This window comes from Streptomyces sp. NPDC107654 (genome assembly GCF_055639035.1).
In genome coordinates, this window is the sequence record NZ_JBVKBI010000024.1 from 1 (window position 1) to 111,214 (window position 111,214).

The following is a 111,214-nucleotide window of genomic DNA, read 5'->3' on the forward strand; positions in this document are numbered from 1 at the left end:
CGCCCGGTTACATTCCGAACCCGGAAGCTAAGCCTCACAGCGCCGATGGTACTGCAGGGGGGACCCTGTGGGAGAGTAGGACGCCGCCGAACAATCTTTGGAGGACCCCTGGTCACCAGCGTTCAGCTGGGACCAGGGGTCCTTTTGTTTTTACAATGCTTGTGTACCGAAGACAGGAGTCACCATGTCCACCAACTCTCCCGACGACCGACCGGAGCGCGACCAGCGGCGACGGGACAGTGGTGACCGGGGTGACCGTGGCGGCTTCCGCCGCGACAACGACCGCCGCGACAGCGATCGCCGCGACAGCGATCGGCGCGGTGGGGACCGTGGCGGCTACGGCCGCCGCGACGACCGGCGTGACGACCGGCGTGACGACCGCCGTGATGACCGCCGTGGTGGCGGCTTCCGTCGCGAGGGCGACCGGGGGGCGCGTCCCGGGTTCCAGCGGGATGACCGGGACCGTGGTGACCGGGGCGGGTTCCGTCGTGACCACGACCGCCGTGACGACCGGCGTGACGACCGCCGCGATGACCGTGGGGACCGTGGGTTCCGGCGCGACGACCGCGGTGACCGTGGCGGGGACCGTCCTTCCTACCGTCGGGACGACGACCGCGCCGGCTACGGCCGCCGTGACGACAACCGTGGCGGCTTCGGGCGTCGTGACGACCGGCGTGACGACCGGGACCGCGGTGACCGCGGCGGTTTCCGCCGGGACTTCGACCGGCGTGACGATCGCCGCGACGACCGGCGTGACGAGCGTCGCGACGACCGGGGCGGTTTCCGGCGGGACGACAGCCGTGGTGACCGCGGTGGCTTCCGTCGTGAGGGCGACCGCGGTGCGCGCCCGGCGTTCCGTCGGGACGACCGGCGTGACGATCGCCGCGATGACCGACGTGACGACCGTGGGGACCGTGGGGACCGTGGGTTCCGGCGCGACGACCGCGGTGACCGTGGCGGGGACCGTCCTTCCTACCGTCGGGACGACGACCGCGCCGGCTACGGCCGCCGTGACGACAACCGTGGCGGCTTCGGGCGTCGTGACGACCGGCGTGACGACGACCGCGGTAGCTTCCGTCGCGACGACCGCAGGGACGACCGCCGTGACGACCGTCGCGATGACCGCCGTGACGACCGCGGCGGTTTCCGGCGGGACGACAGCCGTGGTGACCGCGGTGGCTTCCGGGGACGGGACGACCGCGGGGGCCGTGGGCCGCGCAGGGACGACCGGCGGGACGACCGGGGTGACCGCGGTGGGCGGCCCGGTGGGTTCCGGGGCCGCGACGGGCGGGACGACCGCCGTGGCGCCGGCCGGTTCCGCGACGAGCGCGACGGCCGGGACCGGGACCGGGAGCCGATCAAGCGGCTGCCGATCCCGGAGGACGTCACCGGCGAGGAGATCGACAGGGACGTCCGGCAGGAACTGCAGAGCCTGCCCAAGACGCTCGCGGAAGACGTCGCCAAGAACCTGGTGATGGTCGCCCGGCTGATCGACGAGGACCCCGAGGGCGCCTACGGCTACTCCAAGGTGGCCCTGCGCCTGGCGTCCCGTGTGGCCGCCGTGCGCGAGGCCGGCGGGTTCGCGGCGTACGCGAACCAGAAGTACAGCGAGGCCCTCGCCGAGTTCCGGGCCGCCCGGCGGATGACCGGCTCCGTGGAACTGTGGCCGGTGATGGCCGACTGCGAGCGCGGGCTCGGCCGGCCGGAGAAGGCGCTGGACATGGCCGGCGCCCCCGAGGTGCACAAGCTGGACAAGGCCGGTCAGGTCGAGATGCGCCTCGTCGCCGCCGGTGCCCGGCGTGACATGGGCCAGCTGGACGCGGCCATCGTGACCCTGCAGAGCCCGGAGCTGGCTTCCAACTCGGTGCAGCCGTGGACCGCCCGCCTGCGCTACGCCTACGCCGACGCCCTGCTGGCGGCCGGCCGGGAGGGCGAGGCGCGGGAGTGGTTCGCGAAGGCCGTCGAGGCCGACCGGGACGGCAGCACGGACGCCTCCGACCGGCTCGCCGAGCTGGACGGCGTGGAGTTCGTCGACGCCCTGTCCGAGGACGACGCCGACGAATCCGGCGCGCCCGGCGTGTCCGCTCAGTCCCCTGAGCCGGCCAAGCAGGCCGACACCTCCTCGGAGGACGCCGAGGACGCCGAGGGCGGCGTCGACGGCGACCACGGCGTGGACGGCGACAAGGACTGACGCCCGTCACCGGGAAGAGGGCAGACCCCCACGGGGTCTGCCCTCTTTCGTGTGGTGCCGGCGCCGGTTCAGATCTCCACCGCCCGCAGCACCAGCCCCGAGGCCGGCTTCGGGCCGAACGACGTCGACTTCCGGGGCATCCGTACGCCCTGCCGGGCCAGGTCGCGGACGACCTCCTCGCGGACCGGGTGCATCAGGACGGCCGTACTGCCGTCGCGTTCCGCCTTCTCCACCGTCGCGGCCGCGTCGTGGATGTAGGCGATGTGGGCCGGGGAGTCCTCCGGGATGCGCCAGACGTGGTCCAGCAGCGTGGCGTGCAGGACCGTGGCGTCCAGGGAGCGCCAGGCGGCCGGGCGGTCCGCCGGGATCGTCCGGGCCAGCAGGTCCGGGTCGGGGCGGTCGAGCAGGTGGAAGGCGCCGTCTCCGGCCAGCAGGAAGGAGTTGCCCGCGCAGGAGGCGTCCGCGAGCACCTCCAGCGCCTCCGGCAGGGGTACGTCGAGGTGGCGTACCCGGAACAGGCCCTCCACCGCCGCCAGCGCGCCGGTGACCGGCAGGCCGTGCAGCAGCCGGTGGATGGCGCGGACGCGCAGCGGGTAGCGCACGGTGTCGACCAGCAGGACCAGGCCGTAGTCCCAGGGGCTGGGGGAGGGGTGTTCGGTGCGCAGGCGCCGGTAGGTGGCCCAGCGGTGGTGGCCGTCGGCGATCAGGGCCTGGCGGCGGGCGAGGTCGGTCCGGATGCGGGCCAGCTCCTCGCGGTCGGTCACGGACCACAGACGGTGGTGGAAGCCGTCCTCGGTGGTCGTGGCCAGCAGGGGCGGGCGGTCCGCCGTACGCTCGACGACCTCGGCCGCGTCTCCGTCGCCCCGGTAGGTCAGCAGCAGCGGCTCAAGGTTCGCGCGGGTCGCGCGCATCAGGGCCGCGCGGTCGGCCACCACGGGCGGCATGACGTCCTCGTGGGGCAGCACCACGCCCTCCGCGGGCTCCGTCACCCGCAGGGCGCCGATGATGCCACGCTGGAGCATGCCGTCGCCGTCCCGCTGCTCGTACACGTACAGGCCCGGCTCCGGGTCGGCGGTGAGGATGCCTTCGTCCAGCCAGCGGCGCAGTGTGTCGGCGGCCTGGTCGGTGCGGGCGCTGGGCGTGCCGGCCTCCGGGAGGATCAGCCGGACGATGTTGTGCGGGTCGGCCGACTGGAGATGGTGCAGGCCGTCGGGGCGTACGACGACGTCGTAGGGCGGGGAGGTGACGGAGGCGAGGCTGCCGACCCGGTCGGGGTCGTACCGAAGTCCTCGGAACGGGGTGAGTTCCAGACCGCGACGCGCCGTTGCCTCCGAGTGACCTGCTGTGTCCATCCCGGCATCGTACGTGTGTCGGTGGCGTGCGGGATGATCGGGGGAAAGCGAGTGAACGAGGAGCGAGGCGGACATGAGCCAGGACGTCAGGACGGGCCCCGAGGGCAGTGGGCAGCCCCTGAGCGAGGCGTACGACACGGCGCTGCTCGATCTGGACGGGGTGGTGTACGCGGGCGGGAACGCGATCGCGCACGCGGTCGACTCGCTGGCGGCGGCCCGGACGGGCGGGATGCGTCTGGCGTACGTCACCAACAACGCGCTGCGCACGCCGGACGCGGTGGCCGGGCATCTGACGGAGCTGGGCATACCGACGGGGGCGGACGACGTCATCACCTCGGCGCAGGCCGTCGCGCGGTTGATCAGCGAGCAGGTGCCGGCCGGGGCGCGGGTGCTGGTGATCGGCGGCGAGGGGCTGCGGGTGGCGCTGCGCGAGCGGGGTCTTGTGCCGGTGGAGTCGGCGGACGACGATCCGGCGGCGGTCGTGCAGGGCTACGGCGGGCCGGAGCTGCCCTGGGGGCGGTTCGCGGAGGCGTCGTACGCGATCCGGCGCGGGGTGCCGTGGTTCGCGTCCAACACCGATCTGACGATCCCGAGCGGGCGGGGCATCGCGCCGGGCAACGGGGCTGCGGTGGAGGTCGTCCGGATCGCGACGGGTGCCGAGCCGCAGGTCGCGGGCAAGCCGCTGCCCCCGATGCACCGGGAGACGATCATCCGGACCGGTGCCGAGCGGCCGCTGGTGGTCGGGGACCGGCTGGACACGGACATCGAGGGAGCCTTCAACGGCGGGGTGGACTCGCTGCTGGTGCTGACCGGGGTCACCGACGGCGCGCAGCTGCTCGCCGCGCCGCCGCGGCACCGGCCGACGTACGTGGACGCCGATCTGCGCGGGCTGCTCACCGGCCAGCCGGAGATCGCCCGGGAGGGTGACGGTTTCCGGTGCGGCGGGTGGACGGCGACGGCCGGGACCGACCGGCTGGAGCTGACCGGCGACGGCGAGGCGCTGGACGGGCTGCGGGCGCTGTGTGCGGCGGCCTGGACGGCGGCGGGGGAGGACTCCTGCACGCTGGACGCGGAGAAGGCGCTGGCCAGGCTGGGACTCTGACGGCTCCTCAGGTCGAGCACGTCATGCACCGTCACCTACGTCAGCCGGGTCCGGCAGGGCTCCGGCGCGGTGCTCGGCGACCGCGGATCGAGATCTGATGCGAGGGTAGGCTAACCTAACCTCGTGTTGGTCGACAGTCCTCCGGTACAGCGCGCGGAGACCGCCCCCGCGCCCCCAACCCGCCGGGCGGCGCGGGCCCTTGGGCTCCTGCTCTCGGTCCTGCTCCTGGTGCTCGTCGCTCTGGCGAGCATCGCGATCGGGGCCAAGGCGCTGTCGCCGGACCAGGTCTGGCACGGCCTGTTCCACGACACGGGGACGTACGGCGACGTGGTCGTGGACGAGCGGCTGTCGCGGACGGTCCTCGGTCTGCTGGTGGGCGCCGCGCTCGGCCTGTCCGGCGCGGTCCTCCAGGCGCTGACCCGCAACCCGCTCGCCGACCCCGGACTGCTCGGCATCAACGCCGGTGCCTCCGCCGCCGTCGTCACGGCCATCACCTACGCCGGCGTCACCAGCCTGACCGGCTACGTGTGGTTCGCGTTCCTGGGCGCCTCGGCGGTCGGCGCGCTGGTGTGGTTCCTCGGCGGCAGCCGGGGCGCCACCCCGGTGCGCCTCGCGCTCGCCGGTACGGCGATCAGCGCGGCCCTGTACGGCTACCTCCAGGCCGTGATGATCATGGACGGTGCGGCCCTGGCCAAGATGCGCTTCTGGACGGTGGGTTCCCTCGCGTCGGCCGGCTCCTCGACCATCACGCAGGTGCTGCCGTTCCTCGCGGTGGGCACGGTCCTCGCGCTCGCCCTGGCCCGTCCGCTGAACGCCGTGGAGATGGGCGACGACACCGCCCGTGCCCTCGGCGCCGATCTGAACCGCACCCGGGCGCTGGCCATGCTGGCCGCCGTGCTGCTGTGCGGCGCCGCGACCGCCGCCTGCGGCCCGATCGTCTTCGTCGGCCTGATGGTCCCGCACGTCGTGCGCTCCTTCACCGGCCCGGACCTGCGCTGGATCCTGCCGTACGCCACGGTCCTGGCACCGGTGCTGCTGCTCGGCGCCGATGTCCTCGGCCGGGTCGTGGCCCGCCCCGCCGAGCTCCAGGTCGGCATCGTCACCGCCGTCATCGGCGGCCCGGTCTTCATCTTTCTCGTACGACGGCGGAGGACGGCCCAGCTGTGAAGACACATCCCAGGAGCCGTGCCGTGCGCACGCCCGGCGGGCTCTCCCTGCGTCTGGAACCGCGGGCCCTGATCGTCGTCGTCCTGCTGCTGGCCGCCGCGTGCGCCGCGGGTGTCGCCCTGATCGGCACCGGCGACGCGAAGATACCGGCGGCCGACGTGCTGCGGACGCTCGCCGGGAACGGCACCGCCTACCAGGACTTCATCGTCAACGAACTGCGGCTGCCGCGGGTCCTCGTCGGCCTGCTGGTCGGAGCCTCGCTCGGGCTCGGCGGCGCGCTCTTCCAGTCCGTCTCCCGCAACCCGCTCGGCAGCCCGGACCTGCTCGGCCTCTCGCAGGCCTCGACGGCCGGCGCGCTGGTCGTGATCGTGCTGCTGTCCGGCAGCGCCACCCAGGTCACCCTGGGCGCGCTGGCCGGCGGCCTGGTGACCGGCTTCGCCCTCTACGCCCTCGCGTGGAAACAGGGCGTGCACGGCTACCGGCTCGTGCTGGTCGGCATCGGCGTCAACGCCGTCATGACGGCGGTCAACGGCTATCTGCTCACCAAGGCCGACCTGGTCGACGCGACCCGCGCGGTGGTGTGGATGACCGGCTCGCTGAGCGGCCGCGACTGGGAGCAGGTCTGGCCGCTGCTCGGGCTGTGCGCCGTCCTCTTCCCGCTGGTCCTCGCCCACGCGCGCGGTCTGGGGATGATGGAGATGGGCGACGACATCTCGAACGCGCTCGGTGTGCGTGTGCAGCGCGTACGGCTGCTGCTGATGGCCTGCGCCGTCCTGCTCACCGCCGCCGCCACGGCCGCCGCCGGCCCCGTCAGCTTCGTCGCGCTGACCGCGCCGCAGCTCGCCCGCCGCCTCACCCGCTCGCCGGGACCCAACCTGGTGCCCTCCCTCTGCATGGGGGCGGCCCTGCTGGTCGCCGCCGACTGGGCCTCCCAGCGTGCCTTCGGCGCCGACCAGCTGCCGGTCGGCGTGGTCACCGGCGTCCTCGGCGGCGCCTACCTGCTGTGGCTGCTGGTCGCCGAGCGCCGGGCGGGCCGGATATGACCGCCACCGCTACGACCCCGGGCGCGACGAACCATCCCGCGACGAACCGTCCAAGGAGCACAAGGAGCGCTGTGAACCGCCTGTCCGCCGAGAACGTCACCCTCGCCTACGACCAGCGTGTCATCGCCGAGCAGCTCTCGGTGGAGATCCCCGACAACTCCTTCACGGTGATCGTCGGCCCGAACGCGTGCGGCAAGTCGACGCTGCTGCGGGCGCTGTCGCGGATGCTCAGGCCCAGCCAGGGGCGGGTGCTGCTGGACGGGCAGGCCATCCAGTCGATGCCCGCGAAGAAGGTCGCGCGGACCCTCGGCCTGCTGCCGCAGTCGTCCGTCGCGCCCGACGGCATCACGGTCGCCGACCTCGTCGGCCGGGGCCGCTACCCGCACCAGGGCCTGCTGCGCCAGTGGTCGGCCGAGGACGAGCGGGTCGTGTCGGAGTCGATGCGGCAGACCGGGGTCGCCGAGCTGGCCGAGCGGTACGTGGACGAGCTGTCCGGCGGGCAGCGGCAGCGGGTGTGGATCGCCATGGCGCTCGCCCAGCAGACCCCGCTGCTGCTCCTCGACGAGCCCACCACCTACCTGGACATCCAGCACCAGATCGACGTCCTCGACCTGTGCGCCGAGCTGCACGAGGAACAGGGCCGGACGCTGGTGGCGGTCCTGCACGACCTCAACCACGCAGCCCGCTACGCCACCCACCTCATCGCCCTGCGCGGCGGCACGGTGATCGCCGAGGGCGCCCCCAACGACATCGTCACTGCCGAACTGGTCGAGGAGGTCTTCGGGCTGCGCTGCCAGGTCATCGAGGACCCGGAGACGGGGACCCCGCTGGTGGTGCCGGCGGCCCGCAAGACACGCGCCGAGCGGGTCACCGCGGCTTCGTGAGCCGGGCGGGGCGTCCGGAGGGGCTTCGTGCGCCTGGCGCGGCGTCTGGAGCGGCCTCCTGCGCTGGGCGGGTCGTCCGAAGCAGTTCCGCAAGCCGACGGGGGCTTGGAGCGGCTTCGTGAGTCTGGCGGGGCGCCCGGGACGGTTTCCCCGAGCCTGGCGTGGCTCTGGGCAGTTTCCGCGAGCCGGGCGGCCGTCCGGAGCCGTCTCCCGAGCCAGGCGGGGCGTCTGGGGGCAGTTTGCCCGAGCCTGGCGGGGCTTCCGGAGCGGCTTCCTGCGCCTGGCGGGTCGTCTGGGGCAGTTTCCGCAAGCCGGCGGGGCGCTTGGAGCGGCTTCGTGAGTCTTTCGAGGCGGCCAGGACAGGTTCCCCGAGCCTGGCAGGGCGTCTGGCTCGGTTTCCCCGAGCCTGGCGCGGCTCTGGGCAGTTTCCCCGAGTCTGGGGGACGCTGGAGCGGCTTCCCGTGCCGGGCGGGTCAGCGTGGCTTCGGGGCGGGAGCCCCGAACGCGGATTCCTCGGCCGGACAGGGGCCCTGGAGCGGCTGCCCGGGGCTCGCGTACCGCTACAGCAGCTTCCGCAGCCGGAACAGGTCCAGCAGGCTCGCCTCCAGCCGCACCCGGCCCGAGCCCCAGGCGGTCGCGAAGTTCAGCCCGCCGCCCACCAGGGCCACCAGGTCGTCGCCGGCCATGGCGAGCCTGATCTGCGCCCGCTCGCGAGGCGGACCGGGGTGCGTCTCGTCCACCTCGATCCGGCCGCCGGTCAGCCGGCCCGCGAAGGTGACGTCCAGGTCCGTGATGTGGCAGCTCACCGAGCGGTCCAGGGCGGCGGCCGCCCGGACCTCTCCCTCGGCGCCCTGCATGTTGTCCGAGAGTTTCCCCAGTGCGGCGCGGCACTCCTCGATCGTGGCCATCGCCCACGACGGTACCCCAGTGCTTCGAGGTAGCGTCTGGGCATGAGCGAGTCCGTGTCCGAGACCGACATCGACACCCAGGCGGCGCCCGCGTACGACCCCGCGGCGCCCGCCCCCCTGAACGTCCCCCGCACCCCCACCGGCAACGCCGAGGTCGACGCCCGGCTCGACCGGCTGGCCGACGCCGACCACCTCGCCACCGACGGCCATGTCGAGGTGTACGAGGATGTACACCGGGGTCTGCGCGACGCGCTCACCGCGCTCGACGCCCGCCCCGGCCCTGCGGGCCCCGCACCGTCGTACCAACACAGGAGCTGAACCGAACGTGGCAGGAGTCGCACGCCGCCGTCTCGACGCGGAGCTGGTCCGCCGGAAGCTCGCCCGCTCGCGCGAGCACGCCAGCCAGCTGATCACCGCCGGCCGGGTCACCGTCGGCAGGACCGTGGCGACCAAGCCGGCCACCCAGGTGGAGACCGCCGCCGCGATCGTGGTCCAGTCCGACGACAGCGACCCGGACTACGTCTCCCGGGGCGGCCACAAGCTCGCCGGCGCGCTGGAGGCCTTCGTGCCGCGGGGGCTCGTGGTCGAGGGCCGGCGCGCGCTGGACGCCGGGGCGTCCACCGGTGGCTTCACCGACGTCCTGCTGCGCGCGGGCGCCGCCCACGTCGTCGCGGTGGACGTCGGCTACGGACAGCTCGCCTGGTCCCTGCAGAACGATGAACGCGTCACCGTCAAGGACCGTACGAACGTACGCGAGTTGACGCTTGAGGCGATCGATGGGGAACCTGTGGATCTTGTCGTGGGCGATCTGTCCTTCATCCCGCTGGGGCTGGTGCTGCCCGCCCTGAAGCGGTGTGCGGCGCCGGACGCCGACCTGGTGATGATGGTCAAGCCGCAGTTCGAGGTCGGGAAGGAGCGGCTCGGCAGCGGGGGTGTCGTACGGAGTCCGCAGCTGCGGGCGGAGGCCGTGCGGGGAGTGGCCGAGAAGGCCTGGGAGCTGGGGCTCGGGGTGCAGGGTGTCACCGCGAGTCCGCTGCCCGGCCCCTCGGGGAACGTCGAGTACTTTCTCTGGCTGCGGGCGGGCGCACCCCAGGTGGACCCGGCCGACGTCGACCGTGCAGTGGCGGAGGGGCCGCGTTGACACAGAACCTGGCGCGTACTGTTTTCCTGCTCGCCCACACCGGGCGGCCCGCGGCGATCCGCAGTGCGGAACTCGTCGTCAAGGGCCTGCTGCGGCATGGCATCGGGGTGCGGGTGCTGGAGGAGGAGGCGCGCGACCTGCCGCTGCCGGACGAGGTGGCCCTCGTCAAGGAGGCGACGCCGCAGTGCCTGGACGGGTGCGAGCTGCTGATCGTGCTCGGCGGCGACGGCACGCTGCTGCGCGGCGCCGAGTTCGCGCGGGCCTCCGGGGTGCCGATGCTCGGCGTCAACCTGGGGCGCGTCGGGTTCCTCGCCGAGGCCGAGCGCGACGACCTCGACCGGGTGGTGGACCGGGTGGTGGCGCGGTCGTACGAGGTCGAGGAGCGGATGACCGTCGACGTCGTCGTGCACCGCAACGGGGACATCGTGCACACCGACTGGGCGCTGAACGAGGCGGCCGTGCAGAAGGCCGGCGCGGAGAAGCTGCTGGAGGTCGTGCTGGAGATCGACGGGCGGCCGGTGACCGGGTTCGGCTGCGACGGGGTCGTCCTGTCGACGCCCACCGGTTCCACCGCGTACGCCTTCTCCGCCGGCGGACCGGTGGTGTGGCCGGAGGTGGAGGCGCTGCTGATGGTGCCGATCAGCGCGCACGCGCTGTTCGCGAAGCCGCTGGTGACCTCGCCGGACTCGGTGCTGGCGGTGGAGGTGCTGCCGCACATCCCGCCGGGTGTGCTGTGGTGCGACGGCCGGCGGACCGTGGAGCTGCCGCCCGGGGCGCGGGTGGAGGTGCGGCGCGGTGCCGTGCCGGTGCGGCTGGCCCGGCTGCACCACTCGTCCTTCACGGACCGGCTGGTGGCGAAGTTCGCGTTGCCGACCACCGGCTGGCGCGGGGCGCCTCACTAGAAAGAGCGGCCTGTGTGCACTCCCCGCCCCGGACCTCGTATGGTCTGTTCCGTGTTGGAGGAGATGCGGATACGGTCACTCGGGGTCATCGACGACGCTGTCGTCGAGCTGTCGCCCGGGTTCACCGCGGTCACCGGTGAGACCGGCGCGGGCAAGACCATGGTGGTCACCAGCCTGGGGCTGCTGCTCGGGGGCCGGGCGGACCCGGCGCTCGTGCGGATCGGGGCCGACAAGGCGGTCGTGGAGGGGCGGGTCGCCGTGCCCGCCGGCGCCGCCGCCGTCGTACGCGCCGAGGAGGCCGGGGCCGAGCTGGACGACGGTGCCCTGCTGATCAGCCGGACCGTGTCCGCCGAGGGCCGCTCCCGGGCGCATCTGGGCGGGCGCAGCGTGCCCGTCGGGCTGCTCGCCGAGCTGGCCGACGACCTGGTGGCCGTGCACGGGCAGACCGACCAGCAGGGGCTGCTGAAGCTGTCCCGGCAGCGGCAGGCGCTCGACCGGTACGCGGGGGACGCCGTCGCCGTGCCGCTCGCCAAGTACGCCGAGGCCCACAAGCGGCTGCGGGCCGTCTCCGCCGAGCTGGAGGAGATCACCACGCGCGCGCGTGAGCGGGCGCAGGAAGCCGACATGCTGCGGTACGGGCTGGACGAGATCGCCGCCGTGGAGCCCCGGCCCGGTGAGGACGTGGAGCTGGCCGAGGAGGCCGAGCGGCTGGGGCACGCCGAGGCGCTGGCGTCCGCCGCGACGGCCGCGCACGCCGCTCTCGCGGGAAATCCGGAGGACCCCGAGGGCATCGACGCCTCGACGCTCGTCGCGGGCGCCCACCGGGCGCTGGAGGCCGTGCGCGCCCACGACCCGGCGTTGGCGGCGCTCGCCGACCGGATCGGGGAGATCGGCATCCTGCTCGGCGACGTGGCCGGCGAGCTGGCCGGGTACGCCGACGATCTCGACGCCGATCCGCTGCGGCTGGCCGCGGTGGAGGAGCGCCGGGCCGCCCTGAACGCCCTCACCCGCAAGTACGGCGACGACGTCGCCGCCGTCCTGGCCTGGGCGGAGCGGAGCGCGGCCCGGCTCACCGAGCTGGACGGCGACGACGAGCGGATCGAGGAGCTGACCGCCGAGCGGGACGCGCTGCGCACCGAACTGGGCGGCCTCGCGCAGGCCCTGTCGGACGCGCGGACGGAGGCCGCCGAGCGGTTCGCCGCCGCGGTGACCGCCGAGCTGGCCTCGCTGGCGATGCCCCACGCGCGCGTGTCCTTCGACATCCGGCAGACCGAGGACCCCGAGGGCGTCGAGGTCGGCGGCCGGACGGTCGCCTACGGCCCCTCGGGCGTGGACGAGGTCGAGCTGCTCCTCGCCCCGCACCCGGGCGCCCCGCCGCGGCCCATCGCCAAGGGCGCGTCCGGCGGTGAGCTGTCCCGCGTGATGCTGGCCGTGGAGGTGGTCTTCGCGGGCACCGACCCCGTGCCGACGTACCTCTTCGACGAGGTCGACGCCGGTGTCGGCGGCAAGGCGGCCGTCGAGATCGGCCGGCGCCTGGCGAAGCTCGCCAGGACCGCGCAGGTCGTCGTGGTCACCCACCTGCCCCAGGTCGCCGCGTTCGCCGACCGCCAGCTGCTGGTGGAGAAGACCGACGACGGCTCCGTCACCCGCTCCGGCGTGAAGGTCCTGGAGGGCGAGGAGCGCGTCCGCGAGCTGTCCCGCATGCTCGCCGGCCAGGAGGACTCCGAGACGGCCCGCGCGCACGCGGAGGAACTGCTGGCCACGGCCAGGGCGGACCTGTAGCAGCCGCTCCCCGGCCGGTGTCCCCGGCGTACGCCCCCGGTGCCGCGCCGGGGGCGCTCGTCGTGGTGGGGAACCGGCGCGCGGGGCCTGCTCGCGTACGCCGTGGCTCGGGTCGCCGCGGCCGGTACGGAGATCGGGTGAGTGCGTGGGCCCGTGCGCTGTGAGCGGCTGACCTCGCCGTATGCCCGGACGCCCCGCTCGGCCGCGGCGGGGACCCCATCACCCGTGTGGGTGATGTGCTCCGGCGCATTGCCCCGGCCCGCCGCACAGTGCGCCCTCACGGATGTCCCTGAACGGCCGTACGGCCTGGCATGCTTGGAGGGGACGCGGGGCGGGCAGCGGGTCCGGACGGTCCGTGCGGGAGGCGCGCGGGGTGCGTCCGTCCGCCCCTCGGAGCCCGCTACCTTCTGTACGTTCGCTCGTGACCGCCCCCGTGAACCAGGAGCCCCGGCCCCGTGAGCCCCCTGAGCAGCAACGCACCGCACGGCCAGCCGCCGCTGCGCACCGTGCAGGTGCTCGGCGGAGGCAACGCCGGCAGCAGCGCGCACGTGCGCTCCCTGGCCGAGGGGCTCGTGGCGAGGGGCGTGCGCGTCACGGTGTGCGCCCCCTTCGAGGCCGACCACGCCTACGACTTCACCGGGGCCGGCGCCGAACACGTGCACGTGCCCCGCAGCAGCGACCCCGTCTCCGTGGCCGCGCTCCGCACCGCCTGCGCGCACGCCGACCTGGTGCACGCGCACGGGCTGCACGCCTCCTTCCGGGCCGTGCTCGCGCTCGGCGGACGCACCACCCCGCTGGTGGTCACCTGGCACAACCGGGCCCACGCCGAGGGCCCGCGGGCGCATCTGCTGCGGCTGCTGGAGCGGCGGGTGGTGAAGACCGCGGCCGTGGTCCTCGGCACCAGCCCCGACCTGGTCGACCTGGCCCGGCGCAGCGGTGCGCGGGACGCCCGGCTGGCCGCCGTCGCCCTGCCGGGCCGGCGCCGGCCCGACGACCTCGTGGACCCGGACGACCCCGACCGGATGCGGCCCAAGCTCCGGGCCGAACTCGGCGCCACCGGCCGCCCGCTGCTCATCGCGGTCGGCTCCCTGGACCGGCAGCGCGGCTACGACGTCCTGCTCGACGCCGCCCGCGCCTGGCGCGACCTGGACCCGGTACCGCTGGTGGTCGTCGCGGGGGAGGGGCCGCTGCGGCCGGTGCTGCAGCGGCGCATCGAGGACGAGGAGCTGCCGGTGCGGCTCATCGGGCACCGCGAGGACGTGTCCGAACTGCTCTCCGCCGCCGATGTGGCGCTGCTGACCAGCAGGTGGGAGTCACGCTCCGTCCTCGCCCAGGAGGCCCTGCACGCGCGCGTACCGCTCGTCGCCACCCGGGTCGGCGGGATTCCCGACCTCGTCGGCGACGCGGCCGAACTCGTCCCGTACGGCGACCCGGGAGCCCTCGCCGAGACCGTCGTACGGCTGCTCGCCGACCCCGACCGCCGGGAGCTGCTGCGCGAGCGCGGCGCCCGGCAGGCCGCCAGCTGGCCGAGCGAGGACGAAACCGTCGCCCAAGTGCTCAGCGTGTACGACGAGTTGACCCAGCCGAGACCGCTGTCCTGACGGCCTCAGGGCACGTGCCGGCGCGCCCGCAGGGCCAGGCTCAACGCCAGGACCGTCTGCGGGTCGTCGAGGTCGGTGCCCAGCAACTCCCCGATCCGGGCCAGCCGGTTGTACAGCGTCTGCCGGTTCAGATGCAGCTCGCGGGCCGTCTCCGCCTTGCGCCCGGCGTGCGCCAGATAGGTCTCCAGGGTCGGCAGCAGCGGCGGCTTGGAGCGGTGGTCGTGGTCGCGGAGCGGACCGATCGCACGGTCCACGAAGGCCGCCAGGTCCGGGTGGTCGCGCAGCCGCCACAGCAACAGGTCGATGTCCAGGCGCCGGGCGTCGTACCAGGGCCGGTCGGTCAGCCCCTGGGCCGCCGTCGCCGTCTCCGCCGCGTGCCGCAGCCCCGCCGAGGCCGCCGCCCAGCCGCCCGCCACCCCGACGACCACCACCGGCGGCGGCGAGCTCGGCCGGCGCATCCCGGCCCGCTCCACCCCCGCTCGCAGCGCCGCCGCCACGCGGTCCGCGACCGCCGCCCGCTCCGACTCCGAGCGCAGCCCCACCAGCACCGGCACCCGGCCCTCCACCGGCCGCACCCCCAGCAGCACCGGCACCCCCACCGCGGCCAGCTCCTCGGAGACCGCCCGGGCGAGCACCGCCCAGCCACCGCCGGGGGAGAGGGTGTCCCCGAGCCGCATCACGACGGGCAGCAGCGGGCTGCCGCCGGGCTTGAAGCCGAGCACCCGGGCCTGTGCCGGGGCGTCGTCCGCCGCGATCCGGCCCTCGGCGAGATCGGTGAGGAAGTCACCGCGTCCGCGCGCCGCCAGCTCCTCCTCCTGCCGGGCCTGCATCAGCACCACGGCCAGGATGCCCGCGGCCCGCTCGGCGGCGATCCGGTGCACCGGGGCCAACGGGGACCGCACCGGCAGCAGCACCAGCCGGGCACGCACGGAACCGGCCGGCCCGGGCCCGCCGCCGGGCACGTCCACCAGCACCGAACCGGCCGGCGGAGGAGCCTCCTTGTGCGGGCCGCGCAGCCCCTCCCACACCTGCAGGGGGTCCGCGCCCTCCGGCCCCGCTCCGGCGGCGTACAGCAGCTGCGCGTCGGCGGTCTCCAGGAACACCGGGTTGTCGCTGAAGTCGGCCAGGATGCCCAGCACCTGCGGCACCCCGCCGCCGCCCAGCAGCGCCTCGGTGCAGCGCCGGTGCACCTCCTCCGCGCGCTGGAGCAGCGCGTAGTGGCCGTTGACGATCTCGGTGTGGACCTCCTCGGTCACCGTCACGAACGGCACCTCGCGGTGCAGCTGGACCAGCGGCAGACCGGCGGCCCGGGCCGTGTCCACCAGGGCCGCCGGCAGCCGGGCGAAACGCGGGCCCAGCTCGACCACCAGGGCGGCGATCCCGCGCTCGGCGAGCGTCCGGACGAACGCCCGCTGCTCGGCGGGCCGGGTTCCGAGACCGTAGCCGGTGGTGAGCAGCAGCTCGCCGCCCTTGAGCAGCGAGGCGATGTTCGGGACCTCGCCGGCGTGCACCCAGCGCACGGTGCGGCCGAGCCGGTCGGCGCCCGCCAGGACCTCCGGCAGCCCGCTGCGCAGGCCGGGCAGTTCCAGCGCCCGCTGCACGGTGATGCCGGCGCCCTGGGTGTCGAGTCGGTGGTCCGTACGGCTGTCCATGCAGCGGACGCTACCTGCGGGAACGCCCTCAGGACAGCTCCCGCCTACAGCGGCCGGATGTTGTGGTTGAAGCGGAACACGTTGTCGGGGTCGTACCGCCGCTTCACCTTCTCCAGGCGCAGCAGGTTCCCCTCGCCCAGGCCCGCCCGGACCCGCTCGGGGCCCTCGTCGCCGATGAGGGTGAGGGGGGCGGCGTCCGTGCTCCAGGGGCGTACGCCGGCGCAGGCGTCCCGCACCCGGGCGAGGGCCCGCTCGTCGTCGGCCGGGTCCGCCCAGCAGGCGAAGGGGTGCACGATCCAGGCCGCCCGCTGGTAGGGCAGCGGATGACCGCCGGCTCCGTCGGCTCCGGTGGCGACCGCCGCGCCGAGGGGCAGGAGCATGAGCCGGGAAAGCGGCGCCGGAAGGTCCGCCGCCAGGGCGCAGACGGTGTCCACGGCCGCGTCGGGGAGGCCGGTCAGGCACCGGGCCGACCAGTGGGCGCGCATCCCGCCGGGCGGGTACGGCAGCCCCGGCACCCGGACACCCCACACCTCCGCCTCGTGCGGGAGCGCCGTCAGCGGCCCGGCCAGCGCGCGCAGCCCGTCCTCGCCGCCCGCGTACGTCACCAGCGCGGCGCACCTCGGCGCGGGCCGCCCGGACAGGTACAGCGCCGTCCCGCCCGCCTCGCCCGGACCGGCGCCGACGGCCTCGCGGAACGCCCGTACCGCGGCCGGGCCGGACTCCGGCGGGTACAGCACCGTGAGGGCGGAGAGCAGGGGCACCTCGTGCAGCGCCAGGGTCAGCGCGGTCGCGATGCCGAAGTTGCCGCCCCCGCCGTGCAGCGCCCAAAACAGCTCCGGGTTCTCGTCGGCGTCGGCGTGCACCCGCTCGGCGTCGGCGTTCACCAGCTCGACTCCGACGAGATGGTCCGCGGCGGGTCCGACGGCGCGGTCCAGCGGACCGGTGCCGCCGCCCAGGACACAGCCGGCGACCCCGACGCCCGGGTCCCGGCCGACGGTCGCCGCGAGGCCGTACGGCTGCGTGGCCCGGTCGAGGTGCCCCACCGTGGCCCCGCCGCCCACCCGGGCCGCCTCGGCCGCCGGGTCGACGGCCACCGCGTGCATCCGGCGCAGGTCCACCTCCAGCGCCCCGTCCAGCAGGGTGCCCGCCAGGCCCAGTCCGCCGCCGCGCACCGCGACGCGCAGGTCCAGCTCCCGCGCGAAGCGGACCGTCCGCACCACGTCCGTGACGTGCGCGCACCGGGCGATCACGGCCGGACGCCGGTCGGTCCTGGCGTTGGGGACGGCCCGCGCGTCGTCGTATCCGGGATCCCCCGGTGCGAACACGTCGCCGGCCAGGTCCGCACGGAGCGCCGCGAGGGCGGTGTGCGCCTTGGAAGCCATGGCCGCCCCCTTGCCGGGCCGTGGAGCGGAGGTCCGGCTTCCAGCGTAGGCCGGGGCGGCCGGGCTAGCCGCCGTACGCCCCCGAGGCCGTCAGGCGCAGGGCCGTGTCGATCAGCGGCACGTGGCTGAAGGCCTGCGGGAAGTTGCCCACCTGGCGCTTCAGGCGCGGGTCCCACTCCTCGGCGAGCAGACCGAGGTCGTTGCGCAGCGCGAGGAGCTTCTCGAACAGCCTGCGGGCCTCGTCGACCCGGCCGATCATCGCCAGGTCGTCGGCCATCCAGAACGAGCAGGCGAGGAAGGCGCCCTCGTCGCCCGGCAGACCGTCGACGCCCGCGCTGTCGCCCTCCGTCGGGTAGCGCAGGATGAACCCGTCCGGGGTGGACAGCTCGCGCTGGATCGCCTCGATCGTGCCGATCACCCGCTTGTCGTCCGGCGGCAGGAAGCCCATCTGCGGGATGAGCAGCAGGGAGGCGTCCAGCTCCTGCGAGCCGTAGGACTGGGTGAAGGTGTTGCGCTCCTTGTCGTAGCCCTTCTCGCACACGTCCCGGTGGATGTCGTCGCGCAGCTCGCGCCAGCGCTCCAGCGGGCCGTCCGCGTCCCCGGACTCGATGAGCTTGATCGTGCGGTCCACCGCGACCCAGGCCATCACCTTGGAGTGCACGAAGTGCCGGCGCGGCCCGCGCACCTCCCAGATGCCCTCGTCCGGCTCCTGCCAGTGGTCCTCCAGGTAGCGGATCAGCTTCAGCTGGAGGAGCGAGGCGTAGTCGTTGCGGGCCAGGCCGGTCATGTGGCCCAGGTGCAGGGCCTCGGTGACCTCGCCGTACACGTCCAGCTGGAGCTGGTGCGCGGCGCCGTTGCCGACCCGGACCGGGGCCGAGTTCTCGTAGCCGGGCAGCCAGTCCAGCTCGGCCTCGCCCAGCTCGCGCTCGCCGGCGATGCCGTACATGATCTGCAGGTTCTCCGGGTCGCCCGCGACGGCGCGCAGCAGCCACTCGCGCCAGGCGCGGGCCTCCTCGCGGTAGCCCGTGCGCAGCAGCGAGGACAGGGTGATCGCCGCGTCCCGCAGCCAGGTGTAGCGGTAGTCCCAGTTGCGCACGCCCCCGATGTCCTCCGGCAGGGAGGTGGTGGGAGCGGCGACGATGCCGCCGGTCGGGGCGTACGTCAGCGCCTTCAGGGTGATCAGCGAGCGGACCACCGCCTCGCGGTACGGCCCGTGGTACGTACAGTGCTCGACCCACTCGCGCCAGAAGTCCTCCGTGGCCTCCAGCGAGACCTCCGGCTCCGGCAGCGGCGGCGGCTGCTTGTGCGAGGGCTGCCAGGAGATCGTGAAGGCGATCCGGTCACCCGGGGCGACCGTGAAGTCGGCGTACGTGGTGAGCGCCTTGCCGTAGGTCTCGGCCTCCGTGTCGAACCACACCGAGTCCGGCCCGGCCACCGCGACCGTGCGGCCCTCGTGCCTGTGCACCCAGGGCACCACCCGGCCGTAGGAGAACCGCATCCTGAGGGCCGAGCGCATCGGCACCCGTCCGGTGACGCCCTCCACGATCCGGATCAGCTGCGGGGCGCCGTCACGCGGGGGCATGAAATCGGTCACACGGACCGTGCCCCGCGGGGTGTCCCACTCCGATTCCAGGATCAGCGAGTCACCGCGGTAGCTGCGCCGGGCGGCCGTGGGCGGCTTGGCGTCGGCGGCGTGCGCCGGGCCGAGCCGCCAGAAGCCGTGTTCCTCGGTGCCCAGCAGGCCGGCGAAGATGGCATGCGAGTCGAAGCGGGGCAGGCACAGCCAGTCCACCGTGCCGTCCCGGCAGACCAGCGCCGCGGTCTGCATGTCTCCGATGAGTGCGTAGTCTTCGATGCGCCCGGCCACGTGCAACTCCAGTCGAACGGCCACGTCACACCCCCGCGCAGGGGGCTGTCGCTAGTGCGGTCAAGGGGTCGTTGTTGTGCGTCGTTGAGCGGTGAAGCAAAGCAGCCCGCCGAGCCCTGAGGCAACACGACAGTCTTTGCTCAACGAACTGCCGCGCTCTCGTTGTTCCGGGTGATGTTGGCGGGGGTGTGCCGTCGTTCCGGCCGGGCTCGGCAGCGAATGTCCGAGCAGGATACGACGCACGTAGATGATCTGCGTGCCGCTCCGGGCAACGCATGTGGGCCGAACGAGTGACCATCCGGTGAGAACGGTGTGTCAGGAGGAGGCCCGTGGCGACACTGGTGACGGGAGTGACCGCGGCCCGCGTCCGCACGGGCACGGAGCGTGCTCGGAAGCCATCCCGGCCAGGCGCTGATACGCTGGTAGCCCGTGGACCGGTGGGAGAAAAACCCCCGAACCGCAGCGACGGCACCCCCCGGAAACGCCCGGGGAGGACGCCGTACCGCACCCCCCCCAGACGCGACCACGGGAGCCCCCTCTTGGCCATGCCGCCCAAAACCACGACGACCAAGCACATCTTCGTCACCGGGGGTGTCGCCTCCTCGCTCGGCAAGGGCCTGACCGCCTCCAGCCTGGGCATGCTGCTCAAGGCGCGGGGCCTGCGTGTCGTGATGCAGAAGCTGGACCCGTACCTGAACGTCGACCCGGGCACGATGAACCCCTTCCAGCACGGTGAGGTGTTCGTCACCAACGACGGCGCCGAGACCGACCTGGACATCGGCCACTACGAGCGGTTCCTCGACCGCGACCTGGACGGCTCCGCCAACGTGACCACCGGCCAGGTCTACTCCACCGTGATCGCCAAGGAGCGGCGCGGCGAGTACCTGGGCGACACGGTGCAGGTCATCCCGCACATCACCAACGAGATCAAGCACCGCATCCGGCGCATGGCCACCGATGAGGTCGACGTGGTCATCACCGAGGTGGGCGGCACGGTCGGCGACATCGAGTCGCTGCCGTTCCTGGAGACCGTCCGCCAGGTCCGCCACGAGGTCGGCCGGGACAACGTCTTCGTGGTGCACATCTCCCTGCTGCCCTACATCGGCCCGTCGGGTGAGCTGAAGACGAAGCCGACCCAGCACTCGGTGGCCGCGCTGCGGAACATCGGTATCCAGCCCGACGCGATCGTGCTGCGCTGCGACCGCGAGGTCCCGACCGCGATCAAGCGGAAGATCTCCCTGATGTGCGACGTGGACGAGGCCGCGGTGGTGGCCTGCCCCGACGCCCGCTCGATCTACGACATCCCCAAGGTCGTGCACGCCGAGGGCCTGGACGCCTACGTGGTGCGCAAGCTCGACCTGCCCTTCCGGGACGTGGACTGGACGACCTGGGACGACCTGCTGGACCGCGTCCACAACCCCGACCACGAGGTCACCCTGGCGCTGGTCGGCAAGTACATCGACCTGCCCGACGCCTACCTGTCGGTCACCGAGGCCCTGCGCGCCGGCGGGTTCGCCAACCGCGCCCGCGTGAAGATCAAGTGGGTGACCTCCGACGACTGCAAGACCCCGGCCGGTGCCAAGGCCCAGCTCGCGGACGTGGACGGGATCTGCATCCCCGGCGGCTTCGGCGAGCGCGGTGTCAACGGCAAGGTCGGCGCCATCAGGTACGCCCGCGAGAACAAGATCCCGCTGCTCGGCCTCTGCCTGGGCCTGCAGTGCATCGTCGTCGAGGCCGCGCGGAACCTGGCCGACATCCCGGACGCCAACTCCACCGAGTTCGACCCCGCCACCGCCCACCCGGTGATCTCCACCATGGCCGAGCAGATGGACATCGTCGCCGGCGAGGGCGACCTGGGCGGCACCATGCGCCTGGGCATGTACCCGGCCAAGCTCGCCGAGGGCTCCATCGTCCGCGAGGTCTACGACGGCAAGGAGTACGTCGAGGAGCGGCACCGCCACCGCTACGAGGTCAACAACGCCTACCGCGCGGAACTGGAGAAGAAGGCCGGCATCGTCTTCTCCGGCACCTCCCCCGACGGCAAGCTCGTGGAGTACGTGGAGTACCCGCGTGACGTCCACCCCTACCTGGTCGCCACGCAGGCGCACCCGGAGCTGCGCTCCCGGCCGACCCGTGCGAACCCGCTCTTCGCCGGGCTGGTGAAGGCCGCGGTCGAGCGGAAGAACTCGAACTGACACACCGGTTGTACGGTGGCCGGGGTGCACACCTTCGAAGGTGGGCACCCCGGCTTCGTTCTCCCGGTGCGCCGTCCGGCCCGCCGGGAACCGGTTTGTTGTGAACGTGCGTGTGGAGGGACAGGGCATGACGATCAAGGACACCCCCGAGGAGTGGGAGATCCGGGCCACGGACACCCCCTTCACGGGCAACAAGACCGCCGTCCGCACGGACGACGTGGTCATGCCCGACGGCTCGGTGGCCCGCCGCGACTACCAGGTCCACCCCGGATCCGTGGCCGTCCTCGCCCTCGACGAGGAGGACCGGGTGCTGCTGATCAACCAGTACCGGCACCCGGTGCGGCACAAGCTGTGGGAGATCCCGGCCGGACTGCTGGACGTGCCCGGCGAGAACCCGCTGCACGCCGCCCAGCGCGAGCTGTACGAGGAGGCGCACGTCAAGGCCGAGGACTGGCGGGTGCTGACCGACGTGTACACCACCCCCGGCGGCTGCGACGAGGCCGTACGGATCTTCCTGGCCCGCGGCCTGTCCGACGTGGAGGGCGAGCGCTTCGCCGCGGAGCACGAGGAGACCGACATGCAGCACGCGCGCGTGCCGGTCGAGGAGCTGGTGCGCCGCGTCCTGGCCGGTGACGTGCACAACAACTGCCTCGTCGTCGGCGTGCTCTCCCTGGTCGCCGCGCGCGGCGGGGACGGACTGGACGCGCTGCGCCCGGCGGACGCCCCCTGGCCCGCGCGCCCCTTCCAGTCCTGAGCACGGCGTGGGCCCGGTCCGTCCGGGCTACTGGTGTGACGATCGCCTGATCCGATCGGGCGATCCGTCCGCCGCGCTCCTCCGGGAACGTCGCAGAGCGTGAACTAGGCTCTTCAACGCCCGTACCGGAAGACACCGGCGGGCTTGCGCGTGCGGTGGGACGGGAGTGTGGCCCGTGACGGATCAGGCGGTGGACCCAGACGGTGCGGGACTGTCCGCGCACCCGGCCGCGGAGGACCGATTCCTGGGCCGTACCCGGGAGTTGAAGGAGCTGCGCGCCGACATCGAGCGCGCGGGCCTGGACACCCTCTCCGGCCGCAAGGCCCCCCGCGCGCGCGTGCTCCTCATCGCCGGCCGCCCCGGTTCCGGCCGTACCCGTCTCGCCGAGGAACTCGTCCGGCAGGTCGCCGAGCGTTACCCCGACGGGGTGCTGCGGGCCCGGCTCAGCGAGCCCGGCGGAACCCCGGTGCCCGTCGAGCAGGCCGCCCGTGACCTGCTGGCCGCGCTGGGGCTGCCGGCCCCCGCCGGAGCCGCCGAGGACGACCTGGCCGCGGCCCTGCGCGCGGCCCTCGCCGGCAAGCGGACGCTGCTCCTGCTGGACGACGCGGCCGGTGCCGAGCAGGTCGACGCGCTGCTCCCGGACGCCCCCGACTGCCTGGTGGTCGCCGTCTCCCAGGGCCCGCTCACCGGTATCGCGGACGTCCGCCCCTGCACGCTCGGCGGCCTCGACACCAAGTCCGCGCTGCAGCTGCTCACCGGGTACACCGGCTCGGTCCGCATCACCGTCGACCCGCGCTCCGCGGAGAGCCTGGTGGAGGCCTGCCAGGGCCACCCGGCCGCGCTGGTGCTGGCCGGGGGCTGGCTCGCCGCCCGGCCCCAGTCCGCCGTCTCCGACCTCGCCAAGCGGATGCACACGTACACCGAGGGAGGCGCGGACGGCACCGACGGCAGCCCGCTGGCCCGTGTCTTCCGGCTCGTGTACGAGCAGCTGCCCGCACCGGCCGCCCGGACGCTGCGACTGCTCTGCCTGGCCCCGGCCGGCCTCGCCGACCCGCACACCGCCTCGGCGCTGGCCGGCTGCTCGGTCGACGCCGCCCGCGCCACCCTGGACGACCTCGTCGCCCTCGGCCTGCTCCGCGCGGCGGACACCCCGCTGCCCCAGTACGAGGTCCCCGGCTGTCTGCACCCCCTGCTGCGCGCCCTCGCCGAGAGCCAGGAGCGGCCGGCCGAGCTGCAGCTGGCCCGGGCCCGGATGCTGGAGCGGACGGTACGGCTGCTCCAGTCCTGCCGGGCGATCACCGAGACGGACAGCCCGCAGGCCCGGGAGAAGCTGAACGGCATGCCGCCCGCGCTGCGCTTCCCCAGCCCCCGGGCCGCCGCCGACTGGCTGCGCATCCGGCGCCCCGCCCTGCTGGCGTCCGCGCGCCTCGCGGTGGCCGACGGCGAGCTGGACACCCTCGCCCGCCGGCTGATGTCCCAGCTGGTCAGGGCCCTGGCGGCGCATGTCGGCACGCAGGCCGCCGCCCCTGATCTGTACGGCGTCCACGGCCTCGTCCTGGACGTCGCCGAGCGGCGCGGACTGCCCCGCGAGAAGGCCGCGGCCCTGCTGAACCTGGGTGATCTGGACGCGCAGACCGGCCGCACCCGGGAGGCGCTGGCCCGCTTCCGCGCCGCCCTGGAGGCCGGACGCGAGGCGAACGACCCGTACGCGACCGGCCGCGCGATGGAATCCGTAGGCGGCGCCTACCAGGAGCTGGGCGATCACGACCGGGCCGCCGACTGGTTCGGCCGGGCGCTGGCCGAGCGGCTGGCCCGCGGGGAGCACCCGGAGGCCGCCCGGCTGTACGGCCGTATCGGCACCGCGTACACCTACGCGGGGCGCTACGGCGAGGCGCTCAGGAACTGGCGGGCCGCCCTGGCCGGCTACCGCAGGAGCGGCGATGTCGCCGCCAGCGCACGGGCGTTGAGCGAGATCGCCCGGGTGCAGGAGTACGCGGGCCGGCCCGGGGAGTCGCTGCGCACCTGCCAGGAGGCCGTCGAGTGGGCGCGGCGTGCCGAGGACCGCCGGTTGCAGGCCGCGCTCCAGCTGCGGCTCGCCGACACCCTCGACCGGCTCGGGGACCCGGCGGCGGCCCGCCTGCACCGCGCGGCGGCGGAGCGCATGCTGGGTGAGGAGCCCCTGGAGCAGGAAGTAAGGCCGGAACAAGCCGCCAACGCCTGCGAAATCCGTACTGCATCCAGTGAAGATTGATGCAATGGAAGGCTAGACAGCAGGAACACCTTCATTAGACTGGCTCTGCCGCTCGTTCTCCTGCGGTGTCTCCCGGTATGCCCCCGCATGTCTGGGTACGTCTGTATTGCACCCCCATACCCTCTGAGCCAAGGACCGTGATCGACGTGAAGGTCGGCATCCCCCGCGAGGTCAAGAACAACGAGTTCCGGGTGGCCATCACCCCCGCCGGTGTGCACGAGCTGGTGCGCAACGGCCACCAGGTCGTCATCGAGCGGGGCGCCGGCCTCGGCTCCTCGATCACGGACGAGGAGTACGTCTCCGCCGGTGCCGCCATCCTCGACACCGCGGACGAGGTCTGGGCCGCCGCCGACCTGCTGCTGAAGGTCAAGGAGCCGATCGCCGAGGAGTACCACCGCCTCCGCAAGGACCAGACCCTCTTCACCTACCTGCACCTGGCCGCCTCCAAGGAGTGCACGGACGCGCTGCTGGAGTCCGGCACCACGGCCATCGCCTACGAGACCGTCGAGCTGCCGAACCGCGCCCTGCCGCTGCTCGCCCCGATGTCCGAGGTCGCGGGCCGGCTGGCCCCGCAGGTCGGCGCCTACCACCTGATGCGCGCGGCCGGCGGCCGAGGCGTGCTGCCGGGCGGTGTCCCGGGCGTGACCCCGGCCAAGTGCGTCGTCATCGGCGGCGGTGTCTCCGGCTGGAACGCCACCCAGATCGCCGTCGGCATGGGCTTCGACGTCACCCTGCTCGACCGCGACATCAACAAGCTGCGCGAGGCCGACCGGATCTTCGGCACCAAGGTCAAGGCGATCATGTCCAACTCCTTCGAGCTGGAGAAGGCCGTCCTCGACGCCGACCTCGTCATCGGCGCGGTCCTCATCCCGGGCGCCAAGGCCCCGAAGCTGGTCACCAACGAGCTGGTGTCCCGCATGAAGCCGGGAAGTGTTCTTGTCGACATCGCGATCGACCAGGGCGGCTGCTTCGAGGACTCCCGCCCCACCACGCACGCCGAGCCGACCTTCCGGGTCCACAACTCGGTCTTCTACTGCGTCGCCAACATGCCGGGCGCGGTGCCCAACACCTCCACCAACGCCCTCACCAACGCCACGCTGCCGTACATCGTCTCGCTGGCCAACAACGGCTGGGCGGAGGCGCTGCGCCGCGACGCCGCGCTCGCCAAGGGTCTCAACACCCATGACGGCAAGGTCGTTTACAAGGAGGTCGCCGAGGCCCACGGCCTGGACCACGTCGAGCTGGACTCCCTGCTCGGCTGACCCCTGACCTGGTGAGTCGTTAAGTCGCCCACCGGCAAAAGGCGATTCGTCAACACGTCTCGTCAACCCCGTGCATCCGGCCGGACCTTGCCCGACAAGGTCCGGCCGGATGTGTGTATGGTCACTTTGCGAGGCTCGGTCAACTCGCCTCGAACGTAACCCTTCGACCGATTCGCACACCGGTGAAACCTGCTGTGCGACGGCCGTACGCCCTTGACAGAGGGATGTTTCATTGCCGACACATCCTGCCGGGTCCGGCGGATTGTGTTGCTGCGGACCGCCGACACGCCATAGAGTCGCCAACCGTCGGCATGGTGCCACGCTGACCTTGTCTAGAAGTTTCCTGGTCACCAAGGAGGTAAGACGACTTGTGAATGAGTCGACATTTTCTCCCGGGGGTGGTCAACCAGGAATGCCTGCACGGGGCCAGGGCCCCGCGGGATTCGAGGCTGTCGGCTCCGTAGCTGTGCGCACCTTCGCAGCCCACCAGAGTTCCGGTCCGCAGGCGGCCGGGACAGCACACCAGAGCATGGATGGCCATCACGTGAACGCCATGGCCGGCGACGGAAGTGGCGCGCCCCACAACCAATTCGCCGACTACGACGAACTGCCCGAGGGGCACTTCTACGACCCCGACGCCGAGTACGAGCCCGATCCGGAGTACGCGGCCACGCTCGCGCCCGACGCGGCCCGCCAGCGCCGTGAGCGCATCGGTCCGACCGGACGCCCGCTGCCGTACTTCCCGATCCCGGGCCCGCTGACCGACCACGGCCCCGCGACGATCATCGCGATGTGCAACCAGAAGGGCGGCGTCGGCAAGACGACGTCGACCATCAACCTGGGTGCCGCGCTCGCGGAGTACGGCCGGCGCGTGCTGCTCGTGGACTTCGACCCGCAGGGCGCGCTGTCGGTCGGTCTCGGCGTCAATCCCATGGAGCTGGACCTCACCGTCTACAACCTGCTCATGGAGCGGGGCATGTCCGCGGACGAGGTCCTGCTGAAGACGGCGGTCCCCAACATGGACCTGCTGCCCTCCAACATCGACCTGTCGGCCGCCGAGGTCCAGCTGGTCTCCGAGGTCGCGCGCGAGTCGACGCTCCAGCGGGCGCTCAAGCCCCTGCTGTCCGACTACGACTACATCGTGATCGACTGCCAGCCCTCGCTCGGCCTGCTCACGGTCAACGCCCTGACGGCCGCTCACAAGGTGATCGTGCCGCTGGAGTGCGAGTTCTTCGCCCTGCGCGGTGTGGCCCTGCTGACCGAGACCATCGAGAAGGTCCAGGAGCGGCTCAACCCCGAGCTGGAGCTGGACGGCATCCTCGCCACGATGTACGACTCGCGCACGGTGCACAGCCGCGAGGTGCTGGCCCGCGTGGTGGAGGCGTTCGACGACCACGTCTACCACACGGTCATCGGCCGTACGGTCCGCTTCCCGGAGACCACGGTCGCCGGTGAGCCGATCACCACGTACGCCTCCAACTCCGTCGGTGCCGCCGCCTACCGCCAGCTCGCCAGGGAGGTGCTCGCCCGGTGTCACGCCGAGTGAGTCTGCCCGGGGCCGACGAACTGTTCCGCACGACCGGGGGGACGGCGCTCCAGCCGTCCACGCCCCGCCGCGCGGCCAACGGTGAGGCCCGGGTGCCGGCTCCCGCGGGGGAGAGCGACGAGGTGGCCGCCGCCGAGGACGCACCGCAGTCGGTGCCCGTCCGGAGCGGGGACGGAGAGGGCGCGGAGCACGCGGCCGCGGAGGCCGATCCGGCCGAGGCCGGCGAGTCCCGCACCCGGCCGGCCCGGCGGCAGGCGGCGCAGGAAGGTTCTGCCTCCGCGCAGCCGCGCAAGCGCGGCCGGGCGGCGGCGCGGCGGCCCAGCGGGCGCGAGCGGCACGACGAGAAGATCACCGTCTACGTCTCCGCCGAGGAGCTGATGGACCTGGAGCACGCGCGCCTGGTGCTCCGCGGCGAGCACGGGCTCGCGGTGGACCGCGGGCGGATCGTCCGCGAGGCGGTGGCCGTGGTCCTGGCCGACCTGGAGTCCCGCGGGGACGCGAGCATCCTCGTACGACGGCTGCGCGGGCGGTAACGGTAGCCTGCGGGGGCTATGACCTCGAACGGAGCCCCTGCCCCCGGCGCATCCGCCGGCCGTCGGCGTGCGCTGGGGCGAGGGCCGGGCGCCGCGCCGGACGAGCCGGCCGCCGTACCCGCCGAGGCCCCCGCACCGGAGCTGCCGGAGCCGGAGCCGGCCCCCACCGGGCCGGAGCCCGCCGAGCCCGAGCCCATTGGGCCGGAGCCGGCCGGGCCGGAGCCGACCGGGCCCGAGCCCACTGAGCCGGAGCCGATCGAGCCGGAGCCGACCGAACCGGAGCCCGCCGAGCCCGAGCCCATTTCGCCGGTGCCCGCCGAGCCCGGGCCCGCCGAACCCGGGCCGAAGCAGCCGGAGCCCGTTTCCGACGGTGTCTTCAAGGTGCGTCTCTCGAACTTCGAGGGCCCCTTCGACCTGCTCCTCCAGCTGATCTCCAAGCACAAGCTGGACGTCACCGAGGTCGCCCTGTCGAAGGTCACCGACGAGTTCATGGCGCACATCCGGGCCATGGGGCCCGACTGGGACCTGGACCAGACGACGGAGTTCCTCGTCGTGGCCGCCACGCTGCTCGACCTCAAGGCCGCCCGGCTGCTGCCCGCCGCCGAGGTGGAGGACGAGGCCGACCTGGCGCTGCTGGAGGCCCGGGACCTGCTGTTCGCGCGGCTGCTCCAGTACCGCGCGTACAAACAGATCGCCGACATCTTCAACGAGCGGCTCGACGAGGAGGCCCGGCGGTACCCCCGTACCGTCGGCCTCGAACCCGAGCACGCCGAGCTGCTGCCCGAGGTCGTCATCAGCATCGGCCCCGAGGGATTCGCCCAGCTCGCGGTCAAGGCGATGCAGCCGCGGCCCGAGCCGCAGGTCTACGTCGAGCACATCCACGCCCCGCTGGTCAGCGTGCAGGAGCAGGCCGGCATCGTGGTCGCGCGGCTGCGACGGCTGGGCGAGGCCAGCTTCCGGGCGCTGGTGGAGGACACCGACGACACCCTCACCGTCGTGGCGAGGTTCCTCGCGCTGCTGGAGCTGTACCGGGAGAAGGCCGTCGCCCTGGACCAGGAGACCGCCCTCGGCGAGCTGCTGGTGCGCTGGACCGGTGGGGACGGGGACGGGACGCCGAGGGTCACGGACGAGTTCGACCGGCCGCCCCAGGCGCCCGAGGAGGAGAAGGCCAAGGAGGGAAAGAAGGCATGAGCGAGACCGCCGGCCTCGACCTCAAGCCCGCCCTGGAGGCGATGCTCATGGTCGTGGACGAGCCCGCGACCGAGGAGCACCTGGCGAGGATCCTGGAACGGCCCGAGCGGCAGATCGCGGACGCGCTGCGCGAGCTGGCCGACGAGTACACCGTGCAGGGCCGCGGCTTCGAGCTGCGGTTCGTCGCCGGCGGCTGGCGCTTCTACACCCGCGCCGCCTACGCGCCGGCCGTCGAGCGGCTGGTCCTGGACGGCCAGACCGCCCGGCTCACCCAGGCCGCGCTGGAGACCCTCGCGGTCGTCGCCTACCGCCAGCCGGTCAGCCGCAGCCGCGTCTCCGCCGTGCGCGGGGTGAACTGTGACGGGGTCATGCGCACCCTCCTGCAGCGCGGTCTGGTCCAGGAGGCGGGCACGGAACCCGAAACAGGTGCGATCCTGTACAGGACGACGAACCACTTCCTGGAGCGGATGGGCCTGCGCGGCCTGGACGAGCTTCCGGAACTCGCGCCCTTCCTCCCCGAGGCGGAGGCGATCGAGGCCGAGACCCAGGAGGGGGTCCCGTCGTTCGACCCGGACGCGCCCGACGCGCCCGGCGGTCAGGACGCAGACGACTAAGACGGAAACCTTGATGCGAAGCAGCGGCAGCGGCAAGAGCGGCGGGCGCGGTAACTACCGCGGTGCCGGCAACGACAGGGACCAGAAGCAGGGGCAGGGCCGGCCCCGCAAGCCCCGCCCCGAGGAGCGCCGCTACGACGTGGGCCCCGGGGCCACCAAGGACGGCCCCAAGGCCGGACGCGGCGGGGCGGCCCGCGGCGGCGCCAAGGGCGGCCCGAAGCGGCCCCAGCAGGACGGTCGTACGGCCCCGGCGCGCTCCCGGGAGTACGAGACCCGGGTCGAGGAGCGCAACCGGGAGCGGTACGCGGGCAAGAAGGACGTCAGGCTGCCCAAGACCTTCCCCGGCGCCGAGCAGGAGGGCGAGCGGCTGCAGAAGGTCCTCGCGCGCGCGGGCTACGGCTCCCGGCGGGCCTGCGAGGAGCTGATCGACCAGGCCCGGGTCGAGGTGAACGGCGAGATCGTCACCGAGCAGGGCAAGCGGGTCGACCCGGAGAGTGACGAGGTCAAGGTCGACGGCCTGACGGTCGCGACCCAGTCGTACCAGTTCTTCTCGCTGAACAAGCCCGCCGGTGTCGTCTCCACCATGGAGGACCCGGAGGGCCGGCAGTGCCTCGGTGACTACGTCACCAACCGCGAGACCCGGCTCTTCCACGTCGGGCGGCTGGACACCGAGACCGAGGGCGTCATCCTGCTCACCAACCACGGCGAGCTGGCGCACCGCCTCACCCACCCGAAGTACGGCGTGAAGAAGACCTATCTCGCCGCGATCGTCGGGCCGATCCCGCGCGACCTGGGCAAGCGTCTGAAGGACGGCATCCAGCTGGAGGACGGCTACGCGCGCGCGGACCACTTCCGGGTGGTCGAGCAGACCGGCAAGAACTACCTGGTCGAGGTGACCCTGCACGAGGGCCGCAAGCACATCGTGCGCCGCATGCTGGCGGAGGCGGGCTTCCCGGTCGAGAAGCTGGTGCGCACCTCCTTCGGCCCGATCACGCTGGGCGACCAGAAGTCGGGCTGGCTGCGCCGCCTGTCGAACACCGAGGTCGGCATGCTGATGAAGGAAGTCGACCTCTAAAGCGCCTTGCCGTGATCACCGTCCCCCTTTATTGTCATGGTGACGATAAAGGGGGATGTGCATATGCCCAAGCAGCCGGCGACCGGAGCCCTTCTCGGCCTCGCCCTGGGGGACGCCCTCGGTTACCCGACCGAGTTCAAGACCGTGCCGTTGATCGAGTCGATGTTCGGGCCCTGGCGGAAGCTGGAGCTGTCGGAGCGCGCGCGTGTCTCCGACGACACCCAGATGACCCTCGCCCTCGGCCGGGCCCTGCGCACGGCCATGGAACGCGGAGATCTCGCTCCGAAGTGGCTGGAGGGGCCCCTGCGCGAGGAGTTCGTGGACTGGTACCGGTCACCGGAGAACAACCGCGCCCCGGGCAACACGTGTCTGCGGGCCTGCGAGCTGCTCACGGCGGAGGGCCGCGCGTGGCAGGACGCCAGCCAGATCGGCTCCAAGGGCTGCGGTGCCAACATGCGGGTCGCCCCGATCGGACTCGCGCCGGGCCTGAGCGGGGAACAGCGGGCCGGCGCCGCCCAGTTCCAGTCCGCGCTCACCCACGGCCACCCCACCGCGCTGGCCGCCTCCGACCTCACCGCCCACGCCGTCCACCTGCTCGCCCGGGGCACCGACCCCGCCGGACTGATCGGGCAGCTGCGCTCGTACGCCCTGGACAACCGCACCCGCTACCACCACACCTGGCTCGGCGACCTGTGGACCCGGTCCCAGGACCCCGGCCCCGAGCAGTTCATCGCGCGCGGCTGGGACGAGTGCCTGGAGATCCTCGGCCGGCTCCAGGAGGCCGTACGGACCGCCTCCCCGGAGACCGACCCGTGCCTGGCCACCGGCGAGGGCTGGATCGCCGAGGAGGCCCTCGCCACCGGGCTGCTGTGCTTCCTGCTCTTCCCCGGCGAGCCCGTGACCGCCCTGCGCCGGGCCGCCTGCACCGCCGGCGACTCCGACTCCATCGCCTGCCTCACCGGCGCCTTCGCGGGCGCCTGGCTGGGCGCGGACGCCTGGCCCACCGACTGGACCGGCCGGATCGAGTACCGGGGGGACCTGTCGGCCCTCGGAGCGCTCTGGGACGCTTAGTCCATGATCGACGACCTCGACATCGACCTGACCCCGGTGGTCGCGGAACAGCCCGACCCGCTGCTGTTCGCCACCGTCTCCGGCGCCCACCTGTACGGCTTCCCCTCGCAGGACTCCGACGTGGACCTGCGCGGCGTCCACCTGCTCCCCGCCGCCGACCTCCTCGGACTGGGCGAGCCGGAGGAGACCCGCTCGCGGACCTGGGTCCGGTACGGCGTCGAGCTGGACCTCGTCACCCACGACCTGCGCAAGTTCGTACGGCTGATGCTCCGCCGCAACGGCTATGTGCTGGAACAGCTCCTCTCGCCGCTGGTCGTGCACACCACCGACGCCCACCGGGAGCTGGCAGCCCTGGCCCCCGGCGTCCTCACCACCCACCACGCCCACCACTACCGCGGGTTCGCGGTGACCCAGTGGCGGCTGTTCGAGAAGACCGGCGAACTCAAGCCGCTGCTCTACACCTTCCGCGTGCTGCTCACCGGCATCCACCTCATGCGCAGCGGCGAGGTACGGGCCCATCTGCCCACCCTGCTGGAGGAGGTCGGCGGGCCCGGATACCTGCCCGAGCTGATAGCCGCCAAGCAGGAGAGGGAGCACGGCGCGGCCGACGTCGACCGCGAGCGCGTCGAGGCCGACGTGGAGCGGCTGCACGACGTGCTCGACGAGGCGCAGGCCGGCTCAGCCCTGCCCGACACCGCCGGCGCCCACGACGCCCTGCACGACCTCGTGGTCCGGCTCCGCCTGGCGGGCTGAGGCCCGGCGCACCCGGTGCAGGAAGCCGGCCACGCGCGCGTGGTCCGGCTCCGGCGGCAACGGGCTGCCCCGCAGGGCCTCCTCGGCCTCGGCCGCCAGCCGGACCATCCACGCCTCGACCTCGGCCCACGGCACCTCGCCGCGCTTCACCGCCAGCAGGGGCTCGCGCCGCTCACCGACGTCGATCACCAGCTCGCCGGTGCGCAGCAGGTCCCGCGCGCTCATCAGCAGGCGCAGCAGGTGCATCGCGTGCTTCCAGCGCGGGGCGCCCGTCGCGCGGACGTCGGCGTCTAGCTTCCTGCGCTGGCCGAGGGCGTACCGCGTGAAGGTGCCGTACGCCTGCCGGGACAGGAAGGCGCCGCGCAGGGACAGCAGCTCGCGGCCGGTGTCGTCCACGTGCTCCACCAGCGGCGAGTGCAGGCACTCCAGGATGTTCGGGTTGCCGCGCAGCGCCAGTTCGCAGAAGCGTTCCAGCTCCCAGGAGAACCGCTCCTCGCCCGGCCCCTCCACATGCGTCGGCGGCTTCTCGAACCGCCAGAACAGCGGGGTCGGGGCGAGGAACACCCCACGCCGGTCGGTGTCGCTGGCGTCCGTCGCCAGACCGAAGGCGCGGGAGCCCATGACACAGGCGTAGATCGTGTGGTGGCGTACCAGGTCCTGCGGCTGCATCCCCGGAGCGTACGCGGTCCCCTCAGTCCACGTGGATCGAGTTTCCGTCCACCGTGACCGACCGCTTCTCCAGCGGCCTGGTCGCGGGGCCGTGGGCCACCGAACCGTCGGCGATCCGGAACCTGCTGCCGTGGCAGGGGCAGTCGATGGTGCCGTCCGCCACCTCGTTCACCGTGCAGCCCTGGTGGGTGCAGACCGCCGAGAAGGCCTTGAACTTTCCCTTCTCCGGCTGGGTGACCACCACCTTCTCCTCTTTGAACACCTTGCCGCCGCCCTCCGGGATGTCGCCGGTCCGCGCCAGCGCCCTCCCGGCGGGGGATGCCGCCTCCGCGACGGGGGACGTCTCCTCGGCGGCGGGGGGCGCCGAGGAGGCGTCCGTCGCCGCCGACGCGGCCTCGCCGCCGTCCTTGCCGCCGCACCCCACGCATCCCAGGGCGAGCGCACCGGCGCCGGTGGCGAGGACTGTTCGCCGTGTCGCTGGCTGGGGCATGTCAGACCTCCGTACAGAAGTGCACATTCGTTGATACCGAAGTGAATAACGGTGGATACCGGGACATCCGCATCGTCTCAGCGAGCGGGCGGCGCACGCCCCTCCCGCGCGGGCTGACTAGGCTGGACGGACCAAGAACGGAACACGCACGTCAGCGAGGAGCAGCGCCGTGGCGGTACGAGCGGTCCGGGGGGCCGTCCAACTGGAGCGGGACGAGGCCGGACACATGGAGGAGCAGGTGGGGGCCCTGCTCACCGCCGTCCTGGAGCGGAACGGGCTGACCGCCGACGACCTGATCAGCATCTGGTTCACGGCCACGCCCGACCTGCACAGCGACTTCCCCGCCGCCGCGGCCCGCAAGCTCGGCATCGTGGACGTCCCCCTCATCTGCGCACAGGAGCTGGACATCGAGGGCGCCATGCCCCGGGTCGTCCGGATCCTCGCGCACATCGAGTCCGACAGGCCCCGCGCCGACATCAACCACGTCTACCTCGGCGCCGCCGCGGCCCTGCGCAAGGACATCGCCCAGTGAGAACCGCACTCGTCATCGGGACCGGCCTCATCGGCACCTCCGCCGCCCTGGCCCTCGCCCAGCGCGGCGTCACCGTCCACCTCGCCGACCACGACCCCGAGCAGGCCCGCACGGCCGCCGCGCTCGGCGCCGGCACCGACGAGGCCCCCCAGGGCCCGGTCGACCTGGCCGTCGTCGCCGCCCCGCCCGCCCATGTGGCCCGGGTGCTCGCCGACGCGATGCGCCGGGGCGTGGCCCGCGGCTACCTGGACGTCGCCAGCGTCAAGGGCGGCCCCCGCCGCGAGCTGGAGGCACTCGGCCTGGACCTGACCGCGTACCTCGGCACCCACCCCATGTCCGGCCGGGAGAAGTCCGGCCCGCTGGCCGCCACCGGCGACCTCTTCGAGGGCCGCCCCTGGGTGCTCACCCCCACCCGGGACACCGACACCGAGGTGCTCAACCTCGCCCTGGAGCTGGTCTCGCACTGCCGGGCCGTCCCGGTGGTCATGGACGCCGACGCCCACGACCGCGCCGTGGCCCTCGTCTCCCACATGCCCCACCTGGTGTCCAGCCTGGTCGCCGCGCGCCTGGAGCACGCCGAGGAGGCCGCCGTACGGCTGTGCGGGCAGGGCATCCGGGACGTGACCCGGATCGCCGCCTCCGACCCCCGCATGTGGATCGACATCCTGTCCGCGAACCCCGGCCCGGTCGCCGACCTGCTCTCCGACGTCGCCTCCGACCTGGACGAGACGGTCCGCGCGCTGCGCGCCCTGCAGTCCTCCGACGAGGACCAGCGGACCGAGGGCACCGCCGGCATCGAGGACGTGCTGCGCCGCGGGAACGCCGGCCAGGTGCGGGTACCCGGCAAGCACGGCAGCGCCCCGCGCGTGTACGAGACCGTCGTCGTCCTCATCGACGACCAGCCCGGCCAGCTGGCCCGCATCTTCGCGGACGCGGGCCGGGCCGGCGTCAACATCGAGGACGTCCGGATCGAGCACGCGACCGGGCAGCAGGCCGGTCTGGTACAGCTCATGGTCGAACCGAAGGCCACCGCGGCCCTGAGGGAGGCACTGCGCGAGCGGGGCTGGGCCCTGCGCCAGTAACACCCGGCGAGGGCGGCTCCCGCGAGCCAGTAACCTTGTCCGGGGCGCCCTCGCGCCCCGGACCCCGCTCACCACCCTTCACCAGGAAGGTGCCCTCCCGTGGAAAACGGCGCCGCCCCGACCGCCAAGCCCGTGATCGTCGCGATCGACGGTCCCTCCGGCACGGGCAAGTCGAGCACGTCGAAGGCCGTGGCCGCGCAGCTCGGCCTGAGCTACCTGGACACCGGTGCCCAGTACCGGGCCATCACCTGGTGGATGGTGACCAACGGCATCGACCTGGAGGACCCGACCGCCATCGCCGCGGTCGCCGGAAAGCCGGAGATCGTCTCCGGCACCGACCCGGCCGCCCCGGCCATCACGGTCGACGGCGTCGACGTCGCCGGCCCGATCCGCACCCAGGAGGTCACCTCCAAGGTCAGCGCGGTCAGCGCGGTGCCCGAGGTGCGCGCCCGGATCACCGAGCTGCAGCGCTCGCTGGCCGCCGCCGCCGAACACGGCATCGTGGTCGAGGGCCGCGACATCGGTACGACCGTCCTCCCGGACGCCGACCTGAAGATCTTCCTCACCGCCTCCCCGGAGGCCCGTGCGGCCCGCCGCAGCGGTGAGCTGAAGGGCGCCGACGTCCACGCCACCCGCGAGGCCCTGATCAAGCGGGACGCGGCCGACTCCAGCCGCAAGACCTCGCCGCTCGCCAAGGCGGACGACGCGGTCGAGGTGGACACCACCGAGCTCACCCTCGCCCAGGTCATCGAGTGCGTCGTCACCCTGGTCGAGGAGAAGCGGGCCGGGAAGTGAGCCGTACGCCGGTCGCATCGGAGCGGGGGGCCGAGGTCGGGCGGCGCATCGGCGTCGGCCTGATGTACGGCCTGTGGCGGCCGCGCGTGCTCGGCGCCTGGAAGGTGCCGGCCACCGGCCCGGTGATCCTCGCCGTGAACCACTCCCACAACATCGACGGCCCGATGGTCATGGGCGTGGCGCCCCGGCCCACGCACTTCCTGATCAAGAAGGAAGCCTTCGTCGGCCCGCTGGGCGCCTTCCTGACCGGCATCGGCCAGCTGAAGGTGGACCGCACCACGGCCGACCGCGCCGCGATCACCGAGGCCCTCGGCGTGCTGGCGGCCGGGGGAGTGCTGGGCATCTTCCCGGAGGGCACCCGGGGCGAGGGCGACTTCGCCTCGCTGCGCGCCGGGCTCGCCTACTTCGCGGTCCGCGGCGGGGCGCCGATCGTCCCCGTGGCCGTCCTGGGAAGCACCGAGCGGCCCGGACGGCTGACCAAGGCGCTGCCGCCGCTGCGCTCCCGCGTCGACGTCGTCTTCGGAGACCCGTTCGAGGCGGGCGACGGTTCCGGGCGGCGTACGCGCAGGGCGCTGGACGAGGCGACCGAGCGCATCCGGAAGCAGCTCACCCGCCACCTGGAAAACGCCAGGCGCCTGACCGGGCGCTAGGCGACACTTGAGTAGTGGATCAGTCCATGCGGGGCTTTTCCACCGATCACCACGAATGAACGACGAGGTACGGACTTCATGAACGACGACATCCAGCCCGGCGACTCGGCTGAGCACGAGTACGAGCACGGGGCTCTCGGCGACGCCGAGTACGCGGAGTTCATGGAGCTCGCCGCGGAAGAGGGCTTCGACGTCGAGGACGTCGAGGGCGCCATCGAGGCGGCGGGCCACGGTCCGCTGCCCGTGCTCGCCGTCGTCGGCCGCCCCAATGTCGGCAAGTCGACCCTAGTGAACCGGATGATCGGCCGCCGTGAGGCGGTCGTGGAGGACCGGCCGGGCGTCACCCGCGACCGCGTCACCTACGAGGCCGAGTGGGCCGGCCGCCGCTTCAAGGTCGTCGACACCGGCGGCTGGGAGCAGGACGTCCTCGGCATCGACGCCTCCGTGGCCGCGCAGGCCGAGTACGCGATCGAGGCCGCCGACGCGGTCGTCTTCGTGGTCGACGCCAAGGTCGGCGCCACCGACACCGACGAGGCGGTGGTCCGGCTGCTGCGCAAGGCCGGCAAGCCCGTCGTCCTGTGCGCCAACAAGGTCGACGGCCCGAGCGGCGAGGCCGACGCGGCCTACCTGTGGAACCTGGGCCTCGGCGAGCCGCACCCGGTCTCGGCCCTGCACGGCCGCGGCACCGGTGACATGCTCGACGCCGTCCTGGAGGTCCTGCCGGACGCCCCCGAGCAGTCCTTCGGCACCGCGATCGGCGGCCCCCGCCGTATCGCCCTCATCGGCCGCCCGAACGTCGGCAAGTCCTCGCTGCTGAACAAGGTGGCCGGCGAGGAGCGCGTCGTCGTCAACGAGCTGGCGGGCACCACCCGCGACCCGGTCGACGAGATGATCGAACTCGGCGGCAAGACCTGGAAGTTCGTGGACACCGCCGGTATCCGCAAGCGGGTCCACCTCCAGCAGGGCGCCGACTACTACGCGTCCCTGCGTACCGCCGCCGCGGTGGAGAAGGCCGAGGTCGCCGTCGTCCTGATCGACGCCGCCGAGTCCATCTCCGTGCAGGACCAGCGGATCATCAGCATGGCGGTCGAGGCGGGCCGCGCGATGGTCATCGCCTTCAACAAGTGGGACACCCTCGACGAGGAGCGCCGCTACTACCTGGAGCGGGAGATCGAGACCGAGCTGGGCCAGGTCGCCTGGGCGCCCCGGGTCAACGTCTCGGCGCGCACCGGCCGGCACATGGAGAAGCTGGTCCCGGCGATCGAGACGGCGCTGGCGGGCTGGGAGACGCGTGTCCCCACCGGCCGCCTGAACGCCTTCCTCGGCGAGCTGGTCTCGGCCCACCCGCACCCCATCCGGGGCGGCAAGCAGCCGCGCATCCTGTTCGGCACCCAGGCCGGCACCAAGCCCCCGCGGTTCGTGCTGTTCGCCTCCGGCTTCATCGAGGCCGGCTACCGGCGCTTCATCGAGCGCAGGCTGCGCGAGGAGTTCGGCTTCGAGGGCACCCCGATCCACATCTCCGTGCGGGTGCGCGAGAAGCGCGGCGCGAAGAAGAAGTAACGGCGGTACGACACCTCAGGGCGGCCCTGGAGCTCCAGGGCCGCCCTGAGGCGTTCGTGGGTCACGCGCCGCGGCGCGGTCCCGGCGGCAGGGCGGCCGCGATGGTGCCGACGCGCTGCCACTGCGACTGCTGCCGGGCGCTGTAGGCCCCCGCGCTGTAGGCGCTGTACGAGCTGCTGAACGACCCCGGCCGGTGGCCGCCGTACGTGCCCGAGCCGTCCGGGAGGTCCCCGAACGCGCTGAACCCCAGGTCCTCCTCGCCGCTGCGGTCACCCGGCAGGGTGCGGAAGGTCTTGACCCACTCCGCGTAGAGCGCGTCGTAGATCGGCGTGGCCGACGGCCCGCCGGACGGCTCGTGCGCCGTCCGGGCGGACGGCACGGACGAGAAGGACCGGCGGGGAGAAGTGTCGTATGCGTGCACGTATGTCCAAACGACCGGACCTCCAAAGAGATGCGGTCGGCGGGCTCACCGGGGCTCAGGTGCCGGCGAGGGGAAGCGCCGCGGCGACCAGCTTGCCGCCCGCCGCGGCCTTGTCCAGCGCGTCCCGCAGCAGGTCCTCCCGCGGCTGACGCCCGATGGACCCCACCGGTGCCGCGAACAGCAGCACCTGCTGGTGCTTGTTGGCCGCGGCCCGCCAGCTGTCCGTCACCTGGAGCGGCTGGTGCGCCTGCCACCAGGCCACCGGCTGGCCCCCGGCGGCGGACGGCTGCAGCACCGCGTGCAGCTGGCCCACGGCCAGCAGGACGGACCAGCCGTGCAGCACCGGCGGGACGGACGCCAGCTCGGTCACCGGCATGAAGCCCTGCTCGATGAGAAGCGGCAGGAAGTCGTCGCCGGTCCCGGTGGTGCCCGGACGGACGATCGGCGAGGTCGGCTCGACGACGAGCGCGGGGTGCAACTCGTTGTCGAGCAGGACGAGTCCGCTGGTCACTCCGAGCACCGCCTGCTCGGGCACGGCCTTCTGCGGCTCGCCCTGGGGCAGGTCGCCGCCGGCACCGCCGATGGACCGGACGGCGCCCTGCAACTGCTCCTCCGTCACCTGGACGACCTGCGAGGGCAGACAGCTGGCGTGGGCGAAGGCGAGGACGGCGGTCTCGTCGCCGACGAACAGAACGGTGCTGGTGCGCTCCTGCTCGGAGTCGCCCGGGGTGCGACAGGACGTGCAGTCGTAACTGCCCGGGGCGTTCTCTCCGGCGAGCAGCCGGTCGGCTTCTTCGTCGCCGATCTCGGCGCGTACGGCGTCGCTGACGTCGAGCATGCGCGGCACGGGTGGCTCCCTCGGGATGCGGTGCTGGGGTCGGCCGGGTGGCTCCCGGCCGATGAGCCCCGGGGTTCCGGGCTCATGAAGAAGACAACGGGCGTCCTGTGGTGGGAGTCACGCCCCGGTGCCGACCGGTTCTCATCGGCCACCACATCCGGTCACCTTGGGTGAGGATTTGGTCGCACACCGTCAACGTCGCGCGCAGTCAAGGAACTTGAAGGGGTGAAGTGGGTCACAGATCACGTTGACAAGTGACTGACAAATCAGGAAATCAGCGTATGTAGTGGGTGTCCTGAAATCGCCGATACCGCCGGTAACGCGCAACTGGCCTGGCAGGACGGTGAGTTGGTTGATCCGGGCCGCTCCCCCTCCCTACATTCCTCCGCCGTGTGCAACGAGCACCGCTCGGGTACGTCCGCCGGCCGGCACAGGCAGAGCCGCATCGCCGACTCCGGTCACGGTGGACGGGGCGGGCGCGAGGAACCGCGGTCCTACGCGGCGAGACGCGCTCCGCCTTGGGGGACCCCGGGTTCGTGGAGAGGGAACCACATGTCCGACTGTGCCGATACCACCCGCGACACCGCCCGTCCCGCGAGCACCCGTCCCGACGGACCCCGCAAGGGCCGTACGACGGCCGCACTCGCCGGAGCCGCCCTGCTGGCCCCGCTGGGACTGCTGGCCGCGACCGGCAACGCCGCCGCGGCGGACAACGGAGTGTGGGACCGCATCGCCCAGTGCGAGAGCGGCGGCAACTGGCAGATCAACACCGGCAACGGCTACTACGGCGGACTCCAGTTCTCCGCCTCGACCTGGCGCGCGTACGGCGGCTCCGCCTACGCCCCGACGGCCGACCAGGCCTCCAGAAGCGCACAGATCGCCGTCGCCACCAAGGTCCAGCAGGCCCAGGGCTGGGGCGCCTGGCCGGTCTGTTCGGCCCGGGCCGGAGCCTCCGGAGCCGCTCCGGCCGCGGCCCGCACCGGCTCCTCCGGACAGGCGGCCTCCGGCGGCGGCGCGACGACGAGGTCCGCCCCGGCGAAGTCCGCGCCGGTCGAGCCCGCCCCGGCGACGACGCCGGAACGCACCGCGGCCCCCACGTCCCGCGGCACCTCCCGCGGTGACTACACCGTCCGCGAGGGCGACACCCTGAGCATCATCGCCGCCCGGCACGGGACCACCTGGCAGCGGATCTACGCCGCCAACAAGGCCGTCATCGGCGACGACCCGAACCTGATCGTGCCCGGCCAGCGTCTCGCGCTCTGAGCCCGGCACCACCGCGGCCGACGGCCGCCGCCCCGACGCGGGCGGCGGCCGTCAGCGTCCCGGACGTGAGGAAACCGAACGCCGTGATCAGCCGGAGACGGCCGATCTCGCTGTGGTCGGCGGTGGTGAGCCGGTCCGCACCACCCGGCCGCCCCGGTCGCGCCGCGCCCGCCGCCGCCCCCGCCTCCTGATGTCCGCCGGGCGTGCGCTCCGGCGGCGGGCGTCCGGTGGTTGTGTGCTGAATCCGTGAAATTCCTATGTGGCGTCAGCTGCCGTGGCGTACCGGAGGATTGTGCGGGAATCGCGTCCCGGGGGCCGCCCCGATCCCCGCTGCGGCACTTTCCGCCGCGCAATTCCGTGCGGCTTCCCGGCACGCGTGAATTCTGTTCGATTACCCTGGCGGGCCGAACGGAAACCCCCGTACGTGTGACGGAGTCCGAGTAAAACGCGGCTCCGCAGGCTGTGACAGAAGTGTGACGGGGGCGGGCGCTTCTCCTCCCCGGACCTGCGGGACTAGCGTGGCCGCATGGCACCGATTCCCACTCCGCCAGCGGAGCCCCAGGACAGTCCGGACGGGTACGTCGGCCTCGACGCCGTGCACGCCGAGCGGCTCGCTCGGGAGCGCGGCTGGTCGACGGTACGGTCGCTGCCGCCGGGCGCGATCATCACCATGGAGTACCGGGCCGGGCGGCTGAACTTCGAGGTGCGGGACGGCAGGGTGTCCCGCTGCTGGAAAGGCTGACCGCCGGCGCGGTCCGGGCGCGTGGACGACGGAAGGCCCCGCTCCTCTTGTGGGAGCGGGGCCTTCCGTCGTGCGCGGGGGTGGTGGTGCGTACCGGGACCCCCTTGTCCTGTGCCGCCGTCAGCCGCCGGTCAGGGGGCGGGCCGGCTGGGAGGTGCCGCGCGGGAGCCGTTCGGTGTGCGGGAGCCGGTCGGCGTGCGGCGGGCGGCGGCTGCCCGCCGGGGTGACCGGGGTGCGCTCCGAACGGGTCGTGTGCGGTCCGGGCGCCAGGTGCGCCAGACCCCGGGAACTCCGGGTCGGGGAGACCGGCTCACGGGCCGCCACCGCCGGTTCGGCCGGCGCGCTGCGCGCGGTGAGCACGACCGGGGTGGCCGGGACGGCCGGCTCGGTCGCGGGCCGGCCGCGACGCGCGCGCCAGCGGTCGCGCAGGTCGAAGAGGACGAGCTCGGCCCTGGCGATCAGCGGCTCGAACCAGGGCAGGGCGAGCAGGATCAGCAGGCCCGCGGCCCAGCCCAGCAGCACGTCGCTCAGCCAGTGCGTACCGAGGTAGACGGTGGTGAGGCCGACACCGAGCGAGGTGACCGCGGAGAGGGCCGACAGCCAGCGGCGCGCTCTCGGGGTGGAGGCCAGATACGCCAGGATTCCCCAGGTCACCACCGCGTTGGCGGTGTGGCCGCTGGGGAATATATCGCCGCCCAGGCCCATCTCGTTCGAGCCGATCACGGTGGCGTAGTGCGGTCCGAGCCGCCCCATGCCGAGCTTGGCGGCGCCGACCGTGATGTTCAGCAGCAGCAGCGAGGTGGCCAGGGTGAGCAGCGGACGCAGGGTGTGCTGCCGCCAGGAGCGCCAGCCGAGCCAGGCCGCGACCATCACGGCGGTGGGGCCGCGCTGGCCGAGCACCACGTAGTAGTCGAGGAACGCGTGGATCTCGGGCCACTGCTGGTACGGCCGGAAGAACATGACCTGCCAGTCCAGCCGGACCAGCCACGAGGTCGTCACCACGGCCCACACGATCGCCAGGTAGAAAGCCAGGGTCGCGGAGAACAGAACGACCCGGTGCCGGCTCATCCTCGGCACGTCGATGTGGGCCGGTCGTTCCGGCTCACGGTCCAGTCTGGCGAACACCCGGTCCAGACGCCGGGTGAGGTTTCGTTCGGTACGCACCCAATCGACGTTACAGCGAGTGAGCGGTGTTCCCGGTCGAAACAGGGGCTTTGTGATGACGATGTGATGTGGGAAACCTCTCAAGGGCGGCCCGAATTCAGAGGATTCCGCAATCCGGTGAGACCGTTCGGGCCAATTCCTTTGATCGTTCCGGGTGTTGTTTATATCGCGCTTATCAATGCGTTAACCCGGCCCTGGTGCGGAATTTTCCGGGGCGTCATCGTGCGGGTCGGCCGATCATGGCGGACCGGAGCCGTTCAGCCAGAAGGCTCCGTAGACCGCCGCCGCCACCGCCAACCCGGCGAGGACCAGGGCCGATCGGGGGACGCGCAGCCGGGCCAGGGCACCGGCGAGCGGCAGCAGCACCGGGAAGGCCGGCATCAGCAGCCGCGGCTTGGAGCCGAAGTAGCTGGAGGCGCACAGGGCGAGCGCGAGCACGACGCCCGTGTACACCAGCAGGGCGACCGGCTGGCGCCCGCGGACGCCGGTGACGTACAGCCAGATCAGCAGGGCGACCCCGATGCCCAGGCCCAGGCCCGCGAGGGCGGACGGAAATGACGTGAACTTGTCGCCCACGAAGCGGGCGAAGGCGTAGCCGCCGTCGAAGCCGTTGCGCCATCCGGCCTGGACGTCCAGATAGCCGAGCGGGCCCGTCCCGGTGCGGTGGCCGACCCAGAGGACGTAACCGGCGGCACCGAGCGGGGCGATCAGCATGCCCAGCGCGCGCCGCCAGAGGGGGGCGCGCGGGATGACCGACGCGCCGGGGGCAGGCACGGGAGCCCGCGGGGAGACGAGTGCGCCGGGCGCGGGCGTACGGGAGTGGGGGTGCGCGCCGGACGAGGGGGCGTGCGTGTCAGCGTGGGCGCCGGGGGCGGGGCCGTGGGGAGCGGAGCGTGCGTCGGGGGTGTGTTCGTCGTGGTGCGCGCCCGGCGTGTGCCGCGTGCCGCGCTCTCGCCCGAACGAGACCACGGCCGCCGTCCACACCGCGGCGACCACCGCCACCCCCACCGGCCGGGTCAGCCCCGCCAGCGCCGCCAGCGCGCCCGCGCTCAGCCACCGCCCGGTCAGCACCGCGTACAGCGACCAGGCCGCCAGCGCCGTGAACAGTGACTCGCTGTACGCCATCGACTGCACCACCCCGACCGGCAGCACCGCCCACAGCAGCACGGCACAGACCCCGACCCGGGGCCCGTACACCCGGTCCGCGACCGCGAAGATCCCCGCCGCCGCGGCGAGCGAGGCCAGCAGGCTCACCACGAACCCGGCGTCCGCGTACGACAGCGGGGCGACCGCGTGTCCCAGCCGCTCCAGCCACGGCAGCAGCGGGAAGAACGCCAGGTTGGAGTGGACGTCCCCGTTCGGCAGCCGCACCTGGTAGCCGTAGCCCAGCTCGGCGACCCGCGTGTACCACAGCGAGTCCCAGCGGGCGGTCAGCAAGGTGTACGCGCTCTTGCCGCGCGCGGCGCTCCACACCACCAGCACCAGCAGCCCCAGGGCGCGGACCGCGGCATAGCCCAGGAGGGCCGGGGCCGCCCGGCGCAGCAGAGGGGCGTGGGGCCGGGCCACGCGCGTGTCAAGATCGGTCACGGGCTCGATTATCGACCGCTCGCCTCACCGGACCCGTCGCCGGGGCCCGGTCAAGAGGTGATCACGTGGCGTACGCCACATGGGTTCCGTGGTGCGTGTGAGAGGTCCGCCACGTGCCCCCGCGGTGAACTCGCGTACGCTGGCGAGTCACCCGCGAGGGTTCGCGCGGGCCGGAGACACCGCTCCTCTCCGGCCGTACGACAGGGAGTCCCCACCCCGTCGGTCCGCCCCACGCGAGGGATCATCTGGGAGGTACGTACATGTCCGGGACGACCACGGCTGCCGTACGGCCGCGCCGTCGGACGCCCGGGGCCGGTGCCAACCGCTGGGTCGTCCTCGTCGTCCTCTGCGTCAGCCTGCTGCTCGTCGCGCTCGACGCGACCGTGCTGCACGTGGCGGTCCCCGCCGTCACCGAGGACCTCCGGCCCGGCGCCATCGAGCTGCTCTGGATCGTCGACGTCTATCCGCTGGTCTGCGCCTCGCTGCTGATCCTCTTCGGCACCCTCGGCGACCGGGTCGGCCGCAGACGCGTGCTGCTGCTCGGCTACGGCCTCTTCGGCGTCGCCTCCGCCGTGGCCGCCTTCGCGCAGACCGCCGAGACGCTCATCCTGGCCCGCGCGCTGCTCGGCGTCGGCGGCGCGATGATCATGCCCGCCACCCTGTCGCTCCTGCGCCAGGTCTTCCCCGACCGGCGCGAGCGCGCCCTCGCCATCGGCATCTGGAGCGCGGTCGCCGCGGTCGGCGCGGCCGTCGGACCACTGCTGGGCGGCTTCCTGCTGGAGCACTTCTGGTGGGGTGCGGTCTTCCTGGTCAACATCCCGCTGATGCTGGTCAGCCTCCCCGTGGGCCGGGCCCTGCTGCCCGAGTCCCGGGGCGGGGGCGACGGCCCCTGGGACGTGACCGGCGCGCTGATGGCGGCGGTCGGGCTCTTCGGCGTGGTCCTCGGTGTGAAGCGGCTCGGCGGCGGGGAGGAGGCGGCGAGCCCCTTCACCCTGCTGCCGCTGCTGATCGGCGGCGCCCTCCTCTTCCTCTTCGTACGGCGCCAGCGCCGGCTCCCGCACCCACTGGTGGACCTGCGGATGTTCCGGCGGCCCGCGTTCAGCACCTCGGTGGGCTGCATCGTGCTGGCCATGCTCGCGCTGGTCGGCCTGGAGCTGATCGCCGCCCAGTACCTCCAGCTGGTCCTCGGGCTGTCCCCGCTCCAGACCGGTCTCCGGCTGCTGCCGCTGACCGTGGCGGCCATGGCGGCGGGCCTCGCGGGCGCGCGCATGCTGCGCCGCTTCGGGCCGCGCCGGATGGTGAGCTTCGGCTTCTGTCTGACGGCCGCGGCGGTGCTGACGCTGACGGCGATGGGCGGCACCGACGACCCGGCGCTGCTGCTGGCCGGTTTCGTGCTGCTCGGCTTCGGCCTGGAGACCACGCTCTTCGGGGCGTACGAGTCGATGCTCAGCGAGGCCCCGGCCGACCAGTCCGGCGGCGCGGCGGCCATCGGCGAGACCTCGTACCAGCTCGGCGCCGGCATCGGCATCGCGCTGCTGGGCAGCGTGATGAACGCGGCCTACACACCGGGGCTGCGCGCGGTGCCGGGCGTGCCGCGGCGCGCGTCGGACGCGGCGGGCCACTCGCTCGGCGAGGCCTACGAGGTCGCCGGCCGGCTCGGCGGCACCGCCGGGGCCGCGCTGCGCCGGGCGGCGCGGGACTCCTTCGTGCACGGGCTGCACCTGACCCTGCTGGTGAGCGCGGGTCTGTTGCTGCTGGGCGCGGTGATGGCACTGCGGCTGCCGCGGGTCATGCAGTGCGGTGAGGCGCACTCCGGCACCGAGGAGCAGACCGGCACCGAGGCGCAGACCGGCACCGACGAACAGACCGGCGCCGCGGGGCGGGCCGGTGAGGAGCCGGCCGGTGACGAGGAGCGGGCCGAGGTCGGGGTGCCGACGCCGCGGGAGGCGGAGGCGGGGGCCCGGAAGCCGCGGGTCAGCGCCTGACCTCCTCTGGACGTGCGGGACACTGCACCGTAACGTCGGCCCGAGAGCCGTAACTAGCGCTGCTAGTTTTGCCGATGTCCCGTGTCCGGAGGGTGTTCCATGTCCGCGTCCGCGAAGCTGCCCCCGTTCGATGCCGCCGACCCGCTGGGGATCGACGACCTGCTGGAGCCGGAGGACCGGGCCGTCCGGGACACCGTCCGCGCCTGGGCGGCCGACCGCGTGCTGCCGTACGTCGCCGACTGGTACGAGAAGGGCGAGCTGCCCGGGATCCGGGAGCTCGCCCGCGAACTGGGGTCGATCGGCGCGCTCGGCATGTCCCTCACCGGGTACGGCTGCGCGGGCGCGAGCGCGGTGCAGTACGGTCTGGCCTGCCTTGAGCTGGAGGCGGCCGACTCGGGCATCCGCTCGCTGGTCTCCGTGCAGGGCTCCCTCGCGATGTACGCCGTCCACCGGTTCGGCAGCGAGGAGCAGAAGCAGCAGTGGCTGCCGCGCATGGCGGCCGGCGAGGTGATCGGCTGCTTCGGGCTGACCGAACCCGACCACGGTTCCGACCCGGCCTCCATGCGCACCCACGCCAAGCGCGACGGTGACGACTGGGTGCTGAACGGCCGCAAGATGTGGATCACCAACGGCTCGGTCGCCGGGGTGGCCGTCGTCTGGGCGCAGACCGAGGAGGGCATCCGCGGTTTCGTCGTCCCCGCCGACAGCCCCGGGTTCTCCGCGCCGGAGATCAAGCACAAGTGGTCCCTGCGGGCCTCCGTCACCAGCGAACTCGTCCTGGACGACGTACGCCTGCCCGCCACGGCCGTGCTGCCGGAGGTCACCGGGCTGCGCGGACCGCTCGCCTGCCTCTCGCACGCCCGGTACGGCATCGTCTGGGGCGCGATGGGCGCCGCGCGCAGCAGCTTCGAGGCGGCCCTCGACTACGCGAAGTCACGGGAGCAGTTCGGGCGGCCCATCGGCGGCTTCCAGCTCACCCAGGCCAAGCTCGCCGACATGGCGGTGGAACTGCACAAGGGGATCCTGCTCGCCCACCATCTGGGGCGGCGGATGGACGCCGGCCGGCTGCGCCCCGAGCAGGTCAGCTTCGGCAAGCTCAACAACGTCCGCGAGGCCATCGAGATCTGCCGTACGGCGCGGACGATCCTCGGTGCCAACGGGATCTCCCTGGAATACCCGGTGATGCGGCACGCGACCAACCTGGAATCGGTGCTCACCTACGAGGGCACCGTCGAGATGCACCAGCTCGTGCTGGGCAAGGCGCTCACCGGGCTCGACGCCTTCCGGTGAGCCGGGCGGGAGGCGGGGCCGGTGCGGCGGCCCTGCCTCAGCTCTGGTTGAAGAAGCCGTCCGAGCGGTGGGCGGACGCCTCGCCGCTGATGATCTCCGTGTCGGCCGGGGTGAGCAGGAACACACGGTTGGAGACCCGGTCGATCGAGCCGCGCAGACCGAAGATGAGCCCCGCGGCGAAGTCCACGACCCGCTTGGCGTCGCCGGGCTCCATGTTGGTGAGGTTCATGATGACCGGGACGCCGTCCCGGAACAGTTCGCCGATGGCGCGGGCGTCCCGGAAGCTGTCCGGGGTGACCGTGCCGATCCGGCGGCCCTTCTCCTCGGCCGTGTCCGTGGCCACCTTCACCCGCGGGTCGGTGACCCAGGCGTGCCCGGACTCGGTGCCCTCGGAGTAGTCGTCGTCGTAGTAGCGCTCGTCATCGTTGTCGTCGACGAGGCCGAGCCACGCACTCGCCTTGCGTACCGATCCCATGGACGCCTCCTCTCACAGCGGTCTCTCTTGCTTTCCGCATCCCTATGGTCATCCATGATGCGGACGCCTCGCCAAGTGGACAGACGCCGCGCGGGGGGTTTGTGACGGTACTGGTGCACAGCCGATCCGTCGAGAGTCCTTGTGCCCCAAGGGCCGCGACTCATACGGGTGCTGACTGAGAGTGAAATATGATTGTCTGCGGCGGACGGGTGATGCACGGTGCGTACGGGTGAACGCCAACGTCGTATCACAGTACGGGGGATGTCGTGTTCGGGATCGTCAGGCCCTGCTCTCACCGGCTCGGGGAGAGTCTCAAGGCCGAGTGGATGGCGCACTTGTGCGGGCTCTGTCTCGCCCTGCGCCGCGACCACGGTCAGTTCGCGCGGGTCGTGACGAACTATGACGGTCTTCTCATATCAGTTCTGACAGAGGCTCAGACCGGTCCGGTGAGCAGCGGGCGTCGCACCGCAGGGCCGTGTGCGCTGCGTGGCATGCGGACGGCGTCCGTCGCCCAGGGCGAGGGCGCGCGGCTCGCCGCCGCCGTCTCCCTGGTGCTCGCCGCCGCGAAGGTGCGCGACCATGTCGCCGACCGTGACGGGCTGCTGGCCCGCAGGCCGGTCGCCGCCGCCGCGCGCCGGGTCGCCGCGGGCTGGGGCCGGGCGGGGGAGTACGGCGGGGCCGCGGTCGGGTTCGACACCGGCGTCCTGGTCGACGCCGTCGACCGGCAGCTCGGCGTCGAGACCCTGGCCGGGCCCGGCACCCCGGTCCTCACGGTCACCGAGCCGACCGAGACCGCGACCGCGGCGGCCTTCGCGCACACCGCGGTGCTGGCCGGACGGCCCGGCAACGCGGCACCCCTGGCGGAGGCGGGCCGGCTCTTCGGCCGGCTCGCGCATCTGCTGGACGCCGTGGAGGACCGGCGGGCTGACGCCCTGTCGGGTGCCTGGAACCCCCTCACCGCCACCGGCACGCCGCTCACCGAGGCCCGCCGGCTCGCCGACGACGCCCTGCACGGCATCCGGCTGGCCCTGCAGGAGGCCGAGTTCCGCGACGGCGGGCTCGTCCACCTCCTCCTCGTCCACGAGCTGCGCCGCTCGGTGGACCGCGCCTTCGGCACGGCACCGGTGTGCGCGGCCCACCGGCACGGACCGTACGGCGGTGGGGCGCCGCAGGGGCCGTACGGGGGCGGGCACGCGCAGGGACCGTACGGGGGCGGGCCGCAGGGCGCGGGTGTGCCCGCCGCGGGCAATCCGTATGCCGGCGGCGGTTTTCCCGGCGGGACCGGGGGCTACGGCGGGGGCGGCGGCGGGTTCGGCGGGGGCGGTTTCGGGCCGCCGCCCGAGCCCGCCGCCAAGGGCCGGCGCGGTTTCCGGGCGGGCTGCGGGATGTTCTTCGCGCTGTTCTGCAGTTGCCGGATGTGCTGCGCGGAAGAGTACGAGGGCCCATGGTCCCGCAAGAAGCGCAACGGCTGCTGCCAGTGGTGCGACTGTTCCTGCCCCGGTGGCTGCGACGGCTGCGACTGCTGCTGCCCCTGCGACGGCTGCTGACTTCAGTTCTTCGGTTCCGGCGGGCTGATCCGCGACCGTTCGATCGCCGAACCCGTGGTACCCCACTTCTTCAGAATCCGGTCGTAGGTGCCGTCGGACAGCAGTTCGTTCACCGCCGCCTGGAAGGCCGGCGCCAGTTTCGTGCCCTTCCTGAAGGCGAAACCGACGTCGAGCCGGTGGTACTCGTTGAGGAACTTCAGGCCCTGCTGGTGGGCGACGGCATAGCGCAGGCCGTTGATCGTGGACATCACGACGTCGCTGCGGCCCTGTTGCAGCGAGGACCAGATCGCGCTCTGCTCGGCGTACGTCTGCACCTGGTACGCCTTCTTGCCGGCGTCGGCGCACAGGTGTCTGTTCTCCTCCAGCGTGGCCTCGAACGTCGTGCCGGCGCCGGTCGCGACGTTCAGACCGCACAGCTGCTTCAGGTCGGTGATCTTCCCTAGCCTGCTGTCCTCGCGGGTGGCGAAGCCCTGGCCGTCGTTGATGTAGGTGACGAAGTCGATCGTCTTCCGCCGCTCGTCCGTGACGCCGAAGTTGCTCGCCCCGACGTCGTACTTGCCGCTGTCCAGGGCGGGCAGGATCGCCTCGAAGCCGGCCCGCTCCACCTTCAGCCGGACACCGAGCACCCGGGCGACCGCCTTGGTGAAGTCGACGTCCTGGCCGGTCAGGGTCTTGCCGTCGGAGAGGTAGGTGGTGCCGGGCGGGGTGCCGCCGACGCTCACCGCGACGGTGAGGCGGGTGGTGCCGGCGGGCAGCAGCTTCGCGACGGCGTCGTCCTTCCGCACGGCGGAGACGACGTCCGTGGTGGGTACTTGCGCGGACTCGGCCGCCACCGAGGCGGTGCCCGTGTCACCGGAACCGCAGGCGGTGAGGAGCAGAGTGGCCGAAGTAATGGCGACAAAAGGTATCAAAAGGTGCGTACGCATCGGGTAGCGGTCTCCTGGCAGCGGAAGGCGTGCAGAGCGCGAGGGGAGGGGTGCGCGTGTGAAGGCGGGGAAAGGCGGCGTGAGCAGCCGAAGGAGAAGCGGGAGAACGCGAATGCGGCCGCCCGGAGGGCAGGCCTGCGCAGGGGGTCAGCTCAACAGGACGAGGACCACACGCGACCGAAGTCGATGTGGGAGCGGGTGACCAGCCACTGCTGTGGATGCATGGGCCAAGTGGAACAGGCATCCGGTTCCGCGTCAACTGACGTGAGACGTACGGCTCACAGTCCGGACAGCCTTGACAGCCGGCGGAAGCGCCCCCGTACTCTCGGTGCACGGCCCTGCTGAGGGGCTCGGCCGTGGCGCGCCACCGAGCGCGTCCGTGTGAAGGCACCACCCGTTCGACCACCGCGTCACGGAGCCTTCGCATGTCATCCGACACCCTCGCCACAGTCCCCGCCGCATCGGGGACCCCCCAGCCCGCGGACGCCCCGCGGATCGTCCCCCAGCGCCGGTACGGCCAGTGGGCGGCGGCCGCCGTCGTCCTCGCCCTGCTCGGCCTCGCCGTCAACTCCGTCCTGCGCAACAAGGCGTTCCAGTGGGACGTCGTCGCCGACTACTTCACCTCGGACTCCATCCTGCGCGGGCTGTGGCTCACCCTGTGGCTGACCGCCGTGGTGATGGTCCTCGGCTTCGCCCTCGGCACCCTGCTCGCCGCGTTCCGGCTGTCCGCCAACCCCGTGCTGCGCGCGGTCGGGTGGGGGTACGTGTGGCTGTTCCGGTCCATACCGATCCTGGTGCAGCTCCTGCTGTGGTTCAACATCGGGGCGCTGTACCCGCAGGTGCTCGGCGTGAAGACCGTCGACCTGCTCAGCCCGGTCGCCGTCGCGATCGTCGGCCTCACCCTGCACGAGGCCGCCTACGCCGCCGAGGTCGTCCGCGGTGGCATCCTCTCCGTCGACCGCGCCCAGGTCGAGGCCGCCCAGGCGCTCGGCCTGAGCCCCTGGCGGCGCTGGTGGCGGATCGTGCTGCCGCAGGCGATGCGCACCATCGTGCCGCCCGCCGGCAACATGCTGATCGGCACCCTCAAGGGCACCTCGATCGTCAGCGTCATCGCCGTCAACGACCTCCTGTTCTCCGCCCAGTTGGTCTACCACCGCACCTACCAGGTGATCCCGCTGCTGATGGTCGCCACCCTCTGGTACGCCGTGGTCACCTCGCTGCTCGGCATCGGCCAGTACTACGCGGAGAATCACTACGCGCGCGGCACGGGGGCCGTCCGATGAGGCAGCAGCTGGTGATCGTCGGAGCCGGGCCGCGGGGGACCGGCATCCTCGAACGCCTGGCCGCCAACGCACCCGAGCTGTACGCCGGTCCGGGCCTCGACATCCATCTGGTCGACCCCCACCCGCCGGGCGGCGGACGCATCTGGCGCCAGGCGCAGTCGCCACTGCTGTGGATGAACTCGCAGGCCGAGGACGTCACCATGTTCACCGACGACACGGTGGCCATGGCCGGCCCGGTGCGGGAGGGCCCCACCCTGCACGAGTGGGCCGGGCTGGACGGCCGTACCTTCCCCGACCGGCGGCTCCAGGGCCGGTACCTGCGCTGGGTGTACGACCAGGCCTGCGCCGGCCTCCCCCCGAACGTCACCGTCCACCACCATCCGCACCGCGCCCTGCGGGTCGGCGGACCGCGCGAGGGCCGTCAGCAGGTCTGGCTGGAGGGCCGCCCGCGCCCGCTCGCGGCCGACCTGGTGATCCTCGCCCTCGGTCACCAGGAGACCGAACTCGACGCCGAGCAAGCCGCGTTGGCCGCGTACGCCCGAAGACACGGCCTGGTGCACCTGCCGCCCGCCTTCACCGCCGACAGCGACCTGTCCTCGCTGGAGCCCGGCGAGCCCGTCCTCGTCCGCGGCTTCGGGCTGGCCTTCGTCGACCTGATGGTGCTGCTCACCGAGGGACGCGGCGGGCGCTACGAGGCAGGCCCCGACGGGGAGGTGTACGTCCCCTCGGGGCGGGAACCGGTGCTGTACGTCGGTTCGCGGCGCGGAGTGCCGTACCACTCGAAGATCGGCTACGACTGGACCGGCGACCGGCCCCCGCTGCCCCGCTTCCTCGGCCCCGCGGACGTGGAGGCGCTGCTGGCCCGGCCGGGAGGCTTCGACTTCCGGCGCGATGTCTGGCCGCTGGTCGAGAAGGAGCTGGGCTTCGCCCACTACCACCGGCTGTTCACCGCCCACCCCGGGCGTACGGCGATGGCCTGGGCCGACTTCGAGGAGAAGTACGCGGCGGCGGACGACCCCGCCGAGACCCGGGCGCTGATCGCCGCCGCCGTGCCCGACCCGGCCGACCGGCTCGACCTCGCCGCGCTCGACCACCCGCTGGACGGGGTGCGGTACGCCACGCACGACGACTTCCAGGAAGGGCTCAGGAGCTACGTCGAGGCCGACCTCGCACGCCGCCACGACCCCGCCCGCAGCCAGGACCTGGGCGTCTTCCTCGGGCTGCTCTCCGTCTACGGGCAGCTGGTGCGGCTCGGGAACACCGGGCCCTGGTGGCACGGCTTCTTCAGCTGTCTGGCCTCCGGGCCGCCCGGGCCCCGGCTGCGGCAGATGCTCGCGCTGTCCCGGGCCGGACTGCTCCGGTTCGTCGGGGCCGGCATGACCGTCACCGCCGAGGACGGCGTGTTCCGTGCCGCCGGGCCCACCGTGCCGGGCTTCTCCGTCGAGGCCCGGGCGCTGGTGGAGGCCCGGCTGCCCGCGCCCACCGTGGGACGCGCCCGCGACAGCCTGCTGCGCGGGCTGTACGCCGACGGGGCCGCCGAGACCCCCGACGGACTGCTCCGGGTCGACCCCGGCGACGGCCGGATCCTCGACCGCGCCGGACGCCCGCACCCCCGTCGGTTCGCGCTCGGCCCGCACACCGAAACCCGTACCGCCGGGGCGTTCACCCGCCCCCGCACCGGCGGTCCCGCCTTCCGCCAGAACGACGCGACCGCACGGGCGGTGCTGGCCTTTCTGAGCGGCTCCCTGACGAAGGAACTCGTGCGATGAGTGTCATGGTCGACATCCGGTCGGTGCACAAGAGCTTCGGTCCGCTCGACGTGCTCAGGGGCATCGACCTCCAGGTGCGCGCCGGCGAGGTCACCGTGGTGTTCGGACCGTCCGGCTCCGGCAAGTCCACGCTGCTGCGCACCATCAACCACCTGGAGAAGGCGGACCGGGGCGAGATCAGCGTGGACGGCGCGCTGGTGGGGTACCGGCGGGCGGGGGACAAGCTGCGCGAGCTGCCCGAGCGCGAGGTGCTCCGGCAGCGGACCCGGATCGGCTTCGTCTTCCAGAACTTCGGTCTCTTCCCGCACCTCACCGTCCTGGAGAACATCGTCGAGGCGCCGGTGTCCGCGCTGAAGCGGCCCCGGAAGACGGTGGAGGAGCGCGCGCACCGGCTGCTGGAACGGGTGGGACTCGGGGACAAGGCCGGCGCCTACCCGCGGCAGCTGTCCGGTGGCCAGCAGCAGCGGGTGGCCATCGCGCGGGCGCTCGCCCTGGAGCCGAAGCTGCTGCTGTTCGACGAGCCGACGTCCGCGCTCGACCCCGAGCTGGTCGGGGAGGTCCTGGACGTCATCCGGGACCTGGCGGCGCAGGGCACGACGATGATCGTCGTCACGCACGAGATCGCGTTCGCCCGGGAGGTCGCCGACACGGTGGTGTTCATGGCCGACGGACGGATCGTGGAGCAGGGGCCGCCTCAGCAGGTGCTGGGCGCTCCGCGCGAGGAACGGACCCGGGGCTTTCTGGCGAAGGTCCTGTGAGGACACAGGGGCCGGGAGCGCGGAGTTCCATGAGGACACAGAGTCCTGCGGGAACGCAGGGGAGAGGAACCGACGACATGACGACGGACGCGTCCGACGCCTGGAAGCAGTGGCACGAGCAGCGCGTGGAGGGGGTCGCGGACCCCTACGGGCCGCTCGCGCTGACCGCGACGCACTGGGTCGAGGACTATCCGGAGGGGCGACTTCCGGACATTCCCGGGAACTGGGTGGCGGACGAGGACGGGGTCGTGCTGACGGCCACCGGGGCCGACGGCCTGACCGTGGACGGCCGGCCCTTCGCGGGTGAGGTACGGCTGTCCGCCGACCGCGGTCCGGAGGCCGGGGCGCGGGTGGCGCTGGGCGGGAAGCGGCTGGTGGTGCTGGTGCGCGAGGGGGTCTGGGGAGTGCGGGTCTACGACCCCGGCTCCGCCGCCCGGCAGGCCTTCCGCGGCATCGAGGCCGGCCCCTACGACCCCCGCTGGTCGGTGCCGGGCCGGTTCACGCCGTACGACGGCACGCGCACCGTCCGGCTGGCCAACGCCGACGGCCGCGAGCGCGGGTTCGACCTCGCCGGGGAACTCGCCTTCACCCTGGCCGGACAGGAGCGGACCCTGAAGGTCGCGCAGCAGGGGGACGGGCGGCTGTGGGCGGTGTTCGCCGACGCCACCAGCGGTGACACGAGCTTCCGGTTCCGCTTCCTCTTCCCGCCGGCCCCGGACGCCGAGGGGCGCACGACCGTCGATTTCAACCGCGCCCAACTCCCTCCCTGCGCCTTCGCGGACCACTTCATCTGCCCCTTCCCGGCGCCCGGCAACACGCTGGAGGTGGCGGTCGAGGCGGGGGAGCGTCGCCTGAGTTAGCCTCAGTTTCCCTTCCGGTGACGGGTCGACGGCCGAAAGGCACCCTTGTGCCGACCGGCCGTTCGGCCGAATACTCCCCCCAGCGCTTGTCAGGGGCATGCGCATGTGTATTCCGGTCGGCCCCTGGCTGCGCCTCACGGGCCCCGACCCCACGCGGGCCCCCGACTTCCCTTGGAGGGAACGAAACGTGAGGATCAAGCGCACCACTCCCCGCGCCGGCACGGCGAGACGGACCCGGCTGACCGCCGTGGCCACCGGCTTCCTGGCCGCAGCCGCGTTCGCCGCCCCCACCGCGAACGCCAGTGATGCCCACACGTTCAGCGCCACCCAGCTCGCCAAGGCGAGTGACTCCGTCCTGAAGGCCGACATCCCCGGTACCGCCTGGGCGGTGGACGGCACGACCCACCGCGTCGTCGTCACCGTCGACAGCACGGTGTCCCAGGCCGAGATCGCCAAGATCAGGAAGCAGGCCGGCGCCACCGCTGACGCCCTCGTCGTCAAGCGCACGCCGGGCAAGTTCAACAAGCTGATCTCCGGCGGCGACGCCATCTACGCCAACAGCTGGCGCTGCTCGCTGGGCTTCAACGTCCAGGACTCCAGCGGCAACTACTACTTCCTGACCGCCGGACACTGCACCGACGGCGCGGGCACCTGGTGGTCGAACTCGTCCCACTCCACCACGCTTGGCACCACGGCCGGCTCCAGCTTCCCCGGCAACGACTACGGCATCGTGCGCTACACCAATGGCTCGGTGACCAAGTCGGGTGCCGTGGGCAGCCAGGACATCACCAGCGCGGCCACGCCCTCCGTGGGCACGACCGTCTACCGCCGCGGGTCGACCACCGGTACGCACAGCGGCCGGGTCACCGCGCTCAACGCCACGGTCAACTACGGCGGCGGCGACGTCGTCTCCGGCCTGATCCAGACCACCGTCTGCGCCGAGCCCGGCGACTCCGGCGGCCCGCTGTACGGCGGCACGACGGCCTACGGTCTGACCTCGGGCGGCAGCGGCGACTGCACCTCCGGCGGTACGACCTTCTTCCAGCCGGTCACCGAGGCGCTGAGCGCCTACGGGGTGCACGTCTACTGAGCAACCCCCCTCTCCGGCGGTCCGGCCCCCGCACACCCCGGTGTGCGGGGGCTTCGCCATGGGCGCCGGCCGGGGGTCCGAGGAGGGCGTCGGTGGCACGTTTGCGCAGGTGGGGGACGGGTGGACGGCTGTCGTACACATGTTCGGGAATGGGGGTATGGTGGAGGTGGATTTGGGAACTGATGTTCGAGAGCTGTTCGGGGATCACGAGTGCGGGAGGTGGGTGTGCCGGGCTTCGCGCATCTCCACACCGTCTCCGGGTTCTCCCTGAGGTACGGGGCCTCCCACCCGGAGCGGCTGGCGGAGCGTGCCTCGGAACGGGGCATGGACGCCCTCGCCCTGACCGACCGCGACACCCTCGCCGGTACCGTGCGCTTCGCCAAGGCGTGTGCCGGGGTGGGCGTCCGCCCGCTGTTCGGGGTGGACCTGGCGGTGGAGGCGCGGGAGGCCGTACGGCGTGACCGGCGGCGGACGCCGGTGCGCGGGGGCGCCTTCGTGGACGAGTCGGCCCCCCGGGTGACCTTCCTCGCCCGGGACGGCGCCCGGGGCTGGGCCGAGCTGTGCCGGCTCGTCACGGAGGCGCACGCGGGGGAGGGGACCCCGCTGCTTCCCTGGGCCGCGCACCGGGGCGCGGGCCTGGTGGTGCTGCTCGGTCCGGGGTCGGACGTGGGGCGGGCGCTCGCCGCCGGGCGGCCCGACCGGGCGGCGGCACTCCTGGTCCCGTGGCGCGAGGCCTACGGCGACGCGCTGCGGCTGGAGGCCGTCTGGCACGGGCGGACGGGCACGGGGGAAGGGTCCCTGCGGCTGGCGGCCCGTACCGTCGGGTTCGCCGCCGAGCAGGGGGTGCGGCCGGTGCTCAGCAACGCGGTCCGGTACGCCGACCCCGGGCAGGGTCCGGTCGCCGACGTGCTGGACGCCGCGCGGCGCCTGGTGCCGATCGACCCCCGGGGCGAGCTGGACTCCGGCGAGGCCTGGCTGAAGGACGCGCCGGCCATGCTGGACGTGGCCGAGCGGATCGTGGAGGCGGCCGGGTACCGGCGGGACACTGCCCGGCGGCTGCTGGAGCAGACCGGGGCCACGGCCGCCGAGTGCCGGGTCGACCCCGAGGGCGATCTGGGCATGGGGGGCGTGCACTTCCCCGAGGCGCACCTCGTCGGCGCCGGGCGGCGCACCGCGCAGCGGGCGCTCGCCTCGCGGGCGGCGGCGGGCATGCTGCGGCTCGGGTACGGCGGACGGCGCGCGTACTGGGAGCGGATGCACGACGAGCTGGACATCATCGCCCACCACGGCTTCGCCTCCTACTTCCTGACGGTCGCCCAGGTCGTGGACGACGTACGGGAGATGGGGATCCGGGTGGCCGCCCGCGGCTCCGGTGCCGGGTCGCTCGTCAACCACCTGCTCGGGATCGCGCACGCCGACCCCGTCGAGCACGGGCTGCTGATGGAGCGCTTCCTGTCCAGGGAACGCGTCGTGCTGCCCGACATCGACATCGACGTGGAGTCCGCCCGGCGGCTGGAGGTCTACCGGGCGATCATCGGCCGGTTCGGCGGTGAACGGGTCGCCACCGTCTCGATGCCGGAGACCTACCGGGTCCGGCACGCGATCCGGGACGTGGGCGCCGCGCTGTCCATGGACCCGGCCGAGACCGACCGGATCGCCAAGTCCTTCCCGCACATCCGGGCGCGCGACGCCCGTGCGGCGCTGGAGGAACTGCCCGAGCTGAAGCGGCTCGCGGGGGAGCTTCGGCGGGACGGGGAGAAGTACGGCGGGTTCTGGGACCTGGTCGAGGCGCTCGACGCCCTGCCGCGCGGGGTCGCCATGCACCCGTGCGGGGTGCTGCTGTCGGACGCCTCCCTGCTCGCCCGTACGCCGGTGGTGCCGACGAGTGGCGAGGGGCTGCCCATGTCGCAGTTCGACAAGGAGGACGTGGAGGACCTCGGGCTGCTCAAGCTGGATGTGCTGGGCGTGCGGATGCAGTCGGCGATGGCGCACGCGGTCGCCGAGGTGGAGCGGGCGAGCGGGGAGCGGATCGACCTGGACGCGGTGGAGCCGGGGGACCCGGAGACGTACCGGCTGATCCGGTCCACCGAGACGCTGGGCTGTTTCCAGATCGAGTCGCCCGGCCAGCGGGACCTGGTGGGGCGGCTCCAGCCGAGCACCTTCCACGACCTGGTCGTGGACATCTCGCTGTTCCGGCCCGGTCCCGTCGCCGCCGACATGGTGCGGCCGTTCATCGAGGCGCGGCACGGGCGGGCGCCGGTGCGCTATCCGCACCCGGACCTGGAGGAGCCGCTGAAGGGGACGTACGGGGTCGTCGTCTTCCACGAGCAGGTCATCGACATCCTGGCGGTCATGACCGGCTGCGGGCGGGGCGAGGCCGACCGGGTGCGGCGCGGACTGTCCGAGCCGGAGTCGCAGGGGCGGATCCGGGTGTGGTTCGCCCAGCAGGCGGCGGCCAGGGGGTACGACGCGGAGACGATCCGGCGGACCTGGGAGATCGTGGAGGCCTTCGGGTCGTACGGCTTCTGCAAGGCGCACGCCGTCGCCTTCGCCGTACCCACCTACCAGTCGGCGTGGCTGAAGGCGCACCACCCGGCCGCCTTCTACGCCGGGCTGCTCACGCACGATCCCGGGATGTACCCGAAGCGGCTGCTGCTGGCGGACGCCCGGCGGCGCGGGGTGCCGGTCCTGCCGTTGGACGTGAACGTCTCCGGGGTCGCACACAGGATCGAACTGGTGTCTGAATCGCCGGCGGTGTGGGGGCTGCGGCTCGCCCTCTCCGACGTCCACGGCATCAGCGAGGCCGAGGCGCGGCGGATCGCGGACGGGCAGCCGTACTCCTCGCTGGTGGACTTCTGGGAGCGGGCCCGGCCGAGCCGGCCGCTGGCCCAGCGACTCGCGCGGGTGGGCGCGCTGGACGCCTTCGGCGCCAACCGGCGGGATCTGCAACTGCACCTGACCGAGCTGCACCGGGGTGCCCGGGGCGGCGGCGGAGGCCAGCTCCCGCTGGCGGGCGGGCGGAAGACCGCGCCGGCCGGGCTGCCGGACCTGACCTCGGCGGAGCGGCTCAGCGCCGAGCTGGGTGTGCTGTCCATGGACGCCTCGCGCAATCTGATGGACGACCACCGGGAGTTCCTCACGGAGCTGGGCGTGGTCTCCGCGCGCCGGCTGCGCGAGGCCCGGCACGGCGAGACCGTGCTGGTCGCGGGCGCCAAGGCGGCCACCCAGACCCCGCCGATCCGCTCCGGCAAGCGGGTCATCTTCTCCACCCTGGACGACGGCACGGGCCTGGTCGACCTGGCGTTCTTCGACGACTCGCACGACGCCTGCGCCCACACCGTCTTCCACTCCTGGCTGCTGCTGGTGCGCGGCGTGGTGCAGCGGCGCGGTCCGCGCAGCCTGAGCGTGGTCGGCTCCGCCGCCTGGAACCTCGCCGACCTGGTGGAGGTGCGGGACGCGGAGGGACTCGACGGGGTCGCGGCCCGGCTGGCCGGACCGTCCGGCACGGACGGCTCCCCGGCCGGGGGCGACGGCGGTCCGCTCCGGGCCCGGCTCGCCGGTTCCGAGGGGCTGCCCGCGCCGGCCGGCTCCGCGGCCCGCGACCCGATGGCGGACCGGACGATCCGCATGCCCACGGGGTACGAGATGCACCCCTGGGCCGATCTGCGGCCCGCCGGCCAGGAGGCCGCACAAGGGCCCGCCGCGATACGGAAGTTGTGGCACCAGAGTCCGGGGAGTGCGGGATGACGATTCTCTGCGTACGTTTCCAGCTGCCGCCGATGTACGAGGCGGCCCTGCCGGGACTGCTCGGGCTGCTGGAGGAGTTCACCCCGGTCGTGGAGGCGCTGCCGCCGGACGGGGCGCTGGCCGATCTGCGCGGCGCCGAGCGGTACTTCGGGCGCGACGCGGTGGAGCTGGCCTCGGTGATCCGGGTGCGGGCCCTCGCGCGGTACGGCGTCGACTGTGTGATCGGGGCCGGGCCGGGCCCGATGCTGGCCCGCATGGCGCTCGGTGCCGCCCGGCCCGGGGTGACCTGTGCGGTGCCCGAGGACGCCGTCGCCGAGTTCCTCGCCGGCAAGCCCGTCGCCGCGCTGCCCGGCGTCGGCGCGGCGACCGCCCGCACCCTCGGCGAGTACGGCCTGGACACCCTGGGCCGGGTCGCCGCCGCGCCGCTCTCCACGCTCCAGCGGCTGATCGGCGCGAAGGCGGGCCGCGAGCTGCGCGAGAAGGCGGGCGGCATCGACCGCGGCAGGGTCGTCCCGAACGCCGTGGCGCGCTCCCTGACGACCGAGCGTGCCTTCGACATCGACGAGCTGGACCCCGCCCGGCACCGCAGGGCACTGCTGTCGGCCGCCGAGGAGATCGGCACCCGGCTGCGCGCGGTGGAGAAGGTCTGCCGCACCCTGACCCTCACCGTGCGCTACGCCGACCGGTCCGCCACCACTCGCAGCCGCACCCTGAAGGAGCCGACCGCGCACTCGGCGGCCCTGACCCGGGCGGCCTACGGCATGTACGAGGCGCTCGGCCTCCAGCGTGCCCGGGTCCGCGCCCTCACCCTGCGCGCCGAGGGCCTGACTCCCGCCGACCAGGCCTCCCACCAGCTCACTTTCGACCCCGTGGACGAGAAGGCCCGGCGCATCGAGGAGGTCGCGGACCGCGCGCGGGCGAAGTTCGGGCCGCGCGCGGTGATCCCGGGCAGCCTCGCGGCATGACGTCCCAGGGGTCCGCCGGGGCTCCGGCTGTCACTGGAAGTTTTTACTGACGTGTAACTTCTCACTTCGACTACTCGCCCGTAACTTGACAGATGAACAGCATCCTCGTGATCCGGATCACAGGGTTAGGCCCCCACCTCCCTTGAGCCGCAAGGAGATCACACGATGCTGCCCTGGAAGAGAGTGCTCAGACCCCTCACCGCACTCCTCCTCACCGCCGCCGTCGCCGTCGTACCGGCCGCCGCGGCCGGCGCTTCCGACTCAGCCGCCCCCACCTCCGGCTGGAACGACTACTCCTGCAAGCCCTCGGCCGCCCACCCCCGCCCCGTCGTCCTCGTCCACGGCACCTTCGGCAACGCGGTCGACAACTGGCTCGGTCTCGCCCCCTACCTGACGAGCCGCGGATACTGCGTCTACTCCCTCGACTACGGCCAGCTCCCCGGCGTCCCCCTCTTCCACGGCCTCGGCCCCATCGACGAGTCGGCCGAGCAACTGTCCGCCTTCGTCGACAAGGTGCTCGCCGCCACCGGAGCCGCCAAGGCCGACCTGGTCGGCCACTCCCAGGGCGGCATGATGCCCCGCTACTACCTGAAGTTCCTCGGCGGAGCCGCCAAGGTGAACGCCCTCGTCGGCATCGCCCCCGACAACCACGGCACCGACCTGGACGGCCTCGCCCACCTGCTGCCGTACTTCCCCGGCGCCGAGGACCTGCTCAAGGCCACCACCCCCGGCCTCGCCGACCAGATCACCGGCTCCGCCTTCCTCACCAAGCTCAACACGGGCGGCGACACGGTCCCCGGCGTCCGCTACACGGTCATCGCCACCCAGCACGACGAGGTGGTCACCCCCTGGCGCACCCAGTACCTGAGCGGTTCCGACGTCCGCAACGTCCACCTCCAGGACCTGTGCCCGCTCGACCTCTCCGAACACCTCGCGATCGGCCTGTTCGACCGGATCGCCTTCCACGAGGTGGCCAACTCCCTCGACCCCGCCCACGCCACCGCCACCACCTGCGCCTCCGCCTTCAGCTGAGACGCCGCCGGGGCCCGTCCGGCCTGAGCCGCCGGACAGGCCCCGGAACCCTCACCGGCCGCCGCCCGCCGCGCGCCGCCGCACGGACAGGAACAGCACCGCGGAACCGGCCGCCAGCGCCGCGGCGCCGCCGACCGCGAGGGAGGAGGTGCCGGCGGACGCGCCCGTCTCGGCGAGGTCCGCCGAAGCCCGGGCCGCCTCCGGCCGGTCGGCCGGCGCCGTGGCGGACGGTTCCGCCGAGGTGCTCGCGCCGTCGTCGCCGTGCCCGTGGTGCTCGACCGTCGACTCGCCGGCACCGTCCGCGATCTGCTCGTCCGAGGGCGCGGAGGCGCCCGGTGCGGGGGCGCTCGGTGCGGGCGCGCCCGGTGCGGGGGCCGTACCGCCGTTGCCGCCGCCGAAGTCGACGTCCGAGCAGGAGTAGAAGGCCTCCGGGCTGTCCGAGCGTTGCCAGACCGCGTACAGCAGGTGCCGGCCGGACCGCTCGGGCAGGGTGCCCGCGAACGTGGAGAAACCGCCGGACGGGACCGGGTCGGTCGCCGTCGCCACCGGGTGCTCCAGGTCCAGCTCGGACCAGGCCAGTGGCTTCGCCGGGTCGTAACCGGGCTTGGTGGCGTAGACGGTGAAGGTGCCCTTGTGCGGGGCGGTCACGCGGTACCGGAAGGTGTACGGTCCCGCGTGCACGCGCGTCGCCGGCCAGTCGGCGCGGGCCAGGTCGAGCCCCTTGAACTCCGCGTTGCCCGCGCTGCACAGCTCGCCGTCCCGGATCAGCCGCCGGTGCCGCCCGGCCGCGTCACCGATCCGGACGCCGTTCCAGTCGTACAGGGCCTGGGTGCCGCCCGCCGCCACGGCCGCCTCGCACGCCGCCGACTCCGGGCTCTCCGGACCCTCCGCGTAGCACTGCGCGACACGACTGACCGGGTCGCCCATGGAGCCGTGCGCCGCCGCGGGGCCGGCACGGAGCGCGAGCGCGGTGAGACCGAGCGCGGTCGCGGCGGCGGCCTTGCGGCGTGACGGCATGGGGAACTCCTCGGAACGGTCCTGGGGGTGGGCTGAATCCCGCGGGGGTGATCAGAAGCTAGCCCCCGAAGACCGCGAAATCCCCTGCCGGGAGCGGCTGGAGTAGATCCTTATGGTGCCCTTAAGGGAGCGCTCAGGCCGGGCTCAGGTAGCTGCCCGGGCGGATAGCGTGCGGGTATGACCGACCGGCATGACAACGACACGGGACGGGTCCGGGCCGCCGGACCCGAGGACACGGCGGCGGTGAAGGCGGTGACGGACGCGGCCTATCACCCCTATGTCGAGCGCATCGGCGTGGTGCCCCGGCCCATGGGGGCCGACCACGCGGCCGACGTGGCCGCGGGCAGGGTCTTCGTCACGGGTGAGCCCGTCGTCGGGCTGGTGGTGGTCGAGGCGCACGCCGACCACCTCTTCCTGGACAGCATCGCCGTCCATCCGAGCGTCCACGGCACGGGCGTCGGACGCCGGCTGCTGCACTTCGTCGACGCCCGCGCGCGGGAACTGGGGCTCGGCGAGATCAGGCTCTACACGAACGCGATGATGTGGGAGAACCAGAAGATCTACCCGAGATACGGCTACGAGGTCGTGGCACGTCGCGTCGACGGTCCGTACGACCGCGTCCACTACCGCAAGCTGCTGAACTGAACCGGGACGAGCCGGGACCGCGTCAGCCGTCCGGCCACCAGGTCCGGGCGATGTCCTTGCGGACCTCCGGGCGGCCCGCCGGGCGTTCGTCCGCCTCTTCGCGGATCCGGCGGCTGTCCGTTCTCTTCAGGGGCTTCTGCACGGTCGCACGGCGCATGACTGCTGCCTCCTTCAGTGCCTACCGGGTCCCGCGTCGTCACGGAGGTAGACGCTTTCGGGGAGAGTTCCTCATCGGTGTCGGGTTGTCAGTGGCGGCTGTCACGTCCGCACTGTCAGTGGCCTGTGTCACTCTCTGGGAATGACGAGCGAGAACACGTACGGAGTTGCGGTTGCCCGGGAAACGGACTGGGATGCACGGGCCGCCGCCTTCGACGACGAACCCGACCACGGCCTGCGCGACGCGGAGGTCCGCGCGGCCTGGGCGGACCGGCTCCGCGCCTGGCTGCCCGCGCCCCCCGCCGACGTCCTCGACCTCGGCTGCGGCACCGGCAGCCTGTCACTCCTCGCCGCCGAGCAGGGGCACCGGGTGACCGGGGTCGACCGGTCCCCGGCGATGGCCGAGCGCGCCCGGACCAAGCTCGCCGGGCACCCCGCGGAGATCCTGTGCGGGGACGCCGGGGCCCCGCCGGTGGGGGACCGGCGCTTCGACGTGGTGCTCGTACGACATGTGCTGTGGGCCCTGCCCGACCCCGCCGCAACGCTCCGGCACTGGCGCGGCCTGCTCCGTCCCGGAGGCCGGTTCGTGCTGGTCGAGGGCGTCTGGGGCACCCTCACCCCGGTCGGCGTCCCGGCCGCGCGGCTCACCGCCCTGCTGGAGCCGCTCGCCCGGGACGTGCGCGTGGAGCACCTGTCCGGACACGCGGTGTTGTGGGGCAAGGAGGTGGACGACGAGCGGTACGCGGTCCTGGCCGCGGTGTGACGGCGGGGCGGCTCAGGACAGCAGTTCCTCGAAGCCGTCGGCGCGGGACGCCAGCGCCTCCAGCGTGTCGAGCGCGGCCAGCGCGGCGGACGCGGCCTCCGGGTCGGTCCGTGCGAGCCCGCTCTCGGCGAACTCGTCCTCGTCGAGGCGCCGCACGTCCCGCCCGTCCGCGGAGCGCCACAGGTCCAGGTCCAGGTCCTCCACGACGAGGTCGGAGCCGGAGCGGACCGCCGGCCGCGTGACGTCGCAGTACCAGCCCTTCACCGAGCCGTCCGCGGCCCGCACCTCCTTCACCGAGTACCACCGGTCCCGCCAGTAGTACTCGGTGAACACGTCACCGGGCTCGAACCGCACGAACCCGAAGTCCCGGACCCCGGAGCCCGCCCACGGGGCGCGTACGGCGATCCGCTCGCCGTCGTCCTGGAGCAGCTCCGCCGGGTAACGGATCTTCGTACGGCCCGCCTTGACCAGGACGACCTCCAACCGTGCCGCCGGGTCAGCCGAGTTCGCGGACATAGCGCACCTCCGTCGCGCAGATCCCGTAGCCGAGCCGCTTGTTGATCGCGATCATCGGATCGTTGCCGGTGTCGTTGCCCGTGAAGGCCTCGGTGACGCCGGCGGCGCGGGCCCGGTGCAGGGAGTGGGTCTTGGCGAGGGCGGCGAGGCCGCGGCCGCGGTGGGCGCGTGCCGTGCCGGTCATCGCCGAGGAGTAGCGTGAGCCGCCGTCGGTGTAGGCCATGGTGAAGGCGACCGGCCGCCCGTCGACACAGGCGGCGGTGGTCAGCTCCCGGTTCAGCAGCGGGTGGTCCCAGGTCTCCGCGAGCCAGGCGTCGTAGTCCGTGAACGCGTGGTCGACGTCGCCCGGTTCGTCGCGGATCGTCTCCGCGTCCAGTTCGAACAGCGGCCGGGGGTCGTCCGCGAAGTCGGCGGCCGTCCGCAGCTCCACGCCCGGCGGGACCTCCGGGAGCGGCGGGAGGGTGCCGTGCGCCAGGTCGAGCCGGAGGAAGTGCGCGCTACGGCTTGGCCGGTAGCCGCGCCGCTCGGCGAACGCCCGGTTGGCCGGCTCGTCCAGGGCCCAGGTCAGCAGCCTGCTCGCGCCCAGGTCCGTCAGGTACTCCTCGGCGGCCCGGACCAGCAGCCGGCCGGCGCCGCGGTGGGCCCGGTCCGGGCGGACGTAGACGTTGAGGGCGCCCTGGCCCGGGTCGGGGCTGTCGTGGATCAGATGGACCTGCGCCGTGCCGACGATCTCGCCGTCCTCCTCCGCGACCAGCGGCCGGAACCGGGCGTCGGGGTGGACATGGGCGACCGTGTGCCGGACCGAGTCCGCGGTGAACAGGATGTAGGGCAGGGCGAGCCGGCGGACGTGGGCGAAGCCCTCGGCGTCGGACGGCACGCCGGGACGGAGAGGGCGCACGATCACTGTCATGAGCAGGCACCGTACGGGGCGGGGTGACGGGGCTGCCTCTCATTTTCCCGCGGGTGCGGGACAATCGGCCGTGTGAGCCTGAAGATCCGCATCGATGACAGCGCGCCCCCGTACGAGCAGGTGCGGGCGCAGATCTCCGAGCAGGCGCGGTCCGGGACGCTCCCGGTCGGGTACCGGCTGCCGACCGTGCGCGGCCTGGCCGAGTCCCTGGGGCTCGCGGTGAACACGGTGGCCAAGGCGTACCGTGCGCTGGAGAGCGACGGGGTGATCGAGACGCGGGGGCGCAACGGCACGTTCGTGGCCGCCGCCGGCCCGGCCGCTCAGCGGGAGGCCGCCGCCGCCGCCCAGGCCTACGCCGAGCGTGTGCGGCGGCTGGGGCTGGGGGAGGACGAGGCGCTGGACGCCGTGCGGGACGCCCTGCGGGCGGCTTACGGGGAGGGCTGAGGCGGGTTCGGCACCGTCGGACGTCGTCCCGCCCGACGTCATCCGGGCTTCGCCGGCTCCGGTGTTCTCGTCGTCGTCAGGCCCGCCCTCCTCGCCGCCCTGCCGAACGTCACCGCGTCCTGCACCGCCGCGCCCCCGGGGTCGTTGTTGAAGTACGCGTAGACGTCGTCCCCGTCGGGCCAGGTGGTCGCGATGCGGTCCACCCAGGTCTCCAGGGAGCGGCGGCCGTAGCGCGGCCAGGGCCGGGCGCGGCCCTGGTGGAAGCGGACGTAGCCCCAGCCGGCGGTGCGCCACAGCGGGGTGACCGGGCGGGCCAGGACGTCCGCCCAGCACAGGGCTGCCTTCCGCGACTCCAGCACCTGCCGTACCCCTGGCGTCCACCAGGAGTCGTGGCGGGGCTCGACCGCGACCCGCGTACCCGGGGGGAAGCAGGCCAGGCAGGCGTCCAGCAGCGGTGGGTCGGCGCGCAGGGTGGGCGGGAGCTGGAGGAGGACCGGGCCAAGCCGGTCGCCTAGGCCCGCCGCGTGGCTCATCAGGCGGTGCACCGGCTCCTCGGGCTCCTTGAGCCGCTTGATGTGGGTGAGGTACCGGCTGGCCTTGACGGCGACCACGAACTCCGGCGGCACCCGCTCGCGCCAGGCGGCGAACGTGTCGTACGACGGCAGCCGGTAGAACGCGTTGTTGACCTCCACCGTCGCGAACAGCCGGGTGTACTCCTCCAGCCACAGCCGCGCGGGCACTCCGGCCGGGTAGACGAGGTCCCGCCAGTCCTTGTACTGCCACCCCGACGTGCCGACGAGCAGGGTCATACCCTCATGAAAGCACTACAGGTACAGCCCCGCGTCCGCACCCTCCCGCGCACCCGGCACCGAGGTCGGCGCGGTGCCCCGGCGCAGTGCGTACAGCTCGGCCAGGGTCGCCCCCTCGCGGCCCACGCCCTCCTCGGTGCCGAGCCAGTTCACCGCCTCCGTGCGGGTCAGCGGGCCCACCTCGATACGGGCCAGGCAGCGGCCGGGGCGGACCACGGCCGGGTGCAGGCGCTCCAGGTCCTCGTTGGTGGTGACGCCGACCAGGACGTTGCGGCCCTGGCCGAGCAGGCCGTCGGTGAGGTTCAGCAGCCGGGACAGGGCCTGGCCCGCCGTGTGCCGGGCCTCGCCGCGGATCAGCTCGTCGCAGTCCTCCAGCAGCAGCAGCCGCCAGCGGCCCTTGCCCGCGCCGTCGTCCTCGCCGATCGCGATGTCCATCAGATAGCCGACGTCGGAGAAGAGCCGCTCCGGGTCCAGCACGCAGTCGACCTGGCACCAGTCCCGCCACGAGCGGGCCAGCGTGCGCAGGGCGGAGGTCTTGCCGGTGCCCGGCGGGCCGTGGAGGAGCAGCAGCCGGCCCGCGATGTCCTCCGGGGTCGTCTTCATCAGGCGGTCCATGGCCTCGGCCACCGGAGCCGTGTAGTTGGGCCGGATCTCCTCCCAGGTGCCCGCGGAGATCTGGCGCGTGGTGCGGTGCGGGCCGCGCCGGGGGGAGACGTACCAGAACCCCATCGTCACGTTCTCCGGCTGCGGTTCCGGCTCGTCGGCCGCGCCGTCCGTGGCCTGGCCGAGGATCCGCTCGGCCAGTTCGGCGCTGGTCGCGGTGACCGTGACGTCCGCGCCCCGGTTCCAGCGGGAGACCAGCAGGGTCCAGCCGTCCCCCTCGGCGAGGGTCGCGCTGCGGTCGTCGTCGCGGGCCGTCCGCAGGACGCGGGCGCCCTCCGGGATCAGGGTCGCGCCCGAGCGCACCCGGTCGATGTTCGCTGCGTGCGAGTACGGCTGCTCGCCCGTCGCGAAGCGGCCGAGGAACAGCGCGTCGACGACGTCGGACGGCGAGTCGGAGTCGTCGACGTGGAGCCGGATCGGCAGAGCGTCGTGTGGGTTGGCAGACATGCCGCCATGATCCGCCACAGGTGTGTTCCGTGCACGGCATTTCCCTCCCTTGCTCCGGGTGTCCCCCCTGCCCGCCCGTCGCCCTCGCGGCGTCCCGGAGTTGACCGTGCGTCAACGGACGGCGCCTTCACAGGCAATGGATGAGCGGTGAATGTTTCCGGTCGATCTTATTGAGATCGCAACAGTTTTGGCATGGACACTTCCTGTCAACACGCGTAGCTGCTACCACGGTTGAGGCAGAGATCCTGCTAAAGGGAGGTTCCATGAGACGTTCCCGACTCACCGGATTCGTGACCTCGCTCCTCCTCGCCGCAGGCCTCGGTATCACCGGGGCCGCTTCGGCGCAGGCTTCCTCGACAGCCGCGGCCGGCGGCTACGTGGCGCTCGGCGACTCCTACTCCTCCGGGGTGGGCGCCGGCAGCTACATCAGCTCCAGCGGCAGCTGCGACCGCAGCACGAAGGCCTACCCGTACCTGTGGAACGCCGCCCACAGCCCCTCCTCGTTCGCGTTCAACGCCTGCTCCGGCGCCACGACGGACGACGTGCTCGCGGGCCAGCTCGGCTCGCTCAACTCCTCCACCTCACTGGTGTCCATCACCATCGGCGGCAACGACGCGGGCTTCGCCGACGTCATGACCACCTGCGTGACCAGCTCCGACAGCACCTGTCTGTCCCGCATCGACACCGCCAGGGCGTACGTCGCCAACACGCTCCCCGGCAAGCTCGACACCGTCTACAACGCGATCAGCGCCAAAGCCCCGTCCGCCCGGGTCGTCGTCATCGGCTACCCCCGCTTCTACCTGCTCGGCCAGGCGTGCCTCGGCCTCTCGGAGACCAAGCGGTCCGCGATCAACGGTGCCGCCGACTACATCGACGCCGCCATCAAGGCCCGCGCCACCGCCCACAACTTCGTCTTCGGCGACGTCCGCACCACGTTCTCCGGCCACGAGATCTGCTCCGGCAGCTCCTGGCTGCACAGCGTCAACTGGCTCGACATCGGCGAGTCGTACCACCCCACCGCGTCCGGCCAGTCCGGCGGCTACCTGCCGGTCCTCACCAACGCGGCCTGACGTACGACCCGAGCTACGACGGACCCGTACGGGCTCGCCCTTCCGAGTGCATCTGCCCGGGGCGAGCCCGACGGTGACGGGGAGACCCCGCCCGACGGGGTCTCTCAGCCGAAGACGGACGCGGCTCCCTTGAGCACCAGTCCCATGCCCAGCGCCAGTACGGCCAGCGCCGACACGAGCGGCAGGGTCCGGCGCACCAACGCGGTCATCGGGTGGGCCGTCCAGCCCGGGCGCCGCTCCAGCACCCGGGCCGCCCCCGCGCCCAGCCGCACGACGGCGAAGCCGGCGGCGGTGAGCGTGGACGCGAGACCCGCCCCGTACGCCACGACGAGCAGCAGCCCGAACCAGGCCTTGCCGAGTGCGGCGGCGCCGACGAGGACGACCACGGCGGACGGACTGGGCACGAGCCCCCCGGCGAATCCGAGCAGGATCGTGCCGCGGAGGGTGGGGGCGACGGGGTGGGTGTGGGTGTGACCACCGTGAGTGTGCGTGTGTGAGTGGTCCCCATGGATGTGCTCACCACTGTGATGGTGGTGATGATGGTGAGCGGCACCGTGTTCCGCGCCCACAGCAGCCAACTCCCGTCGCGGCGCGTGCTCGTGGGGAGCACTGGCGGCCCGTGCGCGGCTGTGCCAGGCCCGGCGTACGAGGGTGACGCCCGCCCCGAGCACCAGCGCGCCGCCGGCGATGCCCAGCCAGGAGATCACCGCGGGTGTGGCGGCGGAGCCGGCCGTGACGAGGAGGCCCAGGGCGACCACGCCGAGGGTGTGGGTCACGGTGACCGAGGCGGCCAGGGGCAGTACGTCCCGCGGCCGGGCCCGGCCCCCGCGCGCCGCCGCCGTCGCCGCCATCAGGGTCTTGCCGTGGCCCGGCGCCAGGGCGTGCATCGCGCCGAGGACGACGGCGACGAGCAGGGCCAGCGCGGCGAAGCCGAGCGTGAGGTCGTGCCGGGCCACGAGGTCGTCCAGGGCGCGGGTCCAGCGGTCTGCGCCCCGGGGCAGCACCGCGGCGCCCGGGGCGTCCTGCCGCTCCTCGGCGAGGGCCGGACCGCCCGGGCGCACGCGCACCGAGGCGGTGGCGGTGTCGGCCGGAGAGGACAGCAGGTCCTTGGGGTACGTGGTCAGTTCGTGCGACACGGACGTGCGGGGTACGTCCGTGGAGGTGAGTGTCATACGGTCGCCGCGCGCGGTGATCTCCCGCCAGCCCGGGCCGCCGGTGGCCCCCGCGCCGTGGAAGCCGAGGGTGACGGACTTCCCCCGGGGGAGCGGCGCGGTGAACCGGCACTCCAGCCGCAGGGTGTTCAGCCCGGCCTGCCCGGGGCGCAGCTCGGCCCGTGCGGAACCGGGGGACAGCGCGGCGGGGCGCCCCTGGACGGTGAGCCCGCTGCCCCGGGCGGCCCCGGCGCACCGCCGCTCGGCCCAGGCGGTGAGGCCCAGCCGCCGGATGTCCGGCTTGGCCTGGGTCGCCGGGATCTCGGCGAGGTCCTCCACGTGGTCGACACGGAGCCGGCCGGGAGCGGCGACGAGACCGTCGTAGCGGTTGACGGTGAAATTGCCGAGCGGGTGCGCGCTCGCGGTGCCGGCCGGGAGGAGCGCGAGGGCGCCGACGGCGACGAGGACGAACGGCAGACGCAGCTTCACTTCGCGGCCTCCAGTGCCGTACGGGCCTCGGCGGCGCCCAGCGGGGAGAAGCCGGGGTTCAGCCTCAGGGCCGCCCTGAGGGAGGCACGGCCGTCCCGCGCGCGGCCCGTGGCCAGTTCGATCACGCCGCGGTGGTAGCGGAAGGCGGCGTTGCGGTAGCCGGTGGCGGTGGCCCGGCGGGCGTAGGGCAGGGCCTGAGCGTCATGGCCGTTGACGTGCAGGGCCCAGGCGAGTGCGTCCGCGGTGTGCACGGTGTGCCGGCGGCCCCACTCGGCGCGGGCCGCGCGCAGGGCGGCGGCCTTGTCGCCGTGGTCGGCGGCGGCCAGCGCGGTGTCCAGGTCGGCGTTGACGCCGTTGGCGCTGGCCAGCGCGGTCCAGGCGTCGACCAGCGCGTACTGCTGCCGGGCCCGCGACCGGTCGCCGGCCGCGCCCCGCGCCTCGTACAGCTCGCCCAGCGCGACCAGCGGACCGGGCAGCGGGGAGCGGGCCACCACGGCCTCCATGTCCCTGATCGCCGCGGCCCGGTCACCGCTCGCGGCCCGGGCGCGGGCCCGGCCCTCCAGCGCCGGGAGGTAGCCGTCGTCGGCGGTGAGGGCGCGGGCGTAGAAGGTGAGGGCGGTCCGGTAGTCGCCCTGGTTCCAGGCGAGTTGGCCGAGCTGGGTGGCGACGTACGCGCTGTCGCCGGGAGAGGTGGCAGCGGACAGCGCCTGTCGCAGCACCCGGCGTGCGGTGCCGACGTCCCCGCGCAGCTCGTGCACGTAGGCGTACCGGGTGAAGACCGGGACGCCCGGCCGGCGCGCGTCGGCGGTCCGCGCGGCCCGCTCCGCCTCGGCGTACCGGCCGAGTTCCACCAGGGCGTCGATCCGGGAGGACAGCGCGCGCTCGCTGTACGGGTTCCGGCGCAGGGCCGCGTCCGCGAAGCTCAGGGCGTCCTTGAAGTCGTGCCGGGCCGCGGCGAGGGCGGCGCGGCCGGCCAGGGCCCGGTCGTCGTCCGGCGCCAGCGACAGGGACCGCTTCAGCGCCCGCTCCGCCTGCGGGTACCGGGACGGGTCCGCCCTGGTCCGCGCCTGCTCGACGTAGGCCAGTCCGAGGGTGGCCCAGCCGCCGTGGTCCTTCGGCTGCGCCCGCAACTGCGCCTGCAGCGCGGTGATGCTCGCGTCCAGGTCCCCGCCTCCCGGCACACCCGGGTCCACGGCACCGGCGGCGACCGGCACGGTCGCCGGCGCCCGGCCGGCGCCGAGCGCGATGGCCCCGCCGGTCATGGCGACCGCCAGCAGCGCGGCGGAGCAGGCCATGTGCAGGGACCGCCGGCGCCGCACGACGGCCCCGACCCGTCGCACGGCGGCGACCCGCTCCTCGCCACCGACGCGCTCGCCCGAGCCGGGGACCGACGGCTCCTCGGCCGCCCGTACTTCGGCCCCCGGCTTCTCGGCCGTCCGGACCTCGCCTCCCGGCCCCTCGGCCGTCTGCCCCTCGGCCCTGTGTTCCTCAGCCGTCTGCTCCTCGGCCCTCTGCTCCTCGTCCTGCCCGCGCGGGACCATGCCTTCTCCTCGGTCGGTCGTGTGCTGAGGCGCGGCCCGCCGTGGGGGAGTGGGGGTACGGGCCGCGCCGGTCTCGGTGGTCGGGGTCAGTACGCGCGCTGCATCCGCCGGCGCCACCAGGCGAAGCCGGTGCCGAGCAGCAGGATCCCGGCCGCGCCGGAGGCCGCCGACGCGGCGATCAGCACGGTGTCGCCGGAGCCGCCGGAAGAGGAACCGGCCGGCTGGAGGGCGTCCCCGAGCTGGCTGCGGACGTCCGTCCCCGCCGTCGTGCCCTTGGCGAGGGCACCGCGCGAACCGGCCGTGGGCTGGGCGACGTACGGGAAGTAGCTCTCGAACTTCCTGTCGTTCTTGTCGACCGCGTCCCCCAGGTCGTTCTTCGAGCCGACCAGTTCACCCTCCACGACCTGCAGCGCCGCGTCGATCACGTCGTCGCCGAGCCGGCGCCCGTTCGGGAAGCCCGCGTTGTCGCCGTCCAGCACGCCCAGCCGCTTCGGGTGCATGCTCGGCTTGACCGAGGTGTTCAGCCGCAGCTCCTCCGCGGGCTTCACGTGCGGCGGCTGGTTGAGGCCCTTGACGCCCTTGAGGAAGACGTCGACCAGGTCGTTGCGTGGCTCCGCGGGTGCCTTGATCTTGTAGATGGACTCGATGAGCTTCGGCAGCTCGGGGTTGGTGACGTTCTTCAGGAACTGGGCGTCGTACGCCGGCTGGGACGCGTTGAACCGGTCCTTGTCCTTCTGCGGGTTGACGACCTCGTTGACCAGCGGATTGCCGAGGCGCGAGACCTGGCTGTAGTAGCCCTGGGCGTTACGGCGCTGGGTGGTGGACCAGATGCCGACGACGGGCTGGTGGGCGGACTCGCGGATCATGTCGTTGGGGACCTGGAGGGCGATGGTGTTGACGTTGTAGCCCTTGAGGGTGTCCCGGCCCACCTCGGTGAGGTTCCCGCCGTACAGCAGGTCGAAGACGCGCAGGTCCGCGAAGAACGGGTCGTCCGCCTGCCCGGCGAAGGTCGCGGCGCCGCCCGCCGTCTTGTACACCGCCTGCGCCCGCAGCCTGCCGTAGTCCGGCATGGACGCCTTGCCGACGTTCGACGGCGCCACCGGCACGTCGTCGGCCAGCTTGGTCTTCGACATCTCGTGGCCGCCCCGGACCTTGACGAGGTCGATGTCGTAGGTCTGGGTGATGTTGAGGTCCGGGTCGTCCAGGCTGGTGACGGGACCGGTGTTGTAGAGGAACGTGTTCCCGTTCCGCGTGCGCGTCTTGAACGTGTAGCGGAAGACCAACTCGCCCTGTGCGTCGCCGTTGTTGTCGATGTGGAGGTCGTACTGGGCGTCGTCGGCGAACGTGTAGAAGTTCGGTCCGCCGGCCGGCTCCTCGAACGGGATCCAGTTCGCCACGATCGTCGTCGTGTCGGGCTTGTCCGGGCTGACGAACGCGTACAGGTCGGTGTTGTCGTACTGCGGGGTGCCCGAGATCAGCGGGGCCTCCCGGTGGGAGGAGGCGGAGGCCGCCCCGGGTGCCAGCGTGGCGACGCCGGCGGCCGCGAGCCCTCCGGCGGCCAGCGCGCCGCTGATGAGCGTGGCCAGGCCCTTGCGTCCCGTACCGCCCCTGGAGAAGAGAGGTGTCATGCCGTCCGTCCTCAGTGCCGACTTGCCTTTGACGGACGGGTATACGGAGCGGAACCGCCGATCGGTTTGGTCGGAGGGCGAAAAACTTTTTCCCGCTCCGGGACCCGCGTTTTCGGCCCGCTGATCCGTAAATCCTCGGGGAGGTGTGTCTCGGTGCGGATGGGCGGTGCGCGGGGAAGAGCCGGCTGCGGCCACGGAGAGGGGGCCCGCATGCAGGCGGACGAGCTGCTGGTGCTCGTGGCGGGCGGCGACCAGAGGGCGTTCGAGGAGTTGTACGGACTCGTGTCCGGGCCGGTGTACGGGCTCGTCCGGCGGGTGGTGCGCGACCCCGCCCAGTCCGAGGAGGTCGCCCAGGAGGTGCTGCTCGAAGTGTGGCGCTCCGCCGCCCGGTTCGACCCCGGCCGGGGCAGCGCCCTGTCCTGGGTCCTCACCCTCGCCCACCGCCGCGCCGTCGACCGGGTGCGCAGCGCCCGCGCGGCCGGGGAACGCGAGCAGCGCGAGGCCCTGCGCGCCGGGGAACCCGCGTTCGACCAGGTCGCCGAGGAGGTGGAGGCCGGCCTGGAGCGCGAGTGGGTGCGCCGCTGCCTGCACCGGCTCACGGCCCTGCAACGCCAGTCGGTGACCCTCGCCTACTACGACGGCTACACCTACCGTGAGGTGGCCGAGCGGCTGAAGCTGCCGCTCGGCACGGTCAAGACACGGATGCGCGACGGACTCACCCGGCTGCGCGAGTGCCTGGGAGGCGCCGCATGAGCATCCTCGGCAGGCTGCTGCGCCGCGAGGCCCCGCACTCCCTCGCCGCGCCCTACGCGCTCGACGCCCTCGAACCGGGCGAGCGGCGCCGCTTCGAGAAGCACCTGGCGGGCTGCGACCGCTGCGCGGCCGAGGTGCGCGACCTGGCCGAGGACGCGGTCCGGCTCGCCTGGTCCACGGCGGCCCCCGCCCCCGCGGCCCTGCGCGACCGGGTCCTGGCCGCCGTCCGCAGCACCCCGCAGGAGCCGGCGCGCGGCCACGCGGGCGGGCGGGACCGGGCGCCGGCCCGTGAGCGCACGCCCCAGCTGCCGCCGCACGTCTGGGGCACCCAGCCCCCGCCGGGCCGCACCCGTACGCCCCGGCGGCGCTCCCTGTTCGCCCCGCTCGCCACGGCCGCCGCCGCCGCGGCCCTCGTCGTCGCCTCCCTCTTCGCCGTCCAGGCCCAGCGCGCCGAGCACCGGCTCGACGCGGAGCAGGCCCGGGCACGTGAGATCGCCCACGTTCTGGCCGCTTCCGACGCCCGCACGGCGAGCAGCGAGGACGCGCGGGGCCGCAGTATCGGAGTGATCGCTTCCGCCTCCGAGCGGGAGGCCGTCGTCACCCTCAGCGGATACGGCACCCCGCCCGGCGGACGCGTCCACCAGCTCTGGCTCATGCGCCCCCGGGAACAACCGCGCTCCCTCGGCCTCCTGGCGGGCGACACGCCCTTGGTCACGAAGGGCCTCGACCCCTCCTCGGTGTCACTCGCCGTAACCGTCGAACCTGACGGAGGGTCAGCGCAGCCCACTGGTCAGCCGATTGTCCAACTCACCCTGAAATCGGTCGGATTCGGAGAGTAGTCAAAGAGGGGTGGTCAACCCCCTTACAGGGAAGGTGAATCCTGTGGCCGAGATACACGCGTGCCCCACCGGGGCGATAGGGTTACCCTGCCCGGGCCGGGTGGACTCGTACGGGTGGGGAGTGACATGGAACAGATAACAGTGCGCAGCAGGGCCAGGGTCCCTGCGATCACCTGCGGGAGCAGCGCGACCAGTTCGCGCCTCGACCGCCATCTGTCGGTGCTGGCGGGTCCCGCCATACCGCAGCGGGAGACGGTCGAGGCGACCTCGCTGATGCGCGAACTCACGGCGCGTGACACCACGCGCCGACGCAGTGACCGGGGTGTGCGGGTGAGCCGCGTCTCCCTCTTCGCGCCGCTGCGCCGACTGCGCCGTTCGCTGTTCGGCGGTCACTGACCGCGTCGCAGGGCCCCTGACCCCGAGCAGGGGTGCCCGCGCTCAGGCCGCCACACCGTCCCGGCGCAGCGCTGCGATCTCGTCGTCCGTCATCCCCACGGCACGCAGCAGCGCTCCGGTGTGCTGTCCGAGTGCGGGCACGTCTCCCATCCGTGCCTCGCCCCCGCCCGGCAGCGTGATGGGAGGCAGCAGCGCCTTCAGCGGTCCGACCGGCGAACCCACCTGACGCCACCGCTCCCGGGCCGCGAGCTGCGGGTGCCCCGCCAGTTCGTGCAGGTCCCGCAGCCGGGCGCAGGCGATGCCCGCCTTCTCCAGCCGCCCCAGCGCCTCCTCGGCGTCCAGCACCGCCAGCGCGCCCGCGACCAGGGCATCGGTCGACTCCCGGTGCGCCACCCGCGCGGCGTTCGTCGCGTACGCGGGGTCCGTGCCCAGCTCCGGGCGGCCTATGACCTGCTCGGCCAGCCGCCGCCACTCCCGGTCGTTCTGCACCGACAGCAGCACCCGCCCGCCGTCCGCCGTCGGATAGGCGTCGTACGGCGCGATCACGGCGTGCGCGAGTCCCGTGCGCGCCGGCGGCTCACCCCCGTGCATCGCGTGGTGCAGCGGATGGCCCATCCACTCGGCGAGCGCCTCCAGCATCGACACCTCCACCGGGCCGCCCCGCCCGGTCGTCCCGCGCCGCACGAGCGCCGCCAGCACACCGGAGAAGGCGTACATGGCCGCCGCGATGTCCGCGGCCGGGATGCCCGCCTTCACCGGCTGCTCCGGCGTCCCGGTCACCGACACCAGCCCCGCCTCGCACTGCACGAGCATGTCGTACGCCCGCTTGTCCGCGTACGGCCCCGAGCCGCCGTAGCCCGAGATGTCCACGGCGACCAGCCGCGGGTGCGCGGCGCACAGCGTGGCCGCGTCCAGGCCGAGCCGGGCCGCCGCGCCGTGCGCGAGGTTCTGCACGAACACGTCGGCGTCCGCGACCAGCCGCCGTACGACGTCCAGGCCGCGCGGGTCCTTCAGGTCCAGCGCGATGGATTCCTTGCCGCGGTTGCACCACACGAAGTGCGAGGCGAGACCGCGGGCCGCGGTGTCGTAGCCGCGCGCGAAGTCGCCGCCGTCGACCCGTTCCACCTTGACGACCCTGGCGCCGAGGTCGGCGAGCTGCCGGGTGGCGAAGGGTGCGGACACGGCCTGCTCGACGGCGACGACGGTGATGCCCTCCAGGGGCAGGGGGAGATGATCCATGGGGTGGATGATCTCCCCCGGCCGGCGGCTTTGTCAGCAGTGCGGGTTCACTCGGTCCGCGTGTACCGGCTCACCGCGAGCGGCAGGAACACCGCGGTGAGCAGCAGGCACCAGACCAGCGACCCGGCCACGGGGTGGGCCACCGGCCAGGCGGCGCCCTCCGGGACCGGCGCGTTGCCGAAGAGGTCGCGCAGGGCCGTGGTCACCGCGCTGATCGGGTTCCACTCGGCGAGCGTACGCAGCCAGCCCGGCAGGTTGTCCGTCGGGATGTAGGCGTCGGACAGCAGCGGCAGCACGAAGGAGGAGGCGCCGAGCTGCCCGGCGGCCTCCTCGCTGCGGCTGAGCAGCCCGAGGAGGATCCCGGCGCAGGTGCAGGCGAACCGGAAGAACAGCAACAGCCCCACGGCACCGGCCGCCCCGGCCGCCGACCCCTCGATCCGCCAGCCCACCGCGAGGCCGGTCAGCAGCAGCGGCACCGTCCCGACCGCCGTGACCACGAGGTCCGCGACGGCCTGCCCGAGCGGTACGGCGGCCCGGCTCACCGGCATCGTGCGGAACCGGTCCGCCACGCCCCGGTGGGTGTCCTGGGCCGCCTGGAACATGCCGGTCATCAGCCCGCCGGCGGCCGTCGCGACGAGCAGCCCGGGCACCAGGAAGGAGCGGTACTCACGGCCGGGCACGGCCAGGGCGCTGCCGAACACGTATCCGAAGAACAGCAGCATGTTGACCGGCATGATCTGGGTCAGGACCGCCAGCCCCGGGTTGTTGCGGACCCGGCGAAGCTGCCGGCCCGTCATCGCCAGCCCGTCGTACGCGGAAGCCCTCACGCGGCACGCTCCTTGCCGTCGGTGAAGGCGTTGTCGCCGGAGCGGCCGGGGGAGTGGGTGCCGGAGTCGTCGGCGAAGGGGCCGCCGGGGCCGTCGGCGGGCTCGTCGGCGGACTCCCCGGTGAGCCGCAGGAAGACGTCGTCGAGGGTGGGCGGCCGGATGCCCGCGTCCAGCAACGGCACGCCGGCCGCGTCCAGTTCGCGCACCAGCCGGGGCAGGGTCAGCGTCGGGTCGGTGGTGACCGCGCCGACCGTGTTCCGGTCCCGGTCGAACACGGGCTCCCGGCCGGTCAGCCGGTCGAGCACGGCCGCCGCCCGGGCGAGCGCGCCGGCGTCCGCGACCACCGCCTCCGCGTACGACCCGATGACCGCCTTGAGCGCGGCCGGCGAGCCGGTGTGGGCGACCCTGCCCCGGTCCATGAGGGCGATGTCGTCGGCGAGTTGATCGGCCTCCTCCAGGTACTGCGTGGTCAGCAGCACGGTCGTACCGTCCGCCTTCAGCTCGCGCACGGCCTGCCAGACGCGGGCACGGCTGGCCGGGTCGAGTCCGGTGGTCGGCTCGTCCAGGAACAGCACGTCCGGACGGCGGACCAGGCTCGCGGCGAGGTCGAGGCGGCGCCGCATGCCGCCGGAGTACGCGGACGCCCTCCGGTCCGCCGCCTCGGTCAGGCCGAAGCGCTCCAGCAGTTCGCCGGCCCGGTCGGCCGGCCCGCGCACCCGGTGCAGCCGGGCGAACAGCCGCAGGTTCTCCCGGCCGGTGAGGTCCCCGTCCACCGAGGCGTACTGCCCGGTGACCCCGATCCGGCGCCGCACCGCCGCCGCCTCCCGCACGAGATCGTGTCCGGCGATCCGGGCCGAACCCCCGTCCGGGCGCAGCAGCGTCGTCAGCAGGCGCACCGCCGTCGTCTTCCCCGCCCCGTTCGGGCCCAGCAGTCCGCAGACCGTGCCCTCGGCGACGGCCAGGTCCAGCCCGCGCAGGGCGCGCACCGCGCCGAAGCGCTTCTCCAGACCTTCACTAAGTACAGCGTACGTAGTAACCATGCCGGGACCATACCGCACTACGTACGCCGTACGTAACTAGGATGGTGCCGAGGTGATCGAACGATGGCAGTCCGAGGGGCCGTCCCCGGGGTGATCTGGGCGCGCCCCGAGCGCACCGGCCGGGGTCCGAGGCCGGCGTACACGCGCGACGACATCGCCGCCGCCGCCGTCCGGATCGCCGACGCCGAGGGGCTCGACGCGGTGTCGATGCGGCGCGTCGCCGCCGAACTGGGCTGCGGCACCATGTCGCTGTACAACTACGTCCCCCGCAAGGAGGACCTGTACGAGCTGATGGTGGACGCGGCCGGCGGGGAGCACGCTCCCTGGGAGCCGAGCGGGGACTGGCGGGCCGACATGCGCCGCGTGGCCCGGCAGACCCGTGAACTGATGCGCCGGCACCCGTGGCTGCCCCGCCTGATGTCCCCCGTCTACGGCTTCAGCCCGAACGCCCTGCGCTACCTGGAGCACTGCCTGGCCTGCCTGGACCCGCTGGAGGAGCGGTACGGCACCAAGCTGGAGCTGATCGCGATGCTCAACGGCATGGTCACGACCTACGTCCGCAACGAACTCGACACCGCCGAGCGGGTCCGTGCCCTGCCGTGGTCGGAGGACGAGGAGAACGCGGCCCGCATCGCCTACCTGGGCAGCCGGATCGCCACCGGGGCGTATCCGCGCATGGCGGCGGCGTTCACGGAGGACGCCGGGCCGATCGACCTGGAAGCGGTGTTCGAACGAGTGGTGGAACGGGTCATCGACGCGTTCGCGCCGCGCTAGCGGAGACGCGGGTCGAAGTGGACCGGGAACGGGCGCGGCGTCAGCTCGGCCTGATCGCGGAGGTGCTGGAGGCGGCCCGCGGCGACGGCGTCCCGCTCTGGCTGCGGGGTGGCTGGGCGATGGACTTCTTCCTCGGGGAGGTCACCCGGGACCACGGGGACATCGACTGGTTCGCCTGGGCGAAGGACGCGGAGTCCCTCGCCGGGACGCTGGCCCGGCTCGGTCACACACCGGTCCCCGGGCCGCCCGCCGGACTCCAGCTCGACTTCGTGAAGGACGGCCTGGAGAGCAGCTTCACCCTGGTCGGCAGGGACGCGGCGGGCCGGGTGACCGTGGCCGGCGGTCCCTGGGCCGGCACCCCCTGGCCGGACGGACTGCTCGGCGACGAGCCCGGCCGCATCGGTGCGCTCCAGGCGCCGATCGTCGACCCGCGTGTACAGATCGAGATCAAGCGCATGATGCCCGTCTGGGACCCCTCCCGGCCCCGCCGGCCGAAGGACGCGCAGGACATCGCCCGGCTGGAGGCCGCCCTGGGCGGCCGGGCCGGCGGTTAGAGCAGCGCGAACTGCCCGTCCGGGCCCTCCTCGTGGTGGTCGAGGACCGAGGCGGGGCGGCGGGCGGGAGCGGGTACCGGCAGGACGCCCGCCCGGCGCAGTTCCGCCCCCGTGACCGGTGACGTCACCTGCAACCCGGCCCGCAGCGGCCGCACTTCGGCCAGCAGGGCGAGGACCGTGACCAGCTCCAGCAGTTCCGACGTCCACGCCTGCGGCCAGCTCGCCGGACGGATCGCGGCGAGCGTACCCGGCTCGGCGGGTGCGGTGCGGGCCGTGAACCAGGCCTCCAGGACCCGGACCCCGGCCACCTCGTGGTCCCAGGCCTCGGGCGGGACGGGGGAGATGCGGCCCTCGTCCAGGTGCAGGGTCTCCTCGTCGCGGTCGTAGTACAGGCCGAGCGGCCGGGCCGGCAGGGGCGCGCGGACGTAGGGGCGGCGCCCGCCCGGCAGCCTGGGGCGCTCGCCGTCGCGCCGCAGCAGCCACAGTGTCCGGCGGCCCACGTCCACACCGGCCGCCCACACCTCGGGGTCCTCGGTGAGCGGGACGGTGAGGTCGGGGCGGACCGCCGCGAGGATCCAGGCCAGCACGTCCGGCGCGGAGGGGCGGGCGCCCAGCCGGGCCGACAGGTGGTCCAGCAGGCCGGGGGCCAGGTTGGGTTCCCTGCCGCCGGGGCGGCGGTACAGCGGGCGGACCCGGCCGGTGCGCAGGACCGGCAGGTGCGAGGTCGCCAGCAGCGGGGTGTCCGGGTCGCCCGTCTCGACGGCGAACACCTGCCGCCCGTCCGCGACCCGCCACAGCTCCGGGCGGGCCGTGTCGAGCAGCCGGTGGTCCGGGATCAGCCACTGCTCGTCGAAGGGGGCGGCCAGGACCCGCACCGGCTCCGCGCAGGGCCCCTCCGCGCGCGCGAGCCGCTCCGTGCCCGTGGACTGCCCGGGCAGCTGGCCCACCGCCGTCTGGAGCGTACGGGCGCGGCTCGGCTCGAACAGGGCTTCGCGGTCCGGGCCCTCTGCCTTCAGCAGGGCGTCCCAGCGAGCCCTCAGCGAGACCGGATCGGGCGCCGTCGGCCAGGCACGGCCCGGCCGCGGCGGTGCGACGGACCACGGCATGAGGTCCGCCAGCAGCGGAGCGTCGTCGTGCGTCACGCTGGGCATGGTACGGCAGTCCGGCAGCCCCCGAAGGGGCGCCGGCCGCACCCGACATGGGGCTCCGCCGCGCCTTCACGGCCGGGCCGCGACGGCCCCGCGGACGACCGGCGCCCGTACCGGGGAACCGGTGCGGCGCCTACGCGTCCAGCGTCACGGTGAACGAGAACCTGTCCCCCCGGTAGTGGATGACGGCCACGTCCAGCACCCGCCCCTCGCTGTCGTACGTCACTCCGGTGTAGTGCAGGATCGGGCTGAGCAGCGGCACCTGGAGCAGGCGGGCGGTCTCCGGGTCGGCGAGCCGGGCCTCCACGGTGTCCGTGATCCGGCTGATGTCCGCCTTCACCACGTCGCGCAGCACCTTGGTCATCGGCCAGCGGACCAGGTCGTCCACGTCGACGCGCTCGGCCAGTTCGGGACGGATGTGGTTGACGGCGTGGTTGGTCGGCTCGCCCGTCTTCTCGTCGCGGCGCAGACGGTGGTACGACGCCACCTCCGCGCAGTCCGGGAAGTACTCGGCGAGTCCGGCCGGCACCGGCACCGGCCCGTGGCCGAGCAGTTCGGTCGTCATCCCGGACTGCTGGGCCACGATGGCGTCCACCGAGCCCAGCAGCCGGACCGGGGCCCCGCGCCGGACGCCCGGCTCGATGAACGTGCCGCGCCGCCGGTGCCGGCTGATCAGGCCCTCGTCCTCCAGCTCCTTCAGTGCCTGCCGCATGGTCAGCACGCTCACGCCGTAGTGCTCCGCCAGCCGCTCCTCGGTGGGCAGCCGCAGCGGGTCCTCGGGTGAGCGGCCCAGTATCGAGGCGCGCAGCGACTGCGACACCTGGTACCACAGCGGCAGCTTGCGGTTCAGGACGATCGAATCCGGAGCGAAGGAGGTCACGCGGCTATCCGTACCTGGCGGAGAACGTTCGGCGCAACGGCGGCGGTCACCCCCGGAAGTGCCGTTCCAGTCCCTGCCACACGTCGTCGTAGCGCCGCTGGAGGTGTTCGGCGCCCGCCGCGTGCGGGGTGAGGGTGACCGGCCAGCGGGTCTCGAACATGAACGCCAGCCCGTCGTCGATCTTCTGCGGCCGCAGCTCGGCCGCGCTCGCCCGGTCGAAGGTCTCCCGGTCCGGGCCGTGCGCCGACATCATGTTGTGCAGGGAGCCGCCGCCCGGCACGAAGCCCTCCGCCTTGGCGTCGTACGCGCCCTCCACCAGGCCCATGTACTCGCTCATCACGTTCCGGTGGAAGTACGGCGGCCGGAAGGTGTCCTCGCCCACCAGCCAGCGCGGCGCGAAGACCACGAAGTCCACTCCGGCCAGCCCCGGGGTGTCCGAGGGGGAGGTCAGGACCGTGAAGATGGACGGGTCGGGGTGGTCGTAGGAGATGGTGCCGATCACATTGAACCGGCGCAGGTCATAGGCGTACGGCACATGGTTGCCGTGCCAGGCGACCACATCGAGCGGGCTGTGGTCGTAGGTGGCCGTCCAGAGGTTGCCGCAGAACTTGTTCACCACCTCCACCGGGCCCTCGACGTCCTCGTACGCCGCGACGGGCGCACGGAAGTCCCGGGGGTTGGCGAGCCCGTTGGCGCCGATCGGCCCGAGATCGGGGAGCTGGAACGGCGCCCCGTAGTTCTCGCACACATAGCCTCGGGCCGACTCGTCGAGCAGCTCCACACGGAAGCGCACCCCGCGCGGGATCAGCGCGACATGGGAAGGCTCCACATGCAGGCGTCCGAACTCGGTGTGCAGCAGCAGCCCGCCCCGCTCGGGCACGATCAGCAGCTCACCGTCGGCGTCGGAGAAGACGCGCTCCATCGAGGCGTTGGCGTGGTAGAGGTGCACGGCCATGCCGGAGCGCTGGGTCGCGTCGCCGTTGCCGCCCAGTGTCCACAGGCCCGCGAGGAAGTCGGTGCCGGCCGGGGGCTGCGGCAGCGGGTTCCAGCGCAGCCGGTTGGGGTCGGGCACCGTCTCGGTGAAGGGGGCCGTGCGGATCGCGCCGTTGCCGGTGCGGGTGAACGCGGGGTGCGCGGCCGAGGGGCGGATGCGGTACAGCCAGGAGCGCCGGTTGTGCGCCCGCGGCTCGGTGAAGGCCGTTCCGCTCAGCTGCTCGGCGTACAGGCCGAGCGGCGCGCGCTGCGGCGAGTTGCGGCCCTCGGGCAGGGCGCCCGGCACCGCCTCCGAGGCGTGTTCGTTGCCGAACCCGGTCAGATACGACAGCCCCTCGGCGGTCTTCCGTGCGTCCCCGCTCATCATCGCTCCTCGTGGTCCCGATTCCTATGCAACACCGTAGGAATGAGTGGGGGTCCGCGCAAGAGGGCCGGGGTCCTCCCCCGGAGGTAGGGGCGGAACCAGACCTGAGGGGGATCCGGGTCGCCCGGCCGCTGTTCTACGCTCCCGCTCATGTCATGGACGAAGGGCAAGCGCGGGCCGCTCGCCGCACTCGCGGTGTGCGTCCTGCTGCCGCTCGGAGCGGTGGCCTGCACCGCCGGTGAGGCGCACGGGGGCGTGGTCTCGCCCTCGCCGGTGGGCAAGGTGCTGGACGAGACCGACACCACCGGCCGGAACCTGCGGGAGGTGCCCCGGAAGAACGCCCCCGAGGTCGCCGTCGAGGTCACCGAGGACCCGGCCGGCGGCTGGGACGTCCGGCTGGCCTTCCGGCACTTCGCCCTCTCCGCGCCCGGCGCGCGGCCGGTGGCGGTCACCGGCCGCGGCTTCGTCCGCCTCTTCGTGGACGGCCACCGGGACGCCCGGCTGCAGGGCCCCACGCACCACCTGGACGCGGGCTCCGTCCCGCACGGCACCCACCAGATCACCGCGCGCCTGTACGCCGACGACGGCACGGTGTGGGCGGTCCGCGGCAAGCCGGTCGAGAGCGGCGCCGCCATAACGGTGTCGGACGCGGAGACGGACACGGCCGGCGCGGACACGGCCGGCGCGGCTGCGGGCGGCGGGGGCACGGCGGTCCCGGACGCGGCCGGTACCGGCACGGCGGTCAGGGGTGCGGCCGGCAGAGGAACGACCGGCAGGGACAGCGCCGCTACCGGCACGGCCGGCACGGACAAGGGCCGCGCGGGCACTGCCGGCACGACCGGCTCGGACGCGGCGGAGGCGCCCGCCGGGGTCACGCCGCCCGCCGAGGCCGCGCCGTCCGCCGGCGACGGATGAGCCCGGCCCGCCGATGAGTGCACCGGCCACCCGTCTTCGTACTGTGGGGGGAGGTTCACCGGATCCCGGCGGAAAGGCATCATGAAGCCCGTGCCCCACGCGACATCGCTCCGCCGTGCGCCCGTCCAGCGGCGCAGCGCCGAACGGCTGACCAGAATCCTGGACGCCTGCGCCGAACTCCTCGACGAGGTCGGCTACGACGACCTGAGCACCCGCGCGGTCGCCGAGCGCGCCGGAGTGCCCATCGGCTCGGTCTACCGCTTCTTCGGCAACAAACGGCAGATGGCCGACGCCCTCGCCCAGCGCAACCTGGAGCGGTACGTCGAGCGCGTCACCGAGCGGCTGAAGGGGGCCCGCGAGGGCGACTGGCGGGCCGCGATGGACGCCGTCCTGGACGAGTACCTCGGCATGAAGCGCACGGCGTCCGGCTTCTCGCTGGTCGACTTCGGCAACCAGATCCCGGTCGGCGTCCGGCAGGCCGAGCCCAACACCCGGGTCGCCGACCGGCTCATCCAGCTGCTCTCCGGCTACCTCGGCCGCAGCCCCGACGAGGAGCTGCGCCGCGTCTTCCTGGTCGCCGTGGAGACCGCGGACACCCTGGTACAGCTCGCCTTCCGGGTCGACCCCCAGGGGGACGAGGCGGTCGTCCGGGAGACACGGGAGCTGCTGCGGGCGTATCTGGGGCGCGTCCTCGACTGAGCAGGCGGCGGCACGGATCCCGTGAAGAAGCATCCGGAAAAGGGGCTCCCCTCCATGCCTACCGGTCGGTATGCTCGCTCGGACTCGCCTGCGCCGACCCTTACGGGAGGACCCGTGTCCCGCACCGCCCTGCGAATCTGCCCCCTGTGCGAGGCCACCTGCGGGCTGACCCTGACCGTCGAGGGCACCCGCGTCACCGGCGCCCGCGGTGACCGGGACGACGTCTTCAGCAAGGGCTTCATCTGCCCCAAGGGCGCCGCCTTCGGGGCCGTCGACGGCGACCCCGACCGGCTGCGCACCCCGCTCGTCCGCAGGGACGGCATCCTGCGCGAGGCCACCTGGGAGGAGGCCTTCGACGCGGTGGCCGCCGGTCTGCGCCCGGTCGTGGAGCGGTACGGCCCCGACGCCGTCGGCGTGGTCCTCGGCAACCCCAACGTGCACACCGTGGCCGGCGGCCTCTACCCGCCGGTCCTGGTCGGCGCCCTGCGCACCCGCAGCCTGTTCACCGCCTCCACGGTCGACCAGATGCCCAAGCACGTCTCCAGCGGACTGCTGTTCGGGGATGCCAACGCCATCCCGGTGCCCGACCTCGACCACACCGACCACCTGCTGCTCATCGGCGCCAACCCCCTGGAGTCCAACGGCAGTCTGTGCACCGCCCCCGACTTCCCCGGCAGGCTCAAGGCGCTCAAGGCCCGCGGCGGCCGGCTCACCGTCGTGGACCCGCGCCGTACCCGCACCGCGAAGCTCGCCGACCGCCACCTGGCGATACGCCCCGGCACCGACGCCCTGCTGCTGGCCGCGACGGCGCACACCCTGTTCGCCGAGGACCTGGTCGCTCTCGGGCACCTCGCCCCGCACGTCCAGGGGCTCGGCGAACTCCGGGACGCACTCGCCGACTTCACGCCCGAAGCGGTGGCCCCCGCCTGCGACCTGGACGCCGGTGTCATCCGTGCCCTGGCCCGGGAGCTCGCCGCGGCCGACACCGCCGCCGTCTACGCCCGCATCGGCAGCTGCACCGTCCCGCACGGCACCCTGGCGAGCTGGCTGGTCGACGTCCTCAACATCCTCACCGGCAACCTCGACCGCCCCGGCGGCGCCCTCTTCCCGCTGGCCGCCACCGCCCGGACACCCCGCCCGGCGGGCCCCGGCCGCGGCTTCCGGCTCGGCCGCTGGCACTCCCGGGTGAGCGGGCACCCGGAGGCGAAGGGCGAGCTGCCGCTCTCCGCGCTCGCCGAGGAGATCGACACCGCGACCGGCGAGGGCACCCCGGTCCGCGCGCTGATCGCCGTCGCCGCCAACCCCGTGCTCTCCGCGCCCGACGGCGACCGGCTCGACAAGGCCCTCGCGTCCCTGGACTTCATGGTCAGCGTCGACCCGTACCTGAACGAGACCTCGCGCCACGCCCACGTCGTGCTGCCCCCGCCCCCGCCCTCCCAGAGCCCGCACCACGACTTCGCCTTCAACACCCTCGCCGTGCGCAACCAGGTCCGCTACACCCGCCCCGCCGTCCCGCTGGAGCCCGGCCGCATGGCGGAGACCGAGATCCTCGCCCGGCTGGTCCTGGCCGCCACGGGCATGCGGGGTGCCGACCCGTCGGCCGTCGACGCGATGGTCGTCGAGGAGACCCTCGCCAAGGCCGTCCAGGACGCGCACGGTCCGGTGCACGGCCGCGACCCGCGCGAGCTCGCCGCCCTGCTCACCGGCGACAACGGCCCCGAGCGGCGGCTCGACCTGATGCTCCGCCTCGGCCCGTACGGCGACGGCTTCGGCGCCCGCCCCGACGGGCTCACCCTGGAGAAGCTGCTCGCCCATCCGCACGGCATCGACCTCGGCCCGCTGCGCCCGCGGCTGCCGCAGCCGCTGAAGACCCGCAGCGGCAAGATCGAGCTGCTGCCCGAGCCGATCGCCGGCGACCTGCCCCGGCTGCGCCGGGCGCTGGACGAGCGGCCGGAGGGACTCGTCCTCGTCGGCCGCCGCCATCTGCGCTCCAACAACAGCTGGATGCACAACGTGCCCGCCCTCACCGGCGGCAGCAACCGCTGCACCCTGCACATCCACCCCGATGACGCCGCCCGGCTCGGCGTCCGGGACGGCGCGGACGTCCGCGTGAAGGGCGCCGGGGGAGCGGTGGTGGCCCCCGCCGAGGTCACCGACGGCGTCCGGCCCGGTGTGGTGAGCCTTCCGCACGGCTGGGGCCACGACCGGCCCGGCACCCGGCTGAACCACGCCTCCGCCGCCCCCGGCGTCAACGTCAACCAGCTGCTCGACGGCAGCCTGCTGGACCCCCTGTCGGGCAACGCGGTGCTCAACGGCGTACCCGTCGACGTCGTCGCACTGCTGTGACCTGGACTTTCGCGCGTATTGCTCGCACGTCAACGTCTTGTTAACGCCGTTTGAACGGACCTAACGTCATCGCACCGCCGACCCCCAGGTGGGATGTTCAAGGGCGAACGTTAGGTATCCACTCATGCTGACCATCCTCGGCTTCGCCATGATCGCGACCTTCCTGGTCCTGATCATGCTGAAGAAGATGTCGCCGATCGCGGCGCTCGTGCTCATACCCGCGCTCTTCTGCGTGTTCGTGGGCAAGGGCGTCAAGCTCGGTGACTACGTCATCGACGGCATCACCGGCCTCGCCCCCACCGCGGCGATGCTCATGTTCGCGATCGTCTACTTCGGTGTGATGATCGACGTCGGCCTCTTCGACCCCGTCGTGCGGGGCATCCTGAAGTTCTGCAAGGCCGACCCGCTGCGGATCGTGATCGGTACGGCCGTCCTCGCCGCGATCGTCTCCCTGGACGGCGACGGCTCCACCACCTTCATGATCACCGTCTCGGCGATGTACCCGCTGTACAAGCGCCTGAAGATGTCCCTGGTCGTGATGACCGGTGTCGCCGCCATGGCCAACGGCGTGATGAACACGCTGCCTTGGGGCGGCCCCACCGCCCGCGCCGCCACCGCGCTGAAGCTCGACGCCGGTGACATCTTCGTGCCGATGATCCCGGCCCTCGCCATGGGCCTGCTGTTCGTCTTCGCCCTCGCCTACGTCCTCGGCCGCCGCGAGCGGAGGCGGCTCGGTGTGCTCACGCTGGACGAGGTGCTGGTGGAGGAGACCGAGACGGTGCTGGTCGGCGCCGGAGCCGGCGAGGACGCGAAGAAGGCGGGCGGTTCCGGCGCGGGCGCGGACCTGCCCGACGAACCCGAGGACAAGAGCCTGCAGGTCCTCGACCCGGACCGCGCCACCCTGCGCCCCGGCCTGTACTGGTTCAACGCGCTGCTCACCGTCGCCCTGCTCACCGCCATGATCATGGAGTGGCTGCCGATCCCGGTGCTGTTCCTGCTGGGCGCGGCCCTCGCCCTGACCGTCAACTTCCCGCACATGCCGGACCAGAAGGCCCGGATCGCCGCCCACGCGGAGAACGTCCTCAACGTCTCCGGCATGGTCTTCGCCGCCGCCGTCTTCACCGGCGTGCTGCAGGGCACCGGGATGGTCGACCACATGGCGAAGTGGCTGGTGGACAACATCCCCGACGGCATGGGCCCGCACATGGCCTTCGTCACCGGCGTGCTGAGCATCCCGCTCACGTACTTCATGTCCAACGACGGCTTCTACTTCGGCGTCCTGCCGGTGCTCGCCGAGGCCGGCCAGGCGCACGGCGTCTCCGCGGTGGAGATCGCCCGCGCCTCGATCGTCGGCCAGCCCCTGCACATGTCCAGCCCGCTCGTCCCCGCCGTGTACGTCCTGGTCGGCATGGCCAAGGTCGAGTTCGGCGACCACACCCGGTTCGTGGTCAAGTGGGCCGCGCTCACCTCCCTGGTGGTGCTGGGCGCGGGAATCCTGTTCGGCATCATCTGACCACTCGACGGAGGTCGTACCCATGGCGCCCGGTGGGAACCGCGGTTGGCTGCTCCGCCTCGTCATCGCCTTCTCCTTCGCGCAGGGGGCGGTGTCGATGGCTCGGCCCGCCGTCTCGTACCGGGCCCTCGCGCTGGGCGCCGACGAACGCGCGGTCGGTGTCATCGCCGGGGTGTACGCGCTGCTGCCGCTGTTCGCCGCCGTACCGCTCGGCCGCCGCACCGACCACGGCCGCTGCGCGCCCCTGCTGCCGGTGGGCGTGGTCCTCATCGCCGGCGGCTGCGTGCTCAGCGGGCTCGTCGGCTCCCTGGGGGTGATGGCCCTGTGGAGCGGGGTGATGGGCCTCGGCCACCTCTGCTTCGTGATCGGCGCCCAGTCGCTGGTGGCCCGCCAGTCCGCGCCGCACGAACAGGACCGCGCCTTCGGCCACTTCACCATCGGCGCCTCCCTCGGCCAGCTGATCGGTCCGGTCGCCGCCGGCGCCCTCATCGGCGGCCCGGACATGGCGCACAGCAGCGCGCTCGCCCTCGTCGTGGCGGGGGCGGGCGCGGCCGTGGCGTTCACCTCGCTGTGGCGCATCGAGGACCGTACGGCCGTCGGCTCCCGCCCGCCGCGGGGCGAACGCGTGCCGGTCGCCGGGATCCTGCGCGCCCGGGGCGTGCCCGCGGGCATGCTCATCAGCCTGTCGGTGCTGTCCGCGACCGACATCCTCACCGCCTACCTCCCCGTGGTCGGTGAGCACCGGGGCATCGCGCCGTCGGTGATCGGTGTCCTGCTCAGTCTCCGGGCCGGTGCCACCATCGCCTGCCGGCTGGTCCTCACCCCGCTGCTGCGGCTGCTCGGGCGGACCGCGCTGCTCACCGTGACCTGCCTGCCGGCCGCCCTGCTGTGCGCGGGGATGGCGCTGCCGGTGCCGGTCTGGATGCTCGGCGCGATGCTCACGGCCCTCGGCTTCTGTCTGGGCGTGGGGCAGCCGCTGTCGATGACGACGGTGGTGCGGGCCGCGCCCGACCAGGCCCGCTCCACCGCGCTGGCGCTGCGGCTGACCGGCAACCGGCTCGGCCAGGTCGCCGCGCCCGCCGCCGCGGGTCTGGTCGCCGGTGCGGCCGGGGTGGCGGCGCCGTTCGTGATGCTGGGGGCGTTGCTGCTGCTGTCGTCGGGGGTGGCGCTGCGTTCGCCGGGCCGGTCCGAGGGACCGTCCGGGCGGGTGAGCGGGACACGGCCGAAGCGCCCGGGATTGCGCCGCACGAGCGATCTCTGACGGCGCGTCGGGCGTCGGTCCCCGGGGCCGTGCGGCCCATGACGGAGAGTCCAGGCGAAAGAGCGATTTGTATGAAAATCGTCTGAACTTGGAGGATTGCGCATGCCCACCCTGACACTCCCACGTGCCGTCGGCTCCCGCGCGGGCGCCACAGTCGTCCTCACCGCCCTCGCCGCGGCGGGCGCGTCATGGGTGGCGGCGCCGAGCGCGGTGGCCCAGGGGGAGAACGGCGACATCCGGATCCATGACGAGCGCCACCTCCGCGGTACGTCGCTCGTGGGATCGGCCAAGGACGATCCGGTGGTCTGCAGGTTCTATCTCGAAGCGGTCAACTTCGACACCCTGACCAGCATCGCCTACACCATCACCCCCCAGCCCCCGCTGCCCACCGCCGCCACCGTCTCCGGGATCATCCAGCTCGCCGGGGGTGCCGGGCACACCGACCCGCTGGGCCTGTCGGACGGGCAGTACAAGATCAGCTGGATCGTGGGGACCCCCGCGGCCGTGAAGGAGAAGGTCTTCCGGGTCAGCTGCAAGGAGGGGCGCCACGAGGGGGAGCAGGAGGAGCACGGGGAGCACGGTCCGAACGGGCAGATCGCCGACGACCAGCAGAACAACAGCGGCGGCTGGGGCAAGAACGACCACGACGGCCCCAAGGGCGGAGTCCACGCGGGCGGCGGCGGCCTCATCGACACGGCCGCCGCGTACTCCCCGGTGGCCGCCGCGGCCGCCGTGGGTCTCGTCGCCGTCTGCGGTGTCGTGTACGTCCGGCTGATCCGCCGGCGGCCCCATGGTGCCGCGTAGGTGCCGACGCAGGCCCTGGTACCGGACCCGCGCCTACCGTCTGGCCAGGACGGCCCTGCTGGCGGTCGTCCTGGTGACGGTGGTGGCCCGGTGCGGGCCGGACGGCCAGACGGCCGGGACCGGCCGGGGAGCCTCGGCGGCCTCCGGCGCGGACTCCTCCCGGCCCGGCGGAGGGGACGGCGCGGCGGACGCCGGCCCGGACGAGGAACCGCCCCCCGCCGCCGACACCCCGCCGCCCCGCCCGCTGCCCCGGTCCCGGCCGACGTCCTTCCGCGTGCCCTCCCTGGGGATCGACGCCCCGGTCACCCCGCTCCGCCTCGACCGCAACCACGAACTGGAGACACCGCCCGTCGACGCGCCCCGCCTGGTCGGCTGGTACGAGGGCGGCCCCACGCCCGGCGAGGCCGGCACCGCCGTCGCCGTCGGACACCGCGACACCCGGACCGGGCCGGCCGTGTTCGCCGGACTCGCCCAGGTCAAGCCCGGCAGGCGCATCGAGGTCCGGCGGGCGGACGGCCGTACCGCCGTCTACTCGGTGGACGGGGTGAAGGTCTTCGACAAGGCCGGCTTCCCCGACACGGAGGTCTACGGCCCCACCGGCCGCCCGGAGCTGCGGGTGATCACCTGCGGCGGCCTCTTCAGCCGGCGGACCGGCTACACCAGCAACGTGGTGGTCTTCGCCCATCTGACCGCCACCCGATGACCGGCGGACCGGCCGGTGCGGACGCCCTGCCCGCACCGGCCGGTCCGTTCGCGATGATGTCCCGGAACGTCCGTGGCCCAGGAATGTCTGGCGCACGAAAACTATCATCGCTAGTTTGTGTGCCGGACGACGCGGACCCGCCGGGAGGACACACCATGAAGGCACACGACGCCCTGTACATCGACGGCGCCTGGCGCCCCGCCGAGAGCAGGGACGAGATCGAGGTCGTCAACCCCGCCGACGAGCAGGTCATCGGCCGTGTCCCGGCGGGTGGCGCGCTGGACGTCGACACCGCCGTACGGGCCGCCCGCGCCGCCCTGGCCGGCTGGGCCGCCACGCCCCCGGCCGAACGCGCCGCGCGCCTGACCGCCCTCCGGGACGCCCTCGTGGCCCGCAAGGACGAGATCGCCGAGACGGTCACCGCGGAACTGGGCTCGCCCCTCGCGTTCTCCCAGGCCGTGCACGCGGCCGTGCCGATCGCGGTCGCGGCCTCCTACGCCGAGCTGGCCGCGACCCACGCCTTCGAGGAGAAGGTCGGCAACTCCACCGTCCTGCACGAGCCGATCGGCGTGGTCGGCGCGATCACCCCCTGGAACTACCCGCTCCACCAGATCGTCGCCAAGGTCGCCCCGGCCCTCGCCGCCGGCTGCACGGTCGTCCTCAAGCCCGCCGAGGACACCCCGCTCACCGCCCAGCTCTTCGCCGAGGCGGTGCACGAGGCGGACCTGCCCGCGGGTGTGTTCAACCTGGTCACCGGCCTCGGCCCGGTCGCCGGACAGGCCCTCGCCGAGCACCCGGGCGTCGACCTGGTCTCCTTCACCGGCTCCACGGCGGTCGGCCGGCGGATCGGCGCGGTGGCCGGCGCCGCCGTGAAGAAGGTCGCCCTCGAACTCGGCGGCAAGTCCGCCAACGTCATCCTGCCCGGCGCCGACCTCGCCAAGGCCGTGAACGTCGGCGTCGCCAACGTGATGTCCAACTCCGGCCAGACGTGCAGCGCCTGGACCCGGATGCTGGTCCACCGCGACCAGTACGCCGAGGCCGTCGAACTGGCCCGGACCGCCGCCGCCAAGTACGCCGACCGCATCGGCCCGCTGGTCAGCGCCAGGCAGCGGGCCCGGGTGCGCGGGTACATCGAGAAGGGCGTCGCCGAGGGCGCCCGCCTCGTCGCCGGCGGCCCCGGATCCCCCCGCGAGCACGGCTACTTCGTCAGCCCGACGGTCTTCGCGGACGTCACCCCCGGGATGACCGTCGCCCAGGAGGAGATCTTCGGCCCGGTCCTGTCGATCCTGAGGTACGAGGACGAGGAGGACGCCCTGCGCATCGCCAACGGCACGGTGTACGGCCTCGCGGGCGCCGTCTGGGCCGCCGACGAGGCCGAGGCGGTGGCCTTCGCCCGCCGCATGGAGACCGGGCAGGTCGACATCAACGGCGGCCGGTTCAACCCCCTCGCGCCCTTCGGCGGTTACAAGCAGTCCGGGGTCGGCCGGGAACTCGGCGCGCACGGGCTCGCCGAGTACCTCCAGACCAAGTCCCTGCAGTTCTGAGGAGTCCGACACCCATGGCCGTACGAGCCGCCGTCCTGCCCGCCATCGGCGCCCCGCTGGAGATCACCGGCATCGAGCTGCCCGACCCGGGCCCCGGACAGGTCCGGGTCCGCCTCGCCGCCGCCGGCGTCTGCCACTCCGACCTGTCCCTGTCCAACGGCACCATGCGGGTGCCGGTCCCGGCCGTCCTCGGCCACGAGGGCGCCGGCACGGTCGTCGCGGTCGGCGAGGGCGTCACCCACGTCGCGCCGGGAACCCCGGTCGTCCTCAACTGGGCGCCGTCCTGCGGCACCTGCCACGCCTGCACGCTGGGCGAGGTGTGGCTGTGCGCCAACGCGCTGAACGGCGCCGCCGGCGTCCACGCCCGCACCGCCGACGGCACCGAACTGCACCCCGGGCTGAACGTGGCCGCGTTCGCCGAGGAGACGGTGGTCGCCGCGTCCTGCGTGCTGCCGCTGCCGGACGGGGTGCCGCTGGTGGACGCCGCCCTGCTGGGCTGCGCCGTGCTCACCGGGTACGGCGCCGTCCACCACTCGGCGCGGGTCCGGTCCGGCGAGACCGTGGCCGTCTTCGGCGTCGGGGGAGTCGGCCTGGCCACCCTCCAGTCGGCCCGCATCGCGGGCGCGTCCCGGATCATCGCGGTCGACGTCTCGCCGGGCAAGGAGGAACTGGCCCGCGCGGCCGGCGCCACGGACTACGTCCTCGCCTCCGAGAACACCCCCCGCGAGATCCGCGCCCTCACCGGGAAGCAGGGCGTCGACGTCTCCGTGGAGTGCGTGGGCCGCGCGGTCTCCATCCGCGCGGCCTGGGAGTCCACCCGCCGGGGCGGCCGTACGACGGTCGTCGGCATCGGCGGCAAGGAGGAGCAGGTCGCCTTCAACGCCCTGGAGATCTTCCACTGGGGCCGCACCCTCTCCGGCTGCGTCTACGGCAACAGCGACCCGGCCCGCGACGTACCGCTGCTCGCCGAGCACGTCAGGGAGGGCCGCCTGGACCTGTCCGCGCTGGTCACCGAACGGATCGGCCTGGAGGACATCCCGACGGCCTTCGAGAACATGCTGGCGGGCAAGGGGGGCCGGGCGCTGGTCGTGTTCGGGGGGTGAGCAGCCTCCGAGGGTGTGCGGGGCACGGAAGGGGCGCGGGGAGCTCAGCGCAGGTCACCGGAGGAGATGCCGAGCAGGTCGGAGAACACCCGCTCCCCGGACGGGGTCACCTTCACCGCCCGCCCGCTCCCCACCCGCACACACCACCCCGCCTCCAGCGCCCGCCGGCACAGCGCCGCCCCCGCCACCCCCGCGAGATGCGGGCGCCGTTCGGTCCAGTCCAGGCACGCCCGGGCCGGCGGGCGCCGGCCGGTGAGGTCCAGCGGGATGCCCACCGCACCGAACCACTCCACCCCGGCGTCGGTCAGCGCGAACCCGGTGTCCTGCCGCAGCAGCCCCCGCTCGGTCAGCGCATCGGTCAGCACGGTTCCCAGCCGCCCGGCCAGGTGGTCGTAGCAGGTACGCCCGCGCGCCATGGCCGCTCCGGCGCTCGCCGCGCGCAGGGTGCGCGGAGCCTGCCGTACCGCCGTCGGAGGCAGCTGCGCGGCGAGGTCCTCGACCAGCTGCGCCACCCGCGCGTCGGCCAGCCGGACGTACCGGTGCCGGCCCTGCCGTTCCTCCGCGAGCAGGCCGCCGGCCACCAGCTTCCCCAGGTGCTCGCTCAGCGTGGACGCCGCGACACCGGCATGCCGGGCCAGCTCGCCGGCCGTCCACGCCCGTCCGTCCAGCAGCGCCAGCAGACACGCGGCCCGGGTCCGGTCGGCGATCAGCCCGGCCAGCGCGGCCAGGCCCGCCGCCTGGGGGTTCTCGGTGGTCATGCCCCCAGCATGCGGCACTCTCGGTTCGGTGCCGGCCGAAGCGTCCTCACGCCCGTACCTGCTCGTACTGCTGCGCCAGCCCGTCCAGCAGCGCGCTCAGCCCTGCCTCGAAGGCCCGCTCGTCGATCTTCTCCTGCTGCTCGGCGAGCAGATGGGCCTGCCCCAGGTGGGGATAGTCGGCGGGGTCGTACGCGCTCGCGTCGTCCACGAAGCCGCCGGCGAACGAACCGAGCGCCGAGCCCATGATGAAGTACCGCATCAGCGCGCCGATCGAGGTGGCCTGCGCCGGCGGCCAGCCCGCCTCCACCATCGCGCCGTAGACCGCGTCGGCCAGGCGCAGCGCGGCCGGGCGGCGGCCGGGGCCGCGGGCGAGGACCGGGACGATGTTCGGGTGGTCGCGCAGGGCGGCCCGGTAGGAGACGGCCCAGTCGTGCAGCGCGGTCCGCCAGTCCCGGCCGTCCTCGAACATCGACAGGTCGACCAGCGCGCTGACCGAGTCCGCCACCGCCTCCAGGATCTCGTCCTTGGTGCGGAAGTGGTTGTAGAGCGAGGGCCCGCTCACCCCCAGCTCCGCGGCCAGCCGCCGCGTGGAGACCGCGGCCAGACCCTCCCGGTCCACGAGGTCCCGGGCCGTCGCGACGATCCGGTCGGTGCTGAGGAGGGGCTTGCGCGGTCGGGCCATGGCGCACATAGTAGGGCTGCGCATCGGAAACTAGCAGTGCTAATTTGCATGTACGGCGTTCAAGAACCAGCGGTTATGGGGTGATCTCGTGGTGAACCTGGGTCTCAGCGAGGAGCAGACGGCCGTGCGGCGGCTCGCCCGGGACTTCGTGGAACGCGAGATCGCCCCGCACGTGGTCGCCTGGGACCGCGCCGAGGAGGTCGACCGGGGCATCGTGCGGAAGCTCGGCGAGGTCGGTTTCCTGGGGCTGACCGTCGCCGAGGAGTACGGTGGCTCCGGCGGCGACCACCTCTCCTACTGCCTGGTCACCGAGGAACTGGGCCGCGGGGACTCCTCGGTCCGCGGGATCGTCTCCGTCTCCCTGGGGCTCGTCGCCAAGACGATCGCCGCCTGGGGGACCGAGGAACAGAAGCGGCGCTGGCTGCCCGGGCTCACCTCCGGCGCGTACGTCGGCTGCTTCGGCCTGACCGAGCCCGGCACCGGTTCCGACGCGGGCAACCTCACCACCCGGGCGGTGCGCGACGGCGACGACTACGTGGTGAACGGCACCAAGATGTTCATCACCAACGGCACCTGGGCCGACGTCGTCCTGCTCTTCGCCCGCTCCACCGACGCCCCCGGCCACAAGGGCGTGTCCGCCTTCCTGGTCCCCACCGACACCCCCGGCCTGACCCGCCGCCCCCTCCACGGCAAGCTCGGCCTGCGCGGCCAGGCCACCGCCGAACTCGTCCTGGAGGACGTGCGCGTCCCCTCCTCGGCGATGCTCGGCGAGGAGGGCAGGGGCTTCTCCGTCGCCATGTCCGCGCTCGCCAAGGGGCGGATGTCGGTGGCCGCCGGCTGTGTCGGGATAGCCCAGGCCGCGCTGGACGCGGCCGTGCGGTACGCCGGTGAGCGGGAACAGTTCGGGAAGCCCATCGCCCGGCACCAGCTGGTGCAGGAGCTGATCAGCGACATCGCCGTCGACGTGGACGCGGCCCGGCTGCTGACCTGGCGGGTCGCCGACCTCGTCGACCGCGGCGAGCCCTTCGCCGTGGAGTCCTCCAAGGCCAAGCTGTTCGCCTCCGAGGCCGCCGTGCGCGCCGCCAACAACGCCCTCCAGGTCTTCGGCGGCTACGGCTACATCGACGAGTACCCCGCGGGCAAGCTGCTGCGCGACGCCCGCGTGATGACCCTGTACGAGGGCACCAGCCAGATCCAGAAGCTGCTCATCGGGCGTTCGCTGACGGGTGTCTCGGCCTTCTGAGTACCTGCCTGAGTATCCCGGCGGATGTGGTGCGGGCCGTGTCCGCCGATGCTCTGTCCATGAGTGACACACCGGTCAAGCAGCAGGGCACGGCCGCGTTCTACGGCCAGGCCGTCGCCTCCTTCGCGGTCGCCATGACGGCCACCGCCATCGGTATCCTCCGGCTCGACGCCAATGCCTGGGTGCGCGGGTTCCTGGCGATCGCCGTCCTGTACCTCGTCACCTCCGCCTTCACCCTCGCCAAGGTGATCCGGGACCGGCAGGAGGCCGGGCAGCTCGTCAGCCGCGTCGACCAGGCCCGCCTGGAGAAGCTGCTCGCCGACCACGATCCCTTCGAGAAGCTCTGAGCGGCTACGCTAAGCGCTCGCTCACCGTCGGCGGTATGGTGGTGCTCCTGTCACCGAGAGGGGCGAGCGAGCGATGAGTACGGCGGAGGAGACGACCGGCGGCGAAGTGGAGCCGTGGGAAGAGGTCACCCCTGACGCGGCCCGGCGGCTGCTGGTCGCCGCCGTGGAGGCCTTCGCCGAGCGTGGGTACCACGCGACGACGACCCGCGACATCGCGGGCCGCGCCGGCATGAGCCCGGCCGCGCTCTACATCCACTACAAGACCAAGGAAGAGCTGCTCCACCGGATCAGCCGGATCGGCCACGACCGGGCCCTGGACATCCTGCGCACGGCGGCCCGCCGCGAGGGCAGCGCCACGGAACGGCTGGCCGACGCCGTCAGCTCCTTCGTCCGCTGGCACGCGGGGCGGCGCACCACCGCGCGGGTCGTGCAGTACGAGCTCGACGCCCTCGGCCCCGACGCGCGCGCCGAGATCGTCGCGCTGCGCCGGCAGGTCGACGCCGAGGTGCGCGGGATCGTCGAGGACGGCGTGGCCTCGGGCGAGTTCGACGTGCTGGACGTCAAGGGCACCACGCTCGCCGTGCTGTCGCTGTGCATCGACGTGGCCCGCTGGTTCGACGTGAACGGCCCGCGCACCCCCGAGGAGGTCGGCGCGCTCTACGCCGACCTCGTGCTGCGCATGGTCGGGGCCCGGTAAGCCCCGGTCTACAGGTAGTACCGGGAGACCGACTCCGCGACGCACACCGGCTTGTCGCCGCCCTCGCGCTCCACGGTGAAGGCGACCGTCAGCTGCACGCCGCCGGTGACGTCCTCGACACCGGCGATCCTGCCGGTGGCGCGCAGCCGGGAGCCGACGGGGACGGGGGAGGGGAAACGCACCTTGTTCGTCCCGTAGTTGACGCCCATCTTCACGCCCTCGACCCGGATGAGCTGCGGCCCGAAGAGCGGGAGCAGGGACAGGGTGAGGTAGCCGTGCGCGATGGTGGTCCCGAACGGTCCCTGGGCGGCCTTCTCCGGGTCCACGTGGATCCACTGGTGGTCGCCGGTCGCCTCGGCGAACAGGTCGATCCGCTTCTGGTCGACCTCCAGCCAGTCGGTGTGGCCCAGCTGCTCGCCCACGGCCGCCCTCAGCTCGTCGGGGGAGGTGAAGGTCCTCGGTTCTGCCATGTTCCCGGCCTCTCGCTCGCGTCTCTAAGCAACTGCTTAGCATGGTCGGCTGAGGGGGCGATGTCAACGACAGGGGGCCGGGCCCGGTGGGTAGTCTCTGAGAGGTGCCACAGATTCCCGAGAAGATCCACGAGCTGACCGTCGGCCAGTTGTCCGCGCGCAGCGGAGCCACGGTGTCCGCCCTGCACTTCTACGAGTCCAAAGGCCTGATCCGCAGCCGGCGCACCCCCGGCAACCAGAGGCGCTACAGCCGGGACACCCTGCGCCGGGTGGCCTTCGTCCGCGCGGCCCAGCGGGTCGGCATCCCGCTCGCCACGATTCGCGAGGCCCTGGCCGAACTGCCCGAGGAGCGCACACCGACGCGGGAGGACTGGGCGCGGCTGTCGGAGAAGTGGCGCGCGGAACTGGAGGAGCGGATCCAGCAGCTGAACCGTCTGCGGGACCACCTCACCGACTGCATCGGGTGCGGGTGCCTGTCCCTGGAGACGTGTGTGCTCTCCAACCCGGACGACGTGTTCGGCGAGCGGCTCACGGGGTCGCGCCTCCTGGCGGAGCGACGTTGAGAGGGGTGACCGGGCCCGGGTGGCGGTCCGTCGCCGACTGCGGGTGTGTGGTGGCTGGTCGCGCGGTTCCCCGCGGCCCCTGGGCGGCTGCGGTCGCCGCCGGTTCCAAGGCGCCGTCACGGCCGCGCGCCGACTCCGAGGCGCGGTGATCGCCGCGCCGCCCGCGCGGAAAGGGTGCGGCATCCCCTACGCACCCCCGCATCGGTGCCGGTCATGCGCGCGGGTCGTCAGGCCGTCATCAGCAGGCGTCCCCGGCGGGAGTGCTCAAGGGCCCGCGGACCGAGGACGGGCCGCGGCACCAGGATCCCGCAGTCCGTGCAGACCGGGCCGGACGACGGCTCGTGGTCCAGGCCGTACTTCCAGACCAGGCGTTCTCCGCCGCACACCGGGCAGGACGAGCCCGGCTCCCGCTCCAGCGCGGCGATCAGCCGGCGCAGCACCACCGCCAGCGGCTCGTCGGGATGCACCCGCGGGTCGTCGCACCAGGCGACCCCGAACCCGCCCCAGGTCAGCCGGTGCCAGTCGTCCACGCTGCCGGGCCGGCGCAGCCCGTCGTGCTTCTCCTTCCTGCGTCGCTCCGTGAAGTCGGTCTCGTAGGCGAGCCAGACGTCACGAGCCTCCTCCAGCTCCTCCAGCGCGGCCACGAGCCGCGCCGGATCGGGGGAGCGGTCCTCGGGGCCGAAACCCGCCCGGGAACACAGATGGTCCCAGGTCGCCCGATGCCCGTAAGGGGCGAACTTCTCCAGGCACTTGCGCAGTGAGTACCGCCGTAGCGCCAGATCACAGCCCGGGTCGCGTACCTGTCTCGCCAGACTCCGGAAACCGGCCATCGCCCTGCACCTCCGTCACACCTGCACCTGCACTTCGGTCACTTCGGCGTCATCGCAAGGACGTCGCCGAATAGACGTATCGACAGGCGATTCGGCTCCATCTCTTCTCGGGATCTCCTTGCGTACTCCGGAAAGTGACGCATGTTCATCTTTGAACGGGGGGATACCGGCGGTAACGTTCGGCCACCCCTGTCGCTAGGAGCTGCCATGCCACGGCGAACCCCACGTACAGCGCTCGACAGACAGAGAACGTCCCGCCGACTCCCCGGGTTCCTGAAGACCGCGTCGGTATGCGTCCTCGTCGCCGGTCTTCTCTCACCCCTCACACAGTCCGCGGTCGCGGCGACCGGTTCGGCGGCCGCCAACGACTACTGCGGCGGCCGGTGTTCGGACATCCTGCCGCCCGGCGAGAACGGCAACGCGACCCTCGCCCAGATCCTGCTCAACCAGGTCTTCGGCACCCAGCCCGGGCACGCCGAGGACCAGCTCGGCCCGTACGCCAACCTGGCCACCGGCTACAAGGGCCTGACCGACGCCACCGTCAACACCTTCTTCAACGACGCCTCCTTCGGCGTCCCCGCCGACCAGGTCGCCTCCACCGAGAAACCGGCCGGCCGGAGCGACGTGACGATCGTCCGCGACAAGAAGGCCGGTGTGCCGCACATCACAGGCACCACCCGGTACGGCACCGAGTTCGGCGCCGGATACGCGGCGGCCGAGGACCGGCTGTGGCTGATGGACGTCTTCCGGCACGTCGGCCGCGGCCGGCTGACCTCGTTCGCCGGCGGCGCCCCCTCCAACCAGGGCCTGGAGCAGCAGTTCTACCGCAACGCCCCCTACACCGAGGCCGACCTCCAGGCACAGATCGACAACGCGGTCGCCGGGAACGGCGCCCGCGGCCAGCAGGCCCTCGGCGACGTCAAGGCCTACATCGACGGCGTCAACGCCTACATCGACGCCTCCGACAGCGGCCGCTACTTCCCCGGCGAGTACGTCCTCACCGGCCACAAGGACTCCATCACCAACGCCGGCACCATAGAACACTTCAAGGTCACCGACCTGGTGGCGCTCGCCTCCGTGATCGGCTCGCTGTTCGGCTCCGGCGGTGGCGGCGAGGTCGACAACGCGCTGTCCCTGCTCGCCGCCCAGGCCAGGTACGGCGTCGAGGAGGGCACCAGGGTCTGGGAGTCCTTCCGCGAACGCAACGACCCCGAGGCCGTCCTCACCGTCCACGACGGCGAGAGCTTCCCCTACGGCGCCAAACCCGCCGACGCCCAGGGCGAGGCCCTGCCCGACGCCGGATCGGTCACCCGGGAACCGCTCGTGTACGACCGCACGGGCAGCGCGGGCACCGCGGCCGCCAAGAGCACCACCGCCGCCGCCGCGAAGACCGCCCTCGGCTCCGCCCGGCGCGGTATGTCCAACGCCCTCGTGGTCAGCGGCGAGCACACCGCCGGCGGCCACCCCATCGCCGTCTTCGGGCCGCAGACCGGCTACTTCGCGCCGCAGCTGCTCATGCTCCAGGAGATCCAGGGCCCGGGCCTCAGCGCCCGCGGCGCCTCCTTCGCGGGCCTGAGCATGTACGTCGAACTCGGCCGCGGCCAGGACTACTCCTGGAGCGCCACCACCTCCGGCCAGGACATCATCGACAGCTACGCGGTCGAGCTCTGCCAGGACGACTACCACTACCTGTACCACGGCACCTGTACGGCCATGGAGAAGATCGAGCAGAAGAACGCCTGGAAACCGACCACCGCCGACGGCACGGCCGAGGGCTCGTACACCATGCGCGTGTGGCGGACCCGGTACGGCCCCGTGGAGTACCGGGCGACCGTCGGCGGCAAGAAGGTCGCCTACACCACCCTGCGCTCCTCCTACCTGCACGAGGCCGACTCCATCATCGGCTTCCAGATGCTCAACGACCCCGACTACGTCAAGGGCCCGCAGGACTTCCAGAGCGCGGCGCAGCACATCAACTACACCTTCAACTGGTTCTACGCCGACTCACAGCACACCGCCTACTACAACAGCGGTGACAACCCGGTCCGGGCGAGCGGCGTCGACAGCGAGTTCCCGGTATGGGCGCGGCCCGCTTACGAGTGGCGGAACTGGGACCCGGCCGGCAACACCGCCGACTACACCCCGGCCTCCGCGCACCCCCACTCCGTCGACCAGGACTACTACATATCCTGGAACAACAAGCAGGCCGAGGACTACACGACCGCGTCCTGGGGCGACGGCTCCGTGCACCGCGGCAACCTGCTGGACGACCGGGTGAAGAAGCTGGTCGCGGCCGGCGGGGTGACCCGGGCCAAGCTGGTGCAGGCCATGGCGGACGCGGGCCTCGCCGACCTGCGCGCCGAGGACGTGCTGCCCAGGCTGCTCAAGGTGGTCACCTCCTCCCCGGTCACCGACGCCACGGCCGCCGCGGCGGTCGGCAAGCTCCAGGCCTGGGTCACGGCGGGCGCCAAGCGCACCGAGACGTCGGCCGGTTCGAAGAAGTACGCCGACGCCGACGCGATCCGCATCCTGGACGCCTGGTGGCCGCTGCTGGTCAAGGCCGAGTTCGAGCCCGGTCTCGGCAGCGACCTCTACACGGCGGTCACCGGCAACCTGCCGGTCGACGAGGCGCCCTCCGCAGGACACGGACCCACCGGCTCGCACGCCGGCAGCTCCTTCCAGTACGGCTGGTGGTCCTACGTCGACAAGGACCTCCGGGCCGTGCTCGGGGAGCCCGTGCCGGGCGGCCTCGCCCGGACGTACTGCGGCGGCGGCAGCCTCACCGCCTGCCGGGACATCCTGATCGGCACCTTGAAGGACGCCGCGGGCAGGACCGCCGCCCAGGTCTACCCCGGCGACGACCAGTGCGCGGCGGGCGACCAGTGGTGCGCCGACTCGATCGTCCAGCGCACCCTGGGCGGCATCAAGCACGGGAAGATCGGCTGGCAGAACCGGCCGACCTTCCAGCAGGTCGTGGAGTACACCTCGCACCGCTGAGGTGACACGGGCGGCGGGTCACGCGATACGGCCCGCCGCCACCACCAGCCGCGCCAGTTCCGGGTGCACGATGTCGCTGTGCGCCCCGGTCGGCGCGCCCCCGCGCCGCACCACGGCCGCCGCGTCCACGTTCACACACCCCGACGCGGGCAGCCGGCCGTCCAGCGCCGCCGCGAGGTCCAGCCGGGCCGTGCCCCGCACCGCCTGCGCCCCGTCGTGCCCCATGGCCCCCCACCGCGGCCCGAGCACGGCCGCGATCTCGTCGCCCGCGCAGGACCGGTCGTCCCCGGCGAGCCGGGAGGCCAGCGGGTAGAACGTGCCGAGGGCCGCGTCGAAGTGCGAGTAGCAGCACACCAGCGGGCCGTCGACGCGCCGTTGCAGGTCCCTGAGCGCGCCCGACCGGTCCGGGGCGTGCGGCAGCCGGGCCGCGAACGCGTAGTGCGAGAAGGCGCCCTGGAGCAGGGTCACCGACTTCACCGTGTCCACGCCCCCGGGCAGCCCGCGCAGCGCGAACGCCACCAGCCGGCCGCCGAAGCTGTGCCCGACGAGGTGGACCCGCACCCCGGGCGCCGCCTGCGCCAACCGCCCCAGCAGCGGGCCGAGTCCCCGCTCGCCGACCGTCCCGGCCCGCCGTTTCATCCGGTAGTACGTCGCCTGCCGCAGCAGTTCCTTGGCACCGTCCCACGGGTCGGGGACGGTGAACCGCGGTGCGCCGGCGGAGTCGAGCGCGGCCAGCGCCTCGGCGAACTGCTCGCAGGCGGCCACCGGGTCGTCACCGAACACGGCGGGTTCGCCGTCCTCGTCCGTGTCGGCCGCCGGCCCCGGTCCGCCGTCGTCCAGCAGCAGCCGCACCAGCCGGCCGAACTCCGTCAGCCCCGCGGCGCCGTCCGGCCGTTCGTCCAGCATCCGGGCCAGCCGGTCCAGCACCGTCGTCCGGCCCGGGAAGGCCTCCAGCAGGGCGCGCCGGGTGTCCTCGTCCAGCACCGGACGCGGCTCCGCCTCCGCCTCCACGGCCGTCACGGACCGGGGGAAGTCCGGGATCGGCTCGTCGCTGAACCGCATCGACGGCCAGATCACGCCGACGTACCCGAGCCGGGCCTTCGGCGCCAGCTTCGGGACCGGGGCGAGGAAACGGCGGTAGAGCGCGGTCGCGCCCGAGCGGTCGTTGTTCCAGCCGTGCGAGAAGACGATCAGGTCACGGACGCCGTGGTCCGCGGCCTGTGCCAGCAGCCGGTCGCGTTCGGGGCCGTCCACGTCCCCGTCCGCGTCGAAGGTCAGCTCCCAGTAAGGAGCCACACTCGTCCCAGGATCCGCCATGCCAGGCCTCCAAGTCCCGGAGGAGGTGCGCTACGTGTACAGGAGATACCCCTTGCGCACCCGCCGGAACGCGGCCAGCTCCTCCTGCCAGGCCCCCGTCACCTCGTCGGTGCCCGCACCCGCGTCGATCATCGTGCGCACCCGGTCGGAACCGGTGAGCTTGTCGATCCAGTTGTCGGACCGCCAGGCGAAGCCGCTCCACACCTTCCGGGCGGTCACCAGCAGCGCGACACCGGTGCGCACGGGGTCGTAGGCGGCCCGGTCGGTCACGTGGATCTGCACCCCGCCGACGGTCCTGCCCTGGAACTTGGAGAACGTGGGCGTGAAGTACGCCTCCCGGAACCGCACCCCGGGCAGCCCGAGCCCGTTCACGGCGGCGGCCCAGCGGCCGTCCAGCCCCTCGGCGCCGAGGAGTTCGAACGGCCGGGTCGTGCCGCGCCCCTCGGAGAGGTTGGTGCCCTCGACCATGCAGGTGCCGGAGTACACCAGCGCGGTGTCCGGGGTGGGCATGTTCGGGCTCGGCGGCACCCAGGGCAGGCCCGAGGCGTCGTAGAACGCGGAGCGGCTCCAGCCCGTCATGCGTACGGTCTCCAGGGGGACCGGCGTGGCCAGGAACTCCCCGTTGAACAGGCGGGCCAGCTCCGCGACGGTCATCCCGTGCGCCTGCGCGATCGGCTGCCGGCCGACGAAGGTGGCGAACTCCCTGTGCAGCACCGGCCCCTGGGCCTCGCGTCCGGTCACCGGGTTCGGGCGGTCCAGCACGACGAAGCTCTTCCCGGCCAGCTGGGCCGCCTCCATGCAGTCGTACAGGGTCCAGATGTAGGTGTAGAAGCGGGCGCCGACGTCCTGGATGTCGAAGACGACCGTGTCGACGCCGGAGGCGGTGAAGACGTCGGCGAGCGGCCGGCCGCTCTTCAGGTACGTGTCGTACACCGGCAGGCCGGTCGCGGGGTCGTCGTAGCGGCCCTCGGAGCCGCCCGCCTGTGCGGTGCCCCGGAAGCCGTGCTCGGGGCCGAAGACCGCCGTCAGCTCGACCCGGCTGTCGTGGTGCATCACGTCGACGATGTGCTCGGTGGCCCGGGTGATGCCGGTGGGGTTGGTGACGACGCCGACGCGCCGGCCGCGCAGGACCGCGTAACCGTCGGCCGCGAGTCTCTCGAAGCCGGTGCGGAGAGGTCCGCGGTGCCGTGGGACGGCCGGGAGGGCCGCTGTCGTCGTCGATGCGAGAAGGGTCCGTCGGGACAGGTGCATGCGGTCCTCCGGTGGGTGGGCACGTGCTGGCCGTGTGCGGCTGGGCGTGCGGTTCCCCGCGACCCTAGGTTGGAGCAGTTCCCCTTCCTTCACACATACCGACCGGTTAGTCTGGGCCGACCAGAGCCGACGCGCGCCGCGCGAAAGTCGTGTCGAAGGAGACCGATGGTGGAAGCCGTGCAGGATGCGGGAGTGGTCGTCACCGGAGCGGGCGGTGGGATCGGGGCCGCGCTGGCCCGGCGGTTCGCCGCCGAGGGGGCCCGGGTCGTGGTCAACGACCTGGACGCCGCGAAGGCGAAGGCGGTGGCCGAGGAGATCGGCGGGACCGCCGTGCCGGGGGACGCCTCCGCGATCGTCGCCGAGGCCCGGGACGTGCTCGGCGGCACGGTGGACGTCTACTGCGCCAACGCGGGCGTCGCCTTCGAGGACGGCGACCTCGCCGGCACCCTGGACGAGAGGACCTGGGCGACCTCCTGGGACGTCAACCTGATGGCCCACGTCCGCGCGGCCAACGCGCTGCTGCCCGACTGGCTGGAGCGGGGCGGCGGGCGGTTCGTCTCCACCGTCTCCGCCGCCGGGCTGCTGACGATGATCGGCGCGCCCTCCTACAGCGTGACCAAGCACGGCGCCTACGCCTTCGCCGAGTGGCTGTCACTGACGTACCGGCACCGCGGGGTCAGGGTCCACGCGATCTGCCCGCAGGGCGTGCGCACCGACATGCTGGCCGCCACCGGCAGCGCCGGCGACCTGGTGCTCCAGCCGACCGCGATCGCACCGGAGGCGGTCGCCGACGCCCTGTTCGAGGGCATCGCCGAGGACCGCTTCCTGATCCTGCCGCACCCGGAGGTCGCCGGTTTCTACCAGGCGCGGGCCGGCGAACCCGACCGCTGGCTCGCCACCATGAACCACATCCAGCAGAAGTGGGAGGCCACCCGGTGACCGCCTCCCCCTACGCCGCCCGCCCCTGGCTCGCCCTGCTGACAGAGGCCCAGCGCGCCCCGCTCGACCCCGCGGCCTCCCTCGTGCACGCCCTGCGCGACGCCGTCGCCGAGGCCCCCGACCGGCCCTGCCTCGCCTACTTCGACGCCCGGCTCGGCTACCGCGAGGTCGACGAGCTGAGCGACTCCGTCGCCGCCCACCTCGTCGCGCGCGGTCTGGAACGCGGCGACCGGGTGGCCGTCCTGCTGCAGAACTCCCCGCACTTCGTACTGGCCGTGCTCGGCGCCTGGAAGGCCGGCGCGACCGTCGTCCCGGTCAACCCCATGTACAAGTCGGCCGAGGTGGCACACGTCCTGCGGGACGGCGAGGTGGCCGCGCTGGTCTGCTCCGACCGGGCCTGGGAGTCGTACCTGAGGGAGACGGCCGCCGGCTCGCCGGTGCGGATCGTGCTCACCGCGTGCGAGCGGGACTTCCAGAGCCGGAACGACCCGCGCGTGCTGGCCTTCGAGCGGCTGCCCCAGGCCCCGGACACCGAGGACCTGGTGGCCGTCGCCCGGCAGGGCGGCCGGGCCCCCGGGAGCCTCCTGCCGCGCCCGGACGACATCGCCCTGATCAGCTACACCTCCGGCACCAGCGGCACGCCCAAGGGCGCCACCAACACGCACGCCAACATCATGCACAACGCCGAACGGCTGGCCACCGGGCTCGGCCTGCCCGAGGCGCCCGTCTTCCACGCGCTCGCCCCGCTCTTCCACATCACCGGCATGGTCTGCCAGTTCGGCGCCTGCCTGAGCGGCGCGGGCACCCTGGTGCTCACCTACCGCTTCGATCCCGGCGTCGTGCTGGAGGCCTTCGCCGAGCACCGCCCGCACTACACCGTCGGTCCCTCCACCGCCTACATGGCGCTGGCCTCCCACCCGGACGCCACCCCCGGGCACTTCGCCTCCTTCGTGGACCTCGCCTCGGGCGGCGCACCCGTGCCACCGGCCCTGGTGCAGAGGTTCCGGGAGCGTTTCGGGCCGTACATCCGGGTCGGCTACGGCCTCACCGAGTGCACCGCCCCCTGCGCCGCCGTCCCGCCCCACCTGGAGGCCCCCGTCGACCCGGTCTCCGGGACCCTCTCCGTCGGCCTGCCCGGCGCCGACACCGTCGTGCGGATCCTGGACGAGCAGGGCGCGGAGGTGCCTGTCGGCGAGCAGGGCGAGATCGCCGTCCGCGGGCCACAGGTGGTGCCCGGTTACTGGCGGCGCCCGGACGCCACCGCCGAGACCTTCCCGGACGGCGAGCTGCGCACCGGCGACATCGGGTTCATGGACGAGCAGGGCTGGCTGTACGTCGTGGACCGCAAGAAGGACATGATCAACGCGTCCGGCTTCAAGGTGTGGCCGCGCGAGGTCGAGGACGTCCTCTACACGCACCCGGCGGTGCGCGAGGCGGCCGTCGTGGGCGTCCCCGACGGGTACCGTGGCGAGACCGTCAAGGCGTATGTCAGCCTTCGTCCGGGCGCGGAGGCGGACCCGGAGGAACTCGCCGGGTACTGCAAGGAGAGACTGGCCGCCTACAAGTACCCGCGGCAGGTCGAGGTCCTGCCCGACTTGCCCAAGACGGCGAGTGGGAAGATCCTCCGTCGGGAACTGCGTTCCCGGAACACCGAGTGAACATCACGGAAAGGCAGGTGGCGGCAGTGCCCAGGACGACGGACGGAGACGGTACGCCCGTCCCGCAGCGGCTGCTGGCCGCCGCCACCCGGCTCTTCGCCGAGCAGGGCTACGACCGCACCTCCGTACAGGAGATCGTGGAGGCGGCCGGCGTCACCAAGGGGGCGCTGTACCACTACTTCGGCTCCAAGGACGACCTGCTGCACGAGGTGTACGCGCGCGTGCTGCGCCTCCAGCAGGAGCGGCTGGACACCTTCGCGAACGCCGACGAGCCCGTGGAGAAGCGGCTCAGAGACGCGGCGGCGGACGTCGTCGTCACGACGATCGAGAACCTCGACGACGCGATGATCTTCTTCCGGTCGATGCACCACCTGAGCCCGGAGAAGAACAAGCAGGTCCGGGCCGAGCGCCGGCGCTACCACGAGCGCTTCCGGGCGCTGGTGGAGGAGGGGCAGAAGGCGGGCGTCTTCTCCACGGCGACCCCGGCCGACCTGATCGTGGACTACCACTTCGGCTCGGTCCACCACCTGTCGACCTGGTACCGGCCCGACGGCCCGATGGGCCCGCAGGAGGTGGCCGACCACCTGGCCGACCTGCTCCTGCGGGCGCTGCGGCCGTAGCGGACCGCAGAGGCCGGGGGACCTCAGAGGCCGGGGGCCCCAGAGGCCGCAGGACCTCTGAGGCACCCCAGGCCTCAGAGGTACTTCTTCAGCTCCCGGCGGGCCAGCGACCGCTGGTGCACCTCGTCCGGGCCGTCGGCCAGCATCAGGGTCCGGGCGCTCGCGTACAGCTCGGCCAGCGGGAAGTCCTGGCTCACCCCGCCCGCGCCGTGCAGCTGGATCGCCCGGTCCAGGATGCCGACCACCGCGCGCGGGGTGGCGATCTTGATGGCCTGGATCTCCGTGTGGGCGCCCTTGTTGCCGACGGTGTCCATCAGCCAGGCCGTCTTCAGCACCAGCAGCCGCAGCTGCTCCACGGTGACCCGGGCGTCGGCGATCCAGTTCTGCACGACTCCCTGCTGGGCCAGCGCCTTGCCGAACGCGGTACGGTCCACGGCCCGCCGGCACATCAGCTCGATCGCCCGCTCGGCCATGCCGATCAGCCGCATGCAGTGGTGGATGCGGCCGGGGCCGAGCCGGGCCTGGGCGATCGCGAAGCCGCCGCCCTCCTCGCCGACGAGGTTCGCCACGGGCACGCGCGCGTGGTCGAAGACGACTTCGGCGTGGCCGCCGTGGGAGTGGTCCTCGTAACCGAAGACCCGCATGGCCCGCTTGACCGTGACGCCCGGGGTGTCGCGCGGGACCAGGACCATGGACTGCTGGCGGCGGATGTCCGCGCCGTCCGGGTCCGTCTTGCCCATGACGATGAAGATCCGGCAGTCCGGGTTCATCGCCCCGGAGATGTACCACTTGCGCCCGGTGACGACGTACTCGTCGCCGTCCCGCTCGATGTGCGTCGTGATGTTGGTGGCGTCCGAGGAGGCCACCTCCGGCTCGGTCATCGCGAACGCCGACCGGATCTCACCGGCCAGCAGCGGCTCCAGCCACTGCTTCTTCTGCTCCTCGGTGCCGAACTGGGCCAGCACCTCCATGTTCCCGGTGTCGGGCGCGGCGCAGTTGGTCGCGGTGGGCGCGAGGTGCGGGGAGCGGCCGGTGATCTCGGCGAGCGGCGCGTACTGGAGGTTGGTCAGTCCCGCGCCGTACCCGGCGTCCGGGAGGAAGAGGTTCCACAGGCCCTGCCGGCGCGCCTCGGCCTTCAGCTCCTCCACCACGGCCGGGGTGTCCCAGGGAGAGGTGAGGGCGGCCCGCTGCTCCTCCGCGACCGCCTCCGCCGGGTAGACGAACTCGTCCATGAAGGCGAGCAGCCTGGCGCGCAGTTCCTCGGTGCGCGCGTCGAACGCGAAGTCCATGTGCGGTCAGCCTTCCTGAAGAGTGGTCAGTCCGTGGTGGATGAAGACGGGTACGAGGTCGCCGATGCGGTCGAAGCCGCGGCCGACCGTCTGGCCGAGCGTGTACCGGTAGTGGATGCCCTCCAGGATCACGGCGAGCTTGAACCAGGCGAACGCCGTGTACCAGGAGACGGCCGAGACGTCGCGCCCCGAGCGCTCGGCGTACCGCTCGACCAGTTCCCGCGGGGAGGGGTGGCCCGGGGCCTCGGCGGTGGTGGAGACGGGGGAGTCGGCCATGCCCAGCGGCCGGCTGTACATCACCAGCAGACCGAGGTCGGTGAGCGGGTCGCCGAGCGTCGACATCTCCCAGTCGAGGATCGCCCTGATCCGGTCGTCGTCCCCGATGAGGACGTTGTCGAGCCGGTAGTCACCGTGCACGACGGCGGGGGCGGGGGAGACGGGCAGGGCACGGCCGAGGGCCGCGTGCAGTTCGTCGATGCCCGCCAGGTCGCGGTTGCGGGAGGCGTCCAGCTGCTTGCCCCAGCGGCGCAGCTGCCGGTCCAGGAAGCCCTCCGGACGGCCGAAGTCGGCGAGGCCCACCTCGGCGGGGTCCACCGCGTGCAGCTCGACCAGCGTGTCCACCAGGGACAGCACCGCGTTCCGGGTGCGCTCCGCGCCGAGCGGCGCGAGCTGATCGGCGGTGCGGTACGGCGTGCCCTCCACGAACTCCATGACGTAGAAGGGCGCCCCGAGCACCTCCTCGTCCTCGCAGAACAGCAGCGGGCGGGGGACCGGCACCCGGGTCGGGTGCAGCGCGCTGATGACCCGGTGCTCGCGCCTCATGTCGTGCGCGGTGGCCAGGACATGGCCGAGCGGGGGCCGGCGGACGAC

At 73.2% G+C, this 111,214-nt stretch carries 102 protein-coding genes and 1 rRNA gene (1 of these 103 cut by a window edge); 67 read left to right on the top strand and 36 right to left on the bottom strand.

All coding sequences use genetic code 11. The annotated features are described in order from the left end of the window. From rrf to ACZ7N4_RS31280, 3 genes are all read left to right on the top strand, one after another. Positions 1-92, top strand: a 5S ribosomal RNA gene (gene rrf / locus ACZ7N4_RS31270); the annotation flags it as partial. A gap of 159 nt (positions 93-251) precedes the next feature. Continuing rightward, positions 252-1,475 (top strand): hypothetical protein, encoded by a 1,224-nt coding sequence (locus ACZ7N4_RS31275; RefSeq protein WP_471365249.1) that lies wholly within the window; start codon positions 252-254, stop codon positions 1,473-1,475. After that, the gene (locus ACZ7N4_RS31280) at positions 1,367-2,191 is read left to right on the top strand and encodes a tetratricopeptide repeat protein (RefSeq protein WP_471365233.1); all 825 of its coding nucleotides are present in this window, start codon (positions 1,367-1,369) and stop codon (positions 2,189-2,191) included. Before ACZ7N4_RS31275 ends, ACZ7N4_RS31280 begins: the two co-directional genes overlap by 109 nt. 68 nt (positions 2,192-2,259) lie before the next feature. Here the strand turns inward: ACZ7N4_RS31280 and ACZ7N4_RS31285 are convergent, their stop codons facing one another. Continuing rightward, positions 2,260-3,543 (bottom strand): DUF1015 domain-containing protein, encoded by a 1,284-nt coding sequence (locus ACZ7N4_RS31285; RefSeq protein ID WP_471364887.1) that lies wholly within the window; start codon positions 3,541-3,543, stop codon positions 2,260-2,262. Positions 3,544-3,616: 73 nt separating this feature from the next. Here ACZ7N4_RS31285 and ACZ7N4_RS31290 point away from each other — a divergent pair, with 73 nt between their 5' ends. From ACZ7N4_RS31290 to ACZ7N4_RS31305, 4 genes are all read left to right on the top strand, one after another. Next, entirely contained in the window at positions 3,617-4,645 is a 1,029-nt protein-coding gene (locus tag ACZ7N4_RS31290; RefSeq protein WP_471364890.1) for an HAD hydrolase-like protein, read from the top strand. Positions 4,646-4,768: 123 nt separating this feature from the next. After that, a complete protein-coding gene (locus ACZ7N4_RS31295) occupies positions 4,769-5,812 on the top strand; it encodes a FecCD family ABC transporter permease (RefSeq protein WP_471364893.1) in 1,044 nt (347 codons plus the stop codon). Beyond that, a complete protein-coding gene (locus ACZ7N4_RS31300; protein ID WP_471364896.1) occupies positions 5,809-6,855 on the top strand; it encodes a FecCD family ABC transporter permease in 1,047 nt (348 codons plus the stop codon). Before ACZ7N4_RS31295 ends, ACZ7N4_RS31300 begins: the two co-directional genes overlap by 4 nt. Before the next feature lie 71 nt (positions 6,856-6,926). Next, positions 6,927-7,739 carry an ABC transporter ATP-binding protein gene (locus ACZ7N4_RS31305; protein WP_471364900.1) on the top strand — a complete coding sequence of 271 codons (813 nt, stop codon included), beginning with the start codon at positions 6,927-6,929 and terminating at the stop codon, positions 7,737-7,739. 560 nt (positions 7,740-8,299) lie between these two features. Here the strand turns inward: ACZ7N4_RS31305 and ACZ7N4_RS31310 are convergent. Next, positions 8,300-8,647, bottom strand: a complete 348-nt coding sequence (locus ACZ7N4_RS31310) for a sterol-binding protein (protein ID WP_471364904.1) — start codon at positions 8,645-8,647, stop codon at positions 8,300-8,302. 42 nt (positions 8,648-8,689) lie between these two features. Between ACZ7N4_RS31310 and ACZ7N4_RS31315 the strand changes: the two genes are divergently transcribed. The 5 genes from ACZ7N4_RS31315 (at position 8,690) to ACZ7N4_RS31335 (ending at position 14,073) form a co-directional block, all read left to right on the top strand. Beyond that, complete coding sequence (locus ACZ7N4_RS31315; protein ID WP_471364906.1) at positions 8,690-8,965, top strand: hypothetical protein; 276 nt, start codon at positions 8,690-8,692, stop codon at positions 8,963-8,965. Between the two features lie 7 nt (positions 8,966-8,972). Then, entirely contained in the window at positions 8,973-9,788 is an 816-nt protein-coding gene (locus ACZ7N4_RS31320; protein WP_471364909.1) for a TlyA family RNA methyltransferase, read from the top strand. Next, complete coding sequence (locus tag ACZ7N4_RS31325) at positions 9,785-10,690, top strand: NAD kinase (protein ID WP_039651641.1); 906 nt, start codon at positions 9,785-9,787, stop codon at positions 10,688-10,690. Before ACZ7N4_RS31320 ends, ACZ7N4_RS31325 begins: the two co-directional genes overlap by 4 nt. Positions 10,691-10,729: 39 nt before the next feature. Beyond that, positions 10,730-12,472, top strand: coding sequence for a DNA repair protein RecN (gene recN, locus ACZ7N4_RS31330; RefSeq protein WP_471364913.1), 1,743 nt, complete (start codon positions 10,730-10,732; stop codon positions 12,470-12,472). A gap of 455 nt (positions 12,473-12,927) precedes the next feature. Further along, positions 12,928-14,073 carry a glycosyltransferase family 4 protein gene (locus tag ACZ7N4_RS31335; RefSeq protein WP_471364915.1) on the top strand — a complete coding sequence of 382 codons (1,146 nt, stop codon included), beginning with the start codon at positions 12,928-12,930 and terminating at the stop codon, positions 14,071-14,073. A 5-nt stretch (positions 14,074-14,078) separates the two neighbouring features. Here the strand turns inward: ACZ7N4_RS31335 and ACZ7N4_RS31340 are convergent, their stop codons facing one another. The 3 genes from ACZ7N4_RS31340 to ACZ7N4_RS31350 form a co-directional block, all read right to left on the bottom strand. Continuing rightward, the gene (locus ACZ7N4_RS31340; protein WP_471364917.1) at positions 14,079-15,725 is read right to left on the bottom strand and encodes a PucR family transcriptional regulator; all 1,647 of its coding nucleotides are present in this window, start codon (positions 15,723-15,725) and stop codon (positions 14,079-14,081) included. A gap of 44 nt (positions 15,726-15,769) precedes the next feature. After that, positions 15,770-17,107: an FAD-binding oxidoreductase gene (locus ACZ7N4_RS31345; RefSeq protein ID WP_471364919.1), complete on the bottom strand. Its 1,338-nt coding sequence runs from the start codon at positions 17,105-17,107 to the stop codon at positions 15,770-15,772. Between the two features lie 64 nt (positions 17,108-17,171). Then, positions 17,172-18,974: a glycoside hydrolase family 15 protein gene (locus ACZ7N4_RS31350; protein WP_471365236.1), complete on the bottom strand. Its 1,803-nt coding sequence runs from the start codon at positions 18,972-18,974 to the stop codon at positions 17,172-17,174. Positions 18,975-19,519: 545 nt separating this feature from the next. Here ACZ7N4_RS31350 and ACZ7N4_RS31355 point away from each other — a divergent pair. From ACZ7N4_RS31355 to ACZ7N4_RS31405, 11 genes are all read left to right on the top strand, one after another. Further along, positions 19,520-21,169: a CTP synthase gene (locus ACZ7N4_RS31355; protein ID WP_471364922.1), complete on the top strand. Its 1,650-nt coding sequence runs from the start codon at positions 19,520-19,522 to the stop codon at positions 21,167-21,169. Between the two features lie 127 nt (positions 21,170-21,296). Further along, positions 21,297-21,923 (top strand): NUDIX domain-containing protein, encoded by a 627-nt coding sequence (locus tag ACZ7N4_RS31360; protein WP_471364924.1) that lies wholly within the window; start codon positions 21,297-21,299, stop codon positions 21,921-21,923. Between the two features lie 175 nt (positions 21,924-22,098). Beyond that, complete coding sequence (locus ACZ7N4_RS31365) at positions 22,099-24,174, top strand: tetratricopeptide repeat protein (RefSeq protein ID WP_471364927.1); 2,076 nt, start codon at positions 22,099-22,101, stop codon at positions 24,172-24,174. A 146-nt stretch (positions 24,175-24,320) separates the two neighbouring features. Beyond that, complete coding sequence (gene ald, locus ACZ7N4_RS31370; protein WP_471365239.1) at positions 24,321-25,436, top strand: alanine dehydrogenase; 1,116 nt, start codon at positions 24,321-24,323, stop codon at positions 25,434-25,436. Positions 25,437-25,848: 412 nt separating this feature from the next. Beyond that, a complete protein-coding gene (locus ACZ7N4_RS31375; RefSeq protein ID WP_471364930.1) occupies positions 25,849-26,982 on the top strand; it encodes a ParA family protein in 1,134 nt (377 codons plus the stop codon). Beyond that, positions 26,967-27,515, top strand: coding sequence for a hypothetical protein (locus ACZ7N4_RS31380; RefSeq protein ID WP_471364933.1), 549 nt, complete (start codon positions 26,967-26,969; stop codon positions 27,513-27,515). Before ACZ7N4_RS31375 ends, ACZ7N4_RS31380 begins: the two co-directional genes overlap by 16 nt. Before the next feature lie 18 nt (positions 27,516-27,533). Continuing rightward, a complete protein-coding gene (locus tag ACZ7N4_RS31385; protein WP_471364935.1) occupies positions 27,534-28,706 on the top strand; it encodes a segregation and condensation protein A in 1,173 nt (390 codons plus the stop codon). Next, positions 28,703-29,320 carry an SMC-Scp complex subunit ScpB gene (scpB, locus tag ACZ7N4_RS31390; RefSeq protein ID WP_471364937.1) on the top strand — a complete coding sequence of 206 codons (618 nt, stop codon included), beginning with the start codon at positions 28,703-28,705 and terminating at the stop codon, positions 29,318-29,320. Before ACZ7N4_RS31385 ends, scpB begins: the two co-directional genes overlap by 4 nt. 13 nt (positions 29,321-29,333) lie before the next feature. Then, the gene (locus ACZ7N4_RS31395) at positions 29,334-30,395 is read left to right on the top strand and encodes a pseudouridine synthase (protein ID WP_471364940.1); all 1,062 of its coding nucleotides are present in this window, start codon (positions 29,334-29,336) and stop codon (positions 30,393-30,395) included. 63 nt (positions 30,396-30,458) lie between these two features. Next, positions 30,459-31,466, top strand: coding sequence for an ADP-ribosylglycohydrolase family protein (locus tag ACZ7N4_RS31400; RefSeq protein ID WP_471364944.1), 1,008 nt, complete (start codon positions 30,459-30,461; stop codon positions 31,464-31,466). 3 nt (positions 31,467-31,469) lie between these two features. Next, positions 31,470-32,219: a nucleotidyltransferase domain-containing protein gene (locus ACZ7N4_RS31405; protein ID WP_471364947.1), complete on the top strand. Its 750-nt coding sequence runs from the start codon at positions 31,470-31,472 to the stop codon at positions 32,217-32,219. On the opposite strand, the gene ACZ7N4_RS31410 is transcribed toward ACZ7N4_RS31405, so the two are convergent. Further along, entirely contained in the window at positions 32,145-32,888 is a 744-nt protein-coding gene (locus ACZ7N4_RS31410; RefSeq protein ID WP_471364950.1) for a nucleotidyltransferase domain-containing protein, read from the bottom strand. The genes ACZ7N4_RS31405 and ACZ7N4_RS31410 overlap by 75 nt on opposite strands. A gap of 22 nt (positions 32,889-32,910) precedes the next feature. Next, positions 32,911-33,378: a Rieske (2Fe-2S) protein gene (locus ACZ7N4_RS31415; protein WP_471364952.1), complete on the bottom strand. Its 468-nt coding sequence runs from the start codon at positions 33,376-33,378 to the stop codon at positions 32,911-32,913. 169 nt (positions 33,379-33,547) lie between these two features. Here ACZ7N4_RS31415 and aroH point away from each other — a divergent pair, with 169 nt between their 5' ends. The 5 genes from aroH (at position 33,548) to der (ending at position 37,997) form a co-directional block, all read left to right on the top strand. After that, the gene (gene aroH / locus ACZ7N4_RS31420) at positions 33,548-33,910 is read left to right on the top strand and encodes a chorismate mutase (RefSeq protein ID WP_471364955.1); all 363 of its coding nucleotides are present in this window, start codon (positions 33,548-33,550) and stop codon (positions 33,908-33,910) included. Beyond that, on the top strand, positions 33,907-34,992 hold the full coding sequence (locus tag ACZ7N4_RS31425; RefSeq protein WP_471364958.1) for a prephenate dehydrogenase: 1,086 nt from the start codon (positions 33,907-33,909) through the stop codon (positions 34,990-34,992). The genes aroH and ACZ7N4_RS31425 overlap by 4 nt, the downstream gene beginning before the upstream one ends. A 99-nt stretch (positions 34,993-35,091) precedes the next feature. Beyond that, positions 35,092-35,787: a (d)CMP kinase gene (gene cmk / locus ACZ7N4_RS31430; RefSeq protein ID WP_471364962.1), complete on the top strand. Its 696-nt coding sequence runs from the start codon at positions 35,092-35,094 to the stop codon at positions 35,785-35,787. Positions 35,788-35,849: 62 nt separating this feature from the next. Further along, positions 35,850-36,437, top strand: coding sequence for a lysophospholipid acyltransferase family protein (locus ACZ7N4_RS31435; protein ID WP_471365244.1), 588 nt, complete (start codon positions 35,850-35,852; stop codon positions 36,435-36,437). Positions 36,438-36,515: 78 nt separating this feature from the next. Further along, positions 36,516-37,997 carry a ribosome biogenesis GTPase Der gene (gene der, locus ACZ7N4_RS31440; protein WP_471364964.1) on the top strand — a complete coding sequence of 494 codons (1,482 nt, stop codon included), beginning with the start codon at positions 36,516-36,518 and terminating at the stop codon, positions 37,995-37,997. A gap of 61 nt (positions 37,998-38,058) precedes the next feature. On the opposite strand, the gene ACZ7N4_RS31445 is transcribed toward der, so the two are convergent. After that, a complete protein-coding gene (locus ACZ7N4_RS31445) occupies positions 38,059-38,418 on the bottom strand; it encodes a hypothetical protein (protein ID WP_471364968.1) in 360 nt (119 codons plus the stop codon). A 55-nt stretch (positions 38,419-38,473) separates the two neighbouring features. Then, positions 38,474-39,265, bottom strand: a complete 792-nt coding sequence (locus tag ACZ7N4_RS31450) for a hypothetical protein (RefSeq protein ID WP_471364972.1) — start codon at positions 39,263-39,265, stop codon at positions 38,474-38,476. Between the two features lie 543 nt (positions 39,266-39,808). Here ACZ7N4_RS31450 and ACZ7N4_RS31455 point away from each other — a divergent pair. Together ACZ7N4_RS31455 and ACZ7N4_RS31460 are read left to right on the top strand one after the other, a co-directional pair. Then, positions 39,809-40,519 (top strand): LysM peptidoglycan-binding domain-containing protein, encoded by a 711-nt coding sequence (locus tag ACZ7N4_RS31455; protein WP_471364975.1) that lies wholly within the window; start codon positions 39,809-39,811, stop codon positions 40,517-40,519. Positions 40,520-41,045: 526 nt separating this feature from the next. Further along, a complete protein-coding gene (locus ACZ7N4_RS31460) occupies positions 41,046-41,261 on the top strand; it encodes an I78 family peptidase inhibitor (protein ID WP_189299971.1) in 216 nt (71 codons plus the stop codon). A 120-nt stretch (positions 41,262-41,381) separates the two neighbouring features. Here ACZ7N4_RS31460 and ACZ7N4_RS31465 read toward each other — a convergent pair whose 3' ends face one another. Next, on the bottom strand, positions 41,382-42,425 hold the full coding sequence (locus tag ACZ7N4_RS31465; protein WP_471364980.1) for a phosphatase PAP2 family protein: 1,044 nt from the start codon (positions 42,423-42,425) through the stop codon (positions 41,382-41,384). 237 nt (positions 42,426-42,662) lie between these two features. Further along, positions 42,663-44,012 carry a glycosyltransferase family 39 protein gene (locus ACZ7N4_RS31470; protein ID WP_471364983.1) on the bottom strand — a complete coding sequence of 450 codons (1,350 nt, stop codon included), beginning with the start codon at positions 44,010-44,012 and terminating at the stop codon, positions 42,663-42,665. A 260-nt stretch (positions 44,013-44,272) separates the two neighbouring features. Here ACZ7N4_RS31470 and ACZ7N4_RS31475 point away from each other — a divergent pair, with 260 nt between their 5' ends. Both ACZ7N4_RS31475 and ACZ7N4_RS31480 read left to right on the top strand, forming a co-directional pair. Continuing rightward, entirely contained in the window at positions 44,273-45,997 is a 1,725-nt protein-coding gene (locus ACZ7N4_RS31475) for an MFS transporter (RefSeq protein WP_471364986.1), read from the top strand. 99 nt (positions 45,998-46,096) lie between these two features. Further along, positions 46,097-47,287, top strand: a complete 1,191-nt coding sequence (locus tag ACZ7N4_RS31480) for an acyl-CoA dehydrogenase family protein (RefSeq protein ID WP_471364989.1) — start codon at positions 46,097-46,099, stop codon at positions 47,285-47,287. Between the two features lie 37 nt (positions 47,288-47,324). Here the strand turns inward: ACZ7N4_RS31480 and ACZ7N4_RS31485 are convergent, their stop codons facing one another. Continuing rightward, positions 47,325-47,762 (bottom strand): cell division protein SepF, encoded by a 438-nt coding sequence (locus ACZ7N4_RS31485; RefSeq protein ID WP_356149022.1) that lies wholly within the window; start codon positions 47,760-47,762, stop codon positions 47,325-47,327. 266 nt (positions 47,763-48,028) lie between these two features. Between ACZ7N4_RS31485 and ACZ7N4_RS31490 the strand changes: the two genes are divergently transcribed. Then, complete coding sequence (locus ACZ7N4_RS31490) at positions 48,029-49,309, top strand: DUF5685 family protein (protein ID WP_471364993.1); 1,281 nt, start codon at positions 48,029-48,031, stop codon at positions 49,307-49,309. A 2-nt stretch (positions 49,310-49,311) separates the two neighbouring features. Here ACZ7N4_RS31490 and ACZ7N4_RS31495 read toward each other — a convergent pair whose 3' ends face one another. Continuing rightward, positions 49,312-50,235, bottom strand: coding sequence for an ABC transporter substrate-binding protein (locus tag ACZ7N4_RS31495; protein WP_471364996.1), 924 nt, complete (start codon positions 50,233-50,235; stop codon positions 49,312-49,314). A 425-nt stretch (positions 50,236-50,660) separates the two neighbouring features. On the opposite strand from ACZ7N4_RS31495, the gene ACZ7N4_RS31500 reads away from it, so the two are divergent. The 8 genes from ACZ7N4_RS31500 to ACZ7N4_RS31535 all read left to right on the top strand — a co-directional run bounded on the left by ACZ7N4_RS31500 (position 50,661) and on the right by ACZ7N4_RS31535 (position 61,739). Then, positions 50,661-51,518, top strand: coding sequence for an amino acid ABC transporter permease (locus ACZ7N4_RS31500; RefSeq protein WP_471365001.1), 858 nt, complete (start codon positions 50,661-50,663; stop codon positions 51,516-51,518). Then, positions 51,515-53,287 (top strand): FAD/NAD(P)-binding protein, encoded by a 1,773-nt coding sequence (locus tag ACZ7N4_RS31505; protein WP_471365004.1) that lies wholly within the window; start codon positions 51,515-51,517, stop codon positions 53,285-53,287. The genes ACZ7N4_RS31500 and ACZ7N4_RS31505 overlap by 4 nt, the downstream gene beginning before the upstream one ends. Continuing rightward, entirely contained in the window at positions 53,284-54,045 is a 762-nt protein-coding gene (locus tag ACZ7N4_RS31510) for an amino acid ABC transporter ATP-binding protein (protein WP_471365010.1), read from the top strand. Before ACZ7N4_RS31505 ends, ACZ7N4_RS31510 begins: the two co-directional genes overlap by 4 nt. Before the next feature lie 77 nt (positions 54,046-54,122). Continuing rightward, on the top strand, positions 54,123-54,905 hold the full coding sequence (locus tag ACZ7N4_RS31515) for a DUF1684 domain-containing protein (protein ID WP_471365013.1): 783 nt from the start codon (positions 54,123-54,125) through the stop codon (positions 54,903-54,905). A 187-nt stretch (positions 54,906-55,092) separates the two neighbouring features. After that, a complete protein-coding gene (locus ACZ7N4_RS31520; protein WP_471365018.1) occupies positions 55,093-55,995 on the top strand; it encodes a S1 family peptidase in 903 nt (300 codons plus the stop codon). Between the two features lie 225 nt (positions 55,996-56,220). Next, complete coding sequence (locus tag ACZ7N4_RS31525; RefSeq protein ID WP_471365021.1) at positions 56,221-59,742, top strand: DNA polymerase III subunit alpha; 3,522 nt, start codon at positions 56,221-56,223, stop codon at positions 59,740-59,742. Beyond that, positions 59,739-60,707, top strand: coding sequence for a DNA polymerase Y family protein (locus ACZ7N4_RS31530; RefSeq protein ID WP_471365024.1), 969 nt, complete (start codon positions 59,739-59,741; stop codon positions 60,705-60,707). Before ACZ7N4_RS31525 ends, ACZ7N4_RS31530 begins: the two co-directional genes overlap by 4 nt. Positions 60,708-60,872: 165 nt before the next feature. Then, the gene (locus ACZ7N4_RS31535) at positions 60,873-61,739 is read left to right on the top strand and encodes an esterase/lipase family protein (protein ID WP_471365027.1); all 867 of its coding nucleotides are present in this window, start codon (positions 60,873-60,875) and stop codon (positions 61,737-61,739) included. A 51-nt stretch (positions 61,740-61,790) separates the two neighbouring features. Here ACZ7N4_RS31535 and ACZ7N4_RS31540 read toward each other — a convergent pair whose 3' ends face one another. Further along, positions 61,791-62,756: a lytic polysaccharide monooxygenase auxiliary activity family 9 protein gene (locus tag ACZ7N4_RS31540; RefSeq protein WP_471365030.1), complete on the bottom strand. Its 966-nt coding sequence runs from the start codon at positions 62,754-62,756 to the stop codon at positions 61,791-61,793. Between the two features lie 177 nt (positions 62,757-62,933). Between ACZ7N4_RS31540 and ACZ7N4_RS31545 the strand changes: the two genes are divergently transcribed. After that, on the top strand, positions 62,934-63,401 hold the full coding sequence (locus ACZ7N4_RS31545; RefSeq protein ID WP_471365034.1) for a GNAT family N-acetyltransferase: 468 nt from the start codon (positions 62,934-62,936) through the stop codon (positions 63,399-63,401). A gap of 22 nt (positions 63,402-63,423) precedes the next feature. Here the strand turns inward: ACZ7N4_RS31545 and ACZ7N4_RS31550 are convergent, their stop codons facing one another. Continuing rightward, positions 63,424-63,558 carry a hypothetical protein gene (locus ACZ7N4_RS31550; RefSeq protein ID WP_358977410.1) on the bottom strand — a complete coding sequence of 45 codons (135 nt, stop codon included), beginning with the start codon at positions 63,556-63,558 and terminating at the stop codon, positions 63,424-63,426. Between the two features lie 141 nt (positions 63,559-63,699). Between ACZ7N4_RS31550 and ACZ7N4_RS31555 the strand changes: the two genes are divergently transcribed. Beyond that, positions 63,700-64,320: a class I SAM-dependent methyltransferase gene (locus ACZ7N4_RS31555; RefSeq protein ID WP_471365038.1), complete on the top strand. Its 621-nt coding sequence runs from the start codon at positions 63,700-63,702 to the stop codon at positions 64,318-64,320. 12 nt (positions 64,321-64,332) lie between these two features. Here ACZ7N4_RS31555 and ACZ7N4_RS31560 read toward each other — a convergent pair whose 3' ends face one another. Beyond that, the gene (locus ACZ7N4_RS31560; RefSeq protein ID WP_471365041.1) at positions 64,333-64,836 is read right to left on the bottom strand and encodes a ribonuclease FAU-1 family protein; all 504 of its coding nucleotides are present in this window, start codon (positions 64,834-64,836) and stop codon (positions 64,333-64,335) included. After that, positions 64,817-65,746 carry a GNAT family N-acetyltransferase gene (locus ACZ7N4_RS31565; RefSeq protein WP_471365044.1) on the bottom strand — a complete coding sequence of 310 codons (930 nt, stop codon included), beginning with the start codon at positions 65,744-65,746 and terminating at the stop codon, positions 64,817-64,819. The genes ACZ7N4_RS31560 and ACZ7N4_RS31565 overlap by 20 nt, the downstream gene beginning before the upstream one ends. 72 nt (positions 65,747-65,818) lie before the next feature. Here ACZ7N4_RS31565 and ACZ7N4_RS31570 point away from each other — a divergent pair, with 72 nt between their 5' ends. Beyond that, positions 65,819-66,190 (top strand): GntR family transcriptional regulator, encoded by a 372-nt coding sequence (locus ACZ7N4_RS31570; protein ID WP_471365047.1) that lies wholly within the window; start codon positions 65,819-65,821, stop codon positions 66,188-66,190. Between the two features lie 38 nt (positions 66,191-66,228). Here the strand turns inward: ACZ7N4_RS31570 and ACZ7N4_RS31575 are convergent, their stop codons facing one another. Next, entirely contained in the window at positions 66,229-66,999 is a 771-nt protein-coding gene (locus ACZ7N4_RS31575) for a DUF72 domain-containing protein (RefSeq protein ID WP_471365050.1), read from the bottom strand. A 15-nt stretch (positions 67,000-67,014) separates the two neighbouring features. Then, on the bottom strand, positions 67,015-68,109 hold the full coding sequence (locus tag ACZ7N4_RS31580; protein ID WP_471365053.1) for a DUF5925 domain-containing protein: 1,095 nt from the start codon (positions 68,107-68,109) through the stop codon (positions 67,015-67,017). A gap of 263 nt (positions 68,110-68,372) precedes the next feature. On the opposite strand from ACZ7N4_RS31580, the gene ACZ7N4_RS31585 reads away from it, so the two are divergent. Continuing rightward, a complete protein-coding gene (locus ACZ7N4_RS31585; RefSeq protein ID WP_471365058.1) occupies positions 68,373-69,179 on the top strand; it encodes an SGNH/GDSL hydrolase family protein in 807 nt (268 codons plus the stop codon). A gap of 104 nt (positions 69,180-69,283) precedes the next feature. Here ACZ7N4_RS31585 and ACZ7N4_RS31590 read toward each other — a convergent pair whose 3' ends face one another. The 3 genes from ACZ7N4_RS31590 to ACZ7N4_RS31600 all read right to left on the bottom strand — a co-directional run bounded on the left by ACZ7N4_RS31590 (position 69,284) and on the right by ACZ7N4_RS31600 (position 73,988). After that, positions 69,284-70,819 (bottom strand): HoxN/HupN/NixA family nickel/cobalt transporter, encoded by a 1,536-nt coding sequence (locus ACZ7N4_RS31590; protein ID WP_471365060.1) that lies wholly within the window; start codon positions 70,817-70,819, stop codon positions 69,284-69,286. Continuing rightward, positions 70,816-72,360 (bottom strand): tetratricopeptide repeat protein, encoded by a 1,545-nt coding sequence (locus ACZ7N4_RS31595; protein WP_471365065.1) that lies wholly within the window; start codon positions 72,358-72,360, stop codon positions 70,816-70,818. The genes ACZ7N4_RS31590 and ACZ7N4_RS31595 overlap by 4 nt, the downstream gene beginning before the upstream one ends. A gap of 86 nt (positions 72,361-72,446) precedes the next feature. Continuing rightward, positions 72,447-73,988: a DUF4331 domain-containing protein gene (locus tag ACZ7N4_RS31600; RefSeq protein WP_471365069.1), complete on the bottom strand. Its 1,542-nt coding sequence runs from the start codon at positions 73,986-73,988 to the stop codon at positions 72,447-72,449. Positions 73,989-74,198: 210 nt separating this feature from the next. Between ACZ7N4_RS31600 and ACZ7N4_RS31605 the strand changes: the two genes are divergently transcribed. The 3 genes from ACZ7N4_RS31605 (at position 74,199) to ACZ7N4_RS31615 (ending at position 75,976) form a co-directional block, all read left to right on the top strand. Continuing rightward, positions 74,199-74,741: a sigma-70 family RNA polymerase sigma factor gene (locus tag ACZ7N4_RS31605; protein ID WP_471365071.1), complete on the top strand. Its 543-nt coding sequence runs from the start codon at positions 74,199-74,201 to the stop codon at positions 74,739-74,741. Further along, on the top strand, positions 74,738-75,580 hold the full coding sequence (locus tag ACZ7N4_RS31610) for an anti-sigma factor (protein ID WP_471365075.1): 843 nt from the start codon (positions 74,738-74,740) through the stop codon (positions 75,578-75,580). The genes ACZ7N4_RS31605 and ACZ7N4_RS31610 overlap by 4 nt, the downstream gene beginning before the upstream one ends. 126 nt (positions 75,581-75,706) lie before the next feature. Further along, on the top strand, positions 75,707-75,976 hold the full coding sequence (locus ACZ7N4_RS31615) for a hypothetical protein (protein WP_471365077.1): 270 nt from the start codon (positions 75,707-75,709) through the stop codon (positions 75,974-75,976). A gap of 42 nt (positions 75,977-76,018) precedes the next feature. Here the strand turns inward: ACZ7N4_RS31615 and ACZ7N4_RS31620 are convergent, their stop codons facing one another. From ACZ7N4_RS31620 to ACZ7N4_RS31630, 3 genes are read right to left on the bottom strand one after another with little or no spacing between them, the layout of a single operon-like run. Beyond that, positions 76,019-77,215: a CaiB/BaiF CoA transferase family protein gene (locus ACZ7N4_RS31620; protein WP_471365080.1), complete on the bottom strand. Its 1,197-nt coding sequence runs from the start codon at positions 77,213-77,215 to the stop codon at positions 76,019-76,021. A 47-nt stretch (positions 77,216-77,262) separates the two neighbouring features. Then, a complete protein-coding gene (locus ACZ7N4_RS31625; protein WP_471365247.1) occupies positions 77,263-78,012 on the bottom strand; it encodes an ABC transporter permease in 750 nt (249 codons plus the stop codon). Between the two features lie 26 nt (positions 78,013-78,038). Then, the gene (locus tag ACZ7N4_RS31630) at positions 78,039-79,082 is read right to left on the bottom strand and encodes an ATP-binding cassette domain-containing protein (RefSeq protein WP_471365083.1); all 1,044 of its coding nucleotides are present in this window, start codon (positions 79,080-79,082) and stop codon (positions 78,039-78,041) included. Positions 79,083-79,145: 63 nt separating this feature from the next. On the opposite strand from ACZ7N4_RS31630, the gene ACZ7N4_RS31635 reads away from it, so the two are divergent. Together ACZ7N4_RS31635 and ACZ7N4_RS31640 are read left to right on the top strand one after the other, a co-directional pair. After that, complete coding sequence (locus tag ACZ7N4_RS31635) at positions 79,146-79,856, top strand: TetR/AcrR family transcriptional regulator (protein WP_471365086.1); 711 nt, start codon at positions 79,146-79,148, stop codon at positions 79,854-79,856. A 17-nt stretch (positions 79,857-79,873) separates the two neighbouring features. Next, the gene (locus tag ACZ7N4_RS31640; protein ID WP_471365090.1) at positions 79,874-80,410 is read left to right on the top strand and encodes a nucleotidyltransferase domain-containing protein; all 537 of its coding nucleotides are present in this window, start codon (positions 79,874-79,876) and stop codon (positions 80,408-80,410) included. Here ACZ7N4_RS31640 and ACZ7N4_RS31645 read toward each other — a convergent pair. The 3 genes from ACZ7N4_RS31645 to hmgA all read right to left on the bottom strand — a co-directional run bounded on the left by ACZ7N4_RS31645 (position 80,407) and on the right by hmgA (position 83,795). Continuing rightward, positions 80,407-81,561: a type ISP restriction/modification enzyme gene (locus tag ACZ7N4_RS31645; protein ID WP_471365093.1), complete on the bottom strand. Its 1,155-nt coding sequence runs from the start codon at positions 81,559-81,561 to the stop codon at positions 80,407-80,409. The two genes, ACZ7N4_RS31640 and ACZ7N4_RS31645, sit on opposite strands and share 4 nt — an antisense overlap. A gap of 130 nt (positions 81,562-81,691) precedes the next feature. Then, positions 81,692-82,438, bottom strand: a complete 747-nt coding sequence (locus ACZ7N4_RS31650; RefSeq protein ID WP_471365096.1) for a GntR family transcriptional regulator — start codon at positions 82,436-82,438, stop codon at positions 81,692-81,694. A gap of 46 nt (positions 82,439-82,484) precedes the next feature. Beyond that, complete coding sequence (gene hmgA, locus ACZ7N4_RS31655; protein WP_471365099.1) at positions 82,485-83,795, bottom strand: homogentisate 1,2-dioxygenase; 1,311 nt, start codon at positions 83,793-83,795, stop codon at positions 82,485-82,487. Between the two features lie 150 nt (positions 83,796-83,945). Here hmgA and ACZ7N4_RS31660 point away from each other — a divergent pair, with 150 nt between their 5' ends. The 9 genes from ACZ7N4_RS31660 to ACZ7N4_RS31700 all read left to right on the top strand — a co-directional run bounded on the left by ACZ7N4_RS31660 (position 83,946) and on the right by ACZ7N4_RS31700 (position 94,683). After that, positions 83,946-84,710 (top strand): nuclear transport factor 2 family protein, encoded by a 765-nt coding sequence (locus ACZ7N4_RS31660; RefSeq protein WP_471365102.1) that lies wholly within the window; start codon positions 83,946-83,948, stop codon positions 84,708-84,710. Positions 84,711-84,791: 81 nt separating this feature from the next. After that, positions 84,792-85,409 carry a TetR/AcrR family transcriptional regulator gene (locus ACZ7N4_RS31665; RefSeq protein WP_471365107.1) on the top strand — a complete coding sequence of 206 codons (618 nt, stop codon included), beginning with the start codon at positions 84,792-84,794 and terminating at the stop codon, positions 85,407-85,409. A 114-nt stretch (positions 85,410-85,523) separates the two neighbouring features. After that, positions 85,524-87,755, top strand: coding sequence for a molybdopterin oxidoreductase family protein (locus ACZ7N4_RS31670; protein WP_471365109.1), 2,232 nt, complete (start codon positions 85,524-85,526; stop codon positions 87,753-87,755). Positions 87,756-87,879: 124 nt separating this feature from the next. Continuing rightward, a complete protein-coding gene (locus ACZ7N4_RS31675; RefSeq protein WP_471365112.1) occupies positions 87,880-89,268 on the top strand; it encodes a CitMHS family transporter in 1,389 nt (462 codons plus the stop codon). 22 nt (positions 89,269-89,290) lie between these two features. Beyond that, positions 89,291-90,529, top strand: a complete 1,239-nt coding sequence (locus ACZ7N4_RS31680) for an MFS transporter (protein ID WP_471365116.1) — start codon at positions 89,291-89,293, stop codon at positions 90,527-90,529. A gap of 102 nt (positions 90,530-90,631) precedes the next feature. After that, positions 90,632-91,333, top strand: coding sequence for a hypothetical protein (locus ACZ7N4_RS31685; protein WP_471365119.1), 702 nt, complete (start codon positions 90,632-90,634; stop codon positions 91,331-91,333). After that, positions 91,320-92,036 carry a class F sortase gene (locus ACZ7N4_RS31690; RefSeq protein ID WP_471365122.1) on the top strand — a complete coding sequence of 239 codons (717 nt, stop codon included), beginning with the start codon at positions 91,320-91,322 and terminating at the stop codon, positions 92,034-92,036. Before ACZ7N4_RS31685 ends, ACZ7N4_RS31690 begins: the two co-directional genes overlap by 14 nt. Before the next feature lie 155 nt (positions 92,037-92,191). Continuing rightward, on the top strand, positions 92,192-93,580 hold the full coding sequence (locus ACZ7N4_RS31695; protein WP_471365124.1) for an aldehyde dehydrogenase family protein: 1,389 nt from the start codon (positions 92,192-92,194) through the stop codon (positions 93,578-93,580). A 14-nt stretch (positions 93,581-93,594) separates the two neighbouring features. Beyond that, entirely contained in the window at positions 93,595-94,683 is a 1,089-nt protein-coding gene (locus ACZ7N4_RS31700; protein ID WP_471365128.1) for a Zn-dependent alcohol dehydrogenase, read from the top strand. 44 nt (positions 94,684-94,727) lie between these two features. Here the strand turns inward: ACZ7N4_RS31700 and ACZ7N4_RS31705 are convergent, their stop codons facing one another. After that, positions 94,728-95,441: an ArsR/SmtB family transcription factor gene (locus ACZ7N4_RS31705; RefSeq protein WP_471365133.1), complete on the bottom strand. Its 714-nt coding sequence runs from the start codon at positions 95,439-95,441 to the stop codon at positions 94,728-94,730. 46 nt (positions 95,442-95,487) lie between these two features. After that, complete coding sequence (locus ACZ7N4_RS31710) at positions 95,488-96,123, bottom strand: TetR/AcrR family transcriptional regulator (RefSeq protein WP_471365135.1); 636 nt, start codon at positions 96,121-96,123, stop codon at positions 95,488-95,490. Between the two features lie 91 nt (positions 96,124-96,214). Between ACZ7N4_RS31710 and ACZ7N4_RS31715 the strand changes: the two genes are divergently transcribed. The 3 genes from ACZ7N4_RS31715 (at position 96,215) to ACZ7N4_RS31725 (ending at position 98,410) form a co-directional block, all read left to right on the top strand. Continuing rightward, positions 96,215-97,366: an acyl-CoA dehydrogenase family protein gene (locus tag ACZ7N4_RS31715; protein ID WP_471365138.1), complete on the top strand. Its 1,152-nt coding sequence runs from the start codon at positions 96,215-96,217 to the stop codon at positions 97,364-97,366. Positions 97,367-97,425: 59 nt separating this feature from the next. After that, positions 97,426-97,713 carry a YiaA/YiaB family inner membrane protein gene (locus tag ACZ7N4_RS31720; RefSeq protein WP_471365141.1) on the top strand — a complete coding sequence of 96 codons (288 nt, stop codon included), beginning with the start codon at positions 97,426-97,428 and terminating at the stop codon, positions 97,711-97,713. A gap of 73 nt (positions 97,714-97,786) precedes the next feature. Beyond that, entirely contained in the window at positions 97,787-98,410 is a 624-nt protein-coding gene (locus ACZ7N4_RS31725; RefSeq protein ID WP_471365144.1) for a TetR/AcrR family transcriptional regulator, read from the top strand. A gap of 8 nt (positions 98,411-98,418) precedes the next feature. On the opposite strand, the gene ACZ7N4_RS31730 is transcribed toward ACZ7N4_RS31725, so the two are convergent. Further along, a complete protein-coding gene (locus tag ACZ7N4_RS31730) occupies positions 98,419-98,880 on the bottom strand; it encodes a MaoC family dehydratase (RefSeq protein WP_471365149.1) in 462 nt (153 codons plus the stop codon). Between the two features lie 104 nt (positions 98,881-98,984). Here ACZ7N4_RS31730 and soxR point away from each other — a divergent pair, with 104 nt between their 5' ends. Next, positions 98,985-99,443, top strand: coding sequence for a redox-sensitive transcriptional activator SoxR (soxR, locus tag ACZ7N4_RS31735; protein WP_471365152.1), 459 nt, complete (start codon positions 98,985-98,987; stop codon positions 99,441-99,443). Positions 99,444-99,670: 227 nt separating this feature from the next. Here soxR and ACZ7N4_RS31740 read toward each other — a convergent pair whose 3' ends face one another. Next, complete coding sequence (locus ACZ7N4_RS31740; RefSeq protein WP_471365155.1) at positions 99,671-100,273, bottom strand: hypothetical protein; 603 nt, start codon at positions 100,271-100,273, stop codon at positions 99,671-99,673. Positions 100,274-100,480: 207 nt separating this feature from the next. On the opposite strand from ACZ7N4_RS31740, the gene ACZ7N4_RS31745 reads away from it, so the two are divergent. Next, the gene (locus ACZ7N4_RS31745) at positions 100,481-103,270 is read left to right on the top strand and encodes a penicillin acylase family protein (protein WP_471365158.1); all 2,790 of its coding nucleotides are present in this window, start codon (positions 100,481-100,483) and stop codon (positions 103,268-103,270) included. Positions 103,271-103,288: 18 nt separating this feature from the next. On the opposite strand, the gene ACZ7N4_RS31750 is transcribed toward ACZ7N4_RS31745, so the two are convergent. Both ACZ7N4_RS31750 and ACZ7N4_RS31755 read right to left on the bottom strand, forming a co-directional pair. After that, positions 103,289-104,587 (bottom strand): serine-threonine protein kinase, encoded by a 1,299-nt coding sequence (locus tag ACZ7N4_RS31750; RefSeq protein WP_471365161.1) that lies wholly within the window; start codon positions 104,585-104,587, stop codon positions 103,289-103,291. A gap of 30 nt (positions 104,588-104,617) precedes the next feature. Further along, a complete protein-coding gene (locus ACZ7N4_RS31755) occupies positions 104,618-105,838 on the bottom strand; it encodes an exo-beta-N-acetylmuramidase NamZ family protein (protein ID WP_471365163.1) in 1,221 nt (406 codons plus the stop codon). Positions 105,839-106,003: 165 nt separating this feature from the next. On the opposite strand from ACZ7N4_RS31755, the gene ACZ7N4_RS31760 reads away from it, so the two are divergent. Genes ACZ7N4_RS31760 through ACZ7N4_RS31770 form a run of 3 tightly spaced genes read left to right on the top strand, consistent with a single transcriptional unit; the run spans position 106,004 to position 109,055 of the window. Beyond that, on the top strand, positions 106,004-106,777 hold the full coding sequence (locus tag ACZ7N4_RS31760) for an SDR family oxidoreductase (protein WP_471365167.1): 774 nt from the start codon (positions 106,004-106,006) through the stop codon (positions 106,775-106,777). Then, on the top strand, positions 106,774-108,435 hold the full coding sequence (locus tag ACZ7N4_RS31765) for a class I adenylate-forming enzyme family protein (protein ID WP_471365172.1): 1,662 nt from the start codon (positions 106,774-106,776) through the stop codon (positions 108,433-108,435). The genes ACZ7N4_RS31760 and ACZ7N4_RS31765 overlap by 4 nt, the downstream gene beginning before the upstream one ends. Positions 108,436-108,461: 26 nt before the next feature. Then, complete coding sequence (locus tag ACZ7N4_RS31770; protein ID WP_467929041.1) at positions 108,462-109,055, top strand: TetR/AcrR family transcriptional regulator; 594 nt, start codon at positions 108,462-108,464, stop codon at positions 109,053-109,055. A gap of 74 nt (positions 109,056-109,129) precedes the next feature. On the opposite strand, the gene ACZ7N4_RS31775 is transcribed toward ACZ7N4_RS31770, so the two are convergent. Together ACZ7N4_RS31775 and ACZ7N4_RS31780 are read right to left on the bottom strand one after the other, a co-directional pair. Next, the gene (locus ACZ7N4_RS31775; RefSeq protein WP_471365176.1) at positions 109,130-110,344 is read right to left on the bottom strand and encodes an acyl-CoA dehydrogenase family protein; all 1,215 of its coding nucleotides are present in this window, start codon (positions 110,342-110,344) and stop codon (positions 109,130-109,132) included. Positions 110,345-110,350: 6 nt separating this feature from the next. Continuing rightward, positions 110,351-111,214, bottom strand: partial view of a phosphotransferase family protein gene (locus ACZ7N4_RS31780; RefSeq protein ID WP_471365180.1) — the 3' portion only. It continues 159 nt past the right edge of the window; only the last 864 of its 1,023 coding nucleotides appear in the window; the start codon falls outside the window, past its right edge — the gene reads right to left on this strand; its stop codon occupies positions 110,351-110,353.

Excerpts from the sequence above, each read along its gene's own strand:
- ACZ7N4_RS31585 (WP_471365058.1), top strand. The coding sequence starts at position 68,373 with ATGAGACGTTCCCGACTCACCGGATTCGTGACCTCGCTCCTCCTCGCC.
- ACZ7N4_RS31675 (WP_471365112.1), top strand. The coding sequence starts at position 87,880 with ATGCTGACCATCCTCGGCTTCGCCATGATCGCGACCTTCCTGGTCCTG.
- scpB (WP_471364937.1), top strand. The coding sequence starts at position 28,703 with ATGAGCGAGACCGCCGGCCTCGACCTCAAGCCCGCCCTGGAGGCGATG.
- ACZ7N4_RS31635 (WP_471365086.1), top strand. The coding sequence starts at position 79,146 with ATGGCAGTCCGAGGGGCCGTCCCCGGGGTGATCTGGGCGCGCCCCGAG.
- ACZ7N4_RS31730 (WP_471365149.1), bottom strand. The coding sequence starts at position 98,880 with ATGGCAGAACCGAGGACCTTCACCTCCCCCGACGAGCTGAGGGCGGCC.
- ACZ7N4_RS31540 (WP_471365030.1), bottom strand. The coding sequence starts at position 62,756 with ATGCCGTCACGCCGCAAGGCCGCCGCCGCGACCGCGCTCGGTCTCACC.
- ACZ7N4_RS31510 (WP_471365010.1), top strand. The coding sequence starts at position 53,284 with ATGAGTGTCATGGTCGACATCCGGTCGGTGCACAAGAGCTTCGGTCCG.
- ACZ7N4_RS31755 (WP_471365163.1), bottom strand. The coding sequence starts at position 105,838 with ATGCACCTGTCCCGACGGACCCTTCTCGCATCGACGACGACAGCGGCC.
- ACZ7N4_RS31410 (WP_471364950.1), bottom strand. The coding sequence starts at position 32,888 with ATGCAGCCGCAGGACCTGGTACGCCACCACACGATCTACGCCTGTGTC.
- ACZ7N4_RS31285 (WP_471364887.1), bottom strand. The coding sequence starts at position 3,543 with ATGGACACAGCAGGTCACTCGGAGGCAACGGCGCGTCGCGGTCTGGAA.
- ACZ7N4_RS31660 (WP_471365102.1), top strand. The coding sequence starts at position 83,946 with ATGTCATGGACGAAGGGCAAGCGCGGGCCGCTCGCCGCACTCGCGGTG.
- ACZ7N4_RS31575 (WP_471365050.1), bottom strand. The coding sequence starts at position 66,999 with ATGACCCTGCTCGTCGGCACGTCGGGGTGGCAGTACAAGGACTGGCGG.
- der (WP_471364964.1), top strand. The coding sequence starts at position 36,516 with ATGAACGACGACATCCAGCCCGGCGACTCGGCTGAGCACGAGTACGAG.
- ACZ7N4_RS31495 (WP_471364996.1), bottom strand. The coding sequence starts at position 50,235 with ATGCGTACGCACCTTTTGATACCTTTTGTCGCCATTACTTCGGCCACT.
- ACZ7N4_RS31580 (WP_471365053.1), bottom strand. The coding sequence starts at position 68,109 with ATGTCTGCCAACCCACACGACGCTCTGCCGATCCGGCTCCACGTCGAC.
- ACZ7N4_RS31480 (WP_471364989.1), top strand. The coding sequence starts at position 46,097 with ATGTCCGCGTCCGCGAAGCTGCCCCCGTTCGATGCCGCCGACCCGCTG.
- ACZ7N4_RS31565 (WP_471365044.1), bottom strand. The coding sequence starts at position 65,746 with ATGACAGTGATCGTGCGCCCTCTCCGTCCCGGCGTGCCGTCCGACGCC.
- ACZ7N4_RS31460 (WP_189299971.1), top strand. The coding sequence starts at position 41,046 with ATGGCACCGATTCCCACTCCGCCAGCGGAGCCCCAGGACAGTCCGGAC.
- ACZ7N4_RS31710 (WP_471365135.1), bottom strand. The coding sequence starts at position 96,123 with ATGGCCCGACCGCGCAAGCCCCTCCTCAGCACCGACCGGATCGTCGCG.
- ACZ7N4_RS31395 (WP_471364940.1), top strand. The coding sequence starts at position 29,334 with ATGCGAAGCAGCGGCAGCGGCAAGAGCGGCGGGCGCGGTAACTACCGC.
- ACZ7N4_RS31345 (WP_471364919.1), bottom strand. The coding sequence starts at position 17,107 with ATGGCTTCCAAGGCGCACACCGCCCTCGCGGCGCTCCGTGCGGACCTG.
- ACZ7N4_RS31290 (WP_471364890.1), top strand. The coding sequence starts at position 3,617 with ATGAGCCAGGACGTCAGGACGGGCCCCGAGGGCAGTGGGCAGCCCCTG.
- ACZ7N4_RS31530 (WP_471365024.1), top strand. The coding sequence starts at position 59,739 with ATGACGATTCTCTGCGTACGTTTCCAGCTGCCGCCGATGTACGAGGCG.
- ACZ7N4_RS31740 (WP_471365155.1), bottom strand. The coding sequence starts at position 100,273 with ATGGCCGGTTTCCGGAGTCTGGCGAGACAGGTACGCGACCCGGGCTGT.
- ACZ7N4_RS31375 (WP_471364930.1), top strand. The coding sequence starts at position 25,849 with ATGCCTGCACGGGGCCAGGGCCCCGCGGGATTCGAGGCTGTCGGCTCC.
- recN (WP_471364913.1), top strand. The coding sequence starts at position 10,730 with ATGGTCTGTTCCGTGTTGGAGGAGATGCGGATACGGTCACTCGGGGTC.
- ACZ7N4_RS31630 (WP_471365083.1), bottom strand. The coding sequence starts at position 79,082 with ATGGTTACTACGTACGCTGTACTTAGTGAAGGTCTGGAGAAGCGCTTC.
- ACZ7N4_RS31680 (WP_471365116.1), top strand. The coding sequence starts at position 89,291 with ATGGCGCCCGGTGGGAACCGCGGTTGGCTGCTCCGCCTCGTCATCGCC.
- ACZ7N4_RS31505 (WP_471365004.1), top strand. The coding sequence starts at position 51,515 with ATGAGGCAGCAGCTGGTGATCGTCGGAGCCGGGCCGCGGGGGACCGGC.
- ACZ7N4_RS31340 (WP_471364917.1), bottom strand. The coding sequence starts at position 15,725 with ATGGACAGCCGTACGGACCACCGACTCGACACCCAGGGCGCCGGCATC.
- ACZ7N4_RS31485 (WP_356149022.1), bottom strand. The coding sequence starts at position 47,762 with ATGGGATCGGTACGCAAGGCGAGTGCGTGGCTCGGCCTCGTCGACGAC.
- ACZ7N4_RS31690 (WP_471365122.1), top strand. The coding sequence starts at position 91,320 with ATGGTGCCGCGTAGGTGCCGACGCAGGCCCTGGTACCGGACCCGCGCC.
- ACZ7N4_RS31725 (WP_471365144.1), top strand. The coding sequence starts at position 97,787 with ATGAGTACGGCGGAGGAGACGACCGGCGGCGAAGTGGAGCCGTGGGAA.
- ACZ7N4_RS31665 (WP_471365107.1), top strand. The coding sequence starts at position 84,792 with ATGAAGCCCGTGCCCCACGCGACATCGCTCCGCCGTGCGCCCGTCCAG.
- ACZ7N4_RS31360 (WP_471364924.1), top strand. The coding sequence starts at position 21,297 with ATGACGATCAAGGACACCCCCGAGGAGTGGGAGATCCGGGCCACGGAC.
- ACZ7N4_RS31705 (WP_471365133.1), bottom strand. The coding sequence starts at position 95,441 with ATGACCACCGAGAACCCCCAGGCGGCGGGCCTGGCCGCGCTGGCCGGG.
- ACZ7N4_RS31515 (WP_471365013.1), top strand. The coding sequence starts at position 54,123 with ATGACGACGGACGCGTCCGACGCCTGGAAGCAGTGGCACGAGCAGCGC.
- ACZ7N4_RS31560 (WP_471365041.1), bottom strand. The coding sequence starts at position 64,836 with ATGTCCGCGAACTCGGCTGACCCGGCGGCACGGTTGGAGGTCGTCCTG.
- ACZ7N4_RS31720 (WP_471365141.1), top strand. The coding sequence starts at position 97,426 with ATGAGTGACACACCGGTCAAGCAGCAGGGCACGGCCGCGTTCTACGGC.
- ACZ7N4_RS31750 (WP_471365161.1), bottom strand. The coding sequence starts at position 104,587 with ATGGCGGATCCTGGGACGAGTGTGGCTCCTTACTGGGAGCTGACCTTC.
- ACZ7N4_RS31775 (WP_471365176.1), bottom strand. The coding sequence starts at position 110,344 with ATGGACTTCGCGTTCGACGCGCGCACCGAGGAACTGCGCGCCAGGCTG.
- ACZ7N4_RS31400 (WP_471364944.1), top strand. The coding sequence starts at position 30,459 with ATGCCCAAGCAGCCGGCGACCGGAGCCCTTCTCGGCCTCGCCCTGGGG.
- ACZ7N4_RS31455 (WP_471364975.1), top strand. The coding sequence starts at position 39,809 with ATGTCCGACTGTGCCGATACCACCCGCGACACCGCCCGTCCCGCGAGC.
- ACZ7N4_RS31685 (WP_471365119.1), top strand. The coding sequence starts at position 90,632 with ATGCCCACCCTGACACTCCCACGTGCCGTCGGCTCCCGCGCGGGCGCC.
- ACZ7N4_RS31355 (WP_471364922.1), top strand. The coding sequence starts at position 19,520 with ATGCCGCCCAAAACCACGACGACCAAGCACATCTTCGTCACCGGGGGT.
- ACZ7N4_RS31620 (WP_471365080.1), bottom strand. The coding sequence starts at position 77,215 with ATGGATCATCTCCCCCTGCCCCTGGAGGGCATCACCGTCGTCGCCGTC.
- ACZ7N4_RS31555 (WP_471365038.1), top strand. The coding sequence starts at position 63,700 with ATGACGAGCGAGAACACGTACGGAGTTGCGGTTGCCCGGGAAACGGAC.
- ACZ7N4_RS31595 (WP_471365065.1), bottom strand. The coding sequence starts at position 72,360 with ATGGTCCCGCGCGGGCAGGACGAGGAGCAGAGGGCCGAGGAGCAGACG.
- ACZ7N4_RS31500 (WP_471365001.1), top strand. The coding sequence starts at position 50,661 with ATGTCATCCGACACCCTCGCCACAGTCCCCGCCGCATCGGGGACCCCC.
- ACZ7N4_RS31625 (WP_471365247.1), bottom strand. The coding sequence starts at position 78,012 with ATGACGGGCCGGCAGCTTCGCCGGGTCCGCAACAACCCGGGGCTGGCG.
- ACZ7N4_RS31535 (WP_471365027.1), top strand. The coding sequence starts at position 60,873 with ATGCTGCCCTGGAAGAGAGTGCTCAGACCCCTCACCGCACTCCTCCTC.
- ACZ7N4_RS31475 (WP_471364986.1), top strand. The coding sequence starts at position 44,273 with ATGTCCGGGACGACCACGGCTGCCGTACGGCCGCGCCGTCGGACGCCC.
- ACZ7N4_RS31550 (WP_358977410.1), bottom strand. The coding sequence starts at position 63,558 with ATGCGCCGTGCGACCGTGCAGAAGCCCCTGAAGAGAACGGACAGCCGC.
- ACZ7N4_RS31760 (WP_471365167.1), top strand. The coding sequence starts at position 106,004 with ATGGTGGAAGCCGTGCAGGATGCGGGAGTGGTCGTCACCGGAGCGGGC.
- ACZ7N4_RS31645 (WP_471365093.1), bottom strand. The coding sequence starts at position 81,561 with ATGCCCAGCGTGACGCACGACGACGCTCCGCTGCTGGCGGACCTCATG.
- ACZ7N4_RS31615 (WP_471365077.1), top strand. The coding sequence starts at position 75,707 with ATGGAACAGATAACAGTGCGCAGCAGGGCCAGGGTCCCTGCGATCACC.
- ACZ7N4_RS31385 (WP_471364935.1), top strand. The coding sequence starts at position 27,534 with ATGACCTCGAACGGAGCCCCTGCCCCCGGCGCATCCGCCGGCCGTCGG.
- ACZ7N4_RS31435 (WP_471365244.1), top strand. The coding sequence starts at position 35,850 with ATGTACGGCCTGTGGCGGCCGCGCGTGCTCGGCGCCTGGAAGGTGCCG.
- ACZ7N4_RS31610 (WP_471365075.1), top strand. The coding sequence starts at position 74,738 with ATGAGCATCCTCGGCAGGCTGCTGCGCCGCGAGGCCCCGCACTCCCTC.
- ACZ7N4_RS31315 (WP_471364906.1), top strand. The coding sequence starts at position 8,690 with ATGAGCGAGTCCGTGTCCGAGACCGACATCGACACCCAGGCGGCGCCC.
- ACZ7N4_RS31545 (WP_471365034.1), top strand. The coding sequence starts at position 62,934 with ATGACCGACCGGCATGACAACGACACGGGACGGGTCCGGGCCGCCGGA.
- ACZ7N4_RS31415 (WP_471364952.1), bottom strand. The coding sequence starts at position 33,378 with ATGCCCCAGCCAGCGACACGGCGAACAGTCCTCGCCACCGGCGCCGGT.
- ACZ7N4_RS31600 (WP_471365069.1), bottom strand. The coding sequence starts at position 73,988 with ATGACACCTCTCTTCTCCAGGGGCGGTACGGGACGCAAGGGCCTGGCC.
- hmgA (WP_471365099.1), bottom strand. The coding sequence starts at position 83,795 with ATGAGCGGGGACGCACGGAAGACCGCCGAGGGGCTGTCGTATCTGACC.
- ACZ7N4_RS31405 (WP_471364947.1), top strand. The coding sequence starts at position 31,470 with ATGATCGACGACCTCGACATCGACCTGACCCCGGTGGTCGCGGAACAG.
- ACZ7N4_RS31695 (WP_471365124.1), top strand. The coding sequence starts at position 92,192 with ATGAAGGCACACGACGCCCTGTACATCGACGGCGCCTGGCGCCCCGCC.
- ACZ7N4_RS31700 (WP_471365128.1), top strand. The coding sequence starts at position 93,595 with ATGGCCGTACGAGCCGCCGTCCTGCCCGCCATCGGCGCCCCGCTGGAG.
- ACZ7N4_RS31310 (WP_471364904.1), bottom strand. The coding sequence starts at position 8,647 with ATGGCCACGATCGAGGAGTGCCGCGCCGCACTGGGGAAACTCTCGGAC.
- ACZ7N4_RS31745 (WP_471365158.1), top strand. The coding sequence starts at position 100,481 with ATGCCACGGCGAACCCCACGTACAGCGCTCGACAGACAGAGAACGTCC.
- ACZ7N4_RS31605 (WP_471365071.1), top strand. The coding sequence starts at position 74,199 with ATGCAGGCGGACGAGCTGCTGGTGCTCGTGGCGGGCGGCGACCAGAGG.